The 115,343-nt window shown below is 65.1% G+C and carries 101 protein-coding genes, 1 tRNA gene, 1 other RNA gene and 1 pseudogene (2 of these 104 cut by a window edge); 45 read left to right on the top strand and 59 right to left on the bottom strand.

The window, feature by feature from the left end; all coding sequences use genetic code 11:
* A protein-coding gene (locus tag IPK66_09510; protein ID MBK8175472.1) for a DUF4139 domain-containing protein crosses the window boundary here: on the bottom strand, positions 1 to 625 show its 5' portion. The gene continues 479 nt to the left of window position 1, outside the view; the window shows 625 of its 1,104 coding nt (coding positions 1-625); its start codon is at positions 623 to 625; the stop codon falls past the left edge of the window.
* Positions 626 to 940: a hypothetical protein gene (locus tag IPK66_09505; protein MBK8175471.1), complete on the bottom strand. Its 315-nt coding sequence runs from the start codon at positions 938 to 940 to the stop codon at positions 626 to 628.
* A gap of 59 nt (positions 941 to 999) precedes the next feature.
* On the opposite strand from IPK66_09505, the gene rmuC reads away from it, so the two are divergent.
* Positions 1,000 to 2,145 (top strand): DNA recombination protein RmuC, encoded by a 1,146-nt coding sequence (gene rmuC / locus IPK66_09500; GenBank protein MBK8175470.1) that lies wholly within the window; start codon positions 1,000 to 1,002, stop codon positions 2,143 to 2,145.
* A 39-nt stretch (positions 2,146 to 2,184) separates the two neighbouring features.
* Here the strand turns inward: rmuC and IPK66_09495 are convergent, their stop codons facing one another.
* From IPK66_09495 to IPK66_09450, 10 genes are all read right to left on the bottom strand, one after another.
* Entirely contained in the window at positions 2,185 to 2,622 is a 438-nt protein-coding gene (locus IPK66_09495) for a hypothetical protein (protein MBK8175469.1), read from the bottom strand.
* The gene (locus IPK66_09490) at positions 2,619 to 2,990 is read right to left on the bottom strand and encodes a DUF4168 domain-containing protein (protein MBK8175468.1); all 372 of its coding nucleotides are present in this window, start codon (positions 2,988 to 2,990) and stop codon (positions 2,619 to 2,621) included. Before IPK66_09490 ends, IPK66_09495 begins: the two co-directional genes overlap by 4 nt.
* A gap of 131 nt (positions 2,991 to 3,121) precedes the next feature.
* A complete protein-coding gene (locus IPK66_09485; GenBank protein MBK8175467.1) occupies positions 3,122 to 3,733 on the bottom strand; it encodes a GNAT family N-acetyltransferase in 612 nt (203 codons plus the stop codon).
* A gap of 134 nt (positions 3,734 to 3,867) precedes the next feature.
* The gene (nfi, locus tag IPK66_09480) at positions 3,868 to 4,623 is read right to left on the bottom strand and encodes a deoxyribonuclease V (GenBank protein ID MBK8175466.1); all 756 of its coding nucleotides are present in this window, start codon (positions 4,621 to 4,623) and stop codon (positions 3,868 to 3,870) included.
* A gap of 30 nt (positions 4,624 to 4,653) precedes the next feature.
* Positions 4,654 to 5,088, bottom strand: a complete 435-nt coding sequence (gene atpC / locus IPK66_09475) for an ATP synthase F1 subunit epsilon (protein ID MBK8175465.1) — start codon at positions 5,086 to 5,088, stop codon at positions 4,654 to 4,656.
* Positions 5,089 to 5,146: 58 nt separating this feature from the next.
* Entirely contained in the window at positions 5,147 to 6,574 is a 1,428-nt protein-coding gene (gene atpD / locus IPK66_09470; protein ID MBK8175464.1) for a F0F1 ATP synthase subunit beta, read from the bottom strand.
* Between the two features lie 41 nt (positions 6,575 to 6,615).
* A complete protein-coding gene (locus IPK66_09465; protein MBK8175463.1) occupies positions 6,616 to 7,509 on the bottom strand; it encodes a F0F1 ATP synthase subunit gamma in 894 nt (297 codons plus the stop codon).
* Positions 7,510 to 7,551: 42 nt separating this feature from the next.
* Positions 7,552 to 9,084: a F0F1 ATP synthase subunit alpha gene (locus tag IPK66_09460; protein MBK8175462.1), complete on the bottom strand. Its 1,533-nt coding sequence runs from the start codon at positions 9,082 to 9,084 to the stop codon at positions 7,552 to 7,554.
* Positions 9,084 to 9,644, bottom strand: a complete 561-nt coding sequence (locus IPK66_09455) for a F0F1 ATP synthase subunit delta (GenBank protein ID MBK8175461.1) — start codon at positions 9,642 to 9,644, stop codon at positions 9,084 to 9,086. Before IPK66_09455 ends, IPK66_09460 begins: the two co-directional genes overlap by 1 nt.
* 250 nt (positions 9,645 to 9,894) lie before the next feature.
* Positions 9,895 to 12,072 (bottom strand): primosomal protein N', encoded by a 2,178-nt coding sequence (locus tag IPK66_09450; protein MBK8175460.1) that lies wholly within the window; start codon positions 12,070 to 12,072, stop codon positions 9,895 to 9,897.
* Between the two features lie 109 nt (positions 12,073 to 12,181).
* Here IPK66_09450 and IPK66_09445 point away from each other — a divergent pair, with 109 nt between their 5' ends.
* Entirely contained in the window at positions 12,182 to 12,919 is a 738-nt protein-coding gene (locus IPK66_09445) for a DUF484 family protein (GenBank protein MBK8175459.1), read from the top strand.
* On the top strand, positions 12,916 to 13,869 hold the full coding sequence (locus IPK66_09440; protein ID MBK8175458.1) for a tyrosine recombinase XerC: 954 nt from the start codon (positions 12,916 to 12,918) through the stop codon (positions 13,867 to 13,869). Before IPK66_09445 ends, IPK66_09440 begins: the two co-directional genes overlap by 4 nt.
* 28 nt (positions 13,870 to 13,897) lie before the next feature.
* Here IPK66_09440 and IPK66_09435 read toward each other — a convergent pair whose 3' ends face one another.
* The 3 genes from IPK66_09435 to IPK66_09425 form a co-directional block, all read right to left on the bottom strand.
* The gene (locus IPK66_09435) at positions 13,898 to 14,173 is read right to left on the bottom strand and encodes a hypothetical protein (protein MBK8175457.1); all 276 of its coding nucleotides are present in this window, start codon (positions 14,171 to 14,173) and stop codon (positions 13,898 to 13,900) included.
* A 193-nt stretch (positions 14,174 to 14,366) separates the two neighbouring features.
* Entirely contained in the window at positions 14,367 to 15,557 is a 1,191-nt protein-coding gene (locus IPK66_09430) for an MFS transporter (protein MBK8175456.1), read from the bottom strand.
* A gap of 123 nt (positions 15,558 to 15,680) precedes the next feature.
* A complete protein-coding gene (locus IPK66_09425) occupies positions 15,681 to 17,093 on the bottom strand; it encodes a dihydrolipoyl dehydrogenase (protein ID MBK8175455.1) in 1,413 nt (470 codons plus the stop codon).
* 284 nt (positions 17,094 to 17,377) lie between these two features.
* Here IPK66_09425 and IPK66_09420 point away from each other — a divergent pair, with 284 nt between their 5' ends.
* Positions 17,378 to 17,890, top strand: coding sequence for a CBS domain-containing protein (locus tag IPK66_09420; protein ID MBK8175454.1), 513 nt, complete (start codon positions 17,378 to 17,380; stop codon positions 17,888 to 17,890).
* Between the two features lie 851 nt (positions 17,891 to 18,741).
* On the opposite strand, the gene IPK66_09415 is transcribed toward IPK66_09420, so the two are convergent.
* The 4 genes and pseudogenes from IPK66_09415 to IPK66_09400 all read right to left on the bottom strand — a co-directional run bounded on the left by IPK66_09415 (position 18,742) and on the right by IPK66_09400 (position 22,678).
* Positions 18,742 to 19,710 (bottom strand): DUF2333 family protein, encoded by a 969-nt coding sequence (locus IPK66_09415; protein MBK8175453.1) that lies wholly within the window; start codon positions 19,708 to 19,710, stop codon positions 18,742 to 18,744.
* Between the two features lie 275 nt (positions 19,711 to 19,985).
* On the bottom strand, positions 19,986 to 20,882 hold the full coding sequence (locus IPK66_09410; GenBank protein MBK8175452.1) for a kinase/pyrophosphorylase: 897 nt from the start codon (positions 20,880 to 20,882) through the stop codon (positions 19,986 to 19,988).
* Positions 20,883 to 20,999: 117 nt separating this feature from the next.
* Positions 21,000 to 21,754 (bottom strand): annotated as a pseudogene (locus IPK66_09405) (SDR family oxidoreductase).
* A 204-nt stretch (positions 21,755 to 21,958) separates the two neighbouring features.
* Positions 21,959 to 22,678: a hypothetical protein gene (locus IPK66_09400; protein MBK8175451.1), complete on the bottom strand. Its 720-nt coding sequence runs from the start codon at positions 22,676 to 22,678 to the stop codon at positions 21,959 to 21,961.
* 175 nt (positions 22,679 to 22,853) lie between these two features.
* On the opposite strand from IPK66_09400, the gene serA reads away from it, so the two are divergent.
* On the top strand, positions 22,854 to 24,089 hold the full coding sequence (gene serA, locus IPK66_09395; protein ID MBK8175450.1) for a phosphoglycerate dehydrogenase: 1,236 nt from the start codon (positions 22,854 to 22,856) through the stop codon (positions 24,087 to 24,089).
* Positions 24,090 to 24,134: 45 nt separating this feature from the next.
* On the opposite strand, the gene IPK66_09390 is transcribed toward serA, so the two are convergent.
* Positions 24,135 to 24,623 (bottom strand): cyclic nucleotide-binding domain-containing protein, encoded by a 489-nt coding sequence (locus tag IPK66_09390; protein ID MBK8175449.1) that lies wholly within the window; start codon positions 24,621 to 24,623, stop codon positions 24,135 to 24,137.
* On the bottom strand, positions 24,602 to 27,280 hold the full coding sequence (locus tag IPK66_09385; protein MBK8175448.1) for an ABC transporter ATP-binding protein: 2,679 nt from the start codon (positions 27,278 to 27,280) through the stop codon (positions 24,602 to 24,604). Before IPK66_09385 ends, IPK66_09390 begins: the two co-directional genes overlap by 22 nt.
* Before the next feature lie 191 nt (positions 27,281 to 27,471).
* Between IPK66_09385 and IPK66_09380 the strand changes: the two genes are divergently transcribed.
* Genes IPK66_09380 through IPK66_09340 form a run of 9 tightly spaced genes read left to right on the top strand, consistent with a single transcriptional unit; the run spans position 27,472 to position 39,210 of the window.
* Positions 27,472 to 28,698 (top strand): hypothetical protein, encoded by a 1,227-nt coding sequence (locus IPK66_09380; protein ID MBK8175447.1) that lies wholly within the window; start codon positions 27,472 to 27,474, stop codon positions 28,696 to 28,698.
* 21 nt (positions 28,699 to 28,719) lie between these two features.
* On the top strand, positions 28,720 to 29,994 hold the full coding sequence (locus IPK66_09375) for a glycosyltransferase family 4 protein (protein MBK8175446.1): 1,275 nt from the start codon (positions 28,720 to 28,722) through the stop codon (positions 29,992 to 29,994).
* Complete coding sequence (locus IPK66_09370; GenBank protein MBK8175445.1) at positions 29,985 to 31,139, top strand: glycosyltransferase family 4 protein; 1,155 nt, start codon at positions 29,985 to 29,987, stop codon at positions 31,137 to 31,139. The genes IPK66_09375 and IPK66_09370 overlap by 10 nt, the downstream gene beginning before the upstream one ends.
* Positions 31,136 to 32,311 (top strand): glycosyl transferase family 28, encoded by a 1,176-nt coding sequence (locus IPK66_09365; GenBank protein ID MBK8175444.1) that lies wholly within the window; start codon positions 31,136 to 31,138, stop codon positions 32,309 to 32,311. The genes IPK66_09370 and IPK66_09365 overlap by 4 nt, the downstream gene beginning before the upstream one ends.
* Positions 32,308 to 33,063 (top strand): polysaccharide deacetylase family protein, encoded by a 756-nt coding sequence (locus IPK66_09360; GenBank protein MBK8175443.1) that lies wholly within the window; start codon positions 32,308 to 32,310, stop codon positions 33,061 to 33,063. The genes IPK66_09365 and IPK66_09360 overlap by 4 nt, the downstream gene beginning before the upstream one ends.
* A gap of 19 nt (positions 33,064 to 33,082) precedes the next feature.
* Positions 33,083 to 35,032, top strand: coding sequence for an ABC transporter ATP-binding protein (locus IPK66_09355; protein ID MBK8175442.1), 1,950 nt, complete (start codon positions 33,083 to 33,085; stop codon positions 35,030 to 35,032).
* Complete coding sequence (locus IPK66_09350; GenBank protein ID MBK8175441.1) at positions 35,029 to 37,038, top strand: ABC transporter substrate-binding protein; 2,010 nt, start codon at positions 35,029 to 35,031, stop codon at positions 37,036 to 37,038. The genes IPK66_09355 and IPK66_09350 overlap by 4 nt, the downstream gene beginning before the upstream one ends.
* 10 nt (positions 37,039 to 37,048) lie before the next feature.
* A complete protein-coding gene (locus IPK66_09345) occupies positions 37,049 to 38,047 on the top strand; it encodes an ABC transporter permease (protein MBK8175440.1) in 999 nt (332 codons plus the stop codon).
* The gene (locus tag IPK66_09340; GenBank protein ID MBK8175439.1) at positions 38,044 to 39,210 is read left to right on the top strand and encodes an ABC transporter permease; all 1,167 of its coding nucleotides are present in this window, start codon (positions 38,044 to 38,046) and stop codon (positions 39,208 to 39,210) included. The genes IPK66_09345 and IPK66_09340 overlap by 4 nt, the downstream gene beginning before the upstream one ends.
* Here the strand turns inward: IPK66_09340 and IPK66_09335 are convergent.
* Both IPK66_09335 and IPK66_09330 read right to left on the bottom strand, forming a co-directional pair.
* Positions 39,201 to 40,094 carry a class I SAM-dependent methyltransferase gene (locus tag IPK66_09335; protein MBK8175438.1) on the bottom strand — a complete coding sequence of 298 codons (894 nt, stop codon included), beginning with the start codon at positions 40,092 to 40,094 and terminating at the stop codon, positions 39,201 to 39,203. The two genes, IPK66_09340 and IPK66_09335, sit on opposite strands and share 10 nt — an antisense overlap.
* Before the next feature lie 432 nt (positions 40,095 to 40,526).
* Positions 40,527 to 40,838, bottom strand: coding sequence for a hypothetical protein (locus tag IPK66_09330; protein MBK8175437.1), 312 nt, complete (start codon positions 40,836 to 40,838; stop codon positions 40,527 to 40,529).
* A gap of 112 nt (positions 40,839 to 40,950) precedes the next feature.
* On the opposite strand from IPK66_09330, the gene IPK66_09325 reads away from it, so the two are divergent.
* Both IPK66_09325 and IPK66_09320 read left to right on the top strand, forming a co-directional pair.
* Positions 40,951 to 43,140, top strand: a complete 2,190-nt coding sequence (locus IPK66_09325; GenBank protein MBK8175436.1) for an FAD-dependent oxidoreductase — start codon at positions 40,951 to 40,953, stop codon at positions 43,138 to 43,140.
* 136 nt (positions 43,141 to 43,276) lie between these two features.
* A complete protein-coding gene (locus IPK66_09320; protein MBK8175435.1) occupies positions 43,277 to 44,476 on the top strand; it encodes a TAXI family TRAP transporter solute-binding subunit in 1,200 nt (399 codons plus the stop codon).
* Between the two features lie 62 nt (positions 44,477 to 44,538).
* On the opposite strand, the gene IPK66_09315 is transcribed toward IPK66_09320, so the two are convergent.
* Complete coding sequence (locus IPK66_09315; GenBank protein ID MBK8175434.1) at positions 44,539 to 45,582, bottom strand: sel1 repeat family protein; 1,044 nt, start codon at positions 45,580 to 45,582, stop codon at positions 44,539 to 44,541.
* Positions 45,583 to 45,875: 293 nt separating this feature from the next.
* Between IPK66_09315 and IPK66_09310 the strand changes: the two genes are divergently transcribed.
* On the top strand, positions 45,876 to 46,829 hold the full coding sequence (locus tag IPK66_09310) for a LysR family transcriptional regulator (GenBank protein MBK8175433.1): 954 nt from the start codon (positions 45,876 to 45,878) through the stop codon (positions 46,827 to 46,829).
* On the opposite strand, the gene IPK66_09305 is transcribed toward IPK66_09310, so the two are convergent.
* From IPK66_09305 to IPK66_09285, 5 genes are all read right to left on the bottom strand, one after another.
* Positions 46,756 to 47,442, bottom strand: coding sequence for a redoxin domain-containing protein (locus IPK66_09305; GenBank protein MBK8175432.1), 687 nt, complete (start codon positions 47,440 to 47,442; stop codon positions 46,756 to 46,758). The two genes, IPK66_09310 and IPK66_09305, sit on opposite strands and share 74 nt — an antisense overlap.
* 136 nt (positions 47,443 to 47,578) lie before the next feature.
* On the bottom strand, positions 47,579 to 48,049 hold the full coding sequence (locus IPK66_09300) for a DoxX family protein (protein MBK8175431.1): 471 nt from the start codon (positions 48,047 to 48,049) through the stop codon (positions 47,579 to 47,581).
* Positions 48,050 to 48,084: 35 nt separating this feature from the next.
* Complete coding sequence (locus IPK66_09295; GenBank protein MBK8175430.1) at positions 48,085 to 48,891, bottom strand: putative DNA-binding domain-containing protein; 807 nt, start codon at positions 48,889 to 48,891, stop codon at positions 48,085 to 48,087.
* Positions 48,875 to 49,747: a DUF692 domain-containing protein gene (locus IPK66_09290; GenBank protein MBK8175429.1), complete on the bottom strand. Its 873-nt coding sequence runs from the start codon at positions 49,745 to 49,747 to the stop codon at positions 48,875 to 48,877. The genes IPK66_09295 and IPK66_09290 overlap by 17 nt, the downstream gene beginning before the upstream one ends.
* A 32-nt stretch (positions 49,748 to 49,779) precedes the next feature.
* Positions 49,780 to 50,052, bottom strand: a complete 273-nt coding sequence (locus IPK66_09285; protein ID MBK8175428.1) for a DUF2282 domain-containing protein — start codon at positions 50,050 to 50,052, stop codon at positions 49,780 to 49,782.
* A gap of 1,344 nt (positions 50,053 to 51,396) precedes the next feature.
* On the opposite strand from IPK66_09285, the gene IPK66_09280 reads away from it, so the two are divergent.
* Entirely contained in the window at positions 51,397 to 53,523 is a 2,127-nt protein-coding gene (locus IPK66_09280) for an AAA family ATPase (protein MBK8175427.1), read from the top strand.
* 119 nt (positions 53,524 to 53,642) lie between these two features.
* On the opposite strand, the gene IPK66_09275 is transcribed toward IPK66_09280, so the two are convergent.
* Both IPK66_09275 and IPK66_09270 read right to left on the bottom strand, forming a co-directional pair.
* The gene (locus tag IPK66_09275) at positions 53,643 to 53,849 is read right to left on the bottom strand and encodes a hypothetical protein (GenBank protein ID MBK8175426.1); all 207 of its coding nucleotides are present in this window, start codon (positions 53,847 to 53,849) and stop codon (positions 53,643 to 53,645) included.
* A 198-nt stretch (positions 53,850 to 54,047) separates the two neighbouring features.
* A tRNA-Leu gene (locus IPK66_09270) sits at positions 54,048 to 54,133 on the bottom strand.
* Between the two features lie 215 nt (positions 54,134 to 54,348).
* Here IPK66_09270 and bluB point away from each other — a divergent pair.
* Complete coding sequence (gene bluB, locus IPK66_09265; protein MBK8175425.1) at positions 54,349 to 55,011, top strand: 5,6-dimethylbenzimidazole synthase; 663 nt, start codon at positions 54,349 to 54,351, stop codon at positions 55,009 to 55,011.
* A 37-nt stretch (positions 55,012 to 55,048) separates the two neighbouring features.
* Here bluB and IPK66_09260 read toward each other — a convergent pair whose 3' ends face one another.
* The 5 genes from IPK66_09260 to argJ form a co-directional block, all read right to left on the bottom strand.
* Positions 55,049 to 55,291, bottom strand: coding sequence for a hypothetical protein (locus IPK66_09260; protein ID MBK8175424.1), 243 nt, complete (start codon positions 55,289 to 55,291; stop codon positions 55,049 to 55,051).
* 116 nt (positions 55,292 to 55,407) lie between these two features.
* Positions 55,408 to 56,169 carry a competence/damage-inducible protein A gene (locus IPK66_09255; GenBank protein ID MBK8175423.1) on the bottom strand — a complete coding sequence of 254 codons (762 nt, stop codon included), beginning with the start codon at positions 56,167 to 56,169 and terminating at the stop codon, positions 55,408 to 55,410.
* 64 nt (positions 56,170 to 56,233) lie between these two features.
* A complete protein-coding gene (panE, locus tag IPK66_09250; protein MBK8175422.1) occupies positions 56,234 to 57,181 on the bottom strand; it encodes a 2-dehydropantoate 2-reductase in 948 nt (315 codons plus the stop codon).
* Between the two features lie 57 nt (positions 57,182 to 57,238).
* Entirely contained in the window at positions 57,239 to 57,841 is a 603-nt protein-coding gene (locus IPK66_09245; GenBank protein MBK8175421.1) for a (deoxy)nucleoside triphosphate pyrophosphohydrolase, read from the bottom strand.
* Entirely contained in the window at positions 57,753 to 58,985 is a 1,233-nt protein-coding gene (gene argJ / locus IPK66_09240) for a bifunctional glutamate N-acetyltransferase/amino-acid acetyltransferase ArgJ (GenBank protein MBK8175420.1), read from the bottom strand. Before argJ ends, IPK66_09245 begins: the two co-directional genes overlap by 89 nt.
* Before the next feature lie 283 nt (positions 58,986 to 59,268).
* On the opposite strand from argJ, the gene IPK66_09235 reads away from it, so the two are divergent.
* A complete protein-coding gene (locus IPK66_09235; protein MBK8175419.1) occupies positions 59,269 to 61,596 on the top strand; it encodes an adenosylcobalamin-dependent ribonucleoside-diphosphate reductase in 2,328 nt (775 codons plus the stop codon).
* Positions 61,597 to 61,656: 60 nt separating this feature from the next.
* On the opposite strand, the gene IPK66_09230 is transcribed toward IPK66_09235, so the two are convergent.
* The gene (locus tag IPK66_09230) at positions 61,657 to 62,097 is read right to left on the bottom strand and encodes a PaaI family thioesterase (protein MBK8175418.1); all 441 of its coding nucleotides are present in this window, start codon (positions 62,095 to 62,097) and stop codon (positions 61,657 to 61,659) included.
* 169 nt (positions 62,098 to 62,266) lie between these two features.
* Here IPK66_09230 and IPK66_09225 point away from each other — a divergent pair, with 169 nt between their 5' ends.
* Positions 62,267 to 62,698 (top strand): hypothetical protein, encoded by a 432-nt coding sequence (locus IPK66_09225; protein ID MBK8175417.1) that lies wholly within the window; start codon positions 62,267 to 62,269, stop codon positions 62,696 to 62,698.
* Positions 62,699 to 62,922: 224 nt separating this feature from the next.
* A protein-coding gene (gene prfB / locus IPK66_09220) for a peptide chain release factor 2 (GenBank protein MBK8175416.1) occupies positions 62,923 to 64,057 on the top strand; the annotation gives its coding sequence in 2 pieces (ribosomal slippage) (positions 62,923 to 62,991 and positions 62,993 to 64,057; 1,134 coding nt in all).
* A gap of 30 nt (positions 64,058 to 64,087) precedes the next feature.
* On the opposite strand, the gene IPK66_09215 is transcribed toward prfB, so the two are convergent.
* Entirely contained in the window at positions 64,088 to 64,996 is a 909-nt protein-coding gene (locus IPK66_09215; protein ID MBK8175415.1) for a LysR family transcriptional regulator, read from the bottom strand.
* Positions 64,997 to 65,100: 104 nt separating this feature from the next.
* Between IPK66_09215 and IPK66_09210 the strand changes: the two genes are divergently transcribed.
* On the top strand, positions 65,101 to 66,333 hold the full coding sequence (locus tag IPK66_09210; GenBank protein ID MBK8175414.1) for an MFS transporter: 1,233 nt from the start codon (positions 65,101 to 65,103) through the stop codon (positions 66,331 to 66,333).
* Here the strand turns inward: IPK66_09210 and IPK66_09205 are convergent.
* Together IPK66_09205 and nudC are read right to left on the bottom strand one after the other, a co-directional pair.
* Complete coding sequence (locus tag IPK66_09205) at positions 66,298 to 66,858, bottom strand: GNAT family N-acetyltransferase (GenBank protein MBK8175413.1); 561 nt, start codon at positions 66,856 to 66,858, stop codon at positions 66,298 to 66,300. The two genes, IPK66_09210 and IPK66_09205, sit on opposite strands and share 36 nt — an antisense overlap.
* Positions 66,859 to 66,870: 12 nt before the next feature.
* Entirely contained in the window at positions 66,871 to 67,812 is a 942-nt protein-coding gene (gene nudC / locus IPK66_09200; GenBank protein ID MBK8175412.1) for an NAD(+) diphosphatase, read from the bottom strand.
* A gap of 183 nt (positions 67,813 to 67,995) precedes the next feature.
* Here nudC and ffs point away from each other — a divergent pair.
* From ffs to IPK66_09170, 6 genes are all read left to right on the top strand, one after another.
* An RNA gene (gene ffs / locus IPK66_09195) (signal recognition particle sRNA small type) lies at positions 67,996 to 68,093 on the top strand.
* 50 nt (positions 68,094 to 68,143) lie between these two features.
* Positions 68,144 to 70,012, top strand: coding sequence for a DNA polymerase III subunit gamma/tau (locus IPK66_09190; protein ID MBK8175411.1), 1,869 nt, complete (start codon positions 68,144 to 68,146; stop codon positions 70,010 to 70,012).
* Positions 70,013 to 70,051: 39 nt separating this feature from the next.
* The gene (locus tag IPK66_09185) at positions 70,052 to 70,576 is read left to right on the top strand and encodes a CYTH domain-containing protein (protein ID MBK8175410.1); all 525 of its coding nucleotides are present in this window, start codon (positions 70,052 to 70,054) and stop codon (positions 70,574 to 70,576) included.
* A gap of 106 nt (positions 70,577 to 70,682) precedes the next feature.
* Positions 70,683 to 71,006, top strand: a complete 324-nt coding sequence (locus IPK66_09180) for a YbaB/EbfC family nucleoid-associated protein (protein ID MBK8175409.1) — start codon at positions 70,683 to 70,685, stop codon at positions 71,004 to 71,006.
* Between the two features lie 68 nt (positions 71,007 to 71,074).
* On the top strand, positions 71,075 to 71,665 hold the full coding sequence (recR, locus tag IPK66_09175; protein ID MBK8175408.1) for a recombination protein RecR: 591 nt from the start codon (positions 71,075 to 71,077) through the stop codon (positions 71,663 to 71,665).
* 280 nt (positions 71,666 to 71,945) lie between these two features.
* Positions 71,946 to 72,182, top strand: coding sequence for a hypothetical protein (locus IPK66_09170; protein ID MBK8175407.1), 237 nt, complete (start codon positions 71,946 to 71,948; stop codon positions 72,180 to 72,182).
* A gap of 78 nt (positions 72,183 to 72,260) precedes the next feature.
* Here IPK66_09170 and IPK66_09165 read toward each other — a convergent pair whose 3' ends face one another.
* The 3 genes from IPK66_09165 to IPK66_09155 form a co-directional block, all read right to left on the bottom strand.
* Positions 72,261 to 73,274, bottom strand: a complete 1,014-nt coding sequence (locus tag IPK66_09165) for an NAD(P)-dependent alcohol dehydrogenase (GenBank protein ID MBK8175406.1) — start codon at positions 73,272 to 73,274, stop codon at positions 72,261 to 72,263.
* Between the two features lie 192 nt (positions 73,275 to 73,466).
* Positions 73,467 to 74,117, bottom strand: a complete 651-nt coding sequence (locus IPK66_09160) for an acetate uptake transporter (GenBank protein ID MBK8175405.1) — start codon at positions 74,115 to 74,117, stop codon at positions 73,467 to 73,469.
* Between the two features lie 482 nt (positions 74,118 to 74,599).
* Positions 74,600 to 75,475: an isocitrate lyase/PEP mutase family protein gene (locus IPK66_09155; GenBank protein MBK8175404.1), complete on the bottom strand. Its 876-nt coding sequence runs from the start codon at positions 75,473 to 75,475 to the stop codon at positions 74,600 to 74,602.
* A 207-nt stretch (positions 75,476 to 75,682) separates the two neighbouring features.
* Here IPK66_09155 and IPK66_09150 point away from each other — a divergent pair, with 207 nt between their 5' ends.
* The 7 genes from IPK66_09150 to IPK66_09120 all read left to right on the top strand — a co-directional run bounded on the left by IPK66_09150 (position 75,683) and on the right by IPK66_09120 (position 83,805).
* Positions 75,683 to 76,147, top strand: a complete 465-nt coding sequence (locus IPK66_09150; protein MBK8175403.1) for an MgtC/SapB family protein — start codon at positions 75,683 to 75,685, stop codon at positions 76,145 to 76,147.
* 202 nt (positions 76,148 to 76,349) lie between these two features.
* A complete protein-coding gene (locus IPK66_09145) occupies positions 76,350 to 78,170 on the top strand; it encodes an ABC-F family ATP-binding cassette domain-containing protein (protein ID MBK8175402.1) in 1,821 nt (606 codons plus the stop codon).
* Positions 78,171 to 78,977: 807 nt separating this feature from the next.
* Positions 78,978 to 79,220 (top strand): hypothetical protein, encoded by a 243-nt coding sequence (locus IPK66_09140; GenBank protein MBK8175401.1) that lies wholly within the window; start codon positions 78,978 to 78,980, stop codon positions 79,218 to 79,220.
* 337 nt (positions 79,221 to 79,557) lie between these two features.
* A complete protein-coding gene (locus tag IPK66_09135) occupies positions 79,558 to 80,583 on the top strand; it encodes an amino acid ABC transporter substrate-binding protein (GenBank protein MBK8175400.1) in 1,026 nt (341 codons plus the stop codon).
* Positions 80,584 to 80,664: 81 nt separating this feature from the next.
* The gene (locus IPK66_09130; protein ID MBK8175399.1) at positions 80,665 to 81,858 is read left to right on the top strand and encodes an amino acid ABC transporter permease; all 1,194 of its coding nucleotides are present in this window, start codon (positions 80,665 to 80,667) and stop codon (positions 81,856 to 81,858) included.
* Entirely contained in the window at positions 81,855 to 83,015 is a 1,161-nt protein-coding gene (locus IPK66_09125; GenBank protein ID MBK8175398.1) for an amino acid ABC transporter permease, read from the top strand. The genes IPK66_09130 and IPK66_09125 overlap by 4 nt, the downstream gene beginning before the upstream one ends.
* Before the next feature lie 16 nt (positions 83,016 to 83,031).
* Entirely contained in the window at positions 83,032 to 83,805 is a 774-nt protein-coding gene (locus tag IPK66_09120; protein ID MBK8175397.1) for an amino acid ABC transporter ATP-binding protein, read from the top strand.
* Positions 83,806 to 83,952: 147 nt separating this feature from the next.
* On the opposite strand, the gene fbaA is transcribed toward IPK66_09120, so the two are convergent.
* From fbaA to IPK66_09105, 3 genes are all read right to left on the bottom strand, one after another.
* A complete protein-coding gene (gene fbaA, locus IPK66_09115; GenBank protein MBK8175396.1) occupies positions 83,953 to 85,044 on the bottom strand; it encodes a class II fructose-bisphosphate aldolase in 1,092 nt (363 codons plus the stop codon).
* 197 nt (positions 85,045 to 85,241) lie between these two features.
* Positions 85,242 to 86,219: a magnesium/cobalt transporter CorA gene (gene corA, locus IPK66_09110; protein ID MBK8175395.1), complete on the bottom strand. Its 978-nt coding sequence runs from the start codon at positions 86,217 to 86,219 to the stop codon at positions 85,242 to 85,244.
* Between the two features lie 149 nt (positions 86,220 to 86,368).
* Positions 86,369 to 86,992, bottom strand: coding sequence for a 2OG-Fe(II) oxygenase (locus IPK66_09105; protein MBK8175394.1), 624 nt, complete (start codon positions 86,990 to 86,992; stop codon positions 86,369 to 86,371).
* A gap of 338 nt (positions 86,993 to 87,330) precedes the next feature.
* On the opposite strand from IPK66_09105, the gene IPK66_09100 reads away from it, so the two are divergent.
* Positions 87,331 to 87,879 (top strand): recombinase family protein, encoded by a 549-nt coding sequence (locus IPK66_09100; protein ID MBK8175393.1) that lies wholly within the window; start codon positions 87,331 to 87,333, stop codon positions 87,877 to 87,879.
* Positions 87,880 to 88,430: 551 nt separating this feature from the next.
* The gene (locus tag IPK66_09095; GenBank protein ID MBK8175392.1) at positions 88,431 to 89,033 is read left to right on the top strand and encodes an HAD family phosphatase; all 603 of its coding nucleotides are present in this window, start codon (positions 88,431 to 88,433) and stop codon (positions 89,031 to 89,033) included.
* Between the two features lie 41 nt (positions 89,034 to 89,074).
* Here IPK66_09095 and IPK66_09090 read toward each other — a convergent pair whose 3' ends face one another.
* Complete coding sequence (locus IPK66_09090; protein ID MBK8175391.1) at positions 89,075 to 89,563, bottom strand: CBS domain-containing protein; 489 nt, start codon at positions 89,561 to 89,563, stop codon at positions 89,075 to 89,077.
* A gap of 51 nt (positions 89,564 to 89,614) precedes the next feature.
* A complete protein-coding gene (locus IPK66_09085) occupies positions 89,615 to 90,751 on the bottom strand; it encodes a C4-dicarboxylate ABC transporter (GenBank protein MBK8175390.1) in 1,137 nt (378 codons plus the stop codon).
* A 260-nt stretch (positions 90,752 to 91,011) separates the two neighbouring features.
* Here IPK66_09085 and IPK66_09080 point away from each other — a divergent pair, with 260 nt between their 5' ends.
* A complete protein-coding gene (locus tag IPK66_09080) occupies positions 91,012 to 91,575 on the top strand; it encodes a gamma-glutamylcyclotransferase (GenBank protein ID MBK8175389.1) in 564 nt (187 codons plus the stop codon).
* 59 nt (positions 91,576 to 91,634) lie between these two features.
* On the opposite strand, the gene IPK66_09075 is transcribed toward IPK66_09080, so the two are convergent.
* From IPK66_09075 to IPK66_09060, 4 genes are all read right to left on the bottom strand, one after another.
* On the bottom strand, positions 91,635 to 92,633 hold the full coding sequence (locus IPK66_09075) for a methionyl-tRNA formyltransferase (protein ID MBK8175388.1): 999 nt from the start codon (positions 92,631 to 92,633) through the stop codon (positions 91,635 to 91,637).
* 59 nt (positions 92,634 to 92,692) lie between these two features.
* Positions 92,693 to 93,214, bottom strand: a complete 522-nt coding sequence (locus IPK66_09070) for a peptide deformylase (protein ID MBK8175387.1) — start codon at positions 93,212 to 93,214, stop codon at positions 92,693 to 92,695.
* Positions 93,215 to 93,344: 130 nt separating this feature from the next.
* Entirely contained in the window at positions 93,345 to 94,328 is a 984-nt protein-coding gene (gene ycjG, locus IPK66_09065; protein ID MBK8175386.1) for an L-Ala-D/L-Glu epimerase, read from the bottom strand.
* Positions 94,325 to 95,332: a DUF1611 domain-containing protein gene (locus IPK66_09060; protein ID MBK8175385.1), complete on the bottom strand. Its 1,008-nt coding sequence runs from the start codon at positions 95,330 to 95,332 to the stop codon at positions 94,325 to 94,327. Before IPK66_09060 ends, ycjG begins: the two co-directional genes overlap by 4 nt.
* 460 nt (positions 95,333 to 95,792) lie before the next feature.
* Here IPK66_09060 and IPK66_09055 point away from each other — a divergent pair, with 460 nt between their 5' ends.
* A complete protein-coding gene (locus IPK66_09055; protein ID MBK8175384.1) occupies positions 95,793 to 96,413 on the top strand; it encodes a cell wall hydrolase in 621 nt (206 codons plus the stop codon).
* Between the two features lie 82 nt (positions 96,414 to 96,495).
* On the opposite strand, the gene IPK66_09050 is transcribed toward IPK66_09055, so the two are convergent.
* The 3 genes from IPK66_09050 to IPK66_09040 form a co-directional block, all read right to left on the bottom strand.
* Positions 96,496 to 97,797, bottom strand: a complete 1,302-nt coding sequence (locus IPK66_09050; protein ID MBK8175383.1) for an aminotransferase class III-fold pyridoxal phosphate-dependent enzyme — start codon at positions 97,795 to 97,797, stop codon at positions 96,496 to 96,498.
* 5 nt (positions 97,798 to 97,802) lie between these two features.
* Positions 97,803 to 98,186 carry a hypothetical protein gene (locus IPK66_09045; protein MBK8175382.1) on the bottom strand — a complete coding sequence of 128 codons (384 nt, stop codon included), beginning with the start codon at positions 98,184 to 98,186 and terminating at the stop codon, positions 97,803 to 97,805.
* 154 nt (positions 98,187 to 98,340) lie between these two features.
* Positions 98,341 to 100,731, bottom strand: a complete 2,391-nt coding sequence (locus IPK66_09040; protein MBK8175381.1) for an RNA-binding transcriptional accessory protein — start codon at positions 100,729 to 100,731, stop codon at positions 98,341 to 98,343.
* 343 nt (positions 100,732 to 101,074) lie between these two features.
* Between IPK66_09040 and IPK66_09035 the strand changes: the two genes are divergently transcribed.
* Positions 101,075 to 103,240: a starch-binding protein gene (locus IPK66_09035; protein MBK8175380.1), complete on the top strand. Its 2,166-nt coding sequence runs from the start codon at positions 101,075 to 101,077 to the stop codon at positions 103,238 to 103,240.
* A 139-nt stretch (positions 103,241 to 103,379) separates the two neighbouring features.
* On the opposite strand, the gene IPK66_09030 is transcribed toward IPK66_09035, so the two are convergent.
* Positions 103,380 to 105,332, bottom strand: a complete 1,953-nt coding sequence (locus tag IPK66_09030; protein ID MBK8175379.1) for an SUMF1/EgtB/PvdO family nonheme iron enzyme — start codon at positions 105,330 to 105,332, stop codon at positions 103,380 to 103,382.
* A gap of 1,258 nt (positions 105,333 to 106,590) precedes the next feature.
* On the opposite strand from IPK66_09030, the gene erpA reads away from it, so the two are divergent.
* From erpA to IPK66_09010, 4 genes are all read left to right on the top strand, one after another.
* Positions 106,591 to 106,950 carry an iron-sulfur cluster insertion protein ErpA gene (gene erpA, locus IPK66_09025; GenBank protein MBK8175378.1) on the top strand — a complete coding sequence of 120 codons (360 nt, stop codon included), beginning with the start codon at positions 106,591 to 106,593 and terminating at the stop codon, positions 106,948 to 106,950.
* A 22-nt stretch (positions 106,951 to 106,972) separates the two neighbouring features.
* Positions 106,973 to 107,773, top strand: a complete 801-nt coding sequence (gene xth, locus IPK66_09020; protein MBK8175377.1) for an exodeoxyribonuclease III — start codon at positions 106,973 to 106,975, stop codon at positions 107,771 to 107,773.
* Positions 107,774 to 108,620: 847 nt separating this feature from the next.
* A complete protein-coding gene (locus IPK66_09015) occupies positions 108,621 to 109,544 on the top strand; it encodes an OmpA family protein (GenBank protein ID MBK8175376.1) in 924 nt (307 codons plus the stop codon).
* A gap of 911 nt (positions 109,545 to 110,455) precedes the next feature.
* Positions 110,456 to 111,025: a GNAT family N-acetyltransferase gene (locus IPK66_09010; protein ID MBK8175375.1), complete on the top strand. Its 570-nt coding sequence runs from the start codon at positions 110,456 to 110,458 to the stop codon at positions 111,023 to 111,025.
* A gap of 122 nt (positions 111,026 to 111,147) precedes the next feature.
* Here IPK66_09010 and IPK66_09005 read toward each other — a convergent pair whose 3' ends face one another.
* The 3 genes from IPK66_09005 to putA all read right to left on the bottom strand — a co-directional run.
* Positions 111,148 to 111,828: a hypothetical protein gene (locus IPK66_09005; protein MBK8175374.1), complete on the bottom strand. Its 681-nt coding sequence runs from the start codon at positions 111,826 to 111,828 to the stop codon at positions 111,148 to 111,150.
* A 178-nt stretch (positions 111,829 to 112,006) separates the two neighbouring features.
* On the bottom strand, positions 112,007 to 112,396 hold the full coding sequence (locus tag IPK66_09000) for a DUF4280 domain-containing protein (GenBank protein MBK8175373.1): 390 nt from the start codon (positions 112,394 to 112,396) through the stop codon (positions 112,007 to 112,009).
* Between the two features lie 33 nt (positions 112,397 to 112,429).
* Positions 112,430 to 115,343, bottom strand: the 3' portion of a protein-coding gene (gene putA / locus IPK66_08995; GenBank protein ID MBK8175372.1) for a bifunctional proline dehydrogenase/L-glutamate gamma-semialdehyde dehydrogenase PutA. The gene runs 1,013 nt beyond the window's last position; only the last 2,914 of its 3,927 coding nucleotides appear in the window; its start codon lies beyond the right edge, outside the window; the stop codon is at positions 112,430 to 112,432.

Raw genomic sequence — 115,343 nt, 5'->3', positions numbered from 1 at the left:
TCACGCCGCCCTCGCTGACATAATGCACCGCGGCTGAAAGGTGCAGCGGCGCCATCAGGGCGACCTGTTTCGTTTGCTGATCGAGCAGGCTGACGCGATCGGCGATCCGGTAAAGGTGCAGGTCGGCGAATTCCTCGCGCTCCGGCATCGCCTTGGCCTCCGCCATCATCGGTGCGGCCTGCATACGCGCCATCGGCGCCGGCCGCGGCGGACTGACACGATTGATCGACCCGGCGATCAGCGCCAGCGATGCGTCAGGAAAATCGCCGCCGCTGCTATTGGACAGCGTCGCCCGTCCAGACAGTTCGATCTGACCCGACGCCTCGTCCCATAAACCAACGTAGTCGGCACTCCAGCCCAGCCCTTGCGTCAGGTAGCCGAGGGCAATGCTCTGGTGTCCCGCGGCTTCGGCGTCGAGCGTCGCCATGAGTGTCGGACGGGGCCGCAGGTCGGCGGGCACGTCGAAAAACACGATGCGAGCCGGATCGACCGCCTCGACGCGATCCCGGACCCGCACCAGAGCCCCCGCCTCAACGCTGAGGAGCGTCGCCGGCTCGACAATCTCCTCACCACTCGTCGGATGGATATGGACGACCCCGACCGGCTTGCCGAGCGCCCGGCGCAATCACGATTCGGGGGTCAACAGGGCGAAATCGTAGACGACGTCGACGAGGCGGATGCCGCGTGCCGCTTCGATCATCACGCTCGCCGGCACGATCTGCCGGCTGACGCCTTCAAACACCAGGCGGTTGGCACCGGTGGCGAGATCGGCAGGGCGCCGGTCCCAAACGACCGCGGAACCGTCTCCATACAGGGTCAAATTCAGCGGCTGCTCGCGCTCATCGGGCGTGAGGACAACCTCCGCAGCGAAACTTGAGGAACCAATGACGAGAAGGACGGCGGCGGCAAGCGGCAGGCGCAACATGAGTATTTCTCGCATGGTTGATCCAACGCCAGGGAAGTTTGCGTTTACCGCAGCCGTGGTGCAAGGTGGCGTTTATGCACGATTTGTTCTCATCGTCGACGGTCAGTGGCGGCGTATGGATCGCGGCTGCCGCGGGCGTGGCGCTGCTGGCTCTCGCCGGGTTTGTGCTGGCGGTCCTGCGCAGCGAGCGGACGCGGGACGGAACGGCAGCGCAGATCGGCCGCCTCGCGGAGATCGCCGAGAGCCTGTCGCGGGGACAGGCAGAGCTCGCCGGACGCCTGCAGCAGTCGCAAGCAGGTCTCGATCATCGCCTCGATTCCCTGTCGCACCGGCTCGGCGAGGGGCTGATCGAACATGGCGAACGCACCTCTGAAACGCTGCGCGCGCTGCACGAGCGCCTCGCTCTCATCGATGCGGCACAGAAGTCGATCACCGCGCTATCGAGCGAGGTTGCTGGCCTGCAGGACATCCTCGCCAACAAGCAGGCACGCGGAGCGTTCGGCGAAGTCCAGCTCGAGGCACTCGTCGCCTCGATGCTACCGGCGGACGCCTTTCGCCTGCAGGCGACGCTGACGAATCGCTGCCGGGCCGACTGCCTGCTGACACTGCCCGATCCGCCAGGCCCGATCGTCATCGATTCGAAGTTTCCACTCGAAAGCTATCGCCTGCTGTGTGCGGCGCGCGACGAGGTCGAGCGGAGCCGTGCCGCACGCGCGTTCGCCCAGGATGTGCTCAGGCACGTGCGCGACATCGAGGCCAAGTACATCGTCCCCGGCGAGACGGCGGATTCAGCGATGATGTTCCTGCCCTCGGAAGCCGTCTACGCCGAGCTGCATGCGCACTTTCGCAACGTTGTCGAGGACTCGTTCCGCCGCAAGGTCTGGATCGTCTCGCCGTCGACGCTGTGGGCGACACTGAATACCGTGCGCGCGGTTCTGCGGGACGTCCGTCTGAAGCGGCAGGCAACGGTTATTCAGGCTGAACTTCGCGCGATCGTTGAAGACGTCGCCCGCATCGATCAGCGCGCAGCGAACCTGCAGCGGCATTTCGATCAGGCCACCGACGACCTCCGCCAGATCCGCGTATCGACCGACAAGCTGGCGATGCGCGCGAGCCGTCTCGACCTTGTGGCGATCGGCGATGGCGATGAGGACGGCAACAGCGAAAGGAATAGCGCGGCGCTTACATCCGGGCCCGAAACGTCAACGGCGAGCGGCTGAGACGCCCGCGTCGGACGCGTCAATTTACCGCGGTACGTATCAGCGGCTGGCGCTATAGCGCACCGTCTGTGCCGTGACCACCGCCATTTGCCCGGTGCCGGGGCGAACGACGACATCGACGAGAGCATCCGCCCCGGCGTCGCATGCCCCCTCGCGCAACTGCGGCAGGGCCGAGGTGATGATACTGTCGTCATCCAACGGCGGAGTGCCAGGCGGCTGCTCGATGGTCACCACCACGTGTCCGACAACGTTGAACGCGCGCCCGGGCGGATGATCGCGATAGACGTCAATCTTGCAATCTCGCGGCTTCGGCGGGAATGCCGCCTCGGCCGCTGAACGGCTGTGCGATCCGCCGGCGAGCCCGCCGCACGCACCGAGCACCGACAAAAACATGGCAAGTGTCGCAAAACGCAAGAAACCCGCGCTTATCGTACAGACTTTCACGCTCGAACCATCGTCCAGGATATCAGTCGTCATCGCTGCTCCACCGCACCTTGCAGTATGCTCGAGAGTCTCTCCTGCAGCGCCGGGTCAGATTCGGCGCGGCGACGAACCGCCTGATAATCGCCGACGGAAATTGTGCTACCCGCCTTGATGACGACGGACATCCGGGCGTCGGCGGCCTGCTTCAGTCGCGCCTTATCCTCAAGGGTGGGAGCAGCGTCGATGATCGGTTGCCAGGAGTCGATCAGGTTACCAACGCGCAGAGCGGCGATAACGAAAGCCTGCAGGGTTGCATCGCTGAAATGAGGGCCAGCAACCGTGCCCTCGGCGGATACTTCGCTCGCCGTACACACCAGAAGACCAAGGCCAAGCACGACCCCCACCCACCATCGATGTGCCATCGCATCGTTCACAGACACCGGCCTGTCCCGTCAGCCGCGCGCATGGACGGCCCATCTGCGCGCGTTGGGTTAGCTAAAAGCCGGCCGGAACCTTCCTGCAAGTGAATTCACCGACGTTATCAGTATCGGCATTACGCAGCAGCACGGGTTTGATCGGTGATCGCCACGCTTGCGATCCCTGGCAGCACGGTCGCAAGCATGGGAGCCCAGGCCTGTCTTCCGCGACGCAGAGAATCCTCGTAGGCGGCATAGTGCTCGGCCGATATTTCGCGAAAGAACGTCAATGGCGTTGCCGGCGCGAGATCGGCAACCGCTTCGAATTCGCCGGCATCGCAATGCAGGCTCATCTCCGCCTTGCGCGTCAGGTGTGCCATCGGCGCGTTCTCAGCGAGAAAGAAGATATAAAATTTGCGAAACCCGCGGTTTCGCGCCCAGACGATCGCCTGCTCGAACAACAGGCTGCCGAGCCTGTGCCCACGCCACGCACGATCCACGCTGAACGCGAATTCGACGGAGCGTTCCGTACCGGCAGCAATGTGAACGGCGCCGACCACAGCTCCGTCATCGGCGACTTTCGCCAGAATGCGATCGCGCTTGGTCTCGATGCGTCCGATGTACTTGTGAATGCTGACGTCGTCGGTGTGGAAGCCGAATCGCAAATGCCGGTCTCCGGCATCGAGGCGAAGGAGGTGCGCTTCATAGTTCGGCACCTCATGAGAGCGGAGTGATCGGATGCTGTTCATCATCGGTCTCTAATGTATGTTGCAGAGCAACATTACAAGAGACAGATTGAAAAAACTTTAAAATTGCTTCCCCATTAGAGGCAATAACGCCGGAACATTTGGAAAACTATGCAGCTTTAGCGCGTTGTTATCCGCTATGCCCACAATTTTGAGATGCGGTCTGCCAGCCTGGTCGGCTCGGGCAAACGCCATTTCGTGCTGCATTGCAGCACAATGCGCAACGCTGATTCGAGGCTAACCCGGTGACCGGTGGATACGAATACCGGACGGACCCCACTGCGGGTGCGAAGGCAGAGGCCGATCTCCTCGTCACCGTCGCGCAACGACGTGACCGCACCGCGAGTCGCCGACGGTTCATCAGCGCTGCCGATCAGGCGGGACTTCGCCACGCCGATCGTCGGCAGATCGAGCACGACGCCAAGGTGGCTGGCGATCCCGCAGCGCCGCGGATGGGCAATCCCCTGCCCGTCGCACATCAGCACGTCCGGACGATAACGCAGCGCGTCCAGCGCCGCGATCGCCGCCGGAGCTTCACGGAAACTCAAAAGACCCGGAACATAGGGAAATTCAACCTCGCGCTCCACCGCCGCCTGATCGAGCACCGCGAGACTGGCAGCGTCGAGCAGAACCGCAGAGGCACGCGCGCGAGCCTGCCGACCTCGCCGGCTGTAGGCGACGTCGACACCGGCAATGGTTCGCAGCGGTCCGAAGCGATCGCTCCGTTCTACCGCGCCCGCCACTTGGCGTTGGAGAGCAATCGCCTCGCTGACGCTGATCTCTGCGTTCACGCCAGCCCGCGTTACGTATAACGGCACATCATCACCGCCGGTGGATTGGCCGGCAATGCGCACCCCCTGCCCCTGAGCTGGGCGAAGCCTCACGGCTGTCATCTCTGGTCCGAGGTGACAGCCGCGCTTCAATCAATGGGAGCGGAGGACCATCTGCTCGTACTGTTCGATCGCCTCAACCATTGCCTCGGCGGCGCGAACGTCGCGCTCGGCTGTCGTGCGAACGCCGAGCGTATCCGCGAGCATCAATGCGTCGTGGGCGCGCTTCAGTCGGGTTTCCGCGTCCTCGCGGCTGATCGTCTTCACCGGTAGTGCTTCTTCGGCAAGGATACTGCAGCGCTCCGGCGTCACTTCGGCGAAACCGCCTTCGACGAAGATCTGATCGAGTATCTTCAGCGACTTATCGCGGATTTCGATCGTTCCCGCACGAAGCGTCGAGAGCAATGCCGCGTGCCCCGGCATCACGCCGAAGTTGCCGGCTGCCCCCGGAATGATGACGAGCTCCGCTTTCACCGAAAGCATCGGCTTCGCCGGAGTGACGATCTCGAACTCAAACGTATCGGCCATGGGTCCCGCTTTTCTTCCGGCTGTCCTTCAGTGACGCGTCTCGTTGGCACGATCACGATTAGGCGTCTTCGGCCATCTTCTTGGCTTTATCCACCGCCTGGTCGATCGTCCCGATCATGTAGAAGGCGGCTTCCGGCAGGTGGTCATACTCGCCGGAAACGATCCCCTTGAACCCCTTGATCGTATCTTCGAGAGAAACGAACACGCCCGGCGTGCCGGTGAACACTTCGGCGACGTGGAACGGCTGCGACATGAACCGCTGGATCTTACGGGCGCGGGCGACCGTCAGCTTGTCTTCTTCCGACAGTTCATCCATGCCGAGGATGGCGATGATGTCCTGCAGCGACTTATAGGTCTGCAGGATGCGCTGCACGTCACGGGCGACCTGATAGTGCTCCTGACCGACGACGCGGGGATCGAGCACGCGCGAGGTCGAATCGAGCGGGTCCACCGCCGGATAGATGCCGAGCTCAGCGATCGAGCGCGACAGCACCGTTGTCGCATCGAGGTGGGCGAACGAGGTTGCCGGCGCCGGGTCGGTCAAGTCGTCGGCCGGCACGTAAATGGCCTGCACCGAGGTGATCGAGCCCTTCTTGGTCGAGGTGATGCGCTCTTGCAGCGCGCCCATGTCGGTCGCCAGCGTCGGCTGATAACCCACCGCCGAGGGGATACGGCCGAGCAGCGCCGAAACTTCCGAGCCCGCCTGGGTGAAGCGGAAGATGTTGTCGACGAAGAACAGCACGTCCTGGCCTTCCTCGTCGCGGAAGTATTCGGCGACGGTCAGGCCGGTAAGGCCGACGCGCGCGCGGGCTCCCGGCGGCTCGTTCATCTGGCCGTACACCAGGGCGGCCTTGGAACCTTTGCCGTCAACCTGGATAACGCCCGACTCCATCATCTCGTGATAGAGGTCGTTACCCTCGCGGGTGCGCTCGCCGACGCCGGCAAACACGGAATAACCGCCGTGCGCCTTGGCGATGTTGTTGATCAGTTCCATGATGATGACGGTCTTGCCGACACCGGCGCCGCCGAACAGGCCGACCTTACCGCCCTTGGCATACGGCTCGATCAGGTCGATGACCTTGATGCCGGTGACAAGGATTTCCGATTCCGTCGACTGATCAAGGAAGCTCGGTGCCGGACGGTGAATCGGATACTTGGTCGCGGTGGTGATCGGGCCGCGCTCATCGACCGGATCGCCGATGACGTTCATGATGCGGCCGAGCGTCTCCGGGCCCACGGGGATGGAAATCGGTGCCCCGGTGTCCTCGACCTTCTGGCCGCGGACAAGGCCGTCCGTGGTGTCCATCGCCACCGTCCGGACCACACCTTCACCCAGCTCCTGCGCGACCTCGAGGACAAGCCTGCGCCCTTGAACATCGACGTTCAGGGCGTTGAGAATGTGCGGTAACTCGCTCTCGTCGAAGCGGACGTCGACGACCGCACCCAAGACCTGGGTAATGGTCCCCACGGCATTATTGCTGTTCATTACGAATGCTCCTTCAGATCCCGATTCGGTCGCCCGTCGCGTTATACCGCCTCGGCGCCGGAAATGATTTCGATCAGTTCCTTGGTAATGGCGGCCTGGCGGCTGCGGTTATAAGTGAGGGTGAGCCCCGCGATCATATCGCCCGCGTTGCGCGTCGCATTGTCCATGGCGGTCATGCGGGCACCTTGCTCAGAGGCATAGCTCTCAAGCAAGGCCCGGAAGATCTCCATCGACAGGTATTTCGGCAGCAGCGCCTCGAGCAGTTCGTCCTCTTCCGGCTCCATCTCGTACACCCCGCCTTGCGGCGTCTTATGCGTCTCGGCGCCGCTTGTGATCGCGGCGATGGGGAACGGAATGATCTGCTTGGCGGTGACGATCTGAGAAATGGCCGACTTGAAGGTGTTGAAGACGAGGGTACACACGTCGAACTCGCCCGCGTCGAACATTGTGCGCAAGCGGCGGGAAATCTCGCGCGCGGGGGCGAACTGGGCCCCGTTGCGCGTGACGTTTTCCATCGTATCGAGGATCAGCTTGGCATGATCGCGCCGCAAAGCGTCGCGACCCTTGCGGCCGATCAACAGGAGCTTGACCTCCTTGCCCTCGCGCTGAAGGGCGGCGACGTGACGGCGAACCTCGCGGGCGATATTGCCGTTGAAGCCGCCGGCCAGCCCGCGGTCGCTGGTGACGGCGACCAGCAGGTGCTTGTTGGTCGTGCCGCTGCCGGACAGAAGCTTGGGCGCCGTATCAAGAGTGGGCATGCTGGCGATCAGACCGGAGAGCATCCGTTCCATCGTCTGCGAGTAGGGTCGGCCGAGTTCGGCTGCGCTCTGCGCGCGCTTGAGTTTCGCAGCCGCGACCATTTTCATGGCGGACGTGATCTTCTGCGTCGACTTGACGCTGGTGATCCGCACGCGCAGGTCTTTAAGGCTTGCCATGAGGCAGGTATCCCGTTGGCGAGAACTGTCGTTGCCGAGCCCTTAGGAGAAGGACTTGCCGAAGCGGTCGAGGAAGGACTTAAGGTTTCCCTCGATTTCCGGTGTGAGATCCTTCTGGGTCCGGATCGCCTCAAGAATATCGGCGCCATTGGCCCGGATGCTGTCGAGCATCGCCGCCTCGAAACGGTTCACGTCTTCGATCGGCACGGTGTCTAGATAGCCGCGCGTACCGGCAAAGATCGCGACCACCTGCTCTTCGACCGGAACCGGCTTGAACTGCGGCTGCTTCAAAAGCTGGGTCAAACGGGAACCGCGAGCCAGCAGCTTTTGGGTCGACGCATCGAGGTCCGAGGCGAACTGGGCGAACGACGCCATCTCCCGGTACTGCGCCAACTCCAGTTTGATCGTGCCGGCGACCTTCTTCATCGCCTTGATCTGCGCCGACGAGCCGACGCGGCTGACCGACAGTCCAACGTTCACCGCCGGACGGATGCCCTTATAGAACAGCTCGGTCTCGAGGAAGATCTGACCGTCGGTAATCGAGATGACGTTGGTCGGGATGTAGGCGGAAACGTCGCCGGCCTGGGTTTCGATCACCGGCAGGGCCGTCAGCGAGCCCAGCCCGTGGTCCTTGTTCAGCTTGGCCGCACGCTCGAGCAGGCGTGAGTGTAGGTAGAAGACGTCACCCGGATAGGCTTCGCGTCCCGGCGGACGACGGAGCAGCAGTGACATCTGGCGATACGCCACCGCCTGCTTGGAAAGGTCGTCGTAGAAAATGACCGCGTGCATGCCGTTATCGCGGAAGTATTCGCCGACGGTGCAACCCGTATAGGGCGCGAGATACTGCAGGGGCGCGGCTTCCGACGCGGTCGCGGCGATGACGCAGCTGTATTCGAGCGCGTCGTTATCCTGCAGTGTCTTGACGATCTGGGCAACGGAGGAGCGCTTCTGTCCAACGGCGACATAAATGCAATAGAGCTTCTCGTGCTCGTTGGTTGCGTTGGCGTTGATACGCTTCTGGTTGAGGATGGTATCGAGGATGATCGCGGTCTTGCCGGTCTGGCGGTCGCCGATGATCAGTTCGCGCTGCCCGCGACCGACCGGAATGAGGCTGTCGATCGCCTTGATGCCGGTCTGCATCGGCTCGTGCACCGAGCGACGCGGAATGATGCCCGGCGCCTTGACGTCGACGACGCGACGCTCGCTGCTGTCGATCGGCCCCTTGCCGTCGATCGGCTCGCCCACCGCGTTGATCACGCGGCCGAGCAGGCCCTTGCCAACGGGCACGTCGACGATGTCGCCGGTCCGCTTGACGGTATCGCCCTCGCGGATCGCCCGGTCGTCGCCGAACAGCACGACGCCGACGTTGTCCTCCTCGAGGTTCAGCGCCATCCCCTTGGTGCCATCAGGAAACTCGACCATCTCGCCGGCCTGCACCTTGTCGAGGCCGTAGACCCGGGCGATGCCGTCACCGACGGTTAGTACTGTTCCTACCTCGGCGACTTCGGCCTCGGTGCCGAACGTCGCAATCTGTTGCTTCAGAATGGCGGATATTTCCGCTGCCCGGATTTCCATCACCCGATCCCCTTAATTGCAAAGCTCAACCGGAGCAATTTTGTTCTTAGCGAGCTGTCGATCATACGCGAGCCGATCTTGACGACGAGGCCGCCGAGAAGCTCCGGATCGGTGCGTGTCGTCAAAGATACCTGCGTGCCGTCCACCTGCTTGAGCGCGGCAGCGATCGATGCCAATTGATCGCTCGTCAGTGGCTTGGCCGACGTCACTTCGGCCGTCGTCTCTCCGCGATCGCGGGCGAGACGCCGCGAGAACGCATCGATGATAATCGGCAGCGCGAACAGCCGTCGGTTGTGAGCAACGAGACCCACGAAACGGCGTGTGAGATCCCGGACGCCGAGGTGCTTCAAGATCGCCTCGATGGCTCGGCACTGGTCTGCGCGCGAGATGACCGGCGAGCGGATTAGCCGCTGCAGGTCGCCCGAGGCCTGGATCAGTTCTTGAAGCTGCTTTAGCTCCGCGGCGACCTCGTCGAGCGCTTTGTCGGCTTCGGCGAGTTCGAACAACGCGGTGGCATAGCGTTCGGCGAGGCCGGTGGAGCCTTGGGTTGCGGATGTCACCGGAGAGCGCCCTCTTTGTTGTTGGTTGTCGGGCCTGTTGCGACGGATCGGCCCCAGATCACCCAGATCGCGCGGGTTGCGGGGTCACTCTTGCGACAACGAATAGAATGGTTACTCCGCCCGCGCGGCGCCCTTCTGTAACATACTCGTTTTCGCCATGCAACACGGCTCCGCCGCATCTGCGTTGACGGAAAATCGCCGAAGTTCCGTCACTTATTGCCAGAGCGGACATTGGGGGGCCGCCTCTGGCTCAGAGAAAGCTCTGAGGGTCGATATCGACCTGCACGCGAACGTTTGCCGCGACCGGCGTCGCCGCCTGCCAATTTTTGATGAACGCCGACAGAGCGAACACCCGCGGCGCTTGGACGAGCAATCTGTGCCGGTGACGGCCGCGCAGAAGCGCCAGGGGCGCGGGTGCGGGCCCCAGTACCCGCACACCTTCGACAAGCGGTGCCGAACGGGCAAACGCGCGTGCAGCATCGGTGACTGACTGCTCGTTACGGCCGGAGACGATCAGCGCGGCGAGGCGGCCGAAGGGCGGCATGCCGGTTGCGCGCCGCTCCGCCTCCTCGGCGGCGAGAAAACGCGCGCGATCACCTGACGCGAGTGCTGCGATCACCGGATGTTGCGGCCAGGTGGTCTGCAGCAGCACACGACCGTCGCCGACGCGCCCCGTCCGCCCCGCCACCTGATAAAGGATCTGAAACGTGCGCTCCGCGGCGCGGAGATCGCCGCCGCTGAGGCCGAGGTCGGCATCGACGCAGCCCACCAGTGTCAGCAGCGGAAAGTGATATCCCTTGGCGATCAATTGCGTGCCGATGATCAGGTCGACAGCATGGGCCTCGATCCCGGCCACCAAGCCGGCCGCGGCCGCCGGCCCTGACAGGGTATCGGAGGTGGCAAGGACGGTGCGCGCCTGGGGCAGAAATGCCGCTACCTCGTGGGCCAGTCGCTCGACACCGGGGCCGCAGGCGGAAAGACTATCCACCTTGCCACAGGCGGGACACGCTGGCGGGTACGGCACCGCGTAGCCGCAGTGGTGGCATTGCAAGCGCCCGCTCAGCCGGTGCTCGACCAGCCAGGCGGTGCACGACGGGCAGCGCATCCGGTGACCGCAGGCGCGGCAGAGGGTCAGCGGTGCGTATCCGCGACGATTGAGGAAAAGCAGCGACTGCCGGCCGGCGGCCAGGGTCTCGGCCAGCGCCCGACGCAGCGGCGGCGCCACAAAGCACCCGCGGGGCGGTACTTCCTGGCGCAGATCGATGACGCCCACCGGCGGCGGCGGCGCGCCGCCGGCGCGCTGGGGCAGCGGGAATTCGACATAGCGGCCGGCCCGCGCGTTGACCACCGTTTCCAGCGACGGGGTCGCCGAAACCAGGACGCACGGCACTTCACCCAGGCGGGCGCGGACGACGGCCATGTCGCGCGCGTGATAGGCGACGCCGTCCTCCTGCTTGAACGAGGCATCGTGCTCCTCGTCGACGACAATCAGGCCGAGATCGGCGAAGGGCAGAAACAGGGCCGAGCGTGCGCCGACGACGACCCGTGCGCTGCCGTCGGCCACCCCCCGCCATGTCTGACGCCGCTGCGCACGCCCGAGGTCCGAGTGCCATTCGATCGGCGCTGCGCCGAAGCGCTCGTTGAACCGGCGACGCCACTGCGCGCCCAGCGCGATCTCCGGCAGCAGGACGAGCACCTGCCGGCCACGGGCGAGGGCCTCGGCGACGGCTTCGAAGTAGACCTCCGTCTTGCCCGAACCGGGAACGCCGTCGATGAGGCTCACGGCAAAGCCGTTGCCGATTCGGGCTCGCAAGGCAGCGGCGACAACCGCCTGCGCCGGGGTCAGTGTCAATCCGCTCCGCCGCCAGTCGGGCGCGACCGCTGTTTCGGAGGCAACGTCCACCATCTCCAGGGCTCCCGCCGCCAGCAGGCCGCGAACGACGCCCTCGCCGCACGCCGCTTCGCGGGCAAGCGCCGCCAGCGTGCGCGGCGTTCCGTCGGCGAGCACGCCGAGTATCCGGTCGCGTGCCGGCGTGCGCCTGATCGCGGGCAAGGGCTCACGTCGTCGCAGCGCCTGTGCCGGAGGCGGCGGAATCAGCGCTTCCGGCACACTCATCACCATGCGCAGCACGGCGCCTGGCGAATGCACGGTGTAGCCGGCGACCCAGTCGACGAATCGCCGCGTGACCTTGGTTAATCGCGGGGTTGGCAAAAGCCGATGCACCGCCCGGAGTCGGGTATCGTCGAGCCGTCCTTCGCCCTCACCCCAGACGACGCCGCAGATCGTCCGGCTTCCCAGGGGCACCTCGACGAAGTCACCGGGAATAAGCGCCAAACCGGGCGGAATCCGGTAGTCGTAGGGCCCGGCGAGCGGCAAGGGCAGAAGAACCGCCGCCCGCGCGCCATCATTCGCCCGTCTCCCGCTCATCCCTTCGTGTGCAGCCCGGTCCGTCATCGCCCGCGTTTAAATACCCTCACTGCTCTCGCCGCTCGTTTAGCGTTTCGTCGCAGGTGAGGTAATCTGCTATACGGTCTTTATGAACAAGGACAATGAGAACCGATCGCAGGCGGCGCTGGCCGAGGACGAGGCCGGCCACGACGACGGCCTGTCGGACACACAGGTCATCGCCTATCTGCAACGGCATCCGGAATTCTTCACCCAGCGCGCCGGGTTGCTGCAGGCGATGGTGCCCCCGGCGCGATGGAGCGGCGATACCGTCGTCGACATGCAGCGCTTCATGGTCGAGAGCCTACGCGACGAGATCGCCGGTCTGCGTGACTGCGCCAACGAGGTCATCGAGACCAGCCGCGCCAACCTCGCGATCCAGGGACGAACCCACGCTGCCGCGCTTGCGCTCGTCGCCGCCCCCGACCTCGATTCGCTCGTCCGGACGGTCACCGACGATCTGCCGATCGTCCTCGACGTCGACGTCGCCGTGCTCAACGTCGAGCCGGCCCCCGGTTTGGAATTGATGATCGGCGGCATCGGCCGGCTGCGCGGAGGCGATGTCGACCGCTTCGTCGGTGCCGGTCGCGACGTCGCCCTTTATCGCGAGATGGCGGACGACGGGACGATTTTTGGCGCGGCCGCCGGTCTTGTCGGCTCGGCGGCTCTGGCTCGCGTTCGCTGGAGCGAGGACGCGCCGCCGGCTCTGCTCGCCTTCGGCTGCCGTGACGACGGCGCCTTTCATCCGCGACAAGGAACAGAGTTGCTGCGCTTCCTCGCCAAGGTGCTCGAAGCGTGTCTCGTGCGTCTTCTGCCCATCCCTGCCTGACCACATTCGGGCCCCTGCCCGTCAAGACCGACGTTGCCGGGGCGATCGGTGCGTGGCGCGACTGGCTGACCGCAGAGCGTCGGCTCGCGGTCAACACCCGGGAGGCGTATCAGCACGACCTGGCGGCGTTCATGAGCTTTCTTGCCCGCCACCTCGGCGGCCCCCCCGATCTCGCGGCACTTGCCAACCTGGTTCCCGCCGATATCCGTGCCTATCTCGCGGCGCGGGGCACCGAAGGCTACGCGCGGACGTCGACGGCGCGGGCAATGGCGACGATCCGCAGCTTCTTTCGCTTCCTCGACCGCCGGGGCATCGTGCAAGCGCCGGCGGTGCATGCCGTGCGGACGCCGCGGCTGCCACGCTCCCTGCCGCGACCTCTCAGCGAACGCGATGCACTGGATGCGCTCGGCACCGTCGCCGAGGTATCGGACGAACCCTGGGTCGGGCGGCGTGATATTGCCTTGCTGACGCTGCTCTATGGCTGCGGCCTACGCATCGGAGAAGCGCTGGCGCTTGACAGGGGCGAGGTTATCGGGCGGGACGTGCTGCGCGTCGTCGGCAAGGGTGGCAAGGAACGGATCGTCCCCGTGCTCCCTGCGGTCCGTGACGCGGTTGCGGCGTATCTGTGCGTCTGTCCGGGGGATAACGGGCCGCAAGCGCCGCTCTTCATCGGCGTGCGCGGCGGGCGGCTCGACGCGGCGGTCGCGCAACGGCAAATGCGCCGGCTGCGCGGACATCTCGGCCTGCCGGACTCGGCAACGCCCCACGCGCTCCGGCATTCCTTCGCGACCCATCTTCTTACCGGCGGCGGCGATCTGCGTGCGATCCAAGAACTTCTGGGGCATGCGTCCTTGCGGACGACGCAGCGCTACACCGACGTCGACCGGGCGCGGCTGACGGCCGTCCATCGTGCGGCACACCCGCGGGCAAAGCGGCCCGCGGGCCATTGACAGCAGTAAGGAATTAATCCAGGCCGGATCAGACCATCGCCACCGCGGGAATGCGGCTGACCGGACCACCCAGGCGCTGCGGCGCCGGCAGGGCACCGAGGTGGCCGATGGCCACAATCGCCACACTCGGCAGCGCAAAGATCAGACCTGCCACGAGCCACGAGCAGTTCCAAGCCGCGACGGCGCTGACGATGGCGGCGAGCGTGCCGGCGAGTGGAATATAGGCGACAAACAATGCCACCGGTGCGGCCACCGTCATCGGCAGATTCTGCACGGTTTCGAGACCGGACATGATTACCGACATCTGAACCAATCCGATCATTATATAAGCAATCGCAAGCGCAAGTCTCATCGTATTGCCACCCTGGTAAGAGTTTTATTTGCGCCATATAACGGCAACAGTCGTTAACAGGGGATTAAAATTTATAATTTCTTAATTATATTGAAATAGTATGTGTATCCTGACGAAATTCACGACGCTTTGATGCGAAAGTAGGTCAGTTTTTATCGCCGGGCGGTGCGAGGCGAAGTGGCAACAGGAAGAGCGCCAACGGGCCCAGCGTCCCTACGACGGCCACGGACAGAAAAGCCAGCCCCCAGGACGAAGCGGTCCCACCGCCGCCGCTTGCGTCGAGCACCCGGCCGAAGACGACCGGACCTATTCCGGCGCAGCCGAAGCCGAACAGCGAATGCAGTGCAAGCGTCGCCCCCCGCTGACCCGGCAACGCCGTTTCGACGGAACCCGCGGTCAGGGCCGCCGAGTCAAGCTGAACGAGGAGCGTGTAGGCCAGCGCGAGACCGACGACAAGCGCGTAGGGCGAGGACACCGTGAAGCCGATGCCGGCAGCGGCGGCGGCCGACGCGACCATGACGAGGGCGATCAACCGCCGACGGCCGAAGGAAAGGGCCAGCTCGTTGCCGCCGATGCTGGCGGCCATCGCCACCAGGCCGCTGAGCGTCGCCACCGTCGTCGGCGCGATCCATGCGGCGGGCGTTCCTGCCTGCAGGCCGACGCAGAACGACAGGAACGCGACGAGCCAGGAGCGCAGCGCAAACAGTTCCCAGCAATGAACACCGTAGCTCACGATGTAGGACAGCGCGGCACGGTTGGCGAGAACCGGGCGAATATCGAGGACGCCAAGCACGCCGCGTCCATCTCCGGTGCGGTCAACCGGAGCGTGCTCGGGCAAGGCGGGGCCGAGCGCCAGTGGCACAACGGCGGCGATCAACGCCGCCGCCGCAGTCGCCGCGAAGGCCGCGCGCCAGCCGAATTCCGTGGCCAACTGGCCGGTAAGGAAGAACGAGAACGCCGTACCGAGACTGAAGCTCGCCGTATAGAACGATATGGCACGAGATGGCGTCTCGCCGCGATAACGATCGACGAGGAGACGCAACCCCGGCATGTAAGTGGCTGCCAGCGCGATTCCGGCGAGAACCCGGAAGGTCAGAGCCGACCAGAAGCCATCGGCGAAGAGGGAGAAGCCGACGGCGGCCAGCGCCGCGAGGAGCGCGCCGGCGACGTAGATACGCCGCGCATCGATGCGATCGGTCAGCGCTACGATCGGCGGCGCGCTGAGCGCATGCGCGGCGAAATAGAGGCCGGAAATCCAACCGGCCTCGGTATTCGAAAGTCTCCATTCGTCGACGAAGTTCGGAAGCAACGCCGGAAAGGCGAACACTCCGGCCATGGTCAGCACTTCGGCAGCGCACAGCGATAGGATCAGCAGACGGCCGTGCACGAGGGCATGTTCACCGGTGGCGACGCGGGCGAACCGTCTTGCCCCGACTTGGACATCGGCGAGAGACGGGGCTCAGATGTGGATCGCCCGGCCATCGACGGCGAGCGCCGCTTCCTTCATCGCCTCGGCAAGCCCCGGATGGCCGTGACTGGAGCGGGCAACATCTTCCGCCGAGCCGGCGAATTCCATGGCGACGACCAGTTCCTGGATGAGGTCGCCGGCCTCGGGGCCGATGATATGGGCGCCGAGAATGCGATCGGTCGCGGCGTCGGCGAGGATTTTCACGAAGCCGTCCGTCTCGGCATTGCACCGCGCCCGGCTGTTAGCGGTGAAGGGAAACTTGCCGACCTTATAAGCAATGCCGTCGGCCTTGAGTTGCTCCTCGGTTCGGCCGACCGCCGCCACTTCCGGCCACGTATAGACGACGCCCGGAATCGCTTCGTAATTGACGTGGCCGCTTTCGCCGGCGATCAGTTCCATGACCGCAACGCCTTCCTCTTCGGCCTTGTGCGCCAGCATTTTGCCGCCGATGACGTCGCCAATGGCGAAGATCCCGGAAACGTTGGTTTGAAAGTCATGGTCGACGGCAATGAAGCCCCGATGATCCGGGGTAATACCAACGTTGGCGAGCCCCAGTCCGTCAGTGTTCGGCCGCCGCCCGACGGAGACCAGCACGACGTCCGCTTCGATCGTCTCGCCGTCGCCGCCCTTGACCGGCTCGACGGTGAGAGAGACCCCTGCCTCGCCGAGGTTGGCGCCGGTCACTTTGGTCGCGAGCTTGAAGGCCATGCCCTGTTTCTGCAGGATGCGAAGCATGGACTTGGCCACCTCGCCGTCCATGCCGGCCATGATCTGATCGAGGAACTCGACGACGGTGACCTGCGCGCCCAGCCGGCGCCATACCGAGCCGAGTTCGATGCCGATGAACCCGCCGCCGATCACCACCAGGTGCTGCGGCACCCGTTCGAGCGACAGCGCACCGGTCGAACTGACGATGCGCTTTTCATCGATCTCGATGCCGGGCAGCCGCGCGACGTCGGAGCCGGTGGCGATGACGATGTTCTCGGCTCGCAGCACGCGCGCATCGCCGCCATTCTCGGGCGTGACGCTGACCTCCTCGGCCGAGAGGATTGTGCCGTGGCCGAGCACGTGCTCGACCTTGTTCTTCTTGAACAGGCCGGCAATGCCCTGGGTCAGGGTCTGCACCACCTTGGTCTTGCGGGCCAGCATCGCTTCGAGATCGAAGCCGACGCCCTCGACCTTGATGCCGTGATGGGCGAATTCCTTGGCCGCCTCCTCGTAGAGGTGGGAGGACTGCAGCAGCGCCTTCGAGGGGATGCACCCCACGTTCAGGCAGGTGCCACCCAAGGTCGAGCGCTTTTCGACACATGCCACCCGCATGCCGAGCTGCGCCGCCCGGATCGCCGCCACGTAGCCGCCCGGGCCGCCACCGATCACCACCACATCGAACTGATCATCGCTCATCGCTGCTGCCCCGGCCGGTCAAACGTTTGGATTTACCGCGACGAAGATCGCAGGACGCTCATCATCGTGCGCCGCCGCCCGCCCCTTCCGCGAGGGAGGATCTTCACTAGCGCACTGCCCCCCCCATCGCAAGCCTGCCGGTGGGCGCCGGTGGCGGCAGCGACTGTTTCGCAGTACACTGGAAGTCAAGATTAAGACGTTTTCCAAAACGGCAATGGATCGAAGCCTGGTCATGCCGAGAGTAACAAAGGGAGAAAGGTTCAATGCGGATCGTTAAGGACCTGATGGTCCCGCTCGAAGAGTACACCCGCGTTCCGGACACCGCGTCGCTGTACGATGCCGCCAAGGCATTGGAGAAGGCGATGGTCGGCCCCCTAGCCGATCCGTCCCGGCCAAGGGACCGCGCCGTCCTCGTGCAGGCTTCGGACGGCCGCGTCGTCGGCAAACTGTCGCAATGGTACATTCTGCGCGGGTTGGAGCCGCGCTACTCCCGTTCGTTCGACCCCCTGGTCATGGTCGACGAATATTTCTCCTGGACACATCCAATGTTCGCCAATCTGGCAGAGAAGTCGCACACCATCAGTGTCAGAGATCTGCTGCGTGACCATACCAGCGCCGAGACGATCGAGGAGGATGCGCCGCTGGATCAAGCCGCTCACCAGATGGTTCACGGCAATTTTCTATCCTTACTGGTCATGCGTGACAAAAATATTGTTGGTATCCTGCGGCTCAGCGACGTCTTCAAGACGATTACTGCGATGCTCGATCCGGTGAAAGCGCAGCCCATCTCCGCCTAGCGGCGGCGGCGCAACTGGCGTAGTCGGAAGAGCCAAGGCGTATTCCGACGCATGCTTCTAGGCTCCAGATAAGTAGACATGCGCGGATTATGGGCGTTGCCCTAATGTCCGCGCCTCTCCCTCAATGAACATAAGCAGCTTCCGCTTTCGGCGACGGCCAAGCAACGTAAATGGCGAAACGCGTGATTTCAAACTACGGCTCTGCCCGGTCCGGAGCGACAATGCCTCAGCCCGTAGGGTGCGGTAAGCGAACGCGCACCGCACCGCAAGCGACCGAAGCCGCTTGGCATGCCTTGCCTCCAATTCCGCCCCTCCCGCCAGTGCCAGGTTGGTCCCGGCCATGCTGGTCGCAGGGGGACTTTGGTACGGGCGGGTGAATACGTGGAAGCGCCGCCGGGCCGTGGCGGCGGCGTTGCGATCGACAGGTGTACTTGCGTTGACGGACACCTTTCGCCAGGGTATATTCTCGTTTTGTTCTTAAATGGCGTAAAGGCAGAGCATTGACGACAAATGATGACGCACGATGACAGATGGCCTCTTCTGCTGCGGATAATTTCGTCGTTTCAATGACTTAATTGGTCAGAACTGACACCTTACCGGGCGTAACTTGGAACAAAGCCGTCCCGATCTACGCCTCGATCCGCCGCGTAGGGAAACCCGTAGAGTGCGGTGAGCAACTGCGAACCGGACCGCAAACGACGCACTCCACTCGGCATGCCTCGGCACCGGATTCGTCCGGGCCATGCCGCTCGTGTAGCTTCTTCGGCACCGGCGGGCGGGGGAACGATCGCGCGCGTTGCGGCATCGATCGGTGCGGTTCGCGTGTGCTCACCGCGCCCTGCCCCGCCCCCCTATTTCTGCAGTACGCTCTCGACCTCGCGGATCTCGGTGCGCAAGCGCAATAGCAAAAAGCCCTGGCTTGCCAAGTGGCTCGGCACGAACTGGCTGGAGGTCCCGCCGTTGAGCACCACCCAGACGCTCTGGCCGGCGGCCTCCCGCGCGCTGTCGATCATTTGATTCCAGACGACCTGCAGGTTGCGTTCGGCAATGATCTGCTCGAAATCCCGGCCCAGCCCCTCAAGCAGCAGGTAGTATGCGTAAAGGCGCCCCTTGGTCTGGTAAAAGATGTCATCGACGGTAAAGCTGAACGGAAAGCCTGCGTCATTGATGAGATGCTCGTCGATCACGCCCGAGGCCGAGCCGAGGTCGCTGGCAAAACGCTCGAGGGCCTCAATCAGGTTGTCGGCCCGGCGATCGAATGTCGCCTCACCCTTGGCGATGCGCTCGTTGTAGGCGATCAGCGCCTTGTAGGCGGCCCGGTACTGGCTTTCCGACGACGCCGTCGGACCAAAGGACGTCTTCCAGTCGAACAGCCACACCGTGCCGGGATAGCGCAACAGGCCACTGGCACGATCGACATCGGGATCAACCGCCGAGGTGCCGCGCGAACGGGCGAGCTGTTCGGTCAGCACCGTACCGAACCGGCTGAGCGCATACATGATCCCCTGCTGATAGTTCGGCATGTTGTCGAGTACCGCGCCGGGTAGGAAAAACGGGTCATTTGCCGTCCAGCCGTGCTCGTCGACCTCCCGTTCGATCAACCCGGCAGCCATATCGACAGTGTAGCTGCCGCCTGCCGTCGTCCGTTTGGGCTCAAACGCCAGATCGTCATCGATCCGGCTTACCCAGATCGCGCCAACCACGTAATAAAGAACGATCAGCAGGACGAGAGCACCCGCGAGCCGGACGATGAAGCGCCCGCCGCCGAGCAGGGCAAATCGATCGCGCGCCCGGTCCTTCAAATCCCCCAAGTTGCTCATATCCCTCTCCCGTGTTTCGGTTTCCGCCCGGATGACCATTCAGGCGGGACGCGCGGCCGTCGCGGATCGACGGGCGCGTTCTTTAGACGAAGGCCGGAATGAAGCAAGCGTTCCGGCGCGAGGCGCTCGCCACGGTAACGCAAGATAGTGAAGGCCTTCTTTCCGCCAGCGACGATTTGGCGGTCCCGCGCATCGGGTTCTCGCGCGCAAGCGTAGCGCGGCTCACCGGACCGGCTGAAATTCCGTCGGCGCAAAGACACCAGGACGCGGCCTGCTCACGCGGCTCCGGTATGATCCGACGGAAGATCATGCAGCATCCCGCGCTCGCGCAACAGATCAATGATGATCGCCGCGGTGTTTTCGATCGGTCGCCCGGTGACATCGATGATCTTCCAGCCCTGTCGCAGGCAGAGTCGCCGGGCTTCGGTGACCTCGCGTGCGACCGATTCGATCTCCGAGTATACCGTCTCGTTGTCCTCGCTCAGACGCTTCAGGCGCGCGCTGCGGATGTCGGCCAGCACCTGCGGCCTGACCGTCAGCCCGACGACAAGCGGCGCGCCCGCCTTGTTGCGATAGGCAAGCAACCCCTCGGGAAGGGGCACATCCGGGACGAGCGGCACGTTCGCCGCCTTGATCCCGCGCGAGGCGAGGTACATGCACGTGGGCGTCTTGGTCGCGCGCGAGACGCCGACGAGCACCACGTCCGCGTTGTCCAGATGATCCGAGGCGAGCCCGTCGTCATGCGCGAGGGTGAACTTCATCGCCTCTACTCGGCGGTAGTAATCTTCGTCGATGTAGTCGCGTGCAGCCGTGCGATAGTGAATCGGTGCCCCAGAGAACTCCGCCAGTTTCGCAACAAAGGGCTCGAGCACGAACATGCAAGGAACCCGCAGGTGCTCGCACCCCTCTTCCAGCGCCATACGGATGTCGGTGGCTGCAATACTGTGAAACACGAAACCCCGGCTCGTCGCGATCTTGGCGAGAATATCGGGGAGCAGACTCAGGTTGCGCACCATCTTCCACAGGTACCGTTCGACGCGTACCCCTTCAAGCTGGGCGACGGCGTTGCGGGCGATCATCTCCACCATCTCGCCGGAAGCATGGGAGACCATGTGCAGAACGATCGTCGTGCCTTCGCCGTTCTCTCGACCGTTCGCGGATAAGTCCGTCACTGCGTCAATCCCGCCAAAATGCCCGCCCGCCGAGTGTTTGGCCAACGCGCCGGCTTGTCAATCCTGCGGGCCGCCGATGCTGTGGGTCCGCAGGATTGCGACGTGCCTTGTCATCCGTCAGCGATGATAGCCGCCGTCGAGCCGTACCACCGTGCCATTGATCATGACGTTGTGAAGAACGTGCGTGACCAGCATGGCGAACTCCGAAGGATCGCCGAAACGGTGTGGAAACGGAATCGAATGGGCAAGACGGGAATCAAGGTTCTGCTCCATGGCGAACAGCGTCGCCGTGCCGAACAGACCCGGGGCGATGCCGACGACACGGATGCCGAGCGGCCCCAACTCGCGCGCGCGGCCGGCAGGATCATGCCAACGACGCCCCCTTTCGAGGCGGCGTACGCCGCCTCGCCGCTTTGGCCCTCGTAGGCGGAGACCGAGGCGGTGGAAATAATCACCCCGCGCTCGCCGCTGGACGTCGGCTCGAGCTGCGCCATGTCAGCAGCCGCAAGGCGCATCATGTTGAAGGTGCTGATCAGATTGACCTCGACCAGCCGGCGGAACTCCGCCAGCGGCATGGGGCCATCATCGCCAAGAATGCGCTGCTGATGGGCGATGCCGACGCAGTTGACCAGCACGCGCGTCGGGCCATGAACTGAGCGCGCCTGCCGGAACGCTGCCTCCGCCGCCACCTCGTCGGAAATATCGCAATGAATCGCCAGCCCGTCGATGGCTCGGCCGACGGCATCGACATGGTCGGCATCGATGTCGATGGCGGTGACCTTCGCGCCCGCCTCCGCGAGATGACGCGCCGTCTCGGCGCCGAGTCCCGAGGCGGCTCCCGTCACAACCACTGGGCACTGCCACAAATCCATCCTCTATCTCCGTCGCACCACCTGTGCTGACTGCGCGGGCCGTGGGTCCGCATGTTCACGCAGCCGGTCACGGGAGAACCCGCGGCCGGCGGGACTTTGGCCGCGCAGACCGGCACCTGTCCATAGGCGAAAGATGGGAGCACCTTGGCGCACGCGGGCGGCTCCGCAGCCGGACAATTCGGGGCGGTGGAAGAACCGACGGTGCTACCTGTGGGTTAACCGGTCGAGGAGAGATTGAGGCATGCTGCCGACGACCCCGATACGAGCAATGAGCTGGCCTGCGTCTCCATCGGCGAATGCGACCTCCTGCAAGCGCAGATCGTCCGGCGCCGATGCCGGAAACAGCTCGCCGATCCGCTCGCTCACCAATGCCGAGAGCGCCTGTCTGAGGGCGCCCTCCGCCGCGCTGGGGATCGCCGTGCCGGCCGATCGCAACGTGAGCACCTCGCCGCGGACCTTCAGTGACCGTGGCCCGACCACCGGATGCAACAGCATGTCGACCGAGATATCGGAACGAGGCACGATGGTCATCGTCTTGCCGGCGAAGCAGGCTCGCCGCTCATAGTCGATGAGCGCGGTTACTTCGAGCGCCGGGGCGCGGGCGGCAAAGTGGCCTTCGCGAACGGCGATATGCTCACCGCACCGCTGGTCGCGGTCGAGCAGAGCGCGCAGCACCGACGTCGCCAGCTGTTGCGCTGAGGCGAGATCGCCGGTGAGTCGCGCCTCGCCGGTCGCTTTTCCGTCGTGCGTTTCATAATCGGCAACACCAGAGACGGTCACCGGAAGGGTGTCCTGCCCCAGCGGGACCGGAATGCTTCTGGGCGCCAGCGTCGCCGTCGCCGCCACAGCGTGCATGGGCATCAGTCCGCACGATGCAAGCGCAGCCGCCATCACTGCCGCAAGCCGCAAAACACGTGCCTTCATCGGTTATCTCCCCCTCGCTGGTCTTGCCGTTGCGTTTTTCGCCACGCTGCTCACCACCGGCCACCGTGGAAACCGGCGCCGTTGCCGCTTGACGCGCGGGCGCGAGACCGACAGGGTTCGCGGGCGCAGCAACCGCGGCGCTGAACCCTCTGCCTCCAGTCTCGGGAGTCCGGCGATGGCTCGCCTTTCCGTTACGAAGGACCGCATCCGCATCGTCCTCACCGAGAATATCCACCCGCGCGCCATCCAGACGTTCGCCGCCAGCGGTTACACCACGATCGAAACCGTCGCCGGCGCCCCCGAACCGGAGGAACTCCGCCGCCTTCTCGCGGATGCCCATATGATCGGCATCCGCTCGCAGACCAAACTGACCGCCGAATTGCTCCAGTCGGCGCCCCGACTCGTCTGTATCGGCTGCTTTTGCATCGGTACAAACCAAGTGGACCTGGGCGCCGCCAAGCGCAAGGGCATCCCGGTGTTCAACGCCCCCTACTCCAACACGCGCTCGGTGGCGGAACTGGTGCTGGGCGAGATCATCATGCTCTTTCGCCGCATCTTCGAAAAATCGAGCCAGGCACACCGGGGAGTCTGGCGCAAAACGGCGACGGGCGCCCACGAGGTCCGTGGCAAGGTGCTGGGTATCATCGGCTATGGCCACATCGGCTCGCAGCTCTCGATCCTCGCCGAAGCCCTTGGCATGCGCGTGCACTTTTACGACATCATCGACAAGCTCTCGCTCGGCAACGCTGAGCCCTGCGGTTCGTTGGACGCGCTTTTGCAGTCGAGTGATGTCGTCAGCCTGCACGTACCGGATTCCCAGACGACACGCGGAATGATCGGTGAAGGCGAAATCGCCCGGATGAAGCCAGGCGCAATTCTGATCAACGCCGCCCGCGGCAAGGTGGTGGATATCGAGGCACTCGCCCGGGCGATCTCCAGCGGCCAGATCGGCGGCGCCGCGATCGACGTCTTTCCCCGCGAGCCGGCCTCGGGCGAGGAGGCGCTCGAAACCCCCCTGCGCGGGCTTGCCAACGTCATCCTCACCCCGCACGTCGGCGGCTCGACCGAAGAAGCGCAGGCCAATATCGGCAGTGAGGTCGCGGAAAAACTCGTTAAGTTCTCGGACAACGGCTCAACCATCGGCGCAGTGAATTTCGTCGAGGTGGCGCTTCCGGCCCAACGCAACGCGACCCGCTTTCTGCACATTCACCGCAACGTTCCCGGGGTGCTGATGCGGGTCAATGAGGTGTTTTCGTCACGAGGCCTGAACATCGGTGCCCAGTATCTCAGGACCGATTCCGATGTCGGCTACATGGTCAGCGATATCGATGGAGAACTCGACGAGGGCCAGGGCATTCGCCGGGATCTGGAGTCGATCGACGGCACGCTTCGCGTCCGCTTCCTTTACTGACGCCCGCTCTTAAGGGGCCTGCTCACCAGCGGGCACCTGCCTGCCTCAACCTGGAGCGACCGGTGCCTTGGGGCAGGTTCCTGCCGGCAGCGAGCGCTTGAGACGTTCATAGAGTTCGATAAAGCGCATCAGCCGCTCACTCAGGACCCGCATGACGCCGAGCGACGCCTCGGCGTTGCCCGTGACCAGCCGCAAGAACACGTCCCCTTCAATTTTGAGCACCTTCAGCGGCCCGCGCGCCCAGACGTCGGCCGTGCGCGGCAGGTTACAAATGACCGCCATCTCGCCGAACAGATCGTGACGCCCGAGATTGGCGAGGTGGGCCGGCTTACCGTTCACCTCGATCGTCACCTCGACCGCACCATCGTCGATCACGAACACGCTGTCGCCGGGATCGCCTTGATGGCAAAGCGCCTCACCGTCATCGAACGAAAGATAGGCGCTGGAGAACGCCAGCAGCTTCAAACTCGGCGAATCCAGCGAGGCAAACACCGGAATACGGCGAAGCAGCGTTACGGCTTCGATGTAGTGCACGCGTGCGCCTCCTCCCCTTCGTCTGCAGCCGGGGCCATTTCACGTTCATTCGCCTTGCGCGCCGCGTCGTGCCTCCCCCCTTGCCCGACCACCCGCCCGCCTTCCATCAGGATGACGCGGTCGAACGCCTCGGCCTCGTTCTCATCGCTCGTAACCCATACTATCCCTGCGTTCGTCTGATACTGAAGCAGTTTCGTCAAGATTTCGGCTTGACTGGCAGCGTCGATCACCGTCGTCGCGTTGTCGAAGACGAACAGGTCCGGGCGCTTGAGCAAAGCGCGCGCGATGGCGAACTTCTGGCGTTGGGCAGCCGACAGGCGGCCCCCGCCAATTCCGACCTCGAAATCGAGGCCGAGATCGACGATGGCGGCGCGTAGGTCAAGTTCGTCGACGATCTCACCGATCAGCGCACCGACCTCCCGTTGTGCCTGCTGACGGCCGTAGACGACCTTCCCGAACAGGATATTGTCCTGAACCGACGCCGCCGGGTTATAGGCATCCGGATCGAAAAAGGCGACGGCGGACCGCAAGTTATCGGGTAATTCCTCGGCAAAGGCGTGCCGCGCCTTCAACAGGCGCCGTTCGATACTGTCATCGAGAAGACCCAATCGGTGGCGGGCGGGAATAAGCCGAAACGGCAGCGATGAGAGGATGTTGCGGTCGTCTTCGGCCGCAGCGGCGAACCCTGCGCTCTCGACCCGGCGGACGGCTGCCTCGTAAGCAGCCAGGTTCTCGGCGCTGATGAAGCTGAACCGCTCGAAGAAGTCATGGCCCGGTGGAAGGTCGCGAAAGAGGTCGAGCATGATCTTGGCGACGCGAACGCCCATGGCGAAAAATTCGTCGCGCAGATCGACACGATCGAAAATATCGCGGACGAAGGGATGGTCGCTGAGGTGATCAAGATTGAACGTCGGCCCGATCGGCAGCCCGAACATCAGATTTTCGGCGACGGTCATGTTCTGATTGTATCGATCGCGGTCGAAGACCTCGATCAGGCCGGCATATCGCCGTTCCTTGAGGCGCTGACGCAACCGCAGGCGCGCCTCGAGAATGTGCCGGGCAAGTTCGGCGCGCTGTCCAAGATTGGCTGAACTGCGCAATCCGAACGCTAGGACATCGGGTTCGACGCCGACGAAAACCAGCAGTTGGTTCACCCCGAGAGAGAACGTCGATGCGGTTTCGACGCCGATATCCTTATAATCGATCCATTCGTCGTCGAGATCGCTTTCGGTATTACCGGTACAGCGCGCCTCGTACATGCTCTCCGCCCGTAACGATCCGGCGGAGGCATCGGCGCGCGTCACCGGCTGATGGCGCACGGCGTAGAGCAGATTGTCGCGAAGGGTACCGTTGACGAGAGCGACGTGCTGGCCGACGTAGGCGATTCGCCGTCCGGTCACGGATTCCGGCAGCGCGGCAAGGTTGTCGTCGCCAATGCAGATCACGCCGCTGGTTGGCAGGATGATCCGGGCCAGCATCTGCGCGAGCACGTCGGCACCCGATCCCGCGTCGCCGAGCAGCGCAACGCGCTCGCCCAACGCGAAGGAAAAATTCGCCAGATCGACGGTCTTGACGCCGGACTCGTCTTCGAGCGTCAGGTTGGATACGACCACGCGCCCGGCGAGACGGGGCACGGGACCGTCGGCGGGGCGCTGAAGCTCTTCCGGCAGCATTCCCGCCGGCTGAAACTGTTCGATCAGTTGATCGTACTTGACCCGCGTGTCCTCTTTCTGCTGATACCAGTCGAGCAGTTCCTTCCACGGAGATGATAAATCCTTATAAGCGGAAAGAACAGCAACCAGCGCACCAAAGGTAAGATTTCCGCGAACAACAAGATACCCGCCAATAGAATAGAAGAAAAATGGCGTTAATTGAGCCATGAAGTTATTCAGAAATTTAATAAAGAATTTTTTGCGATAGATCTTGAGTCTGATCTGATAAATCGTTCCAACCCAGCGCGAAAAATCTGCCCTGTGCCGCTCCGACGAATCATTGGCGTGAATCTCTTCGATACAGGTGATCGATTCACCGATACGTTCCGACAACCGACGTACGGTGCGCACCCGCTCCTTGGCAAGCGCGTTGACCTGCCTTTGCAGCTTCGGAATCAGATAGACTTGCAATGGATAAAGGGCGATCGCCGCAAGACCGAGGACGACATCCTGGGCGAACATGAACACGAGAATGGTCAGCAAGGTACCGCCCTGGAATGCCGGCTGAGCCACGGCATCGCCGATAAATCCCCCCAGCATCTCGACCTCGGAGGTGATCATGGCGATGATTTCGCCCTGAGAGGTCCGGCGAAAGTGCGGAACCGGAAATCGCAGAGTCTGGGTGAACAACTGATAACGCAACCGGCGCAACATGCGCTCACCGAGACGGCCCTTGAACACGTTGATGAAGTATTTGAACCCGCCGTTTATCCCGACCAGCAGGAGAAAAATGCCGCACAAGACTGCAAGATATTCGACTTGTTCGAAGTTCAGCCCATACACGGACTTGGGAAAGTCAGTCGCTGCAATCGCCTTGTTGACGATGATCTTCGGAAGTTCGAGGGAGGCGTAGAGAAAAGGAAATGAAATACACGTAAAGACAAGCAGGAGAATCTGCTCTCTCCAGCTATATTTTTTAATGTATTGAAAAAGAGTTGGCTCCATCTAACCCCGAGCCCGATCCAAGTAGCGGCATCGTGAGTGCCGCCGCATGCGAAACCGCCAGCAATGCTGCAATCCTGCTTGCAGTTTCGCCATTTTGGCTCATTAATGCGCCAAGCGACCGGGCATTGCAATATTCGCCCGCAGCCGTGGCGGTCAGCAGATCGTGATTTGGCTCCGCCGGTGGAGAGGTGATGCGGCAGGGCGGCGGACAGTTCCGGCTGTTGATCTACAGCCATGACACCTTCGGACTCGGCCACCTTCGCCGTTGCCGTGCGATTGCTCATGCTCTCGTCAACCGCCGGCCGGACGTTTCGGTGCTGATCCTTTCGGGATCGCCCATTATCGGCAGCTTCAGCTTTAGCAGCCGTGTCGATTTCGTGCGCATTCCGGGCGTCATCAAGCTCAAGGACGGCGACTATCAGCCGCTCAGCCTCGACATCGGCCTCGATGCAATCCTGTCAATGCGGGCCAAGATCATCCGCCTGACCGCCGACGCCTTCGATCCGGACGTCTTTCTCGTCGACAAGGAGCCGCTCGGCCTGCGCGGCGAGGTCCGCGATACCCTTTCCATGCTCAAGGCCCGCGGCAAGCCGCTGGTCCTCGGACTGCGTGACGTCATGGACGAGCCGGGCCAACTCGCCGAGGAATGGGAGCGCAAGAACGCAGCGCCGGCCCTGGCCGAACTTTATGACGCGATCTGGATCTACGGACTGCCGGAGATCTGCAACGCCCTTGATGGCATCGATCTTCCCGCTGGCGTCGCGGCAAAGGTGCGCTACACCGGCTATCTCCGCCGCGAGCAGGCGCCCCTTCACCGCGTGGTCGCCCCGCTGCCGCCGGTCGGCGAACAACCGTTCCTGCTGGTGACGACCGGCGGCGGCGGCGACGGAGCGGCTTTGATCGACTGGGTGCTGCGCGCTTACGAAAGCAGCCTGGATCTGCCGGCCGCCCTGCTCGTCCTCGGGCCGTTCATGCATTCGAGCCGGCAGGTCGAATTCATGGAACGGGTGGCCCGGCTTGATCGGGTGCAGGCAATCACCTTCGAAGCCAACGTCGAAAACCTGATGGCAGCGGCGACGGGAATCGTTGCCATGGGCGGCTACAATACGTTTTGCGAAATTCTCTCGTTCGACAAACCCTCCTTGATCGTTCCACGCACCGAGCCGCGGCTTGAGCAGTTCATCCGCGCCTCGCGTGCCCAGGCGCTGGGGCTGACGCGCATGCTCGACAGCGAGCAGGACGCGAGCACCGCGAGCATGGCGGAGGCGCTGCGCGCCCTGCCGTCGCAACCCCGGCCCTCGGACGTGCGCATTGCCGGGCTGCTCGACGGCCTTGAGGTGATCGGCGACCTGTTCGATCAGTGGTTCGTCGATTCCCGCAATCCGGCGCGCCGGCTCTCGCTCGTCAACGAGGGCTGATCGCGTGCGAGTGCTGACCCCGTGACCAATCCGGTCGCCTTCGTGCTCAAGGGCTATCCGCGGCTGTCGGAGACGTTCATCGCCCAGGAGATTCTCGGCCTCGAGCAGCGCGGACTCGACATTCGCCTGTTTTCGATGCGCCGGCCAACCGATCCAACGATCCACCCGATACACCGGGAAATCCGCGCTCCCGTGGCCTACCTGCCGGAATACCTGCACGATGAGCCGCTGCGGGTGCTGCGCGCCTGGCGAGCGGTCCGCCGCAGGCGCGGCTATGCGTCGGCGAGAGCCGCCTTTCTGCGCGATCTTGCCCGCGATCCATCGCGCAACCGCCTGCGCCGCTTTGGCCAGGCGATGGTGCTGGCCGCTGAACTGCCGGGCGATGTCGGCTGGCTGCACGCACACTTCTTGCACACACCGGCTTCGGTAACCCGCTATGCCGCACGGATGACCGGCCTTCCCTGGAGCGCCTCGGCGCATGCCAAGGACGTCTGGACCACGCCCGAATGGGACAAGCGCGAGAAGCTCGCCGACTGCCGCTGGCTCGTCACCTGCACGCGGCTGAACGCCGAACACCTCGGCGCACTCGCCCCAGCGCGTGGGCACGTCGAGTTGCTCTACCACGGCCTCGACCTTGTCCGGTTTGCCCGCCCCGACGGCCGCCGACCGGCGCGTGACGGCAAAGACCAGAACGACCCCGTCATCGTCCTGTCGGTGGGACGTCTCGTCGAGAAAAAGGGCTATGCCGTTCTGCTCGCCGCGCTTGCCCACCTTCCCGATGACCTCGCCTGGCGCTTCGTGCACATCGGCGGCGGGCCTTTGGCGAACCTTCTCGTTGCCCAGGCGATACGGCTCGGCATCGCTGATCGGATCGACTGGCGGGGAGCACAGCCGCAGGACGTCGTGCTCGGCGCGTACCGGGCCGCCGACCTGTTCGCACTTGCCTGCCGCGTCGCTGACGATGGCGACCGCGACGGATTGCCCAACGTGCTGATGGAAGCGCAGAGCCAGGGGCTCGCCTGCGTTGCGACAACGATATCGGCGATTCCCGAATTGATCGACACAGACGAGACCGGATGCCTCGTTTCGCCGGACGACCCCATCGCCCTCGCTCTCGCGATCGAGCGGCTCATACGTTTTCCCGACCTGCGCGCGCGGATCGGCTCGGCCGGACGACGGGTGGTCTCGACGCGGTTTTCGTTCGATCGCGGCGTCGAGCGGCTGGCGCGGCGCTTTGGCGTCGGCGCGTCAACGGCAGACGCGCGCGCGATGCCGGCGATGGATGCATGCGAATAGCGTTCTATGCGCCGATGAAATCGGCCCGTCATCCGCTGCCTTCGGGTGAGCGGACGATGGCGCGCTTACTGACCGCCGCTCTCGCCGCCGGCGGTCACGCCATCGTGACCGCCTCGCGTCTGCGCAGCTACGAAGGCGCCGGCGATAGCGAGCGGCAGAAGAAAATCGCCCGCCTCGGGCACCGCATCGCCGAGCGCCTGGTGCGGTGTTGGGCGGGCGCGGGCGCGGACCAACGCCCGGACCTGTGGTTCACCTATCACCTCTACCACAAGGCGCCCGACTGGGTGGGACCTTGGGTGTGCGATCATCTCGGCATCCCCTATGTCGTGGCGGAAGCGTCGCATGCGGCGAAACGCGCGCGCGGGCCGTGGGCCGACGGTCTCGCGGCGGCCGCCAGCGCGATCGCCCGCGCCGACCTGCTTTTCGTGCTCAACTCGGCGGACACGCAGGGCCTTCGCCCGTTGCTCTGCCCGTCCTCCCGTCTCGTCCCCCTCCCCCCTTTCGTCGACGCGGCTGCGTTCGTGGCAGCGAGCAACGATCCTGTGGCGCGCCTCGCCACCCGCCGCCGGCACGGCATCCCCGCTGAGACGCCGCTCATCGCCTGCGTTGCGATGATGCGCCCGGGCGACAAGCTGGCATCCTACCGGCTGCTGGCGGACGCGCTCGCCCGGATTGCCGGTCGCGCCTGGCGGCTGATGGTGATCGGGGACGGTCCGGCGCGCGCCGCGGTGGCCGCCGCATTTGCCCCGCTGCACGAGCGAGTCCACTGGATCGGGCGCATCGACGAAGCGGAGCTGCCTGCGCTTTACGCCGCCGCCGATCTTTGCGCGTGGCCCGCGATCGGCGAGGCCTGGGGCATGGCGCTGATCGAGGCGCAGGCGGCGGGCGTTCCGGTCGTCGCCGGGCGAAGCGGGGGCGTAGCCGACGTCGTCGCCGACGGGACGACGGGCCTGCTGGCGCCGATCGGCGATGCCCATGCGCTGGCTTCAGCCATCGCGGTTCTGCTCGACGAACCGCTTCGCCGCCGGCAGATGGGACGAGCGGCGCGAAGGCGTGTTCAGGCGCGCCACGACGTCGCCGCCGCCGCCGCGACGCTAAACGACGCCCTGCGCGCGCTGGTCGGACGGGCGAGGAGGATCGCTTGACCCCCCGCGTCCTGGTCTACGTCCAGCATCTTCTCGGCATCGGCCATCTCAAGCGCGCGTCGCTGATTGTCCGCCGCATGGCGGCCTCGGGCCTCGACGTTTCGGTCGCGCTCGGCGGACGGAACGTACCGGGAATCGACTTTACCGGCTGCGCGCGAATCTTCCTTCCGCCGGCGCACGCGGCCGATGATACCTTCGCAACACTAATCGACGAGGACGGCCGGCCGATCGACGATGCGTGGCGCGAGCGGCGCGCCACCCGGTTGTTGTCCGAGTTCGCGGCCTTCGATCCCAATGTGGTGATGATTGAGCTGTTCCCGTTCGGCCGGCGGATGTTCGCCTTCGAACTGCTGCCGTTGCTGGCCGCCGCCCGCGCCCGGCCGCAACCGCCGGTGATCGTCTGCTCACTGCGCGACATCCTCGTTCACAGGCCGGACGCGACGAAGAACCGCAAGGCCGTATCGCTCGCCCGCTCGTGGTTCGATCGCATCCTCGTTCACGGCGACGCCCGGTTGGTTCCGATCGAGGCGTCGTTTCCCGAAATGGCGGACATTGCCGAACGTCTGACCTACACCGGCTATGTCGTCGAACCGCCGCCCGAACCCGCCGAACGCGGAGCAAGCCCGATCGGGGCCGGCGAGGTTATCGTCTCGGTGGGCGGCGGCGCCGTCGGACTGCCGTTGTTGCGTGCGGCGCTGGCGGCAAAGCCGCTCACCCGCCTGGCCGAGCGGACATGGCGACTGATCACCGGCCCCAATCTCGCGGACGCGGCCTATGACCAGCTCGCCTGGTCACCGCCACCGGGCGTTATCGTCGAGCGCTGGCGCCCGGATCTGCCGGCAATGCTGCAGTCCTGCGCGGTTTCGATCTCCCAGGCGGGCTACAATACGGTTATGGACGTCCTGCAGGCGGGCGCGCGTGCCGTGTTCGTTCCGTTCGCCGCCGGCAACGAGACGGAGCAGACGCTGCGCGCGCAGATCCTCGATGCGCGCGGATGGGCGGTTAGCGTCGATCCGGCCGGCCTGACGGCGGAAATACTTGCCGCCGCCGTCGACAAGGCATTGACGTTGAAGCCGCCTTGCGTCGAAATCGACCGGGGGGGAATCACAAACACCGCGCGGATCATCGGCGCACTCGCCCGCCGCGCGCGTGCCGGGCAGGGCGGATCATGAGCGATTGGGCTGATCTGATGCGCGAGCTTGATGCCTGGCATGAAGGCGGCCGCTGCGCGACATTCTGGTGGCGCGACGATGATGCGACGCGTGTGACCCTCGAGCTCGAGCACCTGCTCGACATCGCCGCCGCCAAGGCAACACCGGTCGCGCTCGCGGTGATCCCGTCGGGCGCCGATGATGGCTTGCGCCGCCACCTCGCCAGCCGTCGCCTCGCCTCTGTTCTGCAACACGGCTGGAGCCATGCCAACCATGCGCCGGACGGGGTGCGACAGGAGGAGTTCGGATTGCACCGGCCGCTTGCGATCATGCTGGACGAAATTGTCCGGGGCTGGCGGCACATCACCACGTTTGCCCGCGCGCTTCCCATCTTCGTGGCGCCCTGGAACCGGATGGAGGCGCACCTGCTGTCCCACCTGGGCGCCTGCGGCCTCAAGGCGGTTTCAACCCTCGGTCCGCGTCCTGTCGCCGTAGCGGCGAACAGCCTCCGCCAAACCAACGTTCACGTCGATATCATCGACTGGCAGGGCACGCGCGGGTTCTTCGGTCTTGCCCCGGTCCTCGATCAGGTCATAAGCCACCTGCGAGCCCGGCGCGAGGGGCGGGTCGATGCCGGCGAGCCGACCGGACTGATGACTCACCACGGCTTTCACGACGCCGGCTGCTGGACGTTCATCGAGGCGATTTTGGACCACACGCGCGCGCATCCGGCGGCTCGCTGGCTTTCGGCCGAAGAGGCCTTCTTTGGCTGAGCCGGCGCTGGAGGCACGTTTGCCGGCGGGCGAATTGATGCGCGTGCGCGATCTGACCGTCGATTTCGCGCTTCCCTCCGGCCCGCTGCGCGCCGTCAATGGCCTCGGTTTTCGCGTGCGTTGCGGCGGGGCGGTGGCCCTTGTCGGTGAATCCGGCTCCGGCAAATCGGTCACCGCACAAGCCATCTTGGGAATCCTGCCGCGCACGGCGCGGATCAGCCGGGGTGAGATTTTGCTGGCCGGCTCCGACGCCGCAAGCGGCAAGACGCAGGCACCGCTCGACCTTGCGATACTTTCGCCCGACACTCGGCAGTATCGCGCCGTTCGCGGCCGGCGGATCTCGATGATCTTTCAAGAGCCCATGACGTCGCTCTCGCCGCTGCACACGATCGGCGATCAGGTGAGCGAAGCGCTGCTGACCCATGTTTCCACCGGGCGCAAGGACGCGCGGCGCGTTACGATCGCGATGCTCGGCCTCGTCGGCTTCCCCGATGCCCAGCGCGCGTATGACGCGTATCCATTCGAGCTCTCGGGCGGGCTGCGTCAGCGGGCGATGATCGCGATGGCACTGATCTGCCGGCCGGCGTTGCTGATCGCGGACGAGCCGTCGACCGCCCTCGACGTCACCATCCAGGCACAGATCCTCAAGTTGATCGACGACCTGCGCAGCGAACTCGGCATGGCACTGCTTTTGATTACTCACGATCTCGGCGTCGTCGCCAACGTCGCCGAGGAAGTGGTGGTCATGTATCGTGGCCGCGTCGTCGAGAGCGGCATGCTCGGCGATCTCTTTCGCGCACCGCAGCACCCCTACCTCAAGGCCCTCCTGGCGGCGGTCCCGCACTTTGACATGAAGCCGGGCGAGCGCCTGCGGCCGTTGCGTGAAATTCGCGTCGGTCCCGGTCACCTGCTCACCCGCCGGATCGATCACGGTGCCCGCGGCGCGCGCGACCAGCCGCTGCTCGATGTTGCCGGAGTCTCCAAGACGTTTCGCGAACGGCGGCGGCGTGGGCTGTTCGGCGCCCGTGGCGAAAACGGCCCCGGACTCAAGGTCGTCGATGACGTCAGCCTGCGCATTGAGCGCGGCAGCTGCCTTGGCCTCGTCGGTGAGAGCGGCTGCGGCAAGACCACGGTCAGCAAGGTCATCTTGCGGGCGATCGAGCCCGACGCCGGCTCGGTGATCTTCGATGACGGCACGCAGCTGGTCGATCTGGTCAAGCTCGATCAAGCGGCGCTGAAGCCATATCGCCGCCGCATCCAGTACGTTTTTCAGGACCCCTTCGGCTCCCTCGATCCGCGAATGAACGTCTTCGACATCGTCGCCGAACCACTGATCGTTCACCGCGTCGGAGATCACGCCTATCGCCGCGAGCTTGTCGCCGAGCTGATGCGCCGCGTCGGACTCGATCCCCGCCATCTCGGCCGTTATCCACACAGCTTTTCCGGCGGACAGCGACAGCGCATCGGCATCGCCCGCGCCCTGGCGCTGCAGCCGGACCTGCTCATCTGCGATGAGCCGGTCTCCGCCCTCGATGTCTCGGTCCAGGCACAGATCCTCAATCTTCTGAAGGACCTGCAGCAGGAATTGGGCCTGACCTACCTGTTCATCTCGCATAACCTTGCGGTCGTCGACTACATGGCCGAGCGCATCGCCGTGATGTGTGCCGGGCGCATCGTCGAGGAAGCCCCGCGCGAGACGCTGTTCCGCGATCCGCTCCACCCCTATACCCGCGCCCTGCTCGCCGCCGTCCCCTACCCCGATCCCGCTCGCCGCCTCGACTTCGCGGCGCTGATGGGCGGGCGGGCATCGAGTCCCGCCGCTTGGCCGCCGCCGTTCGACGAGGATGGCGCGGGGCCGCCTGGCCTTTATGACCTCGGCGGCGGTCACCGCGTCCGCGCCCATTCCGCCCCCCCGTCGAGCCCGGGGAGATCGCGGTCCGGAGTGCCTTCGCCCGGGGCATCCGGATGAGCCGCAAGACACCCGGCACGGCGCGGCGCGGATGCAAACTCGTCATCCTCGCCGTCGCCATGGTCATCACCACGCTCATCGTCACGGACACGGATGTCTCTGCCGCCCGCTATCAGGAGGCACCGATGCTGGCGGACCAGGTGGCGGCGGGAACACTGCCGCCCGTTGACGACCGCCTGCCGCAAACGCCCGCCGTCGCCGACTTTTCTGCGCCGGGAATGATGCCGGGCCGGTATGGCGGTGAGTTGCGCACGCTGGTCAGCCAGCCGAAGGACACGCGGATGATGGTCGTCTGGGGCTACGCCCGCCTCGTCGGGTATGACCGCAATTGGAACCTTGTTCCGGACCTGCTCGCCGGCCTCGACGTTCAAGAGGACCGGATTTTCACCCTTCACCTGCGCAAGGGGCACCGCTGGTCGGATGGCGCGCCGTTCACCGCCGAGGACTTCCTCTTCTATTGGGAGGACATCGCCAACAATCACGAGCTGTCGCCGGGCGGTCCCGATCGCTTCCTGCTCGTCGACGGCCAGCCGCCGCGCTTCGAGGTCCTTGACGCAACGACCGTTCGCTACACCTGGGCAAAGCCAAACCCGTTTTTTCTGCCGGCGCTCGCCGGTGCCCGGCCCGAATACATCTTTGCACCGGCGCACACCCTGAAGGCGCTCCATCCCCGTTACCGCGACGAGAGCGAACTGCAGGCGCTTGCCAAGGCCGCCGGGCGCCGTAACTGGCAGGCAATGTTCAACCTCGCGAGTGAGCCCTACCGCAACGACGATCCCGACCTGCCGACGCTCGAGCCGTGGAAGCTCGAAACGCGGCCGCCGACCAGCCGCTTCGTCTTCACCCGCAATCCCTATTTCCACCGCGTCGATCCCGAGGGCCGGCAACTCCCCTATATCGATTCGGTGTCGATGACGGTGGCGAGCGCCGCGCTTATCCCGGCGAAGTCAGCCGCCGGCGATGCCGACCTGCAGGCGCGTGGCCTCGGATTCGAGAACTATACGGTTCTCAAGCAGGGTGAGAAGCGCAACGGCTTTCATGTTCGCCTGTGGCGCTCGGCTCGCGGCTCGGAGCTGGCGCTCTATCCCGATCTCACCATCGACGATCCCGGCTGGCGCGCGCTGCTGCGCGACGTCCGCTTCCGCCGGGCGCTCTCCCTCGCCATCGATCGCCGGGAGATCAACCAGGTGATCTACTTCGGACTGGCCAGCGAGGCCAATGATACGGTGTTGCCGCAAAGCCCGCTCTACCGTCCGGAATACGCCGAGCGATGGACGCGGTTCGACCTCGACGAGGCCAATCGCCTGCTCGACGAGATCGGGTTGACCGGCCGAGAGGGCAGCGATACCCGGCTGATGCCGGATGGACGGCCGATCGAGATCGTCGTCGAGACGGCGGGCGAGGAGCCGAGCCAGATCGCCATTCTGCAGCTCATCACCGACAGCTGGCGACAGATCGGCATCCGCCTGCTGCCCAAGTCCGAACAGCGGGACGTGCTGCGCAACCGGGCGTTCGCCGGTCAGTCGACGATGACCGTCTGGTACGGCCTTGAGAACGCGCTGGCCTCGGCGCAGACACCTCCCACGGAGCTGGCGCCGACCAGCCAGCAGCAACTGTGCTGGCCGAAATGGGGCCAGTACTTCGAGACCTCGGGCCGCGCCGGCCTGCCCGTCGACGATACGCAGGCGGAATCGCTGCTCGGCCTCTACGAGAACTGGATCGCCGCGAACACCATCGAGGCCAAGCGCGCGCTGTGGCACCGTATGCTGGCGATCCGCAGCGAGTTCCAGTTTACCATCGGCACCGTGCGCAACGTTCCGCAGCCGGTGGTCGTCTCCGACCGGCTGCGCAACGTGCCGGTCGAGGCGATCTACAACTGGGAGCCAGGCGCGTTCTTCGGCGTCTATCATCCCGATACGTTCTGGCTGAACGACGACGCGGCGTCTTCACTCGACGACGGCACGTCGTTTTCATTCGACGACGGCACGTCGTCCGGCGGCGGTTGACGGGGGCGCAATGCTGCTCTTTCTTGCCCGCCGGCTCGCGGTGATGGCGCTGACCTTGCTGGTCATCAGCGCCCTTGTCTTCGTCATCATCCAGCTCCCGCCGGGTGATTACCTCAGCACCCTCATCGCCGAACTGCAGAGCCAGGGCGAGCAGGTGGCGCAGGAGAAGATCGACTTCCTCCGTCATCAGTACGGGCTCGACCGCCCGATGATCGAACAGTACGGCCTGTGGCTGACGGGAATGCTGCACGGCGATTTCGGCTTTTCATTCGAGTACAATCGCCCGGTGAGTGAAATCGTCGGCGACCGCCTCCTGCTCACGGTCCTGCTGAACGCGGCGACGATCATCTTTGTCTACGTGATCTCGTTTCCCATCGGCGTCTATTCGGCGACGCGCCAGTATAGCTGGGGCGACTACGGGCTGACCTTCCTCGGCCTGCTCGGCCTCGCGACGCCGAACTTCCTGCTGGCGCTGATCTTGATGTATTTCGCCAACGTTGCGTTCGGAACGTCGATCGGCACGTTGATGGACGCCACGTTCATCAACCAGCCCTGGTCGATCGCAAAGGCGCTCTCGGTGCTCGAGCACCTGTGGGTGCCGGTGCTGGTCATCGGTACGTCCGGGACCGCCGGGATGATCCGCCGCCTGCGCGCCAATCTGCTGGACGAACTGCAAAAGCAGTACGTCGTCACCGGCCGCGCCAAGGGCCTTCCTCCCGGGCGCCTACTGATCAAATATCCGCTGCGCATGGCGCTCAATCCGTTCGTCGCCGACATCGGCAATCTTTTGCCCAGCATCGTCTCCGGTTCGGTCATCGTCTCGACGGTGATGTCGCTGCAAACCACCGGCCCCTTGCTGCTGGCCGCCCTGCAAAGCCAGGACATGTACCTCGCCGGTTCGTTCCTGATGTTCCTCGCGGTGCTGACCGTGTTCGGCATGTTCATTTCCGATGTCCTGCTGGCGCTACTCGACCCTCGCATCCGCCTTGGTGGCAGGGTCACGCGATGACCACCGGGGGCAATGACCGGCTGGCCCACACCGTCGACGCCACGCCGTTCGAGGCGTTCGAAGCGGAGGCACTGACGCCCGAGCAGGAGCGCTATTACATGGCACCGCAGTGGCGGATGATCTGGTGGAAGTTCCGCCGTCACCGCTTGGCTGTCGCCGCCGGGACCATTCTCCTCGCGCTTTACGCATCGATCGTGATTTGCGAGGTGCTGGCGCCTTATGCGCGAGATACCAAACACCGGGAATTCATCTACGCGCCGCCGCAACGGATCCGACTGTTCGACGACGGGCGTCTCATCGGCCCCTTCGTCTACGGTCTCGACTATCAACTCGACCTTGAGACGATGAAGCGCACGTATGCGGATGATCACCAGCGCGTTCAGCGCCTGCGCTTTTTCTGCCGGGGAGATCCTTATCGCTTCTGGGGAGCGGTCGGCGGGCATTTTCATCTCGTCTGTCCGGCTGAGGGCGGCGAATTCTTCTTCTTCGGCACCGACCGGCTGGGCCGCGACGTCTTTTCCCGGATTATCTACGGCGCGCGCGTCTCGCTGACCGTCGGCCTGTTCGGCATCGCCGTCAGCTTCGTCCTCGGCATCACCATCGGCGGCATCGCCGGCTACTTCGGCGGCTGGATCGACGCCGCGATCCAACGGGTGATCGAGATCTTGAAATCCTTGCCGGAACTGCCGCTATGGATGGCGCTATCGGCGGCGCTGCCGGTCAACTGGAGCCCGATCCTCGTCTATTTCGGCATCACCTTGATCCTCGGCCTGCTCGACTGGCCGGGGCTCGCCCGCGCCGTCCGCTCGAAGCTGCTGGCGTTGCGCGAAGAGGACTTCTGCACAGCGGCGCGGCTGATGGGCGCGAGCCCGCCGCGTATCATCGCCCGCCACCTGCTGCCCAACTTCATGAGCCACCTGATCGCCTCGGCAACCCTGTCGATCCCCTCGATGATCCTCGGCGAGACGGCGCTCAGTTTCCTCGGACTCGGCCTGCGCCCACCGGTCACCAGCTGGGGCGTTCTGTTGACCGAAGCGCAGAACATCGAAGCCGTCGCCCTTTATCCCTGGTTGCTGCTGCCGATGGCGCCGGTGATCGTCACCGTGCTCGCCTTCAACTTCCTCGGCGACGGACTGCGCGACGCCGCCGATCCCTATAGCTGATCGAAAATCCCCTTCGAGCCCGTGAACGGGCATTTTTCCAGCCACAAGCTCGACTCGTACGCGTCTGACGGCAACGGCACGGCGGCAAGTACGGATGCCGCCAGCCGGTCGGTGAGGCGGGTGGAGGCCCACCGGCTCGACCACAGAATGCGCCAGCCGCCACCCTGCAGCAGCGCTGCGACGCCCTGCTGTTCGTTATAGCCGCGCCAGGACCATTCGGCGGGATAGGGATCGGGCAGGAAGATATCATGCAGGTGAACGAGCGCACCGGCCGGCAAGGCCGGCAGCACGCGGTTGAGCAGCCAGTCGACGTCAGTGCCCGGCATGAGCACGTGGCTGCCGTCGATAGCGAGCATGTCGCCCGCCTGCAGCCGGGCAAACGGCGCCGTGCCGGCCTGCTGCAGCGGACACCGCAACACCTGCACGCCAAGCCCGTTGATCGCGGCGCGCGGACGCGGATCAATCGCAACGATGCGCGTCGCCAGACCACCATCAGCCACCGCCCGAGCGAACCAGCGGGTCGAGTGCCCGGAGCCGACCTCGACCACATGACGGGGGGCGCGTGAGCGGATCAGCGCGTACGCCGCGGCGGCATCAAGCCGCGGAAACCAGTCCTGCCACCAGCGCGGCGCCGGCGCCGGCGCGCTCGCAGCATCGATTGCGGCCAAGTCGGCGGCATACCCGTCGATCGCATCGAAGAGAGCATCAAAGCGCGGCCGCGCCTCCGTCATCCAGGTATCGATCACGGGATAAAAGGGATCGGGCAGGACAGAGGAACCGGCGACGGTGGCAAAGCGGCAGGGAATAAAGAAGCCGCGCTGCTTCAATCCCAGAACGGTCGGCAAACCCAGAGCCAGTGACCGCCAATGCTCACGCCACCTCATAGGCAGTCTATCAGCCGCGCGATCGAACGGCACGCAGAGTGGGCGACGGGCCGTCGGTGCGCGGGACGGCGGTGGTTACAGACTTGGAACGATGACCGCGGTCCATGCCAGACCGATGCCGATGGCGACGAAAAGCTCGGGCCATTTCTCCGCAATGAAGCTACGGAACATGATTGGTTGTTCTCCCCAAAATAGCGTGCAAGCGCCTGATAAACGGGCGAGTCTGTCGACGATCTCCCAAGGTTAAATATGTGACGGAGCTGCGGCTTTACCAAAGCGCGTGTTCGCTCAGCGAGCGGTGCCGCTCAATCGATTGAAAAATCTATCAAAAATAGAACAATCCCCCTAACGTGCACGTGCAGTGCCCTTATTCGCCTGACGAATCAATGCGATGTGATTCGCGACGCGACCTGCGTCCAGCGCGAAGGCGGCCTAATCGGGGTCATTTGCCGGCCGCGCGTTTTGCGCCGCGATCGAACGCACATCGGCGATCGTCGACTCGACAAGGTCCAGCAGATAGCCGCGACTGCCCAAAGAGGCCACCAGTCCGCGAACGACATGCAGTTTTGCCTCAAGGTCGCCGAGCGAGCGCGCCGGTGTCGTCAGGAAGCGGACCTGCAAGTCGGCGAGGCGGCATTCAAGGTTGCCGATCGCGCCTGTGCCCGGCTGCCGCACAGCCTGCTCGGCAAAAGCGAGTTCACGGCCCAGTCGCGAAAGCGTCGTTTCGTCCTCGTCATCGGCCATGTCCGCCACTCCTCGTCGCGATGCAACGCATCATAGCTCCACCCTATCGACACGCTACGGCTTTGGCATTTCCCGCGACCCGCTCGCAACGACGATGATCCGAAAGCACCGCATGTCAATCGGAGAGAGCGAGGGTGAGATGGGACGGGTGAGGATGGACACGCGCGCGGCCCCTGGTCACGCGAATACCCGCTGGGCGTCGTTGCTCGAGCACGCGCAAAGCATCGGAACCACACTGAACGAGACGGTTGCGCCATTGCTCGATCTGTTCGTGCGGATCTGGCTGGCACAAGGGTTCTTTGCCTCTGGCCTGCTGAAGACAATCAACTGGCCGGCGACCGTCTACCTCTACACCGCCGAGCATCCGCTGCCTGGCGTCGCACCCGATCTCGCGGCGAGCCTCGGCACCGGGATCGAGCTGATCTGCCCGCTCCTGCTGCTCGTCGGCCTTGCGACACGTGCCGCGTCGCTGCCCCTGCTCGCATCGCTCGCCTTCCTCCACTTCACCTACAAAGCGGTCGACGCGGACGTCTATCAGATGCTGCTACTGGGCGTGCTCGCCGTGCGCGGAGCCGGCCCGCTCTCGCTTGATCATGCGATCGCTCCGAACCTTGTCGCCTCCGCCCTGCCGTTCGGCCGGTCATATCAGCGGCTGGGCGCCTGGTTGCACCGGCGCGCCTTGCCGTTCGCCCTGCTCGTCGTCCGTCTCATCACCGCCGTCATGCTGGCCCGCGCCTTTCTCGCGCTCCCCTCCGAGCCGACGACGCTCGCCTCGGCCAGCGTCGCCGCGTTCAACCTGATGGCGATGGCGTTCGCCTTTGGCCTCGGAACGCGGCTTGCTGCACTCTTGCTGTTGCTGCTGGCCTGGTTCCACGCTGGGATGTCGGCGAGCCTGTCGGCGGGTGACGGTGGAACGCTGCTGACGCTCGGGCTGATCCTGATGGACTTTGCGCTGCGTGGCAGCGGCGGGCTCGCCCTCGACCGACTGATCTCGCAACGCCTGATTGCCCTATATCCCAGCCTCGGCGGTAGCGCGGAATGGCTCGATGGTGCACCGCGCGTCGTCATCGTCGGCGCCGGTTTCGGTGGCATCGCCGCCGCCCGCGGCCTCAGGCATGCCTGGGCCAACGTCACTCTGGTCGATCGCCGCAATTATCACCTCTTCCAGCCGCTGCTCTACCAGGTGGCAACGGCGAGCCTGTCTCCGGCCGAGATCGCGACGCCCATTCGCACCCTCGTGCGTGGCCAGACCAACTGCCGGGTGGTCATGGGCCGGGTGAGTGGCATCGATCCGCTCCGGCGCGAGGTGCTGCTCGACGAACAGCGACTGAGCTATGACTATCTGGTGCTGGCGACGGGTGCCCGGCACAGCTATTTCGGCCGGGACGATTGGGAGCGCTTTGCTCCGGGACTGAAAAAGATCGATGACGCGACAGCGATGCGGGGACGAATTCTGCGCGCCTTCGAGCGGGCAGAAACCTGCGCTGATGCCGACGAGCGCGCGCGTCTGCTCACGTTCGTCATCGTCGGCGGCGGCCCCACCGGGGTGGAACTCGCCGGCGCCATCGCCGAACTCGCCCAACATGGCATGCGGGGCGAGTTCCGCACCGTCGATCCGGCCAGCGCCCGGGTAATTCTCGTCCAATCCGCGCCACGACTGTTGCCGGCGATGCCGGAGACCTTGTCGGCAGCGGCGCAGCGCGCCTTGCAATCGCTGCACGTCGACGTGCGAACGGGCGCCAAGGTCGAGGAGATCGATGCGCGCGGCGTGCGCATCGGCGAGGTTCGCATCGAAGCTGCGAGCGTGCTGTGGGCGGCGGGGGTGATGGCGTCACCCGCCGGGCGCTGGATCGGCGCGCCACGAGACCGCAGCGGCCGGGTGATCGTCGGCGCCGATCTGTCCGTCGATAGCCTGCCGGGCGTGTACGCGCTCGGCGATACCGCCGCCTGCCCCGGCGCCGATGGCGCGCCGCTGCCCGGCCTCGCCGCCGTCGCCAAGCAGCAGGGCGCCTACGTCGCGCGCCGCATCCGCGCACTGATCGAAGGCCGGCCGGCCGAAAAGCCGTTCCGCTATCGGGATCTCGGTTCGATGGCGACCATCGGACGCAAGGCCGCGGTCGCCGATCTGCGGGGCATGCGCCTGAGCGGCAGCATTGCCTGGTGGCTATGGGGCGCCGTGCACGTGGGATTCCTCGTCGACGTGCGCAGCCGTGTTGCCGTGCTCGTCGAGTGGTTCTGGTCGTATATGACCTACGCGCGTAGTATCCGGCTGATCACCGGCAACGAGGGCGGCGTCGACTGACCGGCGATGATGTCCGATCACGTCTCTGTTTGAGCCTTGCCGCTTGCGGCCACATTTGTGACAGTGCCGCATGCGTGACGTCGTGTACGAGCGACGTGATCGCGCGTCCTTCGGCGGAGACCACTGGAGCATGGAGATGGTTCATAGAGTCATCAGCGCTGCCATCGCCATGGTTATTGTTGCGGTTGGGCTGGCAGGTGCCACCGCGCAAGCGAGTGATACCATCGTAGCCCGCCAGGATAGTGCGCGCGAGGTGAATGCAGGCACGGTGGCGATCATCTCCGGTGGAATCAACGGCACCTACATCCGCATCGCTAGCGATCTCGCGGCAGTTCTCGATAACGGAAATACGCTGCGTGTTCTGCCCATCATCGGCAAGGGCTCGGTGCAGAACATCACCGACATCCTTTACTTGTACGGAATCGACATCGGCATCGTGCAGTCCGACGTTCTGGGCTATATCCGCAAGGAAAAGCTCGTTCCGCACATCGAGCAGAGCATTCGCTACATAACCAAGCTCTACAATGAGGAGGTTCACGTCCTCGCCGCCAGGGGTATCAACCGCCTGCAGGACTTGCAGGGCCGCAAGGTTAACGTCGACGTCGCCGGTAGTGGCACGGCGATGACCGCGTCCACACTGTTCGGCACCCTCGGCGTGACGATTGAAGCCACCAACTTCGATCAGGCACTCGCGCTTGAAAAGCTGCGCAACGGCGAGATCGCGGCGATGGTCTATGTCGCCGGTAAGCCGACGGAGCTGTTCCGCAAGATTGAAGACGCCAATAGCGGGCTTCACTTCGTGCCGGTGCCGCTGACCGAATCACTACTTCCGATCTATCTTCCGTCGACGATCACGCACGAGGATTATCCGAGCCTTGTGGCAGACGGACAACCTACGGAAACCGTCGCCGTCGGCGCGGTCATGGCCGTCTATAACTGGAATCCGAAAACTGACCGCTACAAGCGGGTGGCCGCGTTCGTCGATGCGTTTTTTGATCACTTCGGTGAGTTTCTTAAGCCACCGCGCCACCCCAAATGGCAGGAGGTGAATTTGGCGGCGCAGCTTCCGGGCTGGACTCGCTTTCGAGCGGCGGATGAGTGGCTCGCCAGCCTCGATGCGGCGACCGGCAGCGTGACCACCGCCGGATCCGATCGCGCGCTAAAGGCCTCGTTCGACGAATTTTTTAAATTCATCAGCGAGACGGGCGGTCCGGGCGCGCGGCCGCTCGATGCACAAAGCCGCAACGCACTCTTCGAGCGCTTCGTCGAATGGCGCAGTCGCCCGACCGCGTCCGCACCTCAGAGAGGACCCGGCGCAACTAGCCCGGAGCGCTGAGCCGCCCGCCTCGACCACTTGAGCACCTGTCGATCCCCTGCGGGCGGACCGAACCGGCCGCGTCAGCGCTCTGCTGTGCGGGGCGTGGCCGCGCGCAAAGTGGCCGCTGCGCCGGCATCACCGTTCGCCGCATCGCGTTTCAGCCGATCAAGCAGGCGTTCGGCGAGCGAAGTGCCCTCAGCACTGCCCAGGTCGGCGGCGGTGCGATACCACGCGAGCGCCGCTAGCGGGTCGGGTCGCGCGCCACGAACATCGTCACGGGCGAGAACCAGCGGATCGAACGTCCCCGCCATCGCCAGCGCACCCGCCATGCTGCCGCCGTTTGCGGCACGCTGATAGAACAGGCGTGCTGACGTTACGTCGGAAAGCGCGAGAAACGCATCGCCCCGACCGATCAGCGCCTGCGGGCCGATGCCGTCGCTGCCGGCAGCAGGAACCACGATCGGCACCTCGTCGGCGGCGAGCTGGCCACTGGCGGCGGGCGGCCGGACCGCGGCGGGTTTCACCGCCTTAACCGGACCGTCCGTCAGCGGCAGCGCATCCTCGCCCGAACGAGTTGCGGGAGCCGCTACCGCAACCTTTTGCGTACTGACCGGCATTCCGGGAATGGTGCCGATGGCAACACGGCGACGCTCGGTATCACCGACCGGATCAGCGACACTCAGCCGCGTCTCCAAGGTGCTTGCGGCACCGCTCGCCGTCGACATTCCCTCCTCAGCGGTCTGGAAGACCGGCTTTTCAGAGTATCCGACCATCAAGAGCGCGCCTGCCGCGGCGCCTGCGGCCGCAGCGAGCGCCAGCCACCGCGCGACTGCCGGCCGGCTCACCCGGACTGTCGTCGTCACCGCCGGGGCCGTGGTGTTCGATCCCACCGGCGCAACACCCGTATCGCTGCTGCCGGTAACGACACAGGACGCCCCGTCCTCTGCGACCGGCGGTGCCTCCCGGACCACCAATCGGCTTGCCGGGGCGTTGCGTCCGCCCGCTGGAGAGATCCACACCGCACTAATCTGGCCGCTGTCCTTGTCCCGCCGAGACAACGGAGAGCCGGGATTCCGCTCACCGCCAACCTGCCCGCGACCGGGGCCGAATGTTCGCGCCTTCATGATCGCTCCCCCAATCGGACGACATGTTTTGTCGTCTTCATGTCATATGGTCGAAACACTATCACGATCGCAGATCGTACGTCAGGTCAGTTAACGCTGGCATTTGCACTTAACTGGCCGCCCCGACGGCACGCATCGCCGGTTTGTGGCGATCGCTCGCTCAGTAACGCGAGCGCGTATGTAACGTCTTTCGTCGTATCGTCGTAGTGTCTTACACGAAGCCAACGTGGCTTCAACCACGCAAGGCCGCTTATAGTCCGGCTCGAGCGCCGGCCACACGGGGAGGATGGTTTATGGAGCTGTATCAGGTGCGATATTTTCTCGCCTTATGCGATACGCTCAACTTCACGCGCGCGGCGGAGGCCTGCAACGTGGCGCAGCCCAGCCTGACCCGCGCCATTCAAAACCTGGAAGGAGAACTGGGCGGGCCGCTGTTCCACCGCGAGCGGCAGCGCACCCATCTGACCGACCTCGGTAAGCTGATGCGGCCCTACCTCGATCAAATGTCCAATCAGGCGGAAGCGGCGAAGGCGCGAGCGAAGGACTTCAGCAAGCTGCTCGATGCTCCGCTGAGCATTGGCGTGATGTGCACAATTGGACCCACGAAGCTCCTGGGCTTGTTCAGCGACTTCCAGTCGCGTCACCCCGGTATCGAGATCTCGCTTCTCGACGCCAAGGCGAAGGTTCTGGCGGAACGTCTGGAGAAGGGTGACATCGACATCGCCATCTACGGCACCCCTTCCGGGATCGATGATACCTTTCACGCGATGGAGTTGTTTACCGAGCGCTTCGTCATCGGTTTCGGTCCCGGGCATGCTTACGAAAGCCTGCCGGCGGTGCGCTTGCAGGACCTGCACCAGCAACGCTACCTCAGCCGCGTCAACTGCGAGTTCGCCGAGTACATGCGCGACATCGCCCAGCAGCGCGGGATCGAGCCGCTCCGCCCCTATCGCAGCGAGCGCGACGACTGGATCCAGGTGATGGCGCTGGCCGGCCTCGGCTTCACCTTCATTCCCGAATTCGCCGTAACCGTCTCCGGACTGCACACCCGCCTGCTCATCGAGCCGGAAGTCACCCGGACGATTCATCTGGTTACGGTTCGCGGACGCCCCTTTTCGCCCGCGGTCGGTGCCTTCGTGCGCTTGGCGATGGCATACAAACCACGCTTTCAGGTTACGAGCGCGACGCCGGCTGCGGAACCGGGCAGCATTTCAACGCTGCTACCACTGCCTGCGGCTCGGTCCTGAGGAGGGGATCGACGCCAACTTCAGCGAACGACGCGATGCCGTCGGTCCCGACAACGTAGGTGGCAATCAGCGGCAGCGGTAGCGGCCGCCCGTCTTCGCCGATCGGACAGTTCACGCCCAATCGACGATAGCCGTCGATCAGATCGTGCCCGGGCGTATGAAGCAGACCGAACAGCCCGCAGATATGCCCACCCGGATCACTCAGAAGCCAGGCACCGCCGGCCTCGCGCACGAACGCGTTCCCGGCGAGGTTCGCGGCCGCCATCGGAGCCGGTTCGGTGCCCAGCGCGATCCAGTTCGCTCCCAGTCGACCCGTCTGCTCGGCCGCACGCGCATAGGCGGACAGCGTCAGCCGGCATAATGGTGAGGCGCTCGCGAGGAACACGGTAATCGCGACCGGCCCCCGATCGAGAAGCGCCTGCAGACCGATCACATCCCCATGCGGGTCGCACAGGGAAAAATCGGGAACCATCTCACCGCACCGCACCGCGGCGTCGACCACGCCCGACTGCTCGACTTCGGCGACGGCCCGCCGAAAACGGCGTTTGTTCTCGTCGGGCCATTCCGAACACAAAGCCTCAGCGGTCTTGATCAACTCATCGCGCAAGGTCATGACCGCCTCGTTATTCGTTGAAGCAGACGCCTCCGACCGGGATCGGTTCGAAAAAATCCGGGGTCGGTTAGACGAAACAGACCATCCAGAACCGTGGCCATCTCGAACTCATACGCTTTCGTGGCCTGCTCCGCGCTCAACGGCGCTGATCGGCCGTACGCATGAACCGGTGCGATACGAGATGATCCAAGCTCAGCAACCCGCCGCCGCGCGTGAGCAGATACACCAGGATCGAGCCCCACAGCAGATGGTCCGGCCAGCTCGCCGGATAAACGAAGATCTGTATGACCGCCGTCATACCCAGCAGCGCCGCCGCGGCAAAGCGCGTGCCGAGCCCAAAAACCAGTAGCACCGGACAGGACAGCTCGGCCGCCGCCGCCATGTAGGCCGCGATCTCCGGCGGCAGCAGCGGTACGGCATACTCATATTGAAACAGATTGAGCGTTACATCCCAGCTCGCGATCTTCGTCATCCCCGACCGCCAGAAGACGACGGCGATGGCGAAGCGGAATGCCAGTCCCAGGAGTGATTGAGGGTAGCGGCCGAGCAGGTCTCGTCCGGCGCAGAACGCGCGTACGATGCCGGGTTCGGTGCGTCGAGAAGACATCGCGCCCGTGGTCGTGGTCGTGGTCGTGCTGATCATCATCGCAACTCCTCGTTTTCGTCCACGTCACCGACGCGGATTTCGCTGAACACGCCGCCCTCCAAGAGAGCGCCGAACAACGCCGGCAGGTCAGCAACGCCGCCGGCCGTCTCGATGGCCGCGACGAACGAGGCGCCGTGTTTCAGCAGGGTTATGAAGGCGAATTCGGCGGCTGGCAGGACAAGCCAGCCAACCTCACCACCGCAGCGATGGACGAGCAGGTGGACCCCGCCGCCCGAGAGGTCGATCGTTTCGGCCGCTGCCGTGCATTCCTGATTGCATTCCTGGTTCGCCGCCCAGATCTGCGCGATGGGAAAGTTTGAGGCAATGAGACCCACGGACGGGTGCAAGGTGAACCTCGCGCCGGTGATCGCGCCTGGCGACATTGCAGCGAGCGCCGTGGCGGACAGCACCGGCTGGTCGGCGGCATTTTCCGCCGCCATCACCAACCACTCAAGGCGGGCGACGTCACCAAGATATGGCAACACCCGAGTTTCCGCGCATTCACCCAAAAACGCTGGAAACTCAGCGCCATACTCGCTGAGACACGGCGAGCGCGGCGGCGTGGTGTCAACGAAACGGCGGGCGATGGCGCGGAAAAACGCCTCGCCGACGAGGCGCCGCACCACCGGAAAACTCGCCGCCAGGGCATCGATCAGACTGACGCGAAAGTGGTTGCGATAGATGCCGAGGCGCGATGCGGCCGACAGCCCGTCGGCGCTGATCGCGTCATTCAAAACCGATGGCATCTCGCCGCCCCGCAAGACGGCGCGCATCGCCGCCTGCAGCTCAGGCAGCGGCGGCATTATGACCTCCATCGAGGACCAAAGTCCGGCGATGATCCGCCGTCGCCGCTTCGCCGACGAGGACAGAAAGATCGGGCAGACGCGTATCCCATTCGATCAGGGCGAGCGCGTGGGGAAATCGGCGCACGGCGTGCGCATAGAGCGACCACACCGCGTCGGAGACCCGTGATCCATGATCATCGATGACGACCGGCTGCCCGTCGGCATCGTTGACGCAATGACCGGCGAGGTGGATTTCCCCGACCGCGTCCGCAGGAAGCCGGTCGATCCACGCAACCGGATCGCCACCGAGATTTGCGCTCGAAACGTAGATATTGTTGACGTCACACAGAAGGCCACACCCAGTGCGGCGAACGAGTTCGCAAAGGAAGTCCGCCTCGTCCATCGTCGACGTCGTAAACCGCAGATAAGCGGAGGGGTTCTCGATCAGCAATGCTCGCTGCAGGCGATCCTGCGTGCGCGCAACGTTGCCGGCGACGATGCACAGGGTTTCTTCGCTGTAGGGCAAAGGCAGAAGGTCGTTGAAATAGACACCCGCAGAAATGCTCCAGCTCAGGTGCTCGGAGACGATCAATGGCTCGATGCGGTCGGCGAGATCGGCGAGCCGGTCGCAGTGACGACCATCGATGCCCTCGGCCGATCCGAGTGAAAGACCAACACCGTGCAGGCTGATGGGCCATTCCCGGCGCAGTTCAGCGAGTTGGGCGACCCGGGCACCGCCGCCCATGTAGTTCTCCGCGTGAACTTCGAGAAAACCCACGGCCGGACGGGAAGCGAGGATTGCCGCCGCATGTGGGGTGCGGAAGCCGATCCCGGCCCTGTCGCACGCGATGTCTGGAAAGAGTGTTGCCACCATCGTCGCTCCCGTCCGGCCCGAGCCTAGGTTGCCTAGCTCTTCGACGTGGTGCTGCCGCCGACGATGCGGTCGCAGGTGCCTGCCGGCAGATAGACCCACGAATCGCCCGCCGCGTCCTTGGTCACGGTCCCGGCGCACGAGTTCGATGCCGTCTGACAGTCGTTCTTGCCAGCCTTGACGACGCCATAGCATTTCTCGAACTTGTAGCTCGGCGCTGCGGCGGGACCCGCCTCGGCGGGGGCGATCGCGGCAATGCCCAGAGCTCCGACGAGCGCGCTGGCAACGGCGTATGCGGTTGCTTTCATGATCCTGTTCCCTTGATCCATTCAATCTCAGCCGGCTTTCCGTCCGCCCCGCGTCGCGGGAACCGCTACCGGCCGTGGGTCCAAGGTGTCGCAAATGCGACTTGGAGTGAAATGCCACGACGCTATGATCGCGATAGCGGGGATGCATCTTGCCCCTTTGCGGCAGGCACCTGTTCGCCGGCGGTGCACAAGGAGAATGCATGGGGGATACGCCGCAGGCGTCGACGACCTCGCGCCGGGCGAATCTGTGCGCGTTATTTGCCGCGCCCACTCCGGCGCGGGCGGCGCGGCAGAGTTATCCCCAGAATCCCCGTCGTTCGCGGATCCCCCCGGGGCGCCCGGTAAGCTAATGTGACAATGAGGTTTCGACGACGATCGACAGGCCGCCGTGGTGACGGACGCCGCACCGCTGGACCGGTCTGCGATGGCCGCTTGACCTGCGCGCCGCGAACAAGCACAAGATTGTTTCCAGCGGTGTTTGTGCCGTTGAGTATCGGGCGGCCATGTCGAGTATCGTTGCTTCGCACTTAGATGACGAATTCGACAGGGGTTTTTTGGTTATTGGTCGAGTATAGCCGTACAACAATCGTCGGTACGTGTGGTTATGTCCATGGGTCCGGCTCGAAAGCGTTCAGTTGTTGGGGGAGTTGATCGCGTTGGCCATCCTGCTTGGAGCCGAGCATGGCAGACCTCCAGAATATGAGCCGCATCCTTTACCATCACAATTGGGTTGATGTGAATGACTGGGCCGAGAGCATCGCTCGGCTTGCTGATCTGACCGACGACGAAATCGCTCAACTTGAGGTTTGTTGCGATCGCCCGCTCGTTGAGGCATCTTCGCCTGCAGCCCTTCGGGCAATTCCGGTGTCGCCGCAAAGGCGATACCGGTCGTCGCTGATCTCGCGGACGCGCCAGGGGTTTGCAAACGCTTTTGAGATGCTGCGCTTTGGTGCCCGTCGCGTTTGTTGAGCCCGCTCTGGCCCGCCTACAACGGTCTTTCTATTGACCGCTGATTTGCGCGCAGTTCGGTCTTGGGGCTGTTTCGCACCGGCAGGCTTGGCTTGGCGTGGCGATTGTGTTGATGGTGGCGTCCAAACGCAGGCATACTGGAGGTATGCCATCGTTTCAGGGGGCTCGCGGCCTTGCGAGCATCACCTCGGGTTTTGAGCGTCGCCCGCCCGGAATAATGAGCCCTTTGCCGCCGCTGATGCAGGCATTGTCCGGCGCCATAACGCTGCCAATTTTTTTCTATAACAATCCGTATGCAAGCGCACGCAACTCAGGCGTGAAGTCGGCGGAAAGACCCCTATGTAAGGGAGAGGAGTCGGCGATATAGGGACAGACATGCTCAGCGATTTGAAGGCTGATGTCAGGCAGGACTGCTTTGCAGCCTTCCAGCCGACGGATGATCCGAAACTGTGCTACTTCGATGCTCCCCGGCGGCACGCTGCCGCCCGGCTTCTGTCGGGGATGTACGAGGGCGGTGGACTCTATCTTCTCATCGGCGAGGCGGGAGCGGGCAAAACGATCTTGCTTCAGCATCTTGCCGCGCAAGTCCGATCGCTCGATCGCGTGCTGCCACTCAGTTCGACAGCGGTCGTACCATGCAGACCGGGGCTGACGCTCGCCGGCCTGTTCGCTTCTTGCGCCCGCGCCTTGGGGGAGATCGAGTCCGACGCTTCGCCGCTGAAGGTAACCCGGCACCTGCAACAGTTGGCCGAGAACGACCGCGTGCCGGTGCTGCTAATCGACGATGCGGACGGATTGGACGACGAGGCGCTCGACGGTCTGACGACGCTGACCGGCCTCGAGGTGTCGGGGCGGCGGTTCCTGTCCGTCGTCCTCAGCGCGCGCCCATCCTTGCTCGCGCGCGCGCCGATCGCGTCATGCAAGCCCGGCGGAATCGCAACGGACACGAAAGCCGACGACTGGCGAATTTTCCTACAGCCGATGTCGGAAGCCGATGTCGGGCGCCTCATTTCTCACCGGCTGCGGGCGTGTGACGTCCTTCCGCCAGCAGCGTTCGACGGCGATGCGATCGCTGCGATCGCCCGCGAAAGCCGGGGGATCCCCGGCGGCGTGATCGATGCGTGCCGGCGAATGCTGGGCCATCCTCACGCGTCGTCGGACCGCGCCGACGGCAAGACGGACGAGACAACGGCGCTGCTGTGCGTCGATGGCACGAGCCAAACGCGCGACACCGTTGTGCCAGGGCGCGTTTGGCGGACCGCCGCGCCCGGTCCAGCGACGGCGAGCCGCGCGCAGTCCTCATCACGCGTCGTCTCCAATGAGCTTCCGCCACCGTCACGCGCGGAGCAACCGGCAGCCGAAGAGCCGTCCCCCGTGCGTCCGCTGCGGCCGACCCCCCCGCAGGCGGCGTCCGTATCCGCATCTGGGCCGCACACGCCGGTTCCGCCAGTCTCTCCGCCGGTGTCGTCCGCGGTTTCGCCACAGCCTTCCGCGCGCGAGCGCCCGCTGCCGGCTGCCGGCGTCGCACAACCGGCGCGCCTGCGCATGCCGGCGGACATACAGGCGCGATCCGCCCGACCGAAACCGCGGCGCCGCCGTTTCGGCGGTCTGGCGCTGGCCGGCGGGGGGATACTCGCGGCGGTCACCGCGTCGGCGTTGATATTATCGCAAAGAACCGGCACGAAAGATCAACTGCCTGTTTCCGCGAGTTCGGGCCCATCGCGATCCGCCTGGGAAGACCACAATGGGACGCCATTGCCCGATCCCTCGGCGCCCGACGCGTCCGGCACCAATCTCTCTGCTTCGGGAGCGGTTCGGGCCGGGCAAGGCAGCGGGCCGTGGGTCAGCAGCGATCTTGGCACGGGGGGCCGCTTCGGCGGCACCCCGCCGGATGCGGATGCCTTCACGCCAGGCAAAACAGAAGAGGCCCGCCATCCCGAGACGGTCGTAACCGGCGGGGCTCCAGCCTCGGCGGAATGGCCAGAACAAACGGCGCACAACAATCCGGCTTTAGGCACTGCACCAAAAGCTGCGATCAGTGCCACGCCACCACCGCCACCGCGAGCCGAGCGACCGACGCACGCGTCGGCCTCCCCCGCGCCAGCGTCGACGCCGCCGTCGACGACCGGCCGACGCCGCCACGAGGCGGATGCCCTGCTGCGCAACGGCGATGAGGAACTCGATGCCGGAAACGTCGACGACGCGCGCGCCGCATACATCGAGGCATTCGATAAAGGCAATACCGAGGGGGCGATGAAGGTCGCCCGGACCTTCGATCCTCGCTTCGTCAAGCCAGGCTCGGGCACACGCAGCCCGGCGGAAGCCATCTTGTGGTACCAGGACGCGGCGCGGAGGGGCGATCGACAAGCCAAAGATGAAATCGACGGTCTCGCCACTTGGCTGGGCAACGCCGCGTCGTCTGGCGATGCGGAGGCGCGCCGCGTGCTCAATGCGTGGCATCAGGGCACTGAGGAGCAAGGAGCGGACAGCGAAGGGCAGTGAGCGATCGGGTGATTGCGGAGCCTCGTCCGGGTCCCGACCCTCACGTGAAGGCCGGGACCGGTGTTGTCCGTTCGCTGGTCCGGCCCTCGCGGAATCCGTAATCCAGCGCGGTCGATGGCTCAGGCGGTAATGACGACCTGGACGTGACCAGCGGTAATCTCCGCCGGCACAGGTTGCAGGTGCGCGACGTTGTCTTTCAGCCATTCGGCTGCTTTCTCGTTCGATTCAAGCGCCATCGCCTCGGTGGAAAAGACGCTGATCGTCGCCATCACCCCGTCACCGGCATCGATGGCGTAATAGGCGATGAACCCCGGCGACCGGCGCAGTAGCGGAACGAAAGAATCGCCGATCTTGGCACAGACCTCTGTGACCGAGACGACGCTCCGATACCGGCGGATACTGATGTGCATGACCTTCCCTCCTTTGACGTTTGATTGATGCCCCTGTTACGCTTGCCGCTGGCGCTTTCCGCTCCCGCGGGTCGTGTGGCGTCCCTGCGCGTGTTGCGCCTTAAGCCTTAATTGTGGTGCCCGCTGGGGGACTCGAACCCCCACTTCCGTAGGAAAACGGATTTTAAGTCCGTTGCGTCTGCCAATTCCGCCAAGCGGGCACGTCCGGCTTCGCGTTTGCTCCGCCACGGATGGTGCTGCAAGTGTACCACCGCGCCGGACCTGGCCGAGAGGCCGTCGGCTGCTTCTAGCGCACCCACGCGGCCGGGTGAAGCGCGGTGGTGACGCGCGGTGGTCTTCCACGGCTCGCACGATCGCCCCGGGCTGGTTGGGCGACGCGCTTGCACCGCGCCGATGCGCCGCTAGAGTGCGTTTGATGACCGAACCTGTGCCGATCGACCGTCCTCCGCAATTCGACGCCGCCTTCTGTCGCAAACTGGAGGAGTTGTTCCGGTGGCGGCGCGACGTGCGTCGCTTTCGCACCGATGCCGTCGACCCGGGAATGATCGACAAGTTGATCGCACTGGCGATGCTGGCGCCATCCGTAGGCAACAGCCAGCCGTGGCGATTCGTCAAGGTCGACGACACCGCGCGCCGGGCGCAAGTGCGTGCGAATTTCGAGGCCTGCAACCGCGCGGCGCTGGCCACATACGACGGCGCGCGCGCGTCGGTTTACGCCCGGCTCAAGCTCGCCGGCCTCGATCGCGCCCCGGTGCATCTTGCCGTCTTTGTCGATGGTGCCACCGACCTCGGGCATGGCCTCGGTCAGCGGACGATGCCGGAGACGCTCACCTGGTCGGTCGTCGGTGCCGTCCATGCGCTGTGGATCGCGGCGCGCGCCCAGGGAATCGGACTCGGCTGGGTGTCGATTATCGATCCCGGAGCCGTCCAGGCGATCTGCGAGGTTCCGGCAACGTGGCAGCTCGTGGCTTATCTTTGCCTCGGCTGGCCCGAGGAGGAGCACCTCGATCCGGAATTGCACCGCGCCGGCTGGCAGCGGCGACTCGAGGCACTGGATCAGGTCATCGTTCAGCGCTGATCCCGGCGAAACCACAGCCACAGGCCAGGGCGCCCGATCAGTCGCGCTCCTCACCCAGTTGCATTACGCCCACCGCCATGCCGATCGAGCCGAAGGTCACGAACAGGCCGAAGAACAGCAAACCGAGAAACAGATTACGGTCGGGTGATGCGAAGATCATCGTGCCCAATCCATTGACATCCTGCCATAAAAGCAGGCTGCCGAGAACGATTCCACCGACGGTCCCATAGAGGCAATGCTTCAGCAGGAAGCCGACAAAGCGGCTGTGGTGCGGATCCATCAGACCGCGCGTCGTACGCCGGATCCTTATTCGTGCACCGGAACCCATCGTCCTCCTCCTTCCCCGCCCACCGATCGCGTGCCCGATCACGCACCCCGCGTGCGTCAGACGGGCGCTCACGCGGCGGGCGTGTCATCTTCGATCAGCGGCTCGACGCCGGCATCGCGAACCAGCGCCACCACCGCTGTCGCCACCGCGTCGAGCGCGGCAACGTCGGTCGAGCGCATCACCAAGCTGGTGCCGAAGCGCCCGGCACGGGCGAATGGATAGCTGCCGATCTCGACAGCAGGAGATCGATCCTGGAGCGCGGAGAGCGCGGCGGCAATGCCGCTTTCGGTCACGTAGGCGGAAACCGTTTTCGAGAGGACAGGCTCGCCGCCCTTGAGGCGGAGCTTCAGCCCGTCAATCATTGCCTGCATGATGCGGGGAACACCCGGCAGGACGAAGACATTGCCGAGGCGAAAGCCGGGCGCGCTCGTTACCGGGTTCTCGATCAACTCCGCCCCTTCCGGCACGTCGGCCATTTTCAGGCGGGCCTCATTGACGCCGGCGTTTCCGTAGTGCGTACTGAGCGCCGCAACTGCGGACGGATCGCGGCGAAGCGGTACGCCGAACGCGCGCGCGATGCAGGCGGCGGTAATGTCGTCGTGGGTGGGACCGATCCCGCCGGTGGTCAAGACGTAGTCGTAGGCGGCCCGACAGGCGTTCACCGCGGTGACGATGGCATCGGCGTCGTCGCGCACGACGCGCGCTTCCAATACGCGAATGCCGACTTCGTTCAACGCCGTGGCGATATAGGCAAGGTTGGCCTCGCGAGTGCGGCCCGAGAGGATCTCGTTGCCGATAATAATCACGCAGGCACTCACGGTTTCCGGCACGACCTCCCTCCTCGCTTTCCTGCGACCTTAGCTGAGACCCGCCGCGCGCGCGATACGCGCCCGATCATCGTCCAGTTCCAGCCCCGCTCCCTGTGCCGTCGCGACGGTGCTCGAACGCCTTGAGATGCGCGTAGGCCACGCGCAGCAAGGGTGTTTTGACGTCCCGCTCCTTGCCTCGGCGCAGGAGGTCGCCGACGATGTGGTCCGCCTCGATCGGCGCGCCCGATTCGAGGTCGCGCAGCATCGAGGCGGTGAACCCGGACCCGCGCTCGGTCAGCATCGCCCGCGTCCGCTCCATGACCTTTGGGCGCGCTGCATTACCGTGCGCCGTCGCGATCGCCTGGACCTCGTCCAGCAGAGCGATGATGAACGCCTCGCCGCCAGGGGCGGCGACAATGTCGCCGATCGGCGCACGCATCAGGCAGGTGGCGCATGCCAGGCTCGCCAGCAGCACCCATTTCTCCCACATTTCGTGCACGATCGCCTCGCTGCGGCGGAGATCGAACTGCGCTGGCGAGAGCGCCGTTTGCAGCGCCTCGCAAAACTCCCGCTGCTCCGGGCTGCGATCGCCGAAAGCAAAGGCGTGCACCTTGTTGAGGTGTCGGACGACACCGTCCGGCGTCAGTGTCGCGGCGATGGCGCACAGCCCACCCAGAACGCGATCGGCGCCGAACGCGGCATCGAGACGATCGAGATGAGCAAGGCCGTTGAGCACTGGCAGGATTCGCGCCTCATCGGCCAGTGCCGGTGCGACAGCGGCGATCGCGCCCTCAAGGTCGTAGGCCTTGCAGCTCAGGATCACCACGTCCCACGCCGCGCCGAGCGCATCGGCGGTGATCGTCTTCACCGGCATGCGAACATCGCCCATCGGGCTTTCGACGACGAGCCCCGATGCCGCCAACGCTTCGGCCCGCGCCGGGCGCACCAGAAAGGTGACGTCGCAGCCCGCCTGTACCATGCGCCCACCGAAGTACCCGCCGGTGGCACCGGCGCCGAGAACGAGAATTTTCATTGTATCGCCTCCCTTAACTGAGCCGCAGGCCCGGCGCTTGCGATCCGCCAAAGCAATCTAAAGCCAGTCCCGCAGCATCGCCACCAGCGGCACGTCCGCAGGCAGGAGCCGCGGCAGGCGGGTAAGGTCGAGCGGGCGTATCCATTTCAGCGTCTGGCCTTCGCGCCCCACGGGGGCGCCGCGCCAGACGCGACAGAGGTAGAGCATCATCAGCAGATGGAAATCGTCGTAGGCAAACGAGGTAAAGGTAAAGGGGGCAAGGCAGCTCTCGGTGATATCGAGCCCCAGCTCTTCGGCGAGCTCGCGAACGACGGCGGCTTCCGGCGTCTCACCGGAATGGATCTTCCCGCCCGGGAATTCCCACCAGCCGGCCCAGGATTTGCCTTCCGGGCGCTGCTGAACCAGGACGCGGGCATCAATATCGACGAGCGCGGCCGAGGCGACGAGCACCGTCGGCAGCGCCCGCCCGGGTTGCCGGGCGGCCACGGACAGGCATCCCCCGACATCACCTCCCGCAGCACCGCTCAAGCGCAGACCCCGGGCGCGTCGAGTCCATTGGCCGCGCTGTTGGTCACGACCGGTAGCTGGCGTTGATGTCGATATACCCGTGGGTAAGATCGCAGGTCCATACGGTGGCGGACCCGCGACCGACGCCGACATCGACCTCGATCATTACCTCACACCCCTTCATGTGCGCGGCCACCGGCGCCTCATCGTAATCGGGCACCGGACCGCCGTCGCAGGCGACCGCGACCCCACCGATTGCGATACGCAGCCGGTCGCGATCGATCCATTCGCCCGACTTGCCGACGGCCATGACGATCCGCCCCCAATTGGCGTCCTCGCCGGCCACCGCCGTCTTGACCAGGGGCGAATTGGCGATCGTCAGGGCGATGTGGCGGGCCGAGGCGTCGTCGGCGGCGCCGGTGATGGCGATGGTGATGAACTTCGAGATCCCCTCGCCGTCCTTGATCACCTGGTGGGCAAGGTCGAGCATCACCGCCTCGAGCGCCTGACGGAAACCGACAAGCATGGCGCTGCGCGGATCGCGCACCCTCGGGTTGCCGGCCGCACCGGTCGCGAACACCAGCACGGTATCGTTCGTCGAGGTATCGGAGTCGACGGTGATGCAGTTGAATGTCCGGTCGGCGCCGGCGACGAGCAACGCCTGCAACGCGTCGCTGTCGATCGCCGCATCGGTGAACAGGAAGGCGAGCATCGTCGCCATGTCGGGGGCGATCATCCCCGCTCCCTTGGCGATCCCGTTGATCGTCACCGGCACGCCGTCGATTTCCGTCCGGGCGCTGGCCGCCTTGGCAAAGGTATCGGTGGTGGCGATGGCGCGGGCGGCGTCCTCCCAAGAGGCCGAGCCGAGCGCCGCGGCCGCATCCGGCAGGACAGCCAGGAGCTTTTCCGTCGGCAACGGCTCGCCGATCACTCCGGTCGAGGCGACGAATACCCGCTCGGCCGCGCAGCCGAGCAGCGCTGATGCGACCGACGCGGTCTGCGCCGATGCGATCTCGCCGGCGCCGCCGGTGAACGCGTTGGCATTGCCCGAATTGACGACGAGGCCGCGCGCCGAGCCCTGCCGCAACGCGCTGCGGCACCAGGCAACCGGCGCTGCTGCCGTCTGCGAACGGGTAAACACACCAGCTACGCTCGTTCCGTCCGCAACCTCGGCGAGGAGAACGTCGGGACGGCCCTGGTAGCGCAGGCCCGCGGCTCGGATGGCGAGGCGCACGCCGGCGATATCGGGCAGCTCGGGGAAGGCTTCGGGAGCAAATGGTGACGGGGTGGCGGACATGGCGGGTATCTTGAGATCGGAGGTAGCGTTGCGGGAAATCACAACGCCCGAGCATCATGCATATCGCCATCGGCGTGACAAGGTCGCTGGCAACGGTGGCCCTGCGGCCCGCAGACCCGTACGGCTTCGATGATCCCCGATCAACGACAGGTGCTCGATGGCCGAGCCGTTCGATGCTTGACAGGATGGAACATTTAAGGAACACTCCTGGCGAGCTTGGCGGTTCAGTCTTCCGCCACCGCGTCCGCGTTCCTATCTTCCGGCAATATGCAACGAGGCTCGCATGACTCAGGTGGCGCCCGTCTCTCAGCAGATCTGGGAGATGAAATACAGGCTGAAGTCGCAAGATGGCGAGCCGCTCGACCGGACCATCGACGATACCTGGCGCCGGGTGGCACGCGAGCTGGCGTCGCCCGAAGCCGACGTCGATGCCTGGGAAGCGCGTTTTTACGAGGCGCTGCGAGATTTCAAGCTATTGCCCGCCGGCCGCATCCTCTCCGGCGCGGGTTCGGGACGGCGGGTGACGCTATTCAACTGCTTCGTCATGGGTGACATCCCCGACGACATGGCCGGCATCTTCGAGCACCTCAAGCAGGCGGCGCTGACGATGCAGCAGGGCGGCGGCATCGGCTACGACTTCTCGACGCTGCGGCCCAAGGGCGCGCCGGTGAAGGGCGTCGGCGCCGACGCTTCGGGTCCGCTGTCGTTCATGGACGTCTGGGACGCGATGTGCCGGACGATCATGAGCGCCGGCTCGCGCCGCGGGGCGATGATGGCGGTGATGCGCTGCGATCATCCCGACATCGAAGCGTTCATCGAGGCCAAGCGCCAGCCGGGTCGCCTGCGCATGTTCAACCTCTCGGTGCTGGTCACCGACGACTTCATGCAGGCGGTCAAGGAAGACGCGCCGTGGCCTCTGACCTTCGAAGGGGTGGCGTACAAATCGCTGCGCGCGCGCGCGCTGTGGGACGCGATCATGCGCGCGACTTTCGCCTATGCCGAGCCGGGGGTCATCTTCATCGACCGGATCAACCGGCGAAACAACCTCTGGTACTGCGAGACGATTCACGGCACCAATCCGTGCGGGGAACAACCCCTACCGCCCTACGGCACCTGCCTTTTGGGCTCGATTAACCTCGCCAGCCTGATCGATTCCCCGTTCGAGGCGCATGCGCGCATCGACGAGGAGAAGCTCTCGGCGCTCACCGCCGTCGCCGTCAGGATGATGGATAACGTCATCGAGGTCTCCCGCTACCCCTTGCCGGAGCACGAGGCGGAGGCGCGGGCAAAACGGCGGATCGGCCTCGGCATCACCGGGCTTGCCGATGCGCTGCTGCTGTGCGGGGCACGCTACGGTGGCCGCGAGGCGGTGCGCCTGACCGAGACGTGGATGCGCACCATTCAGCGCGCCGCCTACCTTGCCTCCGCCGACCTCGCCGGCGAAAAAGGAGCGTTCCCGCTGTTCGATGCCGAGCAGTACCTCGCCGGTGAGACCGTGGCGGCGCTCGACGAGAACGTGCGCGCGGCGATCGCCCGGAACGGCATCCGCAACGCCCTGCTCACTTCGGTCGCGCCAACCGGCACGATCTCGCTGTTCGCCGACAACGTGTCCTCGGGTCTCGAGCCGGTATTCAGCTTCCGCTACGTCCGTCACGTGCTGATGCCGGACGGCAGCCGGCGCGAGGAGGAGGTCAGCGATTACGCCTACCGGCTGTTCCGCCGGCTGAAGGGTGACCAGGCGCCCCTTCCCGACTGGTTCGTCGATGCGCAGTCGCTCTCGCCGCACGACCACCTGGTGATGCAGGCCGCCGTACAGCAGTTCGTCGACAGCTCGATCTCGAAGACGATCAACTGTCCCGAGAGCATCTCCTTCGAGGAGTTCAAGACCGTCTACCTGCAGGCCTACGAGCTGGGATGCAAGGGCTGCACCACCTACCGGCCGAACGAGATCACCGGCGCGGTGCTCGAGGTCCGCGAAGCGGAAACGCACGGCGAGCCGCTGGAGCAGCCGGAACTGCCGCTGGCGCCGCCGACGACCACGGCAAAGCCGCAGGACCTCGGCGATTCCGGGGCGATCGTGCAGATGTTCCGCCCGCTCGACCGGCCGGAGGCGCTGCCCGGCAAGACCTACAAGGTGCGCTGGCCAGAGAGCGACCACGCCATCTACATCACTCTCAATGATATCGTCCAGGACGGCCGGCGGCGGCCGTTCGAGGTGTTCATCAACTCGAAGAACATGGAGCACTTCGCCTGGACGGTGGCGCTGACGCGGATGATCTCCGCCGTCTTCCGCCGCGGCGGCGACGTCTCCTTCGTCGTCGAGGAACTCAAGGCGGTGTTCGATCCGCGCGGCGGACAATGGATGCGCGGCCGTTACGTGCCGAGCCTGCTGGCGGCGATCGGCGAGGTGATCGAAACCCACATGATCGACATCGGCTTCATTCAGCCGGAGCAGCCGGCCGGCGAGGCCGCCGCGCCGTCACTGCGCAAGGTCGTCGGCCTCGCCACCGATCCGCGCTTCCGCCAGTGCCCGAAGTGCGGCGCGCCCTCGCTGGTCCGCCAGGAGGGCTGCGATACCTGCACGAGCTGCGGGTACTCGAAGTGCGGGTGAGCCGGCACCGGCGTCCGCCGGCCAACTAATCGGCCAACCAGTCCAAACCGGCGCGACACCCTAGCGCGGCGCGATGACCGCCATCGAGCCCTGGGCGATGGCGCTGAGCGTGCGCGATCCGTCTTCGGCCAGGGAAAAGACGTCGGCGCGGCAGACGATCAGACGCCCGGGGCGGACGACGACGCCACAGGCGAGCAGCGCCACCCCCTGTCCCGGCGCTAGAAGGTTGATCTTGTATTCGGCGCCGACGACGTTGGCACCGGCGGCGACCAGCGTTGCCGCGGCCGCGCCCATCACCGCTTCGGCGATGCCACCGATCACCCCGCCGTGGAAGAAGCCGTTCTGCTGCACCAGGTCGGCGCGGTAGGGTACCCGGTAGTCGGCCTCGCCCGGCTCGACGCGGGCCAGTTCCACGCCAAGCAGCGACAGGTAGTTCTGCGCCCCGACGTAGTGGGCAAGGACGGCACGGAAATCGGGGTTGCGCGGCTCGAACGACGGCATAACGGCTCCTTATCTGGCAACCGGCAAACGATGCGCGCCGGGCGCGCGACCGGTCAACCAGATTTGCCGCGCGGCGTGCGGGTGGCTATGGTCGCGTCCAGCGAAGCAAGTCGGCGGAAAAAAGCCGCAGAAGAAGTTAGCGGAAAAAGGACAAGGGGAGAAACGGACCATGCCCACACTTTACGTCGCACGTAGCCGCAGCCTGCAGGGTTGGGCCGCCGAGGTTGGACTGACGCTCAATGTCTACAAGCTCGGATTGAGCGCGGCGCCGGGCGGGGCTGCGGCGATCGATGCCCTCAACGCGGCCAGCTTCGCCGGGCGCTCCGACTGGGAGCTGATGGCCGAACAGCCGGCGGATGCCGACACCGACACTGACGCCGAGATCGCGATGATCGAACGGGCCAAGCGCAAGGAGACGGAAATCGACCCGACCTACTACCCGCAGATCCGCCGGGCGCGGGGCATCTTCAAGGTCAAGCCGGCGAACGCCGAGAACCACTTCCTCGTCCGCGAGGCCCTCGACGGTCAGCAGCAGATCAAGGCGGTCAAGCTCACCCCCGCCCGCATCGCCACCTACCTTTTGCGCACCGCTGCCGGCTGAGCCCGGCCAAGCCCCTGCCATCTTTCGGCTCGGACGCACACGACGCCCACGAACGGATGATTTGTGGTGCGGCCTTTATCGGAGAAGGAATTGCGGGGTCGTCGTGGCAGATGGTGGGATTGTATTCAGGCCGCTCGTGGGACGGAATGAGCGCGGCGCTTGCCCTGGCGCCGTTTCCGGCTGCATCCTCGCGCCCCCGATCGGACATGCAAGGAGAAAGGGTCATGCGCGCGGAAACCGAAATCGTCATCGATGGCATCCGTCAGTCGATCGAGCGGCTGCGGAGGCATCTTTGACTATGATGCTAGCACCGCGCGTCTCGCCGAACTGAACGCCCAGGTGGAAAACCCGGCCTTGTGGGACGATCCCGCCGGCGCGCAGGCGCTGATGCGCGAGCGCACCAAGGTCGAGACGCGACTGGCCGAGATCGATCAACTCATCGGCGAGCTGTTCGACGCGCTCGAATTCCTCGCGCTCGGCGAAGCGGAAGAGGACGAGAGCGCCGTGCTCGAGGCCGAAGCGACCCTGGCGCGCCTGCAGAAGGCGGCGGCACACGCCGAACTGCGCACCTTGCTCTCCGGCGAGGCCGACGGCAACGACTGCTATCTCGAGGTGCATGCCGGCGCCGGCGGCACCGAGGCCCAGGACTGGGCGGAGATGCTGCTGCGCATGTACGCCCGCTGGGCCGAGCGGCGGCGGTTCAAGGTCGAGTGGATCGAGGAGAGCCCGGGCGAGGAAGCCGGCATCAAGTCAGCGACCATCCGCATCAACGGTACCGACGCCTACGGCTGGATGAAGACCGAGACCGGGGTGCATCGCCTGGTGCGCATCTCGCCATTCGATTCCAGTGCCCGGCGCCATACCAGCTTTGCCTCGGTCGGCGCCTATCCGGTGATCGACGATTCGATCGACATCGAGATTCTCGATAAGGACCTGCGCATCGATACCTACCGGGCATCCGGCGCCGGCGGCCAGCACGTCAATCGCACCGATTCAGCGGTGCGCATCACCCACCTGCCCACCGGCATCGTCGTGCAGTGCCAGAACGACCGCTCGCAGCACCGCAACCGGGCGATGGCGATGCAGATGCTCAAGGCGCGCATCTACGAGATGGAGCTGCGCAAGCGCGAGGAGGCGGTGAAGGCCGAGCACGACCAGAAGAGCGACATCGGTTGGGGCCACCAGATCCGCTCCTACGTCCTACAGCCCTACCAGATGATCAAGGACCTGCGCACCGGCGTCGAGACCTCGAACACGCAAGGCGTGCTCGACGGCGAACTCGATGACTTCATGGTCGCGGCGCTGGCCGGCGAGACGCGCGACAAGGGCGGGCGCGGCAAGGGCGGCGGAGAGAGCTGACCAAAGCGCCGCGCGCCGGGCGATAGCTGATCAGCGCCTGACCGGCGCGCGGGCGATGACGTCGCGTGCGGTGCGCACAAACGCGGTAACGGCGGGCGAGCGCACCCGGCGGCGGACGACCAGGGCCACGGGGGCGGTCACCGGCGTGCCGGACAGCGGGCGATAGACGACGGCGTCAAGGCGAAGCTGGCGCAGCGCCTCGGGGACGAGGGAGATGCCGAGGCCGGCGGAGACCAGCCCGATGATCGAGGTAAACTGCGGCGCCTCCTGGACGATGTCGGGATCGAAGCCGGCCTTGCGGCAGGCGGCGATGATGCCGTCGAACAGCCCGCTGCCGGCGGCACGCGGAAACAGGATGAACGGCTCGGCCCGCAGGTCGGCGAGCTCGATCGCCGCCGTGGCGGCACGCGGGTGGCTCGCCGGCAGCGCCGCCACCAGGGGCTCGTGCAAGAGCGTCAGCGCCGCGTAGCGCTCGTCCTGATCGCTCACCGGCGAGCGGACGAAGGCGGCGTCGATCCGTCCGTCGAGCAGCGCGCTCAGTTGATCGGAGGTGTGCATCTCAGCAAGGCCGAGGACGACGCCCTCGTGGGCCGCCTGATAACGGCGCAAGACGTCGAGGACGACCGGCGAAAACGCACAGGTGCTGGTGTAGCCGACGCGCAGGTTTCCCGCCTCCCCCCGCCCCGCCCGCTGCGCCGCCAGCACCGCCCGCTCCGCCTGGATGAGCAGTCGCCCTGCCTCCTCGCGCAGAACCCGCCCCGCTTCGCTGAGCTCGACCCGCCGCTTGCTGCGCACGAACAGCGCCACCCCGAGCGTGCGTTCGAGCTTGCGGATCTGTTGCGAAAGCGGCGGCTGTGCCATGCCCAGGCGCTCGGCGGCGCGGCCGAAGTGCAGCTCATCGGCGACAGCGAGGAAATAGCGAAGCGGGCGCAGTTCCAGCATGACTAAGACGAAACCGATATCAAAAACGCGTCATTGATATATTGGACGCAAGCACTCCGGCGTGCCACCTGTTTGCTTACATCCGAGCCGGGAGGTTGCCTATGAGTGCGGACCGCCGCAGCCTCGGCGTCATGATCGCTGGCGCCGCGGCCTTTTTCGATCTTTATGCTCCGCAGGCGATCCTGCCCCAGCTTGCCGAGACGTTCCGTATCTCCGCCCACGCCGCCGGATGGGTCGTCACCGTGACCACGCTCGCGGTGGCACTGGTCGGCCCGTTCGCCGGCGCCCTCGCCGACGCACTCGGCCGCCAGCGGCTGATCGCGGCGAGCGCCTTGATGATGGCGCTGCCGACGATGCTGGTGGCGACATCGACGAGCCTTGGCGAAATGCTGATCTGGCGGGCGGCCGAGGGCCTGTTGATGCCACTGGTCTTCTGCGTGACCGTCGCCTACATCGGCGAGGAGTGGGAAACCGGCGAGGCACGGGCGATCACAGCGCTCTACATGGCCGGCGCCGTCGCCGGCGGCTTCCTCGGCCGGTTCGTCACCGGCGTGCTTACCGATATTGCCGGCTGGCGCCTCGCCTTTGTCGGCCTTGGTGCGATCAACCTCGGGATCGGCGTCTCTCTGTTCTACCTGCTGCCGCGCGAGCGCTCGTTCGTCGCCAGCAATGGGCTGGGCGCGGCGCTGCTCGCCATGCTGGGACATCTCCGCCGGCCGCGCATGCTCGCCGCCTGTGGGGTCGGATTTCTGATCCTGTTCGCCCAGGTGGCGCTGTTCACCTACGCGACGCTGCTGCTGGCGGCGCCGCCCTATGACCTGCGCCCGGCGCTGCTGGCCTCGGTTTCCGCCGTCTATCTGCTGGGGATGGTCACAACGCCCATCGCCGGGCACCGGCTGCGCCGGTTCGGCGAACGGGTGCCGCTGTCGGCCGGGGCGGCGCTGTTCATCGCCGGCGTCGGGCTGACCTTGCTTCCCTCGCTGCCGGCGATCGTCGCCGGCCTTGCCGTGGCCTCGGCGGGAACCTTCCTCAGCCAGTCGGCCGCCACCAGCTTCGTCGCTGCCAACGCCAACAATGCCCGGTCGGCCGCGATCGGCGTTTATACGATGTTTTATTACGTCGGCGGCAGCGTCGGCGCGGTGGCTCCGGGCGCGGCCTGGCACGTGGCCGGCTGGCAGGGTATCGCCGCTCTGCTGATCGCCGCCAACCTCGCGGCGCTGGTTATCGCCGTGAGCGGCTGGCGGACGCGGACAACCGCCGCCAGCGCAGCGACGGCCACAGAAGCCGAGGCGCGGTGTTCAGGCGTCGCCGGCGTCGTCGTGGGCGCGCAATAGGCGCAGGTCGTCCCAACCGTAGGCGGTCTGCGGCAGGATGGTATTCCACAAGCGTTCCTGTTTCTCGGCGATCCGCCGCCCGCCCATCGCCTCATAGAAAAATCGGGACGGGTTCTGCGCCAGCACCCAGGCAACCACCGAGTTCAGTCCGCGATCGATCAGCACATCGAACATACGCGTCAGCAGCGCCCGTCCGATGCCGCGATCCTGGTGCCCGGGGGCCACATAGAGAGTATAGATCTCGCCCCCGTGCGGCAAATGAGACGCCCGCGCCGCACCGCAGCTGCCAAAACCGATGACGCCATGCCCGGTGAGATCAGCGACGAGGATGCTATCGGCCAGCTTGCGCCGTGAGAGCTGTTGCGCCCATTCCCGTGCCTGCGCCCCCGCCGACAGGCGGACGAGCACCGCGTTCGGAATCATTCCGGCATAAGCCGAACGCCACGACTCGACATACACCTCGGCGATGCGATCGGCGTCGGCAGGACGGCCCGGCCTGATTCGCACGATCGGCGGCACCAGCATCTGACCTCTCCTTCACCGGCTGCCGGCGACGTCTCCGGCCAGCCATTCCTCGACCAGCGCCCGCGCGATCGTCCCGCGGAACGGCAGTCGCAATCCATGCGCGCGCATCGCCGCCACCTCGTCGCGACGAAACCAGCGTGCGTCCTCAAGCTCGGCTTCATCGAGGACGAGCGGCGCATCGATGATGCCTTCCCCCGCCACCTCGGCGCGGAATCCCAGCATCAATGAGGAGGGAAATGGCCACGGCTGCGATGTGCGGTAGCGAACCGCGCACACCTTGAGCCCGACTTCCTCCAGCACTTCGCGGCGCACCGCATCCTCCGCCGTCTCGCCCGGTTCGACGAAACCGGCGAGCGCCGACATCAGGCCCGCGATCCAGCGCTTTTGGCGCGCCAGCAGGCAGGCATCGCCGCAGGTGACCAACATGATGACGACGGGATCGGTACGCGGAAAGTGCTGGGCGGCGCACGCCTCGTTCAGGCATTCGCGCATGTGACCACCCTGCCGGGATGCAGTCGCGGCACCGCAGACGCCGCAGAACCGGTGCCGTCGGTGCCAGTAGGCGATCGCCCGGGCGTACGCAAGCAGACCGCCCTCGTTGCGATCGAGCACGGTGACGACGCGGCCGAGGTCTTCGAAGCTGGCGCCGGCGGCAATCGGCGCCAGACGGTCTTGCGCGTGGTGCGACAGATCGCAGGCGAACCATGCTACACCGTCGGCGCCACGACCGAGGAACGCGGCCTCGTGCGCCAACGACAACGCCTCCACCGCAGCGCCCTCACCGAGCGCCAGCAGGCGTGGCCGCGTGCCGCCGGCGACGAGGTTGCGGTCACGCCAGACCGGCAGGACCCGCACCGCCGGATCGCTCATCGAGCGTTGCAGCCAGTCCGCATCGACGCGGAACTGCGTGGCCCGGTCGATCGTGCAGCCAGCGTAGGCGATGGTGCTATCCATGCTACGAACCCTGACACACCCTCGGGCTTTCGGCAACGCGCGCCAGCAATCGAACTGCAAACGAAATGCGATGGCGCGGTTAAACACGATGCCATCGCTCAGAGGTGCGCCCCATCACGCCAACGCGAGGTTTTTGCGAAGCCGCTTGCGGAAGGGGGCGGCGACGCTGATATAGTCTCTCCGGGAGGCTGACGGCGGGCGAATCTCTCGCCAAACCGGTCAGATCCGGAAGGAAGCAGCCGTAACGAGTTTCGGTTCGAGTCGTTGCTTCAGCCTCCCGCTTCCGCACGCCGCTGCGCCGTGCCCATCGCTTCGAGAACGCCCGCGCCCGATGGCTGGTCCGTCAATGCCGTCCGCTCCCGTCGTCGCCGATCCGCGGTTTCGCGTACTCGCCCGCAGGTACCGACCGGCGACCTTTGGTGCGTTGATCGGCCAGCAGGCCCTGGTTCGTACCCTGACCAATGCGTTTCAGGTCGGACGAATCGCCCATGCCTACATGCTGGCGGGCGTGCGGGGTGTCGGCAAGACGACAACAGCACGGATCATCGCCCGCGCGCTTAACTGCATCGGCCCCGACGGCTCCGGATCGATGACCATCAGCCCGTGCGGCGTGTGCGAGCATTGCGTCGCCATCGCCGAGGACAGGCACCTCGACGTTATCGAGATGGACGCCGCCAGCCGCACCGGCGTCGAGAACATGCGCGAGTTGCTCGACGGCGTGCCCTATCGCCCGGCAATAGCGCGGTTCAAGGTCTACATCATCGACGAAGTGCACATGCTTTCGGAGAAAGCGTTCAACGCCCTTTTAAAAACCCTCGAAGAGCCCCCCGAGCACGTGAAGTTTGTTTTCGCCACCACGGAGATCCGCAAGGTCCCCGTTACCGTACTGTCCCGTTGCCAGCGTTTCGATCTGCGTCGTGTCGAGGCGGCCGACCTGATCGGCCATCTCGAACACGTCGCCAACAGCGAACAGGTTGCCGTCGAACCGGCGGCGTTGCAATTGCTGGCCCGGGCGGCGGACGGAAGCGTGCGCGATTCGCTGTCGCTGCTCGATCAGGCGATCGCACACGCCGGCGGGACGGTGGACGAACAGACCGTTCGCGACATGTTGGGACTCGTCGATCGCACGTTATGCTTTGATATCTTCGATTCGCTGATGCGCGGAGACGCGGGGACGGCGCTGGATCAACTGGTCGAGCAGTACCGGGCGGGCGCCGATCCGCTGATGGTAATCGAGGACCTGCTGGAGCTGACACACTGGGTGACTCGCATCAAGCTCGCACCGCAAAGCGCGCTGGCGCCGGACGTCCCCGAGGTCGACCGGGTGCGCGGCACCGACATGGCGGGGCGGCTGTCGATGGCCGAGGTTACCCGCACCTGGCAGATGCTGCTCAAGGGCCTGAGCGAGATCCGTCTGGCACCAATGCCGCTGCACGCAGCGGAGATGCTGTTGATCCGGATCGCCTACGCCGCCGAACTGCCGACGCCCGCTGAGGCGCTCGATGCGCTGACCGGTAAGGTCGGCCCTGGCGACAGGCCGCCCTCCCCCGGCAGCGGCAGCGAAATTTCCGCCGGCAGCGACGCAAAGATCGGTGCCGATCGTCCCATCGGGCAGGGCAGAACGTCCATGGCCGACCGTGGATCCGTTCCAGCTGCATTGCCGGCGGGTGGCGACATCCCACCCGGACCGGGCGCCCGTCCGGGTGGCCGGCCGACGGCACTGTCGCTGGCCGCGGCCCCATCGCTGGCCGTCCCGTCGAGCCCGCCGGCCGACGTGTTGTCCGCGATGCCCGCGCCGACAAGCTTCGCCGATGTCATCGACCTCGCCCGCGCCCACAGCGAAGGAATTTTACACGCGCACCTCATCACCGGCGTGCACCTCGTCGCCTTTGAGCCCGGCCGCATCGAGCTACGCCTCGCCGAGCAGGCGCCGGCGGACCTACCGCAGTCGCTGAGTCGCTTCCTACTCGCCGCTACGGGAGTGCGCTGGCTGGTCAGCCTCTCACGCGCGGCGGGGGAGCCCACGCTCCGCCAGCAGCAGGACGCGCTTGTCGCCAAACGCCTTGGCGAAGCCGCGGAGCACCCCCTCGTCCGCGCCTGCCTGGACGCTTTCCCCGGTGCGGTCCTCGAGCGAATCCGGGAAGCAGAACCGCCGCCGTCAGCCAATGCCGATGACGGCTCGGGCGAGAGCGACGAGTAGGGATGCGGCACGGAACAGCAAGCTTGGGGAGAGCGGCGGATGGCAAAGGAAATTGAACGAAAGTTTCTCGTTGTGGACGATTCATGGCGTGGCGGCGCCAGCGCGCAGCGTATCCGCCAGGGCTACATCTGCAGTTCGCCGGAGTGCGCGGTGCGCGTGCGTCTCGCCGGACCGCGCGCCTTCCTGACCGTCAAGGGAGGCAAGAGCGGCAGTATCCGTGACGAATACGAATACGCCATCCCACCCGACGACGCGGACGAACTTCTCGAGCGCCTTTGCGCCCGCCCGCTGATCGAAAAGACGCGCTATACGCTGCCCGCGTCGGACGGAGCGGAATGGATCGTTGATGTCTTTGAAGGCGCCAACGCCGGCCTCGTCGTCGCCGAGATCGAACTCGAACACGCCCAGCAGCAATTCACCCTTCCCGCCTGGACAGGCATCGAGGTCACCGACGAGCCTCGCTATCTGAACGCCAACCTGAGCGCCCGGCCGTTCGCGTCGTGGACGCCGGCCGAACAAAGACATGGCCAGGACCCGGCAGCGGAAGAACGGCGAGACGGATGACTTCCCGCGAGCAAGCTGCCAATGTGATGGACGGGCTTGATACCAGTGCTTTAGAGATGCGGTCGTCGGCGGTGGCCGGCGGTGACGACGCGGAGACCCAAGAGCGATGAAGAACCTCGGCCAGATGATGAAGCAGGCGCAGAAGCTGCAGGAAAAAATGGGCGAAATGCAAGCACAGCTTGCCACCGCCGAACTGACCGGCGCTTCTGGCGGTGGCATGGTGCAAGTGACACTTTCCGGCAAGGGTGATGTCCGCAAGCTCAAGATCGATCCCTCCCTCGTCGATCCTGAGGATGTGGAAGTCCTGGAAGACCTGATTGTCGCCGCGTGTAACGACGCCAAGGTGAAGCTGGAAGCGTACGTCGCCGAGAAGATGTCGGAGGTCACCGGCGGCTTGAAGCTGCCACCGGGCATGTCGCTGCCAATCTGATTGCTTCATCATTGCTTGCCTGACGCTCCTTGCGATTGAGCCTTGCAGGCAAGGCTGGCACGGCGCCGATGTCCGAAATCGACCAGATGATCCGTTGCCTGGCGAAGCTGCCGGGGCTGGGTCCGCGATCCGCCCGGCGCGCCGCGCTGTTCATGCTCAAGCGCCGCGAAACCGTGCTCGAGCCTCTCGCCCGCGCCTTGAGCGCGGCAGCCGCTGCCGTATCGTCGTGTTCCCGATGCGGCAACCTCGACGTGCACGATCCCTGCGGGATCTGCACCGACGCGCGCCGCGATCCGGGGGTGCTATGCGTTGTCGAGGACGTCGCCGACCTTTGGGCGCTGGAACGCGCCGGCAGTTTCCGCGGCCGCTACCACGTCCTGGGCGGGACCTTGTCGGCGATCGACGGAATCGGTCCGGAGGACCTCGCCATTTCGCTGCTCGTCGCCCGCGCCCGGGCCCCCGAGGTCCGCGAAGTCATCGTCGCGCTTTCGTTCACCGTCGACGGACAGACCACCGCGCACGTCCTGCTCGATCGCTTGAAGGACTGCGACGTTGCCCTTACCGGCATCGCCCATGGCGTCCCGCTTGGCGGCGAACTGCACTATCTCGACGACGCGACCCTGACAACGGCGCTATCCGCGCGCAGGTCCCTCGACTGAGTCAAACGCGACGCGCCAGGCACCCGCCATTACCATCGATGCTGGGACAAACCGCGCCAGAAGACATCGAAAGCACGGCGCAAGCATAAGGAATTGCTCACGATACCTGCCTGAAGTTTGCAACAGCCGATGAGATCATGGTACACCATACCCGTGTAAAAGACGGTCTCATTCGCGAAACAATGGAGGGTACATGAGTTTCCATCATCCGAAGCGGCTGCTGTCAGCGGCAGTCGTCTGTGGGGCCTTCGCGGTTGCCGGGTGCGCCGGACCCTATCCAATGGGCATGGCCTACTACAACGCCACCCTTCCCGAAACGGGAAGCGCTGACGTTGGTTCGATGAAAAAGGGCGAGGCGATGTGCACGTCCATCCTCGCGCTTGTCGCCCAGGGCGACTGCAGCATCGAGGCAGCGAAGGCACAAGGCGGAATCAAGCGCGTCGCCTACGTCGACCGCAAGGTCGAAAATATTCTCGGCATCTACGGCAAGTACACCACCATCGTTTACGGCGACTGACCTTCGTCGAACACGCCAAGGGTGGAGCGGTGGCCGCGAAAGGTGCCGCTCCTGCCCGTTGGCGTTGTCATCGTTCTCTCAACCGAGATCGTTTTCCAGAACGATGCGATAACGCGCCTTGCCGGAGCGCAGCCGGTCGAGGGCGTCGTTGACCTTCGAGAGCGGGAAGGCCTCGGTGATCGGGGCGATGCCGTGCCGGGCAGCGAAACCCAGCATTGCGGCCGTGGTGGTCGGGCTGCCGACCGGTGAGCCGCCGATCGACTTTTCGCCGCCGATCAACGGAAAGACCGCGGCGGTTATCGGCGGCGTGACACCAACGATGTGCAGTTTGCCGCGCGGCGCGAGCGCGGCGACCAGCCCGTCCCAGTCGAGAGCAGCGTTCGCGGTCACGAGGATCATGTCGAAACTGCCGGCAATGCCGGCGAGCGCCTTTTCCTTGCGGGTATTGAGAAAATGATCGGCGCCGAGACTACGCGCTTCCGCCTCCTTGTCAGCGCTGGATGAAAGGGCCCAAACCTCACAGCCCCAGGCGTCGAGGAAGCGCAACGCGAGGTGGCCGAGGCCACCGATGCCGACAACACCCACTCGATCGATCCCGCGGATATCGTTGCGGATGATCGGGTTGAACACCGTAATACCGCCGCAGAACAGTGGGCCGCTTGTCGCCGGATCGAGCCCTCCGGGAAGCGGCAGGACCCAGGACGCGTGAGCGCGCACGTGGGTGGCGAAGCCGCCGTGCCGGCCAACGATCGTCGCCTCGCCCGTGGCGCAGAGGTTGTGATCGCCTGACATGCACTGCGGGCAAACCATGCAAGATTGCGCATACCAGCCGAGGCCGACGGTCTGCCCGACCGTGAGCGAGCCCACCCCCTCACCGACCGCGCTGACGGTGCCGACAACCTCATGCCCCGGCACCAGCGGGTACTGGCTGATTCCCCACTCGTTATCGAGCATGCTGAGATCGCTGTGGCACATACCGCAGTAGCGCACGGCGATATCGACGTGCTCCCGCCCCAGCGGACCCAACTCGTATTCAAATGCGTCCAGTGGCCCTCCGGCCTGAACGGCGGCAAATCCTTTTACCTGAGCCATCGGTCAATCCCTTCTCTTGCGTCCGTCGTCCTTTCCCTCGTCACGCTAGCCTGCCCGCTTTTCTCCTGTCGGTAAAAACATGGCGGGCATGTCGGCAAAAAAAAGGCGGGCAACCCGAAGGTGCCCACCCGCTAGCGTCAAACTGTAGCGTCTTGCGCGCTACTTCTAATCCCGATTGTTCTCGCCCGCCGGCTAGCTCTTGATCACGGGGCCAAGCGGCCACACGACGCGTCCATAGAGCTCGTTGAGAACCTGAGCAAGACCGGTATACATCGCCGAGAAGCCGAGCGCTATACCGATGAATCCGGCGGTCTGTTTCATCATCGGATTGCCGAGGAAATCACCCATCGACAGCAAGCCGAAGGTGATGACCAAAAGGAAGAAAGTCACCTGCAGGGCCTTGTTCAGCCGGAAGGTGGCAAGGAACATGACGAACGACATCAGGCCCCACATGCCAAGATAGCTGCCCATGGCGACCTCACTCGGACCGTTGGCAAGGCCAAGCTTGGGGAAAACGATGATGCCGGCCAGCGACAACCAGAAAAAGCCGTAGGAAATGAACGCTGTCGTGGCGAAGGTGTTGTTCTTTTTCCACTCGAAGATGCCGGCGATGATCTGCGACGAGCCGCCATAAAATACTGCCATTGCCAGGATCATCGCGTCGAGCGGGTAGAATCCGGCATTGTGTGCACTGAGAAGAATCGTCGTCAGCGCGAAGCTGAGAAGCCCGAGCGGTGCTGGATTGCCATTGGTATCGGCAATTGCGAACTTGGCCGGCATTGGAGCTGCGGCCATCGCTGGTGCGGCAGGTGTTACCATCGTTGCGGTCTTTCCGTTGCTCATTGTCGTTTGTCCCTTCGTGCGCAAGCGCGGTGATGAACCCCCCATGGGTTCCGCATCGCGGGAAGGCGCGATATGTTATGGTTAGGTTTGCCTGTTACCAGCCGAGCCCTTCGGGGCGGAGCGCACGGTAAAGCGCACCGACCTGCGATGTCGGTCCGGTTGTAACGGTTAATCGGTCAAATGCGATGGACTCTGCCGCCCTCCCCCAGCCAGACCACCGGCGAACACCGCCGCAGTCAGCAGGGCTCGGAGGCAATAGTATCGCCTCATGGTTAGTCCCCTCCCAAGTTTGTTGTCGCGCCCTTCGGGCGGCGAGGCTTCATGTTGCGCCCCGTTATCCAGGGCAAGTCGGTTCTTTAGACGTTTGTAGTATGGCTCGCTAGTCAGAATTGTCAGGAACTGATGAGATTTTCTCTCTTGCAGTGCAGCAAGATCAGATCGGAAGCAGAAGAAACCGGACGTTTTCTGCCGTAAGTATCGCGCTAGCGCACAGCGTAGCGGGCGGCGTCCTCGTCATACGCATCGAAACCCAGGAGCCGGCGCAGTTCATCGAAGCCAAGCGGCACCGCGGGCAAACCTTTGCCGCACTCCAGCCCCGCGAGCGCCGTGCGCATGGCGACGATCGAGGCGGACAGCAGCGCTAACGGATAAGCCGCGAGCGCGAAGCCCAACTCCGCGAGCCGCGCCGGCGGCAGCACCGGCGACAGGCCGCCGTCGATGACGTTGGCGAGATGACGGCCGGGCGCCTCCCTGCAGATGGTCGCCATGTCGGCTTCGCTGCCGGGTGCCTCGACGAAGAGAATGTCCGCACCCTCGGCGGTAAACGCCCGCGCGCGGACGATCGCCTCGCCCAGGCCATGGATCGCCGCCGCGTCCGTGCGGGCGAGCACGAGGATATCGCCGCCCGCGGCGCGCGCATCATCGCGGGCATCGCAGGCGGCCCGGATGCGCAAGATCGCCTCGTCGCGACCGACGACGGACTTGCCGCGTGTGTGCCCGCAGCGCTTCGGCGCGCGTTGATCTTCGATCATCACCGCGGCGAATCCGGCGCGGGCGAACTCGCGGACCGTGCGCTTGACGTTGAGCGCGTTGCCGTAGCCGGTATCGCCGTCACCGATCACCGGGATGGTTACGGCTTGGCAAATACTGCGTCCCTGATCGAGCACCTCACCGAAGGAAATCAGACCGGTGTCCGGCATTCCCAGCCGTGCCGCAGCAACCGAAAACCCGCTCATGAACGTCACGGCGAAACCGGCCTGCTCGACCAGCCGCGCCGACAGCGCGTCGAAACAGCAGGGAACGACGCAAAGGCGCCCGGTGGCGAGCAGGACCCGAAGCTTCCGCGCTGCATCTGACATCGTCTCGTTCCTTGCTCATCGTCGATCGATTGCGCCTGCGCCACGCATCGCGTCCGCCCCACCCGGTGAGGCGGTTGGACGCCCGGTGCAATCACGGTACGATCACGTGCACCGCTCGATACGGTCGCGCGCATCAACGCCTAATCCGCCACGCGGCGGCGCGGCGGGCAATGCACGCGACGCTCGCGAAAGGATCGTTCGATCGGCATGGATTGGCAAGATCTGCTGCTTCGCCTTGGCGTCGCCGCCGGCTGCGGAGCCGTGCTCGGTATCGATCGGGAGTTGCGCGGCAAGCCCATCGGCCTGCGCACGGTTTCGCTGGTTTCCGTCGGTGCCGCCTTGTTCATCATCGCGGGACTCGAGACCATCGCGGCGGCAGAGGGGCGTGGATACAACGCTTCAGGCGATATCGGGCGGATGATTCAGGGCGTTACCTCGGGCATGGGCGTGCTTGCCGCAGGCGCGTTCTTGCATCGATCACGAACGATTCGCTTTGCCACGACCGGAGCCGCCGTCTGGCTGTCCGGAGGTATCGGCGTGGCGGCGGGCCTCGGACAGTTTCGCTTGGTCGGTGCGGCGACGCTGCTGGCGCTGTTTGTGCTTGTCGTTCTGGGTGGTATCGAGCGGCACACACAAGGATCGCAACCGCCGCCGCCCCCGCAAGGCGACTGACGCCCACTCCGCTGTGGGCAGACACGGCGGGTGGACGCGGCGGGCAAACACGGAGCCGGGGCTCAGGGCTGAAGGACGACACCCGAAGACACCTGGGCGCTCGGAACGCTGATACGATTGTCCTCTCCCCTTGACGGGCACGGGCGCTTCGGGCTTGGCTGCGCCCTTCCCGGACCCCTGGCGGATCGCGACACGTTATTCAATGGCCCCTCCCCCTCTCCTCCTCCTCCAGGACATCGGCCTCGGTTTCGGCGGTACGCCGCTGCTGCAGGGAGCCGACCTCGCAGTCGGACCCGGCGAGCGGCTGGCGCTCATCGGGCGCAACGGCTCGGGCAAGTCGAGCCTGCTGAAGATCGCGGCTGGCCTGCTCGAGGCCGATCGCGGCACCCGCTTCCTGCAACCGGGAACGACGGTGCGCTATCTGCCCCAGGAGCCGGACCTGAGCGGCTTTGGCTCGACGCGCGCCTACGTCGAGGCCGGTCTCGGGCCAGGAGACGATCCCTTTCGCGCCCACTGGCTGCTCGAACAGCTCGGCCTGAGCGGTGACGAGGACCCGGCCCATCTGTCCGGCGGCGAGGCGCGGCGCAGTGCCCTCGCCCGAACGCTCGCGCCCTCGCCCGACATTTTGCTACTCGACGAGCCGACCAACCATCTCGACCTGCCGGCGATCGCCTGGCTGGAAACGGAGCTCACCGGCCTGCGCTCGGCATTGGTGCTGATCAGCCATGACCGGCGGTTCCTTTCGACGCTGTCGCGCGCGATGGTCTGGCTCGATCGCGGCGCGGCGCGGCGCCTGGAGCGCGGCTTTGGCGATTTCGAGACTTGGCGCGATCAGGTGCTCGAGCAGGAGGAGCAAGAGGCGCACAAGCTGGGTCGGCAGATCGCCCGCGAGGAGGACTGGATGCGCTACGGCGTGACCGCCCGGCGCAAGCGTAACGTCCGCCGGGTCGCCGAACTGGCGACGTTGCGCCAGCGCAAGCGCGAGCGGGTGACAGCCGTTGGACAGGTGAAGATGGCGAGCGCGCAGAGCGACACGTCCGGCAACCTCGTGATCGTCGCCGATGCCATCACCAAGGCATACGGCGAGGACACCCCCGTCGTGCGTGATTTCTCGGCTCGGCTCCTGCGCGGCGAGCGCGTCGGCATCATCGGCCCGAACGGCGCCGGCAAGACAACCCTCCTCGGCCTGCTGACACGCACGCTCAGCGCCGACGCCGGAACCGTCACCCTCGGCACCGGGCTGGTCATGGTCAGCCTCGATCAGCGCCGCGCCAGTCTCGATGCCCGGGCATCCCTCATCGAGACGCTGACCGGCGGTCACGGCGATACCATATTCGTTGGTGGACAGCCGCGGCACGTGCACAGTTACATGAAGGACTTTCTCTTTTCGCCGATCCAGGCGCGCACGCCCGTGAGCGCCCTGTCGGGCGGGGAGCGGGGCCGGCTAATGCTGGCCAAGGCGTTGGCGACACCTTCCAACCTTCTCGTCCTCGACGAGCCGACCAACGATCTCGACCTCGAAACGCTCGATCTCCTCCAGGAACTGCTGGCCGACTATGCCGGCACGGTGCTGCTGGTCAGCCATGACCGGGATTTTCTTGATCGCGTCGCGACCTCGGTGATCGTCTGGGAAGGCGGAGGGCGCTGGCAGGAGTACGCCGGTGGCTACACGGACATGCTGGCACAACGTGGCCGCGGTATCGAGGCCAAGGTCGTGGCGCCCCCGCCACCGCCTGTTAAGGCCAGGGCGGCAGCCAGCCGACGGCCGAGCGAGCCGCCGCGGCGCAAACTGAGCTTCAAGGAAAAGCGCGCGCTGGAAATGCTCCCCGAGCGGATCGATGCCTTGCATGCAGCGCTGAACGCCCTGCGCGCGGCGCTTGCCGACCCAAACCTCTACAACCGAGACCGGGCGGCTTTCGAGCGCAAGACGAAGGAAATCGCCGAAGCGGAAATGGAACTCTCCGCCGCCGAGGAGGAGTGGCTGGCGCTCGAATCACTGCGCGAGGCGATCGAGGGACGCTGAGCGCGCCGACGCCGCGCAACCACCGGACCGAAACGTTGCGAGAAGAGCAATGCGACGCACGCAACGTCCGTCAAATGACAGACCGTCACGGGCGGGCAGTGCGTGCACAAAAAATCAGCAGACGCCGCTGACTCGCTGCGGTCTTCGCAGCATCGCCGGACGACGACACGGGTGCCCCTCGGTCGCGCAGGCGCGCGCCACCCTCGGCAGTGCGGCCAAACCCTACCACAAGAACGGAAACGTCATTCGTCTCGCACGCGCCGGCGTTTCACACGCGCTGGAACCGCGAGATCCGGCCGCGGATCGAGCACGGATACGCACCAGATCACCGAACACGCCATCGCCCTCGTGATCCATTGTCCCACCAAGAGCGGATAGACCGCAGCGGGGATGTACTCTTTCGACATCGCATGTTTCCTTCACCGCTCCCAACGATCCCCAATAGTGAACAACCACCGCGCCCTTGAAACCAGTCGTTTTCGTCGGGCTGCGCAGAAAATTTAGGCATTGACAGGATTGGCTCCGCGCACGCTTTCCGCAGCCCCGTAGCGCAGCGGCAATCTCGCCCGGCGATCCGTTGGTAAATAAGCTCCACTGCTGTTATATCATTGTTGCGAAATTTTGTGCTGCCGCCTTGCCGGACAACGTTGCGCGAGGCCGATCGGGAGTTAAGGACAATACTGGCATCAGGCCGGTTGCGACGAGCATAGCAAAGACATGCATCCGCGGCGTGCGCCGCGATGACGGGAGCTGCGGTGCCGGCGCGTCTGGCGAGCGTGGCACTGCGGCCGGAAAAGGGAGGTCATGGTGCCGAAGCTGACTCGTGATCGCGTCGTCTCCATCGTTGGCAAAAGTCGCCTCGACGATCACGCGATTGCCGAAATCATCCGGACCGAGGCCAACGAGCTGGACCTCGTCGAGGCGATAAGCCGCGTTACCCGCGGCAGCAGCGATGTCGGCGCAGAACGGCGCAAGCCGATCAGCCGCACGGTTGTCCTGCTGTGCGATATCCTCGCCGTTGCCGGCTTCGACCTCAGCGAGCCGGACTGATCGCAAATCACTGCTCGGCGGCGCGAAGCGTCCCGCCGCGATGGTTCGTCGGAACGCCGCCTTCCTCGCCGCCCTTAAAGCGCCGACCTGTGGATCCGTGCCGACGGCGGCGAAGCTCGGCAGAAATCGAGCGCAAAACTTGCGACCAGAGCGGATTCTGGCACTATCCTTGCGTCTTATCGGTTGCGAAATGCCTCTTTTAGTCCTAATGCGCCGCACGAAAATAATGCATGATTGGAAACCAACTCGTTAACATTCACCGATCTCGCGCGCGCGCATAAGCGTGCTCCGCCAAGTTCCGGACTTCATGGGAGGTATGATGAAACGAACAATCAGTATGACGGGTCTCGCCACTGCTTCGCTGGTCGCCGCATCAATCAGCTTCGGCTCCACGTCCGCCGCGCTCGCCGGAACGACACTTGACGCCGTCAAGGCGCGTGGCGAATTGATCTGCGGTGTCCACACCAGCCTTTACGGATTCGGCTACCCGGACGAAAAGGGCGCTTGGCGCGGCATCGACATCGATATGTGCCGCGCCGTGGCGGCCGCTGTTCTTGGCGACGACAAGAAGGTCAAGTACGTCCCGCTCAGCGCGCAGGCACGGCTGACCGCCCTGCAGTCGGGCGAGATCGACATGCTCTCGCGCAATACGACATGGACGCTGACCCGGGATACCGCCAACGGCTTGAACTTCACCGGCGTTAACTACTACGACGGCCAAGGCTTCATGGTGGCGAAGAAGCTCGGCGTCTCCAGCGCTAAGGAGCTGTCCGGCGCCACCGTCTGCGTGCAGACCGGCACCACCACCGAACTCAATCTCGCCGACTTCTTCCGCGCCAACAAGATGGAGCTCAAGCCGGTCACCATCGAGAAGTACGAGGAGGTCACCGGCGCCTTCCTCGCCGGACGGTGCGACGCGATTACCTCCGACGCATCGCAACTCGCGGCCATTCGCGCCAACGATACGCCCAACCCCGCCGATTATGTCATCCTGCCTGAACTGATCTCGAAGGAGCCGCTGGGACCGTCCGTCCGCCAGGGCGACGATCAGTGGTTCGACGTCGTGAAATGGTCGCTGTTCGCCATGGTCGAGGCGGAAGAACGTGGGCTGACCTCGGCCAACGTCGATGCGGCGCTCAAGAGCCCGGACCCGAACGTTCAACGTATCCTGGGCGTGACCGGCGATCTTGGCAAGGGCATGGGGCTCGACAACAAGTGGGCGTACAATATCATTAAGATGGTCGGGAATTACGGTGAATCCTACGAGCGCAATCTCGGTATGGGCTCGAAATTGCAACTTTCGCGCGGGCTAAACGCGTTATGGACCAACGGCGGGCTGATGTACGCGCCGCCGATGCGCTGATGAAAGCGTGCCGCCCCGAAGGTCGTCCCTTATCGGGCGATCCATCGGGGCGGTGCTCCCCTCCTCCAGCAAGGGCCGAGAATGATGGCAGTATCCGACCAGCGGGCGACGACCGTTACATCCGTTCCTTGGTGGAACGACCGGCGAATCCGCGCCGTCCTCTATCAGGTCGTCGTACTTGCCGGGGTTGCGCTGCTGGTCGCGTTCCTTGTCTCGAATACACTGGACAATCTCAGCAGCCGCAATATCGCCACTGGCTTCGGCTTCCTTTCGCGCGAGGCGGGCTTCGCCGTCAGCGAGAGCGTTATCCCCTACAACCCCGCTGACAGCTATTTCCATGTTCTGATCGTCGGTCTGCTCAACACGCTGAAGGTCTCGGTCCTCGGCATCATTCTCGCCTCGCTGATCGGGACCGTCGTCGGCGTCGCCCGGTTGTCGCGCAACTGGTTGGTCGCCCGTTTTGCCGCCGCTTACGTCGAGGGACTTCGCAACGTACCGGTGCTGCTTCAGCTGTTCTTCTGGTACTCGCTGATCACCGAAGCCCTGCCGAGTCCCCGTCAGGCGCTCAATCCCCTTCCCGGCGTGTTCCTCAGCGGGCGGGGCCTGCGCTTTCCCGAGCCGGTGTGGGGGCCGACCCACGCCGCGATGGGTGTCGCCCTGCTCGCCGGCATCGCTGTCGCCTGGGGGGTGGCCCGCTGGGCTCGCCGGCGCCGGGAGCGCACCGGCCAGTTGTTTCCGACCGGGCGCGTCGCCGCCGGGCTGATCGTCGGCCTTCCCCTCCTCGCCTGGCTCTTCGGCGGAGCGCCGCTCGCTATGGACGTTCCGGAACTGCGCGGCTTCAACTTCAGCGGTGGCCTATCGGTGACCCCGGAATTCACCGCTTTGCTCGTTGGCTTGGTTCTCTACACCGGCACCTTCATCGCCGAGATCGTCCGCGGCGGCATCCTCGCCGTCGCCCATGGCCAGACCGAGGCCGGCCTGGCGCTGGGCCTGTCGCGTGGGCAGGTGCTGCGGCTAATCGTCCTGCCGCAGGCGATCCGGGTGATCATTCCGCCGCTGACCAGCCAGTACCTCAACCTGACGAAGAACTCCTCGCTCGCCGTCGCCATCGGCTTTCCCGACCTGGTCAGCACCGCCAACACCGCGATCAACCAGACTGGCCAGGCGGTCGAGGGGATTGCCGTGATCATGGCGGTCTATCTGACTGTCAGTCTGTCGATCTCGACGTTCATGAACTGGTACAACCGGCGCATTGCGCTGAAAGGCGCACGATGACCGATCGCCCCCGCTTCGAAGAGACCCCGGACGAGATCTTCGCCCACGAGGAAGAGCCGTTCGAGCCCCACGTTCCGTCACCGGCGGTCCGCCCGAAAGGCCCGCACCTCGCCGCGTTCGAGTGGATCAAGGCCAACCTGTTCTCCAGCGTGCCGAACACGCTGCTGACCCTGTTCGGCCTCTGGCTCCTCTGGCAAGCGATTCCGCCCATGCTCGACTGGGCGCTGTTCTCGGCCGTCTGGCACGGTGACGATCCCACCCTCTGCCGGCAGGCGGGGGGCGCCTGCTGGGCATTTGTCGAGCAGAAGCACCGCTTCATCCTCTTCGGCCTCTATCCGTGGGACGAGCAGTGGCGCCCGCTGCTGGCCGTCTGCATGTTCATCGCCGCCCTCGTCACCACCTGCTGCCCGCGCTTCTGGAAGCCGTGGCTCGCCGGGATGTGGATCGTCGTCTTTGCAGCGTGTGCCCTGCTGATGTGGGGCGGCGTTCTCGGCATGACCTTCGTCGATACCGGGCAATGGGGCGGTCTGCCACTGACCTTGATCCTCTCCGTCGTCGGCATGGTCTGTTCGTTTCCGCTCGCCATCCTGCTCGCGCTTGGCCGCCGTTCCGACCTGCCGGCGATCCGCTCGGTGTGCGTCGGCTTCATCGAATTCGTCCGCGGCGTACCGCTGGTCAGCGTGCTGTTCATGGCCTCGGTCATGTTCCCGCTGTTCCTGCCCGAGGGCGTGACCATCAACAAGCTGCTGCGTGCCCAGGTCGGCATCATTCTGTTCACCGCCGCCTATCTGGCCGAGGCCGTGCGCGGCGGCCTGCAGGCGGTGCCGCGCGGCCAGTACGAGGCGGCTGACGCCATTGGTCTCGGCTACTGGCAGAAGATGGGGCTGATCATTCTGCCGCAGGCGCTGAAGGTCTCGATCCCCCCGCTGGTCAACCAGTTCATCAGCATGTTCAAGGACACCTCCTTGGTCATCATCATCGGGTTGTTCGACCTTTTGACGACGGCGAAGACGGCGGTCGCCGAACCGCAATGGCGGCCGTTCTTCGTCGAGAGCTACGTTTTCGTTGCGATGATCTATTGGTCCTTCTGCTTCTTTATGTCGCGCTACAGCCAGTTCCTCGAACGGCTGATGGATACAGGACATCGACGCACCTAAGGGAGAGGACACCGCCGTGCCCGCGCAACCGCAACCGACGACAACTCAATCGCCCGACGTCGCCATCCGTCTTGAGCGCGTCAACAAATGGTATGGCGCGTTCCATGTTCTGCGCGATGTCTCGCTCGACATCCGCCGCGGCGAGCGCATCGTCGTCTGCGGCCCGTCCGGATCGGGAAAGTCGACGATGATCCGTTGCGTCAATGCCCTCGAGGAGCACCAGAAGGGAAAGATCATCGTCAACGGCGTGGAGCTTACCCGCGACGTGCGCACCGTCGAGCGCATCCGCCGCGACGTCGGCATGGTGTTCCAGCAGTTCAACCTTTTCCCGCACCTGACCGTGCTCGACAACCTCATTCTGGCTCCGACCTGGGTCAAGCGCGTGCCGAAAAAACAGGCAATTGCTACGGCAATGGAATACCTGGAGCGCGTGCATATTCCTGAGCAGGCCGGCAAGTATCCGGGGCAGCTCTCCGGCGGTCAGCAGCAGCGGGTGGCGATCGCCCGCGCGCTGTCCCTCAAGCCCGAGATCATGTTGTTCGACGAGCCGACCTCGGCGCTTGATCCCGAGATGATCAAGGAAGTTCTCGACGTGATGGTCGAACTGGCGCACGCGGGAATGACAATGATCTGCGTGACCCACGAAATGGGCTTCGCCAAGACCGTCGCCGATACCGTCGTCTTCATGGACGGTGGGCAGATCATCGAGAAGGCCCCACCGAACGAGTTCTTTATCAATCCGAAGAGCGACCGGACGCAGAAGTTCCTCAGCCAGATCCTCAAGCACTGAGAAAAAAGCGGTGGGCGGACCGCCACGCCGCTAAGAATATCGACCGCTGACCAAAAGCAGTTCAGGCGGTTTTCTTCAAAAAGGATGGAGGGCGCCCGTTCCATCGAGCAAAGAACGCCCTCCGCTCAGGCTATGTGGCGATACGCCTCAGGCGGCCAGAGTCTTGCCGGTCGCGCCGAGGTCGGTGAACGCCTCGCTCAGCCGATTGACCAACCCCTTCTCAGCCTCGCGCAGCCACTTGCGGGGGTCATAGAACTTCTTGAACGGCGTGCCGTCTTCCGGATCGATCTGGTACTTGAACGCCTTCGGGTGCTCGTCGACGAACTTGCCGATCGGCTCCGAGAACGCAAACTGGGTGTCCGTATCGATGTTCATCTTGAACACGCCGTAGCCCACCGCTTCGGTGATCTGCGCCTTCTCCGAGCCGGAGCCGCCGTGGAACACGAGGTTGAGCGGGTTCGAGCCGGTGTTGTGGCGACGCGCGACCAGGTCTTGCGACTTTTTCAGGATCTCCGGGCGCAGCTTGACGTTGCCCGGCTTGTAAACGCCGTGGACGTTGCCGAACGAGGCGGCGACGGAGAACATGCCGATGTCCGACAGCTTGTCGAAGGCTTGCAGCACGTCCTCCGGCTGGGTGTAGAGCTTGGCGTTGTCGGCGCCCTCGGTGAATTCCGAGCCGATGCCGTCCTCTTCGCCGCCGGTGACACCGAGTTCGATCTCAAGGTTCATGCCCATCTTGGACATCCGCTGGAGGATGCGAGCGCATTCGTTGAGATTCCAGTCGATCGGCTCTTCCGACAGATCGAGCATGTGCGAGCTGTAGAGCGGCTTGCCGGTCTCCTTGTAGAACGCCTCGCCGTAATCGAGTAGGCCCTCGACCCAGGGGATCAGCTTCTTGTTGGCATGGTCCGTATGCAGAACAACGCAGACGCCATAATGCTCGGCCATCATGTGAACGTGCTTGGCGGCGGAGACCGCGCCCAGCACCTTCGCGAGGTTACCATCCGGAAAGCCCTGGCCGGCATAGAACTGCGCGCCGCCGTTCGAGAGCTGGATGATCACGTCCGACTTGTTCTTGGCGGCGGCTTCGAGGACCGCGTTCACCGTGTTGGTGCTGGTGACGTTCACCGCCGGCAGCGCGTAGCTTCCCGCCTTGCAGGCAGCGACGAGCGCCTCGTATTCCTTGCCCGTCACAACGCCCGGCTTCAGGCGTGTCGCGGTTACTGTAGCTCCACTCATTGTTCTCTCCTCCGTGGAAAGGGTGGGCGGCCTCGCCCGTCTCTATTCGTTGCCTTCGTCGATACGGGGCCGGGCGCTCCGTCCCTGCGATGCGATAGGGTATATCAGCTTGTCGGGAGCGGGTGGACTCGAACCCCCGCGTCCGGGGGGCGAAGGCCGAAAAAAATCGCCGGCCGCCGCCCCAAACCGCGACGAGGCTACAACCAGCCCCGTCTTCGAAAATAGAGATAGGGTCCGATCGCGGACATCAACATCAGCAGCAACGCCATCGGGTAGCCATACGCCCAATCAAGCTCGGGCATGAGTTGAAAATTCATGCCGTAGATGCTGGCGACCAGCGTTGGCGGCAGAAACACGACGGCAATAACCGAGAATATTTTAATAATATTATTCTGCTGAATGTTGATCATTCCAAGGGTTGCGTCGAGCAAAAGCTGAAGCTTTTCCGATACACGCTCGACATATCCCATAAGTGACAAAATATCACGCTGAAGATCTTTGACTCGTGGCCGTACTTGTTTTTGGCCAATCTGGCGCATATTCGCATCGAAGAAGGTCAGCATGCGCGACAAACCAACGAGACTTTCATCCACCTTCGAGCAGCGAACGGCGTTGAGGCCGATGGTCTTGAGTTCCTCGCTGTAATCGCGCGGCCCATCCTTGTGATGACTGCCGATAGGCGTGAAGATCGATCGGGAGAGGGCACTAACGTGCGCATCGATACTCTCCAGCGTATCGGCGATCCGATCGACGATGGCATCGAGCAATTCGACGAGGGCGATCTCGGCGCTCGCGCACAGCTCCGGTTGCGAATGGACGCGGGCGACGAACGTCTGAAACGGCGTCGGCGAGGCATAGCGAATGGTCGTCATCAGGCCATCGGAGAGAACGAAGGTGATGGCGCGCGTTTCGGGATCGAGCGTATCGGTGCGGACGAGCACGCTCGCGGTCATGAACAGGGCAAGGCCCTCGCGGTAGAGGCGGCTCGACGGCTCGATCTCGCGCATTTCCTCCGGCGTCGGCACCTCGATGGCGGCGATGCGCTTGATCTGCTCGATTTCCTCGACCGTCGGTTCGAGCAGATCGGCCCACACCAGCCCGTCCGGAAGCGGTTCGCCCGGCTTGGCATGATCCGCGACGATCCGCCCGCCGCGCCGGCAATAGATGGTCAGCATCGTTCGCGCGCCCTCGTCCGTTTTCGGTCCACGTCAGTGTTGCATTCAGGAACCTTTGCCGGAGCCGACCGCGGCCAATCGCCCGAGGGAGCAGATTGGCTCAGTCGATCCACCACCACCCGGACCGCCGTTCGGCGCCGGGGGTAGGATCAGCCGCGCTTGAACAGGCGCTTGATCCGTTTCTTCAGGCTGCCGGGGCTGCGGCCGTCGCGGCCTTCCCGCTTCGGTTTAACCCAGTACATTTGTAGCGAACGCCGCTCCGCGTCGCACGGAACGAAACCGTGATAGGACCGCTCCGAACGGCGAAAGGCGATGAGCGTTCCTTTTTCGGGCGTGACCTCGGCGGCGTAGTCCTCAATATCGTTCACCGAACGCAGCAGCCTCAGCCGCCCCCCCGCGTGCGTCCAGTTTTCATTGAAGTAGATCAGGGCGGTGACGATCTTGGTGCGCGAGTCGTTGTGGATGTTACCATCCGACGGCTCGCTGTACTTGCGCACCGTCGTCTGCAGAACCAGCGGTTCCAGATCGACGTCGAACTTCGCCGCGAACTTGGAGCGGACGAGCGGGCTCGCCAGTTCCTCGAGCAGGCCGGCGAAGACCGGACCGTAGCCGAGGACCTCCGGCGGGAAATTACCCGGCTCGGCGATCTGCGGATAATCGCGGTTGACCTCGGCCAGCACCTCGGGACCGACGAACTGCGGAACGACGATGAAGTCGCACGGGTCGCGCTGCAAGGGCGCCCGGTCGAACGCTTCCAGATCGAGAATGGACATGCTCGACGATCCTAGAGAATACGAACGGATGATTGAACGTCCGCCTATCACATCCTTGAATGTGGCGCAAACGCGTTCGCGCAAGGGTGGTGTCTTCGGTTAAATTTCGGTTACTTGCCCCGCGCGCACTCGACAGCGTCTCCAGCGCGGGTATTCACACTGCGCGCCATGCGAGGTTGAGCAGACGGTGGTCACGCCAGTGAACCTAATGTGCCGGAAGCGGCGCGGACCGCGACCGCGTTTGCAGCTCCCTGCATAGTTCAAGAATTATGCACAAAACCTAAGCCGCTGAAATCAGGCCCCCTTTCCTGTGAAAAATATATGTGCATAATGGGTGCATGATTTACGGCTATGCACGGGTCTCAATGGACGGTCAGAGCGTCGAGGCGCAGGTTGCCGCGCTGACGGCCGCCGGAGCGGAGAAGGTGTTCCGCGAGGTGGCCTCGGGCGCGAAGACCGACCGGGCGCAGCTCCGACGGTTGCTCGACGCTCTCGCCCCCGGCGACGTGCTCACCGTGACGCGGCTTGACCGCCTCGCCCGCTCCACCCGCGACCTTCTCAACACCCTCGCCGCGATCACCGGCAAGGGAGCCGGATTCCGCTCCCTTGGCGACACCTGGGCCGACACCACGACTCCGCTCGGGAGGCTCATGCTCACCGTTTTCGGCGGCCTCGCCGAATTCGAGCGCGAGCTGATCCGCGCCCGCACCGGCGAAGGCCGCGAACGCGCCAAGGCGCGGGGCGTGAAGCTAAGCCGCAAGCCGAAGCTCACTGACCATCAGCGCAAGGAGGCGATAGCCAGGCGGGAGAGGGACGAAGAAACCCTCGCCGAGATCGGGCGCAGCTACAACGTCAGCGGCTGGACGATTGCGAGACTTCCCATATGAGAAGTGCCGATAGATATCGAAGATTCCTACGCTAATCTGGCGCCCATTGGGGGATTACCTAATATACATGAACACCAAGAATCAACTGATATCTACCAAACACCGCCTATAAACTAACACAATACCGTCGCTTTGTAAATATTATTTAGGTTAAACATTGTAATCTCGTCAATGTTTGACAGTATTGTGTTGATTACTCTCGCGTGTCTGCGCTCGCGTTTGCTAAATATTTTCCGCCTCGGCTTCTTCATCATCTGCTCCGTCTATGACGACGAAACCGCCCCCCCTCCAATCAAGCCCATGGTCCCAAAATCTGGGTCCACCTCAGTGCGCGGCAGACAATTTTCCATAAAGCCGGATATGCGATCGACGCCGTAGTCTAAGCATGCATATGCGCAGGCAGGAACAGCACAGCCGCGAACGTTAACGTCGCTGAGGCTGAAAAACATCGTGATTGGGATAAAATTTCGGTTCGCCAGCCGACGAGACGGCGCATCACACCCGTTAAATCCTGAGGCACTCCTCAAGGCTGGCGCGAGAGGATGAACTTGATGACAGCGGTGATTTTCGACGTCGGCGGGGTGCTGATCAACTGGGACCCGCGCTACCTCTACCGGACGCTGTTCGACGGCGACGACGCGGCGATGGAGCGGTTTCTCGCCGAGGTGTGCACGCCGGACTGGAACCGCCGGCTGGATGCCGGCCTGCCGTTCGCCGACGGCGTGGCCGAGCTGATCGCCCGCTTCCCCGAGCACGCCGGGCTGATCGCCGCCTATGACCTGCGCTGGGAGGAGATGGTGCCCGGCGCGCTGTCCGGGACGATCGCGGTGGTCGAGGCGTTGTACGCCGCCGGGGTGCGGCTTTACGCGCTGACCAACTTCTCGGCCGAGAAGTTCCCCCTCGTCCGCCGCCGTTTTGACGTCTTCGCGCTGTTCGACGGCTTCGTCGTCTCGGGCGAGGTCGGCCTGGTCAAGCCTGACCCCGGGATCTACCGCCACCTGCTCCGCCGCTTCGACCTCGAGCCCGCGTCCTGCCTGTTCATCGACGACGTCGCCGCCAACGTCGAGGGGGCGCGGGCGGTCGGGCTGCGCGCCGAGCCGTTCCGCGGCGCCGAGGCGCTGCGCGCCGATCTCGAACGCTACGCGATCCTCTGAGCGCGCGCGGGCGCCTGCCCGGCCTCGCGCCAAGTCCGCCGCTAGCAGCTATAGGTGCCGCGGGCGAATAGCACCAGCTTTTCCAGCTCCATATCGTTGATGACCGTCTCGTGATGATGGATCACCCAGCGGCTCAACTCGTCGCCGGCGACGATCCCCGCCGGCGCACCATCCTCGATGACGACAAGGTAGCGGCCGGGCGTTCCGGCGATGTCCGCAAGGCAATCGGCCACGGACCGGCCGGCATCCACCGTAACGACCCGCCGGTTCATCGCCTCGGCGATCGGCACCGCCGCGATCGGCCGCGCATCGTCCAGGCGCGAGCGCAGGAAATCCCGCTCGGAAAACATCCCGCAAATCGCCCCGCCGTCGACGATGACGAGGCAGCCGAGATCGCGCTCGACCATCGCCCGCAGCGCGTCGTCCACCGTCGCCTCGATACCGAGCCAGCAGGCCGCCCGCGGCGCTGCGGCAAGGATCTGGCCGACCGATCGGTAGGCTCGCTGAGGGGTGGTCGACGGTTTCTTCATCGCAGGTCAGATATGGGGGAAAAGCCGCCGGCCCCCGACGCCGAACGTGCCCTAAGGCCGGCTGAGTTCCCGCCAGATCGCGTAGTCGGCGCGAAAGGCGGAAAGTGATTGCCAGACGCGCAGGAAATCGGGATCGCTGCTGCTCGCCTGCTGCACCACCTGCTTCCACGCGCGATCCAGCGCGTCGAGAATTCCGGGCGGCAGCCGCTGCAACCGGATGCCCTGGGCAAAGAATTCCTTCAGCGCCACGAACTGCACCGCCTCGCCTTTCGCCAGGGTATCGCTGATCGTATCGCCGCACAGTGTTTCGACCTGCGCCTGCTGCGAGACGTTGAGCTGCTGCCATTTCTTCAGATTGATGATCAGAACGACGGTCGTCAGCGACTGCTTCCAGCCCTCGGGATAGTAATTCTTCAGCCAGGTGCCGAATTCCATCCGCCGGTCGATCGCCGGAGAGGCATAGGCGACCGCGTCGACGTTCCCCTGCTCGATCGCCAGCATCAGATCGCCCGGCGCATAGGTGACAATATCGACGCCCAAGCGCGAGAGCGCCCGGGCGGCCAGGCCACCCGCGCTCATTTTCAGCCCCTTGAGATCTTGCACCGAGAGCAGCTCGTGGCGGAACCAGCCGAAGGCGCTGGGCGGAAGCATCCCGCAAACCAGGGCATGCACATTGTGTTGTTCGTTCAAGGAGTCGAACAGCTCCTTACCGCCGCCGAGCTGCAACCAGGCAAGAAATTCGTCGGCCGAAGGGCCGAAGGGAACGCCGGCGAAGATTCGCAACGCCGGCACGCGATTGCCCGCGACATCCGGCGTCGTCAGTGCGGCGTCGACGGCTCCCGCCCCCACCGCCTCGAACACGTCATCGACCGCGGCGAGCGCTCCCGGCGGATAGGAGCGGATCTCGAACTGTCCGCGCGAAACCTCCCAGATGCGTGAATCGATCCGCTTGGCGAGATCGCCGGCGACCGGCATGTCCGGCGGAAATCCCCCCGCCAGTTTCAACGAAACGGCTGGACGCGAGACCAGCGCACGCGGCAGTTTCTCGGCAAGGTCCGCCGCGGACGGCGCCGGCGACGTTCCCCCGGATCCGGCCGCGGTGCGCTCGAGCCGCGGCGCGATAACCGTCGCGCCGAGCACCACGCCGAGCACGGCGCCGACAATGAGACCGATGACGATGTTTCTCATCGATCAGCGCAGCGCCAATTGCTGCCGGCAGGCATGGCGTTCGGGAGTGGCAAACGCACCTCGGGAAGCGAAGACATGGGCCGGAACATAACCGCTCACGGACGCTAGACGAGCCTGGGTGGACAGACAAGCATTGTTCTGGCGCTCAGAATGGCCGTCGCGCGGGTCCCGCGGACCTGCGGCCGGTTGCGCGCGGACTCATCCTGGGCGACGACTTGCATGGCGGGTGAATCGACGTGCCCAACAGCGGAGAACGGCGAATGGAAAGGCAAGACGATGGGGGCGAGTGGATCTTCGGCTATGGCTCGCTGATGTGGCGGCCGGGCTTTTCCTACGTGGAAACACTGCCGGCCCTCCTTCGCGGCTACCACCGCTCCTTCTGCGTCTTTTCGCATTTCTATCGCGGCACGCCCGACGAGCCGGGGCTGGTGCTCGGTCTGGCGCCGGGCGGAACTTGCCAGGGCCTGGCCTTTCGCGTGCGGACGGCGGAGTTCCCGGCGGTCAAGGCCTACCTCGATGAGCGCGAGCTCGTCTCTTATGCCTACACCGCCGACCGGCTTGCGGTCGAAACCGCGCACGGCGAGGTCCGTGCCTATACCTTCGTCGCCGATCCACGGCATCCGCAGTACGCCGGCGAACTCGGGCTGGTACGATCGGCCGAGTTCATCGTCCGCGCCCAAGGCCACGCGGGCCTCAATCGCGACTACCTGATCGAGACGATCCGCCGGCTGGAGCAGGAGGGATTTTCCGACGACGCGCTGCACGCGCTGCTACGCCGGGTCGAATACCTGACCGGCGTGCTCGAAGCCGGCGGCGGCATTTGACGACGACATCTGGCGGCATCTGGCGGCACCGGGGCCGGCCGCACAGGCGGCCGGCCGGCTCAGGCGAGGCAGGTTCCGGCCGGCAGGGAAAAGCCGCGCAGGAACGCCTCGACATCGGTCGCGGTCCGACCCGGCCGTTGAAGCCGCAGCGGCCGCAGCGCCCCCGCCCCACAGGCAACGGCAAGGCGGTCGTCGACAATCAGCCCTGGCGAAGCGGAGACATCACCAAGGCGATCCGCCGCGAGGACCTTGATCCGCTCGCCGCCATGCTCGAACCATACTCCCGGCTGCGGATTGAGCGCCCGTACGCACCGGTCAAGCACGTCCGCCGGCCGGGTCCAGTCGATCCGTCCCTCCTCTCGCCCAAGCTTGGTGGCATAGGTGGCGCCCTCCGCCGGCTGTGGCGTCGGATGCAGCGTTCCTGCGGCGACGCCGTCCAGCGCATGGACCATCAACTGCGCGCCGAGCACACCCAGGCTCGCGTGCAGCGCCGCCGCCGTCGTCTCGTCACCGATCGGCACGGACGCCCGCAGCAACACCGGCCCGGTATCAAGTCCCGCCTCCATCTGCATGATGGTCACGCCGGTCTCGGTATCGCCGGCGAGGATCGCTCGCTCGATCGGCGCCGCGCCGCGCCAGCGCGGCAGCAGCGAGCCATGAACATTGAGGCAACCAAAGCGCGGTGCATCGAGAATCGCTTGCGGCAGAATGAGCCCATAGGCCGCCACCACCGCCGCATCCAGGCCGAGTTCGCTGAAGGATCGCTGCGCGTTTTCATCGCGCAGACTCGCCGGCGTTCGCACGGCAAGACCGCGAGCGTCGGCAAAGGCGTGCACCGGTCCTGGCCGCGGCTTGTGACCGCGGCCGGCTGGGCGCGGCGGCTGGGTGTAGACCGCGACCACCTCGTGCCCCGCCGCCAGCAGCACCGTGAGGCTCGGCAACGAAAACGCCGCGCTGCCCATGAACGCCAGCCGCAACGGCTGCGCCGCGTGGTGCGGGAGCACACTAGCCGGGTGAGGGTCGACACCGCTAGCGGCGGCGCCGCCTGCGCTCGTCATTCCTGTGCGCCTTTTCCTGTCCTGACGGGAATTCGCTCCGGGCGCCAGCCCCCGCGCGCCTACTCGGCGGCGGACGACAGCCGCTTGGACTTCGCCAGCTTGCGCAAAATCATGTTGCGCTTGAGCTGCGAGAGGTGATCGACAAAGAGCACGCCTTCGAGGTGGTCGATCTCATGCTGGATGCATTTCGCCAAAAGCCCGCTCGCCTCCAGTTCCCGGGTGACGCCCTCATGATCGAGATAGCGGACGCGGATCGCTTGCGGGCGAACGACGTCAGCAAAGTGCTCGGGCAGTGACAGACACCCTTCTTCGCTTTCCACCAGTTCGGCCGAGCTCCAGATCACTTCGGGGTCGGCCATCCGGTATGGCCGCGCCGGCTCCTCGGGAAGCGAGACGTCGACGACGATGACGCGCTTGAGCACGCCGACCTGCGGCGCGGCAAGACCGATCCCATTGGCGGCGTGCATGGCCTCCAGCATCCCGTCCATCAGATCGCGCACGGCGGTATCGACAGTGCCGACGGCTTTGGCGCGTTGCTTTAGTCGTGGGTCAGGGGCGACGATGATCGAAAGTTTGCTCATGAATGGTCTTTAATCTTAACTCGCACCGGGGATCCGGCATTACGCCTGCTCTTTATGACATAGGGACGGCGCGCGAGCGACGTCAAGCGCTCGCGCGCGGGTGACACGTCAAGCGCTCGCGCGCGGCGCGTCACCCCCAGAGCGCGGGCTCGGGTGGAAAGATATAGCCGTCAGCGAACTTGAGCGCCGGGCCACGGTCGTGCGCCAGCCACAGGGGACCGTCGAGATCGACGATATCGGCGTCCGCGGCGAGGAGCATGGCGGGGGCGATCCCCAGCGACGTTGCCACCATGCAGCCAACCATGACCCGCAGACCCCGCTCCCGCGCGGCCGCGGTCATGCGCAGGGCTTCGGTCAAACCGCCCGCCTTGTCGAGTTTGACATTGATCATGCCATAGGCGCCGGCCAAGCGATCAATGTCCCCGGCGGTGTGGCAGGACTCGTCAGCGCACAGCGGCACCGGGGACGGGAAGTCGCGCAAGCAGTCGTCCGCGCCCGCTGGCAGCGGCTGCTCGATCACGTCGACGTCAAGCGCCGCCAGCATCCCGACGATGCGCTCGAGCAGGGTGAAGTCCCAGCCCTCGTTGGCATCGACGATGAGCCGTGCCGACGGTGCCGCGGCGCGCACCGCGCCCACCCGCTCGACAACGTCCTCGGCACCGACCTTGATCTTCAGCGACGGGCGGTCGCGCAGTTGCTGGGCCGCCGCCGCCATTGCCTCGGCGGTATCGAGTGCGATCGTCTCAGCGGTGACCACCGGCCGCGGCGCGGCGCCGGCGGCAATCTGCCAGACATGACGGCCGCTGGTCTTGGCATCAAGGTCCCACAGCGCGCAATCAAGCGCGTTACGCGCGGCGCCGGGAGTAAGGCGCTCGCGCAGTCCCGAGCGGTCCAGACCGGCTTCGATATCAGCGGCGGCGGCGGCGATCGTCGCAAGGACGCTCTCGGTGCTTTCTCCATAGCGCGGATAGGGAACGCATTCGCCGCGGCCGTGCGCTCCGTTCTCCTCGATCTCCACCACCACCACCTCGGCGGTCGTCTTGGTGCCGCGGGAAATCGTGAATGGACGGGCCAACGGCCAGGATTCACCGCGCATCGTCATCTTGCGCATCATCGCACCCCTTCGATGAGCCGGTCGACGAGGCGCTCGACGCCGTGGACCAGCGGATCGACGCACGGCAACCCGAAGCGGTCCTCCAGGTCGGCGAGGTAGCCGTCGACGGTTTCAGCCGGCATCGCGCTGGTATTGATCGCCATGCCGATGCACGTCGCGTCAGGGTTGGTCAGACGGGCCGCCTGCTCATTGACGGTGATGCATGTGGCGATGTCGGGTAGCGACCTCTTCGCCAGGCCGCGCATGTGCGTGCGCGTCGGCTCGTGGCACATCACCAGCGCATCGGCCTGGGCACCGTGCAGCAGGCCGAGGCTCACGCCGGCGAAGGATGGGTGAAACAGCGAGCCTTGACCTTCGATGACGTCCCAATGGTGAGGGTCGGCGGCCGGCGCCAGCCATTCGGTCGCGCCGGAGATGAAATCCGCCACCACCGCATCGACGCAGACACCGTCACCGGCAATGAAGATGCCCGTCTGACCGGTGGCGCGGAAATCCGCGTCGAGACCGCGCCGGCGCATGGCTTCGCACAGCGCCAGGGCCGTATACATCTTGCCGACCGAACAATCGGTGCCGACAGCAAGCAGGCGCTTTCCCGAGCGCGGCTCACCGGTACCGACCCCGAAGCCGCGCGTCGGATGGCGGACGTCGTAAAGGCCCCGTCCCTTGCTCGCGGCCAGTTCGCTGAGGCGCGGAATGTCGCGCAGGCGGTCATGCAGCCCGCTGGCGAGATCAAGGCCGGCGTCCAGCGCGCGCGCGAGGATCTCGCACCAACTGTCGGGAATGACGCCGCCGGCATTGGCGACGCCGACGATCAACGTGCCGGCACCGGCTGCGGCCGCTTCCTCCGGTGTCATCTCCGGCAGATCGAGCCACGCGATGCAGCCCGGCAGACGGATCTGGCCGATGCACCAGTCGCGCCGCCAGCGCAATACGCCCAGGGCCGTCTTCGCCGCGAGTTGGTCGGAAGCGTTGCCGACGAACAACACGTAAGGTCGTTTCAGCATCCATCACCCCGTTGCTGTCGAGCCGACGGCTCGATCCCAGACCGTTCGTTGGAACCTCGAACGAGCCACCGATCCTTTCGGGCACAGCGCCCGCAGGGCACGCTCGTCTTGCAGGCATCTTGCCAGATTTTCGCCAGGAGGGCCTAGAGCGCGTCTCGCGCCAGTCATCCACCGCTCATCCACTTTTAAGCAACTATCATTCAACTACAACAATACAAAATGTTCCTCGTTTGTGCACTTGCAATGCGTCTGCATTACTTAAGGAAAAAATGGTTCCCGGTTTCGCTTTACAAGCAACAAAAAGCGGTAATTTACATGCCTATGCGAAACTGGATTGACACGGTCCCCAGGCTTCGTATCTTTATCAATCGTAATATTCGTCAGGCGCCCATATGGACGCCATATTTCGTGGAGAATAGGAAGGGTCCAAGCAAGGCCCCCACCACCGGAAGGAGAATAAATGGCTCGCGGAATCGTCAAACATCTAGGGGTCGCGGCCGTCGGCGCTGCGTTCTGGGCTGCGGCCCTGCTGCTGCCCCCGGACATCGCCGCAAACGCACAGTCGGCTCTCGTGCCGCATCTGACGCCGGGCGAAGCGGCGAATCCGACCGCGGCCGCAGTTCGCAACACGATCATCGCCGACCGGAACGTCGAGCCCGAGTTCGAGTGCCTGGCGCAGAACATCTACTGGGAAGCGCGGGGCGAGCCCTTCGACGGCATGCTCGCAGTGGCGTTCGTAACTCTCAACCGCGTTGCCGACGACGACTTCCCCAAAAGCATTTGCGGCGTCGTCAAGCAGGGTGTGAGCCTTGGCCTCCACCGGTGCCAGTTCTCCTGGGCGTGCGACCAGTACACGGACCGTCCGCGCAGAGGCGCGGCCTGGGACGAGGCTCGCGAGGCGGCATTTCAGGCACTGTTCCTCGACGAACCCGACCCCACCGATGGCGCTTTGTATTTTCACGCGACGCGCGTCCGGCCAAGCTGGGCACGATCGATGGTTCGCGTCGGCCGGATCGGCAAGCACGTCTATTACCGCCAGCCGCTCAGCGTCGCGAACGACACCAAGAACCAGCACTCCTGATGCCGGCGATCGTCCCGTCTTCGGACGGACTGCAGACTTGGCGGTAACGCGTCAAACAAGTGGACGACGCGAGAGTGCCGCCTCAGGCGTCACTCAATACGCGGCGTAGGATCCGTGCGATTTCGTCGATATGCTCCACTTCGGCGATCAGCGGCGGAGCGACGATGCCGGTATCTCCGGTCCATTTGATTAGCAGCCCTTCGTCATACATCCGCTTCAGGCAGCGATAGCCGCGGGCGCCGGGAGCTCCGTCGGGGGCAAGATCGAAGGCGGCCAGCAGGCCATAGCCGCGAACGTCGGTGACGAGCGGAAGATCGGCCAGCTCGAACATCCGGTCGAGAAAGTACGACGATAGCGCCGCCGCCCGATCGAACAGCCGTTCGTTCTCGTAAATATCCAATGTCGCCAATGCCGCCGCTGTCGCCGCCGGATGGGCCGAGAACGTATAGCCGTGGAACAGCTCGACAGCATGCGGGGGGGCACGGTCGGCAATCCCCGTCCAGACCTTCTCCGAACAGGCGACCGCGCCCATCGGCTGGGCGCCGTTGGTCAGCGCCTTGGCCACGGTCATGATGTCGGGCACGACACCAAAGCTGTCAGAGGCAAAGGCCCTGCCCGTGCGCCCGAAGCCGCAGATCACCTCGTCAAAGACGAGAAGAATGCCGTTCCGATCGCAAATGGCGCGGAGCTGCTCCAGGTAGCCTTGCGGCGGCACGAGCACGCCGGTCGATCCGGCGATCGGCTCGACGAAGCAGGCGGCGATCGTCTGTGCACCGTAGAGATCGCAGAACCGCTGCAGGTCGCGGGCGAGATCGCCGCCGCTCGCCGCCTGGCCGCGCACGAAGCGTTCATCCGACTGCTGGGTGTGCCGCATATGCACGACGTTCGGCATGACTGCCGGGAAGGCATCGCGATTGCGCTGGATGCCGCTGAGCGAGGTGCCGCCGATGTTCACGCCGTGATAGGCGCGCTCGCGCGAGACGAAGCGGGTACGTTGAGCCTCACCGTTGGCGCCGTGATACGCCATGGCGATCTTCAGTGCCGTATCGATCGCCTCGGAACCCGAGTTGCAGAAAAGCAGATGATCCAGATCGCCGGGCGTGATGCGGGCGAGGCGGGATGCCAGCTCGAACGAGGACGGATGGCCGAACTGGAAGTGCGGCACGTAGTCCATTTCGCTGAGCTGAGCGGCGACGGCATCGGCGATCGACCGGCGGCCATGCCCGGCGGCGCAGCAGAACAGTCCCGACGCCCCATCGAGGACGTGGGTGCCGTCAGGCGTCCAGTAGGACATACCTTCAGCGCGGACCATCAGTCGCGGGGCTGCATAGAAGTCCCGGCTGGCACTGAATGGCATCCAGTGGTGAGCCAGCGAATTGGGCATACGGGTCATTTCAGGACTCCGGACCGGAATCTGCCGCAGGGACGCAGACGATGCCAGGAGCGCCGGGATCGACGGGACTCCGCATCGCGACGCAAGGTGAACCGGCTAGGTCGTATCGTCGCGGCGGCAGCGATCGAGAGCCGACTCGACACCCCCCAGATCATGCTGCTGGGCGCCAGCAGCGGCTTGCTCACGATGGTGTAGGTGATCCGCTCGGCGGACGGATCGAAGTCATATCCGAGGACCAGCGCACCGAACGGCGTCGCCGTCGTCGCCGTGCCGCGGTTGGCGTCTTCGTCCTTGAACACCGTTCCATGCTGGCTACGGCCGGTATCACGCAGCCGCTCCCACGTCCCCGCCGACACATGATCGAAGCTCCGCGTATCCAATCCGACACCTCCCGAACCAAGTGATTGAGTCTCTCTCCCGCCCGTTCGCGCCGGATCGTGCAGGGAGTGGCGCCATCATTGAACCGCTTGCCGAGCAACGGCAAGCAATTATCGGCGGCGCCAATACCATAAGACGGAGCGCTCTTATGCCGGATCAGCGGCGACGCCCCGACCTCGGACCTTGCGTGGGCGATCCGCCGAGACCGGCGCGGCGCAGGGCCTCCGCCATGGCTCCGTCGGCTGCCGGTGCTGGCGGCGAGGGTTTCTTCGCCCGTGGCGGTTGTGACGTGTTGGCGCGGACCGGCTTGGGCGTCGACGCCGGGGGGGCTTTTTCGGCGCGCGTCCCACGCGGGCGACTCGCCTGTGGCTCCTCAAGGCGCATGCTCAGCGCGATGCGCCGACGGGCCTGATCGACGTCGAGAACCTTGACCCGAACGATGTCACCCGGCTTGGCGATCGCACGCGGGTCCTTCACGAAGGTATTGGCCATCGCCGAGATGTGCACCAACCCGTCCTGGTGCACACCGATGTCGATGAAGGCGCCAAACGCGGCGACATTGGTGACCACGCCCTCGAGCACCATCCCGGGAACGAGATCAGCCAGCGTGTGCACGTCGTCGCGAAAGCTCGCGGTCTTGAACGCCGGGCGCGGGTCGCGTCCAGGCTTTTCCAGCTCGCGCAAAATATCCGAGACCGTCGGCACGCCGAAGTTGGCATCGGTGAAGTCGTTGGCGACGAGGCTTCGCAACACCGGCGCGTTGCCGATCAGCGCTTTGAGGTCTTTGTTGGTCGCGGTGATGATCCGGCGAACGATGGGATAGGCTTCCGGGTGCACACCCGAGGCATCGAGGGGATCCTCGCCGCCCGGAATGCGCAGAAAGCCGGCACACAACTCGAAGGCCTTGGGTCCAAGGCGCGGCACGTCCTTCAGCGCCGCACGGGTGGCAAAGCGGCCGTTGGCGTCGCGATGGCGGACGATATTCTCGGCCAGGCTGTCGCCGACACCGGAAACCCGTGCCAGCAGCGGAGCCGAAGCGGTGTTGACGTCGACGCCGACCGCGTTCACGCAGTCCTCGACGACGGTATCGAGCGAGCGGGAGAGCTTCTGCTGGCTGAGATCATGCTGGTACTGGCCAACGCCGATCGACTTGGGGTCGATCTTGACCAGCTCGGCCAGCGGATCCTGCAGCCGCCGGGCGATGGAAACGGCGCCGCGCAGCGAGACGTCAAGCTCGGGAAGTTCCTGTGAGGCAAAGGCGGAAGCGGAATAGACCGAGGCGCCAGCCTCGGAGACGACGATCCGGGTCAGGCCGAGCTCCGGATGGCGGGCGATCAGGTCAGCGGCCAGCCGGTCGGTCTCGCGCGAGGCGGTGCCGTTGCCGATAGCGATCAAATCGACCGCATGTGTCTTGGCAAGGACCGCCAATCCCTCGATCGCCTCGTCCCAGCGCCGCTGGGGCTCATGCGGATAAATCGTCGCCGTCGCCACCACCTTGCCGGTGGCATCGACGATGGCGACCTTGACACCGGTGCGGAATCCGGGATCGAGGCCCATCGTCGTCCGCGTGCCGGCGGGTGCCGCGAGCAGAAGGTCGCGCAGATTGCCGGCGAAGACCCGCACCGCTTCCTCTTCCGCCGCCTGCCACAGCCGCAGGCGCAGATCGATCTGCAGGTGCACGAGGATTTTCGTCCGCCACGCCCAGCGCACGGTATCGGCCAGCCAGCGATCGCCGGGACGGCCGGCGTCGATCAACCCGAAATGATGGGCGATGCGCCCCTCGTAGGTGGCCTGATCCGCTCCGACGCCCGCCGCCTCCCCGCCTTCGTCCGGCGCCAGATCGAGATCGAGCACCTCCTCCTTCTCGCCACGGAACAGCGCGAGGATGCGATGCGACGGCAGCTTGGTGAGCTCTTCGGCGTAATCAAAATAATCGGCGAACTTCGCCCCCGCCTCGGCCTTGCCCTCGCGCAGGCGCGAGATCAGCCGTCCGCGCGTCCACACTTCCTCGCGCAGGGCACCGATCAGCTCGGCGTCCTCGGCAAAGCGCTCGACGAGGATCGCCCGCGCGCCATCCAGCGCCGCATCGACGTCGGCGACGTTCAGCTCGGCATTGACGTAGCCCTCGGCGGCGACGCGGGGATCAAGCCCGGGGTCGGCGATCAGCGCGTCGGCCAGCGGCTCGAGGCCGGACTCGCGCGCGACCTGCGCCTTCGTCCGTCGCTTCGGCTTGAACGGCAGATAGAGATCTTCGAGCCGTGCCTTGGTGTCGGCGGCCTCGATCTCCGCCTTCAGCGCATCGTCAAGCTTGCCCTGCTCGGCGATGCTCTCAAGGATGACCTTGCGTCGGTCTTCCAGTTCGCGCAGGTACGAAAGGCGCTCTTCGAGCGTGCGCAACTGCGCGTCGTCGAGCGTTCCGGTCGCTTCTTTGCGATAGCGGGCGATGAACGGCACCGTCGCCCCCTCGTCGAGCAGGGCGATCGCCGCCGCCGCCTGCCAGTCTTCGGCGCCAAGTTCCTCGGCGATACGTTGCGTGATCGATTTCATCGGACCTGCCCGACGTAAAGGGAGGAGGGATATGCAATGCCGCCGGGCAAGACCGCTCGCGCGGCCCGCGACGTCGATCGCTCCGGGCGGCTCTTGTACCCATCCCGCTCGCTCAGGTCAAAGCCCTACTCCACATGCGGGATCATCGGGGCGCCAAGCGTTGCTCTCCTGCCGCGCCCGCCACCGAAGACGGCCATGTTGCCGCCTGCCCGACGGGCTGCGCGCCGGATGGTTGACAAGACAATTGCTCGCGGCGGCGGGTGCGGTCACACTGCGCCCCTACAGGGACCTTCCGCTCCGCGGACCGACGTTTTCCATTCATAACCATAGGGAGGCTGGGCACATGACCGATCTCGTCGTGCATGTCCGCAAGCCGGACGATTGGGCATCGTCCGTGCATATTCATTACTGGAATGCCTGGCCACAACCGGACGGCAGCACCTGGCCGGGCGCAGCGATGGAGGACGAGGGCGATGGCTGGTTCGTCTATCGCTTTGCCGGCGTGCGATCGGCGAATCTGCTGTTCCACGACAACGCCGGCCGGCAGACCGCCGATCAGTGGCGCGACCGTGACGGCTGGCTGCGCGACGGCCGCTGGACCGATGCCGCCCCGGAGCCGGAGGGCGCCAATGCCGTCGCTGGAACCGCCACCGGGACCGCCCCTGCCCGCCCCGCGGCGCCTGCCGCGCCGCCGCGCGACCCGGGGCTTCCCGATTTCCGCGAGGAGACGATCTACTTCCTGATCACCACGCGGTTCTACGATGGCGATCCGTCGAACAACTTCTTCTGCCGCGACCGCATCAAGTTCAACGCCGCGGGCGAGCCCGAGGACCCGCACTGGCGGGGCGATTTCAAGGGTCTGATCCAGCAGCTCGATTACATCCGCGACCTCGGCTTTACCGCCATCTGGATCACCCCGCCGGTCGAGAACCGCTCCGGCCTCGACTACCACGGCTATCATGCCTACGACTGGAACCGCATCGATCCCCGGCTGGAGAGTCCTGACGCCACCTACCAGGATCTGATCAACGAGGCGCACGCGCGCGGCATCAAGATCATTCAGGACGTGGTGATCAACCACTCCTGCCAGTACGGTATTCGCGGCATCGTTCATATCGATCACCTGCCGATCAAGTACTACGTCCCGCAGGGCCGCCAGCAGGGCCAGGAGAACAACGGCCCCTATAAGGGCAGCCTCGGCAACTATGCCTGGCCCAATCGCGACGACATTGATAATCCCGTCGCCCCCGCCTGGTACCGGGAGCGCCACGCCCGCGACCCCGAGGGCATCGAGCCGCTCATCGATCCGCAGACCGGCGAGACCGTGCCCAAGCCCGGCTACAACCCCGGCCGCTTCTTCGGCATCGATGCCGGCTCGCTCGATCCCAACTGGTACCATCAGGACGGCTTCATCATGGGCGGCGATTGGGAGAGCGCCTGGCCCCTGCAGCAAAAGCACATCGCCGGCGACTGCATCGACCTCGCCACCGAGCGGCAAAACGTCAAGGACTACCTCATCGACGCGATCAACCACTACCTCGACATGGGCGTCGACGCGCTGCGCATCGATACCGTCAAGCACGTCGAGCGCAATAACCTGCTCGAATACGTCAACGCCTGGAAAGCCCACAAGCCCGGGGTGTTCGTCTTCGGCGAGAACCTGGTAAAGGGCTACGGCTGGGGCGATATGGGCGGCGGCGATAACGGCCCGTCGCCGATCCGCCCGTGGTGGTACACCCGCCTCGGCGACGATCCGCGCAACCCCAACTCAGGCGGCGATTCCGGTTTTGCCGTCCTCGATTTCGGCCTGTTCTCATCGTTCCGCGACAACGTCAGCCGCGGCCACTTTCAGGGCATGGCCCAGGCGATGTCGATGGACTGGATCTACGGCGATCCGTCGACGCTGATCACCTTCTTGCAGAACCACGACGTCGGTCCCGACAACGACTTCCGCTTCCGTTTCAAGGGCGATCAGTGGATGGCGGCCGCCGCCTACAACGTGCTGTGGACGGTGCGCGGCATCCCCTGCCTCTATTACGGCGAGGAGGTCGAATTCATGAAGGGCGCGCCCCAGGACGTCATCGAGGCCAACGACACCCTCGATCGCACCGGCCGCGCCTACTTCGGTGATTATCTCGAACCAGGGCGCATTGGCGAGACCCAGCGCCACCCGCTCTACCAGCACATCCGCCGCCTCAATCAGATCCGTCGGGCGATACCGGCGCTGCAGAAGGGGTGGATGCGCGACATCAACGAGTGGGGCTCGGGAATGAGCTTCGTGCGCGATTACAACGGCGGCGAGAGCCTTGCCGTCGTCGGCCTTGCCATCGGCTCCGACCAGCAGGTCAGCGTCGGCAACATCCCGCCCGGCACCTACCGCGATGCGGTGACCGGCGGCGAGCAGACCGTCGGCGGCGATATCTCCTTCCATGTTCGCGCCAACTCCGCCGGCGTCTGGGTGCTCAACGGCCCCGGCAAGATCGGCGAGGACGGCGCCTACCTGCGGTAGCGGGCGCAGCGGCGGATAGAGAAAAAGGCGGCGGCGGTCTGACCCCGCCGCCGACGTTGTGCGCGGAGGTGCTCCGCGCATCCACGCCACGTGATCCCCTCCCGACCGGAACTCTGCGTCGAGAACCGCGCTTCAGGGTTCAGGGCTCGAAGTTGGACGACAAGCACAACACCCGAAAACCGATGTCGAAGTTGCGGTAGTTCGGGTGGAAGCCATTTCGATAAGCCGAGCGCGCGTAGTCCTGGCTGAGGTACCAGGACCCACCGCGAAGCACGCGGGCATCGGGAAAGTCCTTGTCGGACGGATCGTACAAACTGTCGCACCACTCCCAGGCATTGCCGGCGAGATCCTCGATGCCCAGCTCCACTTGCCGCGATCGGGGAAAAAGACCAACCGGCGAGGTCACGTCGAGGCCGGCCTCCCGCGTATTGCAGATGCCGTCTTGCCACTCGTCGCCCCACGGGTATACGTGGCTATCAGCGCCGACGGCGGCGGCCTGCCATTCCTGCTCTCTGGGCAGACGTCCACCCACCCACCGGCTGTACGCCTCAGCCTCCCAGAAACTCACCCCCACCACCGGCTGGTTGGGAGCGTTCCAACGATGGTCGTGCCAGAATTCAGGCGCGCTCACCTCTTCCTCTTCCTTCCAAAGCCACCCGACGTCCGACCACCACTGCGACGTGCGATAGCCGCCGCTATCGAGAAATCCTTTGTACTGGCTGTTGGTGACCGGATAGCGGCCGATCCAGAACGGCGCCGCGATCGGGATTGTATCGCCCTGATCGCCACGGGGACCAAAACCGTCGCGAACCTCACTGTAGGCCTCTGGATCGCGCAGTCCTCGAATCCTTGGATCTCCCAGCCGGCCAAGGCAGATCCCCAACGCCTGGCGTGCCGGCAACGCCACCTGGTCATCAATGGCATCGAGAGCAAGACGGCGGAATCGCTCCTGCAGATCGTCGGGTACGACATATTTCTTGGCGACGCACAGATCGAGCGCTTCGGCGATAAACACCGCCGACGCCGTGTTTGCTTTGACCGATACCCGGTCCTGATCAGCGATCAGTCGTTCGAGCAGGCGCATACCCCACCCGGCGTCGCGGTTCGTGATCTGGGCGGCGAACAGGAAGAGCAACGTCGCCCGCCACTCGGGGATCGCGCGGCGCTCGCGGAACACCGTGTCGACGTCGCCGCCGGTCCGCGGGATACGCTGTGCTGCGAGGAACTCCTGAAAGCTCAGGTGGTAGAAGGCAGCCCGCTCGTTCTCCCGCGGCACGAGCAGGCCGGAGCGGTTCAGCAGGTCCTCGCGCCGCATCGCGATTTCCGCCTGGTCGGTCTCGTAGGCGGGGTTCAGCCTGGCGAAGCAGGCGAGCAGGCGTTCCGTCTCATCCCAGCTGATCTCGGCGGCCGGCGTAAGCCGCGGCGCGCCTTCGTCGCCCACGTGCATGCCGAATGCGATCGCCTCCAGACGACGCTCGATGGGATCGCGCTCGCGTGCGTCACCCGGATAACGACTGTGCAGCACTCTGGCAACGATACTCTTGTAAAGCTCGTAGCGATCCTCGGGAAGCCGCCCGCCGTTGTCGTAAAGCACGCACAGCGCGCTCAGCAACATGGGATTATCGACCAGCGGCGCGAGGTCGTCGCGACCGCGAATGGTCGCGATGAGATCGGCGGTCTTTTCCGACTTGCCGAGCGTATGGAACCATCGGCCGATGAACAGGTCCCGCAATTCTGCCGGCAGCGGTTCGAGCGGCGCGCTCGCCAGCCCCAGTCGGTGCACGCCGGCGTCGTCGAGGCCGTAGGGACGGCTGGTCAGCAGGATACGGTTGCCTGCCTTCTCCCAGGCGGGTAGCGCGTCCTCAATGCCGCTCAGCAGCAGTTCGCGCGGATAAACGATTACATCGTCGTGTTTTTCCGCGGTCGGCACCTCGTCCAGCCCATCCAGCAGCAGGAAAGCGCGGCCGGCGTCGAGATGCGCGCGGAACAATTCGCCGCTGAGTCCCGGCGGCGGCGAGCGGTCCACCCAGCCGGCGAGTGCGCGCTGCAGATCGGGCCGGCGCCAGATGCGTTCGCCATGGCCGCAGTCCATGCTTCGCCAGAATTCCCGCAACGGGATCAGCAGCGGAAGCCGGGCGCGCAAGCTTGCCGGCACCGGCTCGGCGAACACTTCCGGCGCCGGAACCGGGTGCGCGATCTCGGCGCCTGGCACGCTCTGCAGCGCCGCCCAGCGACAGAACGTCGACTTGCCGGCGCCGGCGACCGCCGCGACATAGAGCGACTCCGCATCAAGGCGTCGCAGGAGCGGCACGAGCTGCCGGTCTTCGGATTGCTCATGCGGCTTGCGTTTGGTTGTTTTTCCGACGTCGGCTGCTGGGGAAGCCCGTGTCAGCGCCGGTACATAAACATTGGTCAGTGTGACCGACCGGCCTTCCTTCGCGCCCAGCAGGTCAATCCTCTCGAAGCTGCTCCGCAACCATGCATGATATTCACCTGGGATTGTCAGGGATGGCGACACCGGCACCTCGCCTTCGACGGGCGGCGCCAGGCGGCGGTGGAGAAGATCCTCGAGATGCTGGCGCAGAAGAGCTTTGAAGTCCTCCGGCACCGCATACAGGTTGAAGCCGCGCTGCGATGCCTGAAGCGCTTTGAAGAACGCCTCGACCCGCTGGAATTGCGCGCGCTTGTCGTCGAAATCAGGATCGTCGATATCAACCCTTGGCTTCTCCGAGCGCCGGTAAACCAGCACATCGGGCTTCGGAGTCCGCGTCGAGTTGACCGCATCCTCGTATTCCCATTCGGTGCCTGAGAGGTACGGCTCACCGTTGGACTTGCGGATGTCCTCGGGCAACGGCGTGCCCATGCGTGACCACAGGATGACGACGACGATATCGCAGGTCGACGGCCGCGGCCGGGCGGCGTTCACCGAGTCCTGTGGTGACGCGGTTGCGAGCAGCGGAATCGAGGCCGCAGGGTCATCCCAGGCTATCAGCTCGAGCGTCAGCCGTCCGCGCAGGGATGGACTCTTCTCAAGTTCACTGTCGATCAACTGGCGCGCGGCCGCCCGCTCTTCCGTCACGTCTGCCGGCGACGACAAGAACACTCGCACCAGCGGTACGGTGATCGTCGCCATACCGCTCCGCTGGCTCTCGCTCCTTGCCATCGCCGCGCTCCCCGCCTGCCCTTTTCCGAGCTTATCCGACGCGAGAGAGACGGCAACCGCCTCGGCTTTTGCAGGGTCGCCCGCGCCAGCGCGCGACAAGCGCGGTTTGACTTAGGCTGGCGGTTGTCTACATTGATAGGGATAGCGTTTTGCGATTGCGCCGACGCTCAGGGGCAAAGGATGCGCCATGGCCGCCGACGGCACTCTGTCCACCGCCGATGAGATCACCGTTTCCGCCAATGCCGCGCGGCGGATTGCCGCGCTGATCGCCGCTGAGGGCGGTGGCGCAGCGATGAAGCTGCGCGTTTCCGTCTCCGGCGGCGGCTGCTCGGGCTTCCAGTACGGGTTCACCCTTGATGACCAGCACCACGAGGACGACCGGGTATTCGCCCGCGACGACGTCGGCGTGCTCATCGACGAGGTGTCGCTCGGCCTGTTACGAGGCTCGGAGCTCGACTTCGTTGATGACCTGATCGGTTCCTACTTCGTGGTCAAGAACCCCAACGCCACCTCGACCTGCGGCTGCGGCTCGTCGTTTTCAGTCTGAAAAGCGAACGGGGACGCGGGCGATGGCAGGCGCGCGGGTCGGGCGCGTGCTCACCATCGCCACCTGGAACGTCAACTCGATCAAGGCGCGGCTGCCGCATCTGTTGGCGTGGTTGCGGGCAACGTCGCCCGACGTCGTGCTTCTGCAGGAAACCAAGGTCGTCGACGCCGGCTTTCCGCTGCTTGAGATCGGCGATGCCGGCTACAATGCCGCGATCGTCGGCCAGAAAACCTACAATGGCGTCGCGGTTCTCTCTCGCCAGCCGATTGATGTGCTCGCCGTCCGCTTGCCCGGCGACGGGGAGGATGGGCAGGCCCGCTTTCTTGACGTCTTCACCGCCGGCGTGCGCGCTGTCTGCCTCTATGCACCGAACGGCAATCCCGCCGACAGTGGGAAATTCGCCTACAAGCTCGCCTGGCTGGAGCGGCTCTACGCCCATGCGCAAGGGTTGCTGGCCAGCGGCGAGTCGTTTGTGCTCGGCGGCGACTGGAACGTCACGCCGTCCGATGACGACGTCTACGATCCTTTCGGCTGGCGCGGGGATGCGTTGTGCCGGCCCGAGTCCCGCGCCGCCTGGCGCAAGATCGTCTACCTCGGCCTGACCGACGCTGTCGGCTGCCTGCACCCTGGCGCCGGCCATTATACGTGGTGGGACTATCGCGCTGGCGCCTTTGCTGCCGATCACGGGTTACGCATCGATCACCTCCTGCTCTCGCCCACCGCCGCCGACCGCCTCGATGGCGCGGGCATTGATCGCGAGCCGCGCGGATGGGAACGCGCCTCCGACCACACGCCGGTGTGGTGTCGCCTGAGGGCCGACTGATCGCTCGGTGGCGGCGCGCCGACTTCGCATCTGCAGCAACCCGTGGTTTTGAACGCGCGGCGCGAATATCATTGCTCATTAATATCTGAATACGCGCGCCATTGCCGCGGTGCGAACCGAAAGCCGCAAGCATTTTCAATAGTAAGGCATTTTAGCAACAGGTGTTGCAGCAAATCGAGCAAAGGGCGGAAACTTTTGCCAAACCCTTGCGAGCATGATATTAGCCGACGCTTGCAAGAGCTTATAAGTTGTACTCGGAGCTCGGATGTGGCCGAAAGCCCGGTGGCATTCCGCTTCGCAAAAACGAGACTGTTGGGAACTCCGGTGAAGAACGCGCCTCTTCCAGTTCTCCCATGGCAATGCGGCGGCCGGCTTCCTCGCTCCAGCGATGGGTTGCCGGCCGCGCCTGACCGCCTGCCGGAAGATGCGGTTTGCTCGATCACGCGCTGCAACCGGGGCCAGCCAATGGCAGTGGGTGCTGGAATGGGGGACCGGTCCTTTGAGCGGGCAGGCCGTTGCCGCGCCGCACGGCCGGCGACGGAAATGGAGTCTCCGCGATCGCACGCAGGACATCGAGACCGTCGAGGAGAGTGGAGGACCGAATGGTCCACTTCCACCGGAGGCAACACGGCCGGTGTTTTCTCCGCTCCGACTGCGGCGCGGAGGTTCGCGACTGACGGCAGCATTTGCATGAGCCGAGAAGGGGAAGAAGATGTTCCGAGCAGCCATGGGTGGAGAAATGCGGTGCGATCCGCGATGCCGGCAAGGCCCTGATCGGCCATTGGCACCGTGGTGCGAGGGAGTGTCGACCGTTATGATTTTTGGGATGGCATAGGGAGTGGAGAGCATGCTGAGGGGTTGGAAAGTCTCATTGGCCGTTGCGTCGATCGTTGCCTTGGCCGGGTGCGCCGGGCTCGATTACAACGAAGCGAAGACGCTGAAGCCGTCGGGCTCGGCGTTCGATCAGGCGCTGTACAAGGAATACATCGCCGAATCCAAGTCCGAATACGAACAAGGCAACTACCGCTCGTCCGATAAGTGGGCCGGCGACGCCACGATGGCGGCGAAGGGCCAGACGCCGAAGCCGACCCAGGTCAGCGACTGGCATCTGCCGTCGGCGGTTGTTCCGGAAATGACCACCGCGCGCACGCGACTGCAAGCGGCCCTCGACAAGGGCGGCGGAACTGCGGCACCGACCGAGATGGCCAAGGCGCAGGTCGGCTGGGACTGCTGGTGCGAACAGCAGCGGGTCGAAGAGAACTTCCAGCCAGACGACATCGCTGCATGCCGTTCGCGGTATTATGACAACATCGCCAAGGTCGAAGCAGCGCTGGCGCCGAAGCCGGCCCCCGCTCCGGCACCCAAGGCGATGGCCCCCAAGGATTACCTAGTGTTCTTCGACTGGAACAAGTCGACGTTGACCCCGGAAGCCAAGAAAATCATCGCTGACGCCGTTGCCCACGCCAAGGCGAGCGGCGCGAAGATGGTCAAGGTCGTCGGCTACACCGACCGTTCGGGCACGCCGCAATACAACCTCGGCCTGTCCGTCCGTCGCGCCGAAGCGGTCGAAGCGGAAATGGCCAAGCTGGGCGTCCCGCCATCGGCCGTCAAAGTCGAGGGCAAGGGCGAAGAGGACCCGCTGGTTCCGACCGCCGATGGCGTGCGCGAGCCGCAGAACCGCCGTGCCGCGATTTCGTTCCCGTCCATGGGCGCGAGCCTGGATCCGGCCAACGACAACCGCGAGTACGTCTACATCGGTATCGTCCAGTAGACCGCGGCGAACGACACTCTTGCGAAACGCTGCCTTCGGGCAGCGTTTCCGATCGCGACCAAAGGCCCCGCGCGAGCGGGGCCTTTGTGATTCGTGGCGCCTGGAGTTCATTCGGATTGTTGCCGGCGCGGAGTCCAACAAATTCGGGGAGGGCATTGCGGCCCTCCCCTCCTTTGGATCGAAACGACAACGCGACAGTGTCAGCGTCGAGGACGCTTGGGCCGCACCTTGCCGATCGATCCACCCCCCACTCCGGAGCACACGCTGAATGGTCGCATCATCGTCCCGCTGGCCGGACCTTGCCGGCAGCCGCGAGCAGCCGAGGCGTTCGCCACAGCCCATTCATCGGCGCTATTCCTGAAATCGCGGACAAGACCAGGCCAGCGAAGCACTAATGGGGAGCGCCGCCATCAGAGGTCGTCCGCGCGTGCACCACGGCTGCGGCACGTTGTCCGTCTTGCGGTACCCTCGCCCTGACTGCGCCCATCCCCGCGGCATCCCCATTCCCCTGGGCCGGTATTTGCCGGCAACCCGTCGCGTAAGCGCAGTCAATCACCTCCGCCTGTGACATCAGTATGACCCGTATCACACTCTGTGCCGGTTTGTTGCTGACCTCGCCGGAGCTTGAAAAACGATCGCGCTGCACCGGCCCGTGCCAACGCCGCCAGCCGGCGAATTCGCGGAAAGCGCGATCGGATAGCCCGTCCTCTGGCCTTCAAGGCGATGCGATTTACGGCCGTATCTTCCTATATTCTGCGTATATAAGAAAAATATATCGCATAATATTGTGTTTTTGCGTTGCACACTTTTCATCTCGCAGTTGCGAGAATGCAACAAATGGATGTGGCCCCTCGTAATCGGCCGTGTTGAATCCGTATCTTTTGGACGAGCTGAACTATTTGCGAGGGCCTATGAACCACATTCGCACGCTCATGAGCTTTGAGTTGCCGAAGTTCACCGACCATCTGCTTCGCCTTGACGGCGAGGACCGCCGCCTGCGGTTCGGGCATCGGATCAGCGACGCCGAGATCGAGGCCTTCGTCGCCGGATTGGAGAAGGGACGGTTCCGCGTTCTGGCGCATTTCGACGACGAACTGAACGTGGCGGCGACCGCGCTGTTATCTGCTCTCAACGATGGGTCGGTCGAATTCGCCTTCAGCGTCGATCGTCCACTGCGGCAGAAGGGGCTGTGCACTTCGCTGTTCGATCGGGCGATCCTCTGGGCGCGCAATCGCCGCATCGACCGCGCTTATCTCTATACACTCGCCGAACACCGGCAAATGCGCCATCTGGCGCGGACGGCCGGCATGCACCTGGACGTCGAAGCCGGCGGCTGTGAAGGCGTCCTCGACCTTCCTCCGGCAACGCCGCTGACGCTGCTGCGCGAAATCCTCGCCGAGCAGGCCGGGATGTACGATACGGCAACGAAAGCCAACCACCTCGCCCTCGCCCATCTAAGGACCCTGCGCAAGGCCGCCTGATCGCCGTTTGTGCCTCGCCACGAGCTGCGGGCGGCTTGGTTCCGGGCCACTGGCATTCGGGGCCGCCTGAACGGCTCGACGTCATGCATGCCCGACGTGGCGCGCCCGACCCGCGGGGCTGCTCAGCGTTCCGGTGCCTGCGAGCCTGCCGGCGGGCGGGCACCGGACTGTAATCGTCCCATCGGCGCATCCATGGTTGCTCGCCCGCTGCGGTCCGGCGATACGCCATCACCGGTTCCCTTGGCCGCCGTCCCTTCCATGCCCCGCGTGCCTTTGGCGTGGTTGCCCCGTCCACCGGCGCCCGCCGACTGCCCTGGGTCGGTGCCGGCCGGCGTTTCACCCCTGGCGGACGTGCGGGCCGGCACACGATCGGGTGCCTGCTGGGACCGGCGCTCGCCCAGCATGGAGCGCTGCATGGCGTGACCGCCGAGTTGAAGCTGTTGCCAGGGCACGAAGTGCTCACCCGGTAACTTTGCCTGTGCATGGAAGGCGGCAATCGGCTGGTACGTCCCAGAATAGTTGCTCCACCACTGCATCGCTCCTTTATCGAAGCGTGCGGTGCCGGCATAGACCACTGGCTTTCCCTGGGCGAGTTGCGCGTGCGTCAGCTGCGGCGACAGGAAAATTGGCTGCGATCCGGGTGAACTGCCGTGAAGTTGCACGAAGTTATAAGTTCCACTGGGCTCGCGAGCCGGCCCCCCGGCGAGGCGGACGCGAAAACCGCCGCCCGGCAGCCGGACGAGTTGCTCCGGAAGCGGAGCGCGCGCGCGCGCCGGCATAGCTGGTGCTTTCAGCTGTGCCACCGCGGCTGGTATTCGGCTGGACGAGGCGGCCGTCCGCGCCGTGCGGCCTGCCGCGCGCGGCTTCGGTGGCGATGACGGCTTGCCATGCGACATCGGCATGTTCCCCGATTTCGGACCTTGCTACCGCGAGTATACAACAAACTTCGCTCATTCCCTTGCTCTCGGCGCGGCTCAGTGCTCACGGGATCATCACCGTTGCCTGACCCGGCGCCGTGACCTGAATGACCCCGGCCCATAGGCACATCAGCGTGCAACTGTTGTCGAGTGCCGGCATCGAGCCGATGAGCACCGTGGCCGCGCCTGGCACCCAGGGCGCAGCCGTCGCCGGGATACACGGCTGTGGTGTCAGCACGCCCAACGCCGCCGCCGTGGCCGCAGCGACCTGCGGATTGGCAAGGCTTGTGCACACACCGAAGGGCAGAATATTGACCATCGGCGCGTAGTCCATGATCGTTGCCGCTGGCGGTCCGCCCGCCATCGTCCGGTTCACTGGCAGAACGGCGAGGGCGCTCGGCGCCGCTCCCATGCTGCATGCCAGTGTCGCGCCGGCGACCACCTGGATCGGCATGGCATCTTGCTCCTTCGATCAAAACGAGGCCCATTATCCGTTATCCGCGCTCAGCGACAGCAAGGAGGCGTTGCCGCCCGATGCGGTGGTATCGAGGCTCAACGTCCACTCGTACACGAAGCGCGCGAGATAATGCGGGCTGCCGTCCGGCGGCCCACCCCAGCCGGCGTGCTCGTCGATCTCGCCGGAGGTCATGATCAGCGGGACGAGCGGTCCGTCGCGGCCGGCGAGATAGCGGGCCATCTCCGCGGCCATCCCCCGCGCGCCGACATGGGCGACGGCGCAAAGACGAGGATCGGCAAGCAGTTCGGCAAGACCGGCCGTCGCTCCGCCCGTGATCACGCTCAAAGCCCCGTCCGGCAACCCGCTGCCCAGCAGCAGCGCCGTGAACCTCAGCGCCGCCGACGTATCCGCGTGAGCCAGGACGACGGTGTTTCCCGCGAGCAGTGCCGCCGCGACCTGGCCCGTCCAGTGCGACAGATCCGACGCTTCGACGCTGACGCAGGCGACGATGCCGCGTGGGCGATACCGCAGCTCGTTGCGCTCGCCGGTCGGACCAGGCAAGACGCGCGCATCGGCGAAGGCATCGCGGGTGCCGGCTGCGTACGATCGCAGCATCTCGACCGCGATCCCGGCTTCGCTCTCAGGGACCGAGAGAGCCGTGCGCAAGCCGGTAGCGGCGCGATCGATGACGTGCGCGCGCGCCTTCGCCGACGTTGCCTCCCACATGCGTGCCGCTCCCTCGGCGGCGGCGAGACCCGCCGCCAGCGACGCCTGCTCGAAGCCGACGTCGGCGATTCGGAGTTCCACCAGCGCCGGTGAGGACGCGGGCGCTGGGGCTGCTGCAGCAACGTCGGCGCCATGCGTGCCTGAATGGGCGCGACGATGGGCAACGAAGCGATGCAGATAGAATGGGCCGCCGGCCTTCGGTCCGGTTCCGGAAAGCCGCTCTCCGCCGAACGGCTGCACGCCGACCACCGCACCGATCTGATTGCGGTTGACATAGATGTTGCCGACATGGGCGCGGGCGGAGATCGCCCGCCACGTCTCGTCGATGCGTGTCTGGATGCCCAGGGTCAAGCCGTACCCGGTCTCGTTGACCGCGTCGATCACCTGGTCCAGGCGGCTGGCAGGATAGCGAAGAACGTGCAGCACCGGGCCGAACACCTCGCGCTGCAGCAGGCTGAGGCGATCAATCTCGAAGGTGGCGGGCGCAACGAAGGTGCCGCGCTCACAGCCGGGGCCGAGTGGAGATCGCCGGATGAGCCGGGCCTCGTGGCCCATCCGCTCGATATGGCCCTCAAGCATGGCGCGCGCGTCCTCATCGATGACAGGCCCAACGTCGGTGGCCAGCCGCGCCGGATCACCAACGGCGATCTCGTCCATCGCCCCGGCCAGCATCTCGATTATGCGATCGGCAACATCGTCCTGAATGAAAAGCACGCGCAGCGCCGAGCAGCGCTGGCCGGCGCTCTGGAATGCAGACGCGATGGCATCACGCACCACCTGCTCCGGCAGCGCCGTCGAATCGACGATCATCGCGTTTTGTCCACCGGTCTCGGCGATCAGCGGCGCCCTACCGCCGCTGCGCGCGGCAAGCCCGCGGTTGATCTGCTGCGCCACGTCGATCGAGCCGGTGAAGGCCGCGCCGGTCAGGCGCGGATCGGCGATGAGTGCGCTGCCGATCCGCGCCCCATCGCCCGGCAGCAGGTGCAGCACGTCAGTGGGAATCCCCGCCTGGTGAAGAAGACGCACGCCGAACGCGGCGATCAGCGGCGTCTGCTCGGCCGGCTTGGCGATAACGGCATTGCCGGCGGCGAGCGCCGCGGCGATCTGGCCGGTGAAGATCGCCAGCGGGAAATTCCATGGGCTGATACAGGCGAAGATGCCGCCGCCAGCGAGCCGCGCCCATCGTGGGCCGCATCGCGACGGTGGCAGGAGCAGCGGCTGGGTGAGATCGACACGCGCCCGGTGGGCGTAGTAGCGGCAGAAATCCGCGGCCTCGCGCACTTCCGCAAGGGCGTCGGCAAGGGTTTTACCGGCTTCGCGCACGGCGAGCGCCATCAGCGCCGGCAGGTTCGATTCGAGCAAGTCCGCAGCGCGATCGAGGCATTGCGCCCGTTCGTCCACCGGAACCGCCGCCCAGTCGCGGGCGGCCGCGGCAGCGCCAGCGAGCGCATCACTTACATCCTGCGTGCTCGCCTCGACGACGTGGCCGACGAGCCTCGCATGATCGGCAGGTGAGACGATCCCGCGCGCTTGCCCTTGCCGCGCTACGCCGCCGACAATCGGGGCCGCGTGCCAGTCGTGCCCGTCCGCCGCCGCCATCTGCCGGGCGAGTCCGGCGAGGACGGTGCGGTCGGCGAGATCGACGCCCGGCGCGTTCAGTCGTTCGGGCAGATACATCTGCCGCGGGAGCGCGATGCGCGGGTGTGGCAGCGACGCAAGGGCGCGAACCGCAGCGATCGGATCGGCGATGACCTCGGCAATCGGCAGGCGCTCGTCCTGGACACGATTGACGAACGAGCTGTTGGCGCCGTTTTCCAGCAGGCGACGAACGAGGTAGGCAAGCAGATCCTCGTGCCGGCCGACCGGCGCATAAATGCGGCAGCCGACCTCACGCCCGCCCCGCTCGACCACCTGTTCGTAAAGCGCCTCACCCATCCCGTGCAGCCGCTGCAGCTCGAAATCGCGCGAATCCCCGGCGAACTCGATGACCGCGGCGATGGTCTGCGCGTTGTGCGTCGCGAACTGCGGGAAGAAGGCCTCGGGCTGCGCGAACAATTGGCGCGCGCAGGCGAGGTAGGACACGTCGGTCGAGGCCTTGCGGGTGAACACCGGGTACGAGGGAAGGCCACGCTCCTGGGCGCGCTTAATCTCGGCGTCCCAATACGCCCCCTTGACCAGGCGGACCATCAGCCGGCGGCGATGACCCAGAGCCATCTCG

Source organism: Rhodospirillales bacterium (assembly GCA_016712595.1).
Taxonomy (GTDB): Bacteria; Pseudomonadota; Alphaproteobacteria; order Rhodospirillales; family Defluviicoccaceae; genus Defluviicoccus.
Note: the sequence above shows the minus strand (reverse complement) of the source record. Positions and strands in the feature narration are given on the sequence as shown.

Coding starts and splice junctions, on each gene's coding strand:
- IPK66_09340 (MBK8175439.1), top strand. CDS start 38,044: ATGACCACCGGGGGCAATGACCGGCTGGCCCACACCGTCGACGCCACG.
- IPK66_09230 (MBK8175418.1), bottom strand. CDS start 62,097: ATGCCGTCGTTCGAGCCGCGCAACCCCGATTTCCGTGCCGTCCTTGCC.
- IPK66_09490 (MBK8175468.1), bottom strand. CDS start 2,990: ATGGCACATCGATGGTGGGTGGGGGTCGTGCTTGGCCTTGGTCTTCTG.
- IPK66_09125 (MBK8175398.1), top strand. CDS start 81,855: ATGACCGATCGCCCCCGCTTCGAAGAGACCCCGGACGAGATCTTCGCC.
- IPK66_09415 (MBK8175453.1), bottom strand. CDS start 19,710: ATGAGCAACTTGGGGGATTTGAAGGACCGGGCGCGCGATCGATTTGCC.
- IPK66_09315 (MBK8175434.1), bottom strand. CDS start 45,582: ATGAAGGCGCGAACATTCGGCCCCGGTCGCGGGCAGGTTGGCGGTGAG.
- IPK66_09155 (MBK8175404.1), bottom strand. CDS start 75,475: ATGTCAGATGCAGCGCGGAAGCTTCGGGTCCTGCTCGCCACCGGGCGC.
- IPK66_09295 (MBK8175430.1), bottom strand. CDS start 48,891: ATGCCGCCGCTGCCTGAGCTGCAGGCGGCGATGCGCGCCGTCTTGCGG.
- IPK66_09245 (MBK8175421.1), bottom strand. CDS start 57,841: ATGTCGGCGTCGGTCGCGGGTCCGCCACCGTATGGACCTGCGATCTTA.
- IPK66_09285 (MBK8175428.1), bottom strand. CDS start 50,052: ATGAAAGCAACCGCATACGCCGTTGCCAGCGCGCTCGTCGGAGCTCTG.
- IPK66_09445 (MBK8175459.1), top strand. CDS start 12,182: ATGAACAAGGACAATGAGAACCGATCGCAGGCGGCGCTGGCCGAGGAC.
- IPK66_09325 (MBK8175436.1), top strand. CDS start 40,951: ATGTCAATCGGAGAGAGCGAGGGTGAGATGGGACGGGTGAGGATGGAC.
- IPK66_09150 (MBK8175403.1), top strand. CDS start 75,683: ATGGATTGGCAAGATCTGCTGCTTCGCCTTGGCGTCGCCGCCGGCTGC.
- IPK66_09505 (MBK8175471.1), bottom strand. CDS start 940: ATGCGAGAAATACTCATGTTGCGCCTGCCGCTTGCCGCCGCCGTCCTT.
- IPK66_09145 (MBK8175402.1), top strand. CDS start 76,350: ATGGCCCCTCCCCCTCTCCTCCTCCTCCAGGACATCGGCCTCGGTTTC.
- IPK66_09075 (MBK8175388.1), bottom strand. CDS start 92,633: ATGACGAGCGCAGGCGGCGCCGCCGCTAGCGGTGTCGACCCTCACCCG.
- IPK66_09305 (MBK8175432.1), bottom strand. CDS start 47,442: ATGACCTTGCGCGATGAGTTGATCAAGACCGCTGAGGCTTTGTGTTCG.
- IPK66_09190 (MBK8175411.1), top strand. CDS start 68,144: ATGGCTGGTCCGTCAATGCCGTCCGCTCCCGTCGTCGCCGATCCGCGG.
- IPK66_09310 (MBK8175433.1), top strand. CDS start 45,876: ATGGAGCTGTATCAGGTGCGATATTTTCTCGCCTTATGCGATACGCTC.
- ycjG (MBK8175386.1), bottom strand. CDS start 94,328: ATGATGCGCAAGATGACGATGCGCGGTGAATCCTGGCCGTTGGCCCGT.
- IPK66_09105 (MBK8175394.1), bottom strand. CDS start 86,992: ATGTCCATTCTCGATCTGGAAGCGTTCGACCGGGCGCCCTTGCAGCGC.
- IPK66_09430 (MBK8175456.1), bottom strand. CDS start 15,557: ATGGCCGGAGTGTTCGCCTTTCCGGCGTTGCTTCCGAACTTCGTCGAC.
- IPK66_09425 (MBK8175455.1), bottom strand. CDS start 17,093: ATGAGCGATGATCAGTTCGATGTGGTGGTGATCGGTGGCGGCCCGGGC.
- IPK66_09060 (MBK8175385.1), bottom strand. CDS start 95,332: ATGCTGAAACGACCTTACGTGTTGTTCGTCGGCAACGCTTCCGACCAA.
- IPK66_09180 (MBK8175409.1), top strand. CDS start 70,683: ATGAAGAACCTCGGCCAGATGATGAAGCAGGCGCAGAAGCTGCAGGAA.
- IPK66_09400 (MBK8175451.1), bottom strand. CDS start 22,678: ATGAAGGCACGTGTTTTGCGGCTTGCGGCAGTGATGGCGGCTGCGCTT.
- IPK66_09360 (MBK8175443.1), top strand. CDS start 32,308: ATGAGCGATTGGGCTGATCTGATGCGCGAGCTTGATGCCTGGCATGAA.
- IPK66_09260 (MBK8175424.1), bottom strand. CDS start 55,291: ATGGATCCGCACCACAGCCGCTTTGTCGGCTTCCTGCTGAAGCATTGC.
- argJ (MBK8175420.1), bottom strand. CDS start 58,985: ATGTCCGCCACCCCGTCACCATTTGCTCCCGAAGCCTTCCCCGAGCTG.
- IPK66_09350 (MBK8175441.1), top strand. CDS start 35,029: ATGAGCCGCAAGACACCCGGCACGGCGCGGCGCGGATGCAAACTCGTC.
- IPK66_09290 (MBK8175429.1), bottom strand. CDS start 49,747: ATGGTGGCAACACTCTTTCCAGACATCGCGTGCGACAGGGCCGGGATC.
- IPK66_09030 (MBK8175379.1), bottom strand. CDS start 105,332: ATGGACTGCGGCCATGGCGAACGCATCTGGCGCCGGCCCGATCTGCAG.
- IPK66_09320 (MBK8175435.1), top strand. CDS start 43,277: ATGGTTCATAGAGTCATCAGCGCTGCCATCGCCATGGTTATTGTTGCG.
- IPK66_09495 (MBK8175469.1), bottom strand. CDS start 2,622: ATGACGACTGATATCCTGGACGATGGTTCGAGCGTGAAAGTCTGTACG.
- IPK66_09015 (MBK8175376.1), top strand. CDS start 108,621: ATGCTGAGGGGTTGGAAAGTCTCATTGGCCGTTGCGTCGATCGTTGCC.
- IPK66_09205 (MBK8175413.1), bottom strand. CDS start 66,858: ATGCTGGTGCCGCCGATCGTGCGAATCAGGCCGGGCCGTCCTGCCGAC.
- IPK66_09460 (MBK8175462.1), bottom strand. CDS start 9,084: ATGGAAATCCGGGCAGCGGAAATATCCGCCATTCTGAAGCAACAGATT.
- IPK66_09225 (MBK8175417.1), top strand. CDS start 62,267: ATGCCCACACTTTACGTCGCACGTAGCCGCAGCCTGCAGGGTTGGGCC.
- IPK66_09095 (MBK8175392.1), top strand. CDS start 88,431: ATGACAGCGGTGATTTTCGACGTCGGCGGGGTGCTGATCAACTGGGAC.
- serA (MBK8175450.1), top strand. CDS start 22,854: ATGGCTCGCCTTTCCGTTACGAAGGACCGCATCCGCATCGTCCTCACC.
- IPK66_09335 (MBK8175438.1), bottom strand. CDS start 40,094: ATGAGGTGGCGTGAGCATTGGCGGTCACTGGCTCTGGGTTTGCCGACC.
- IPK66_09135 (MBK8175400.1), top strand. CDS start 79,558: ATGACGGGTCTCGCCACTGCTTCGCTGGTCGCCGCATCAATCAGCTTC.
- bluB (MBK8175425.1), top strand. CDS start 54,349: ATGACCGAACCTGTGCCGATCGACCGTCCTCCGCAATTCGACGCCGCC.
- corA (MBK8175395.1), bottom strand. CDS start 86,219: ATGCTGACCATCTATTGCCGGCGCGGCGGGCGGATCGTCGCGGATCAT.
- IPK66_09080 (MBK8175389.1), top strand. CDS start 91,012: ATGGAAAGGCAAGACGATGGGGGCGAGTGGATCTTCGGCTATGGCTCG.
- nudC (MBK8175412.1), bottom strand. CDS start 67,812: ATGGATAGCACCATCGCCTACGCTGGCTGCACGATCGACCGGGCCACG.
- IPK66_09165 (MBK8175406.1), bottom strand. CDS start 73,274: ATGGCTCAGGTAAAAGGATTTGCCGCCGTTCAGGCCGGAGGGCCACTG.
- IPK66_09185 (MBK8175410.1), top strand. CDS start 70,052: ATGGCAAAGGAAATTGAACGAAAGTTTCTCGTTGTGGACGATTCATGG.
- IPK66_09420 (MBK8175454.1), top strand. CDS start 17,378: ATGGTCCCGCTCGAAGAGTACACCCGCGTTCCGGACACCGCGTCGCTG.
- IPK66_09090 (MBK8175391.1), bottom strand. CDS start 89,563: ATGAAGAAACCGTCGACCACCCCTCAGCGAGCCTACCGATCGGTCGGC.
- rmuC (MBK8175470.1), top strand. CDS start 1,000: ATGCACGATTTGTTCTCATCGTCGACGGTCAGTGGCGGCGTATGGATC.
- IPK66_09040 (MBK8175381.1), bottom strand. CDS start 100,731: ATGAAATCGATCACGCAACGTATCGCCGAGGAACTTGGCGCCGAAGAC.
- IPK66_09370 (MBK8175445.1), top strand. CDS start 29,985: ATGCGAATAGCGTTCTATGCGCCGATGAAATCGGCCCGTCATCCGCTG.
- IPK66_09435 (MBK8175457.1), bottom strand. CDS start 14,173: ATGTCGGTAATCATGTCCGGTCTCGAAACCGTGCAGAATCTGCCGATG.
- IPK66_09485 (MBK8175467.1), bottom strand. CDS start 3,733: ATGAACAGCATCCGATCACTCCGCTCTCATGAGGTGCCGAACTATGAA.
- IPK66_09280 (MBK8175427.1), top strand. CDS start 51,397: ATGCTCAGCGATTTGAAGGCTGATGTCAGGCAGGACTGCTTTGCAGCC.
- IPK66_09330 (MBK8175437.1), bottom strand. CDS start 40,838: ATGGCCGATGACGAGGACGAAACGACGCTTTCGCGACTGGGCCGTGAA.
- atpD (MBK8175464.1), bottom strand. CDS start 6,574: ATGAACAGCAATAATGCCGTGGGGACCATTACCCAGGTCTTGGGTGCG.
- recR (MBK8175408.1), top strand. CDS start 71,075: ATGTCCGAAATCGACCAGATGATCCGTTGCCTGGCGAAGCTGCCGGGG.
- fbaA (MBK8175396.1), bottom strand. CDS start 85,044: ATGAGTGGAGCTACAGTAACCGCGACACGCCTGAAGCCGGGCGTTGTG.
- panE (MBK8175422.1), bottom strand. CDS start 57,181: ATGAAAATTCTCGTTCTCGGCGCCGGTGCCACCGGCGGGTACTTCGGT.
- IPK66_09000 (MBK8175373.1), bottom strand. CDS start 112,396: ATGCCGATCCAGGTGGTCGCCGGCGCGACACTGGCATGCAGCATGGGA.
- IPK66_09380 (MBK8175447.1), top strand. CDS start 27,472: ATGCGGCAGGGCGGCGGACAGTTCCGGCTGTTGATCTACAGCCATGAC.
- erpA (MBK8175378.1), top strand. CDS start 106,591: ATGGCCGCCGACGGCACTCTGTCCACCGCCGATGAGATCACCGTTTCC.
- IPK66_09085 (MBK8175390.1), bottom strand. CDS start 90,751: ATGAGAAACATCGTCATCGGTCTCATTGTCGGCGCCGTGCTCGGCGTG.
- IPK66_09210 (MBK8175414.1), top strand. CDS start 65,101: ATGAGTGCGGACCGCCGCAGCCTCGGCGTCATGATCGCTGGCGCCGCG.
- IPK66_09100 (MBK8175393.1), top strand. CDS start 87,331: ATGATTTACGGCTATGCACGGGTCTCAATGGACGGTCAGAGCGTCGAG.
- IPK66_09170 (MBK8175407.1), top strand. CDS start 71,946: ATGGGCATGGCCTACTACAACGCCACCCTTCCCGAAACGGGAAGCGCT.
- IPK66_09235 (MBK8175419.1), top strand. CDS start 59,269: ATGACTCAGGTGGCGCCCGTCTCTCAGCAGATCTGGGAGATGAAATAC.
- IPK66_09345 (MBK8175440.1), top strand. CDS start 37,049: ATGCTGCTCTTTCTTGCCCGCCGGCTCGCGGTGATGGCGCTGACCTTG.
- IPK66_09070 (MBK8175387.1), bottom strand. CDS start 93,214: ATGAGCAAACTTTCGATCATCGTCGCCCCTGACCCACGACTAAAGCAA.
- IPK66_09035 (MBK8175380.1), top strand. CDS start 101,075: ATGACCGATCTCGTCGTGCATGTCCGCAAGCCGGACGATTGGGCATCG.
- IPK66_09050 (MBK8175383.1), bottom strand. CDS start 97,797: ATGCCCAATTCGCTGGCTCACCACTGGATGCCATTCAGTGCCAGCCGG.
- IPK66_09010 (MBK8175375.1), top strand. CDS start 110,456: ATGAACCACATTCGCACGCTCATGAGCTTTGAGTTGCCGAAGTTCACC.
- IPK66_09300 (MBK8175431.1), bottom strand. CDS start 48,049: ATGTCTTCTCGACGCACCGAACCCGGCATCGTACGCGCGTTCTGCGCC.
- IPK66_09055 (MBK8175384.1), top strand. CDS start 95,793: ATGGCTCGCGGAATCGTCAAACATCTAGGGGTCGCGGCCGTCGGCGCT.
- atpC (MBK8175465.1), bottom strand. CDS start 5,088: ATGGCCGATACGTTTGAGTTCGAGATCGTCACTCCGGCGAAGCCGATG.
- xth (MBK8175377.1), top strand. CDS start 106,973: ATGGCAGGCGCGCGGGTCGGGCGCGTGCTCACCATCGCCACCTGGAAC.
- IPK66_09130 (MBK8175399.1), top strand. CDS start 80,665: ATGATGGCAGTATCCGACCAGCGGGCGACGACCGTTACATCCGTTCCT.
- IPK66_09385 (MBK8175448.1), bottom strand. CDS start 27,280: ATGGAGCCAACTCTTTTTCAATACATTAAAAAATATAGCTGGAGAGAG.
- IPK66_09160 (MBK8175405.1), bottom strand. CDS start 74,117: ATGAGCAACGGAAAGACCGCAACGATGGTAACACCTGCCGCACCAGCG.
- IPK66_09465 (MBK8175463.1), bottom strand. CDS start 7,509: ATGGCAAGCCTTAAAGACCTGCGCGTGCGGATCACCAGCGTCAAGTCG.
- IPK66_09450 (MBK8175460.1), bottom strand. CDS start 12,072: ATGAGCGGGAGACGGGCGAATGATGGCGCGCGGGCGGCGGTTCTTCTG.
- nfi (MBK8175466.1), bottom strand. CDS start 4,623: ATGACAGCCGTGAGGCTTCGCCCAGCTCAGGGGCAGGGGGTGCGCATT.